Below are 115,343 nucleotides of genomic sequence, written 5' to 3' on the forward strand. Positions count from 1 at the left end.
GATGTAGATTTCACGCGCTCCCTCCGGGGAATCGGGATTGTAGCGTGTGTAGGAGGGTCTTCCCGTGGCTTCGTCCAACTTGACGTACGAGGAGAACAACTCACCATCCTTGCGCTCCATCCCCTCCACGAAGATGGCCTTGCCCGCATTGAGGTCTTCAATCTGCTGCTTGGTAAGTTCCACTCCGCCCAGCGACTGTCGGTTGAAGAGTTTGTCGTTCTCGAAGATGTATTCGATGCCCCTGCGTTCGGCGTTGACCTGGATGTGGGCGTCGAACTCCTTGCCGTTATTGGAAATCATGCCCTCGATGAACACTTTCTTGCCTTCCAGCAGGTCGTTGATTTCCTGGTCGGTCAGTTTCACACCTTTGATTTCTTGCGGGATGTAGGCGTTTTCCGCGCGCATGGCGACCACCTCGTTGGTGAGCTTGTCGATGCTTATGAAAGAAGGGATGTATTCGCCGTTGCGCCCTTTCAGTTCCACGACACGTCCCATGTTGCCTGTCTCCAACAGGTTCTTCTTGTCCTCTTCGGAGAAGATGTGACCGAAGTACGGGCGTTCGAGTTCGGGTTTCTGGCGGATGCCGTGGATACCTAATACGATAGGGCCTCCCACGGACTGCTGGAATGACAGTCGTGCATCGGTACGTAATACGGCGGAGCCGAAATTCATGCTGATGGGCACGACCTGGTTGGTCTTGTAGCCTTTCAGCATCTGGTCAAGTAGTCCGCGCTCCATGAGGTACTCGCGGGAAAGTCCGAAATTCTTCAGTTCCTCCCAGTTGATCATGGACTCGTTGTAGCGGTACTTGGGCTGCTGCGTGCCGTCACCCTGTGCGGCCTGCTGCTGTGTCTCATTTTTCTTTGCCATTTCTTCTTGATTTTGATTGTTGATACTTTGGTTTTCCTTGTCGCGTGGAACGATTTCGTATTTTTTGAGGAAGTCTTCCACGGCTTTTGTCTGCTTTCCGGCGGCGAGGTCTTCGATGGCCTGCTTTACTTCCGGGCTGTCCAGCGTGTCCGCCTTGACGGAGAGGATACCGAAACGGGTCGGGTCTTTGAGCTGGCTCCAGAAATTCTTGATGAAGTTCTCGAACATGTTGGCGTACCGGTCGATTTTCAGGAAGGAGTTGCTGTGTTCCTTGTCCGCCGGAACGGTGCTGTATTTCCCGTCCTTCCCGATTTTTGACACCGCCTGTAAAATCAGTTCCATCTTGTCGAGGATGAACACGATGTCACTCATCTGTTCGTTCTCGGTCACTTGCGGCTTCAGGGGTTCGTCCCTAACATTTTTCTTTGCCATAACTTTGAGTTTTTAGAGTTGATAACTACTATTGTCACCGCAAATATATATAGCAAAATTTGATAAATAATTGATTTATAATTAGTTGAACTACACATTACATCACTTGTCATCACGTTTCACCGCAGGGTGACAGCACGAAAACGAAAAAGGGAAAAAACAGAGGGAAAAGGGCGGGCCACAAGGTACGGGAAGGCAGAGAGAAACCGAAGCAGGGAAAGGGACGAAGAGGGAAAAAGAAAACCTGTATTATGCAGAGTTGAGAGCGAGCTGCTTTTGTCCCTACTTCCTTGTATTTCTCATAAGACAGGCGGCCGAAAGGAAAAGGATTTATGATAGGATAGATGTCCCAATTGGGACGGTCTGAATTTTATAAAGTACTCCCGTCAGGTTTTGTCTTGACCTTGTTCTATGCGTCGTAGGTCGCTTCGCTTGCTAAGTCCCGACCTTTTTACCCAACTCGGACGGCGATACCGGAACGTTTTTTCGAAGAAAAATTACCGTAGGGAATTTTTTGCACGAAAACCGGAGGCCTGAACGTGAAAGGTATCGTCCTCCGAGTTATCTTCTCAAAGGGACTTAGGGAGTGAAGCGTGACTTAGGATGGTTATTTATAGAAGAATATGGAAACAAGCTCTTGCATGATATGGAAAAGTGTAACGGGTGCATATAAATAGTCAGAAAATCATTACTTTCGCATAATCATTGCATGGAAGCGGTACTTTTCATATTCATTTTTATGGTATTGTTCATTTTTAATGAACATGGCTTAGAAATGAACATCCAAAATTTAAGTCTTATTTTTACGGATTATCCGCAAAAATCGGATAAAAAAGTTGTCTGTAAGAAATTAAAACGCTATTTTTGCAGAAAAGTAGCAGAATTATGATATTAAACTTAGAATTTAAGAATTATCGTTCGTTCAAGGGCACATGCTCGTTTACAACCGAACCGACCTCTTCAAAAGCAAAGGTCGAAAATCTGTGTGAGGTTGAAACTAAAGCAGAGGGTAACAAAAAGGCATTGAAAATTTCCTTGATTTTTGGTGCCAACGCTTCAGGAAAGACCAACATTATAAAATTCCTGTACGGTTTCAGGCGTTGGGTATTGAATCTGGATAACCGTGTCGGTGAAGATATCGCTTTGTACCAGCCTTTCAAATTCGACAGTGCAACGGCAGACGCACCGATAGAATTTTCTATGGAGTTTATTGCACAAAGAGTAAGGTATAAGTATGCAGTCTGTTTTTCCAGACTGCAAATCGAATCTGAGTCATTGATATCCTATCCTAACGGCAAGCAGACGTTACTTTATGAACGCACATTGCGTCCGAAGGATAAGGAATCGGACACCATCAAGTTCGGTTCAAGTCTTTCCACGTCCAAACCGTTCAACGTATTCAAGAACCAGCTGTTGATTTCAAAGTTCTTGAAGGATACGCCCTGCGAGCCTATAACCAATGCCGCAAAGTATTTGGCGGATATGGTTATTTCCAACGGTTTCCATGAAGATACCGTACTTGGGGAAGACAAGGAAATACTCAGGTGGCTCTATTCCCGTCCTGACAACAAGAAGATGCTTGCTGAATTTCTGGCTTTCGCGGATACCGGACTGGCAGATTTTCAATTGGAAAAGCGAAGCGGCGATGTGGAAGTAACAAGCCAGCATGGGTTATACAAGGATGGCGAAAACATCGGAAAGACTGATTTGCCATTGAAGGAGGAATCCTTTGGAACAAGGGCGTTGTTCATCATCGGTTGCCATATATTGCAGGCGTTGCAGAGTGGCAGTCCGTTCTTTGTGGACGAGATGGACTCCGGTCTTCACTCTTACATTACACAGTTGATTGTTGATATATTCAGGAATGGACGGATAAACAAGAAGGATGCGCAGTTGGTTTTCACTACGCATGATGTAAACCTTCTTGACCAAAATACCATCCGTAAGGACCAGGTCTGGTTTACGGAGAAAGACAAGTTCGGCGTATCGGAAATGTTCACACTTTCGGACTTTGATGATGTGAGGGAAGATACCCTGTTTGCCAAATGGTATTTGAACAACAAATTTGGAGGAGTGCCTTCATTGCAATCATTGGAAAAACTCTTTGTGGAGGATGGCAAGAAATAACGAAAATACACGTCACAGCAACTATGTAATCAGGATAGTGTGCGAAGGGGACAAGACCGAGCCGCTATTCTTTACGAGCCTGTGCGACCTGTATTGTAAAGACAATGACGGCATGGATGTCCGCACCATTCCACAGCCTCACATTCCACAGGATGAAGAAACGGATAATTCCCCCAGAGGCAGTTACAAAGGGAAAAAGCGCAAAATCAAGACAGAAGGGAAAGACGCCGCTGAAGATGTGGTAATAACCGGAGCCCCACCGTTAAAGTGGGTCTTGTACGCACGGCAAATCTTGTCGGAAGGGGTTGACGAATCTTGGGCTGTCTATGACAAAGACAAGCATCCGAAGCATGAAGAAGCCTTGGCTGAAGCCGATAAGGTAATTGACGGGAAGAAAGTCAATATCGCATTTTCCAGCCGCAGCTTTGAATATTATCTGCTTCTCCATTTTGAGTACATTTACTATTGTTTCAATGAGACGGAATGCGGGGAAAAGATCCGGGGCAAGAAACACATATTTGAATGCGGCACTGGAAAAGAGCCCGAAAAAGACTGTGGCGGCAAGAACTGCATAAACGGTTACGCAAGAAAACAAGGATATTGGCAGGAAACCAAATCTTCAGAATCAACATTCCCTCTTGTCAAGGATAATCTGTTGAAAGGGATGGTCAATGCTTGCAGGTTAAGGGCTGAAAGTGACGCGAACACGGAAGAACCTGTTTACAACAGAAATCCATATACAAATGTGGATATCCTTATCGGCAGGCTGATTGGCAAGGAAACCGTCAGTTATGACAGCACATTTGAATATAAAGAACATGGCTGTGACTGGTCTGTCAGGTTCGGCAAAGATGGTTTGATTGTGACAAACAGCAAAGACGGGGTTGAACTTTTTAGAAAGGGAATGTTCGTCATATATGATTGGGAAGAAAAACTTGGACGTGAATTAAATGACAATGCGCTTTTGATTCAATCTGGTGAAATGAAACTGCTACCTTGCCAACTGGAACCTACCCAAGTCATTTCCATCAAAGTCACACCCGAGAAAGAGATATTGCTGTTACCTAAATTTGCCATATAGGAATTTAATAGTTGAATTTTGTGGTTTTTCTGCAAAAATTTAATTTTAATTTCGTTAATAAGAATTTTTGGTTTTCTGATTTTTGAAATCATGAAACAGCCATTAAAAATAAAGCGAGTCAAAAAAGTGCAGAGGTAATCATAAACTGATTACCTCTGCACTTTTTTGACTCAATACTGTGTATGGTACTATACAATTTAGGTGTGTATGCTCCACCCGTGAAACGGTCCTCCAATCATTACGGCAAAGGATCGGTCCGGCTTGCCATGATAGAGCAGCCCTCCGACAACACCTTTTGTCCCATCTTTCGCCACTTCCGCGAAACCGAATGAATATGGCGAGGAATCATAGTACAATTCTATTTCGCACCTGCCATTGGAATTGGCTTCCCATTGCTTGAGCCGCTCGATACATTTATTCAGCGTTTCGTCACCGATGCTCTCAGCATACTTGACGGTCTTTTCATAATGTCCCTGACATTCGATTCTCATATCCGATGTTTTTAAGTTGTTAGTAACAGTTCTTCGTATATCCCGAAACCAATGCATCCGGCTATGATGAAATCCTCTTTGCCCTTGTCCGCCAGTGATTTCAAATCTTCCAAGCTGTCGCAGTAGAAGAATATCTCATCGTCCTTTTCGTTGTCGGAATCCATAGCCAGCGCAATCCTCACTTCTTCCGTTTCCAGCGTGTCGCACCACCGGATAGTGCAGTCCGCATAATGAGGTTCACGTCCCTGCTCACAGTAGAATTTCAGGAAATGACTACCTATTTCCTTCTTGACTTCATCCGCCTTTTTCCAGGCACTATCATCCACGATTTCAAATCCGAGTCCTTCCACCAGCAGGCATGTTCCCTTGTCATATACCATCATGGTGCGCTTTCCCATGTGTTTTTCGCGTATTTCCGCCCAATTCGGCAAGTCCCAACGCTCCACGGTCCAGATCCCTCGGTAATCCTTCGGGATGGAATTGTATTCGCTTAATGTTAGCTTTCTCATAGCAGGTAGTTTTAGTTTGTTACAAAAGTCACCTTGTAAGTCTTGCACGATTTCCCGAATGCCGGACGTGGGTTGAACTCCGTGCATGATTCCCAATCCACACTCATCGTATAGCCGTTCGGGAAATTCTCGCCGATGAACCGGCTTATCATCTCCAAATCCTCATTCGGCAGAAACAATTCTTCCTCGATGCCGTACTCCAATGCGAAAATCGCCCATTCGGGAATGTTGTCCCAAACGAGCGTCTGTCTGTTTTCCTTGTTCATAATGTCGATGTTTATTGCTGTGATACCATAAGGTTGTTGATGATGCCTTCCAGTTCCGTTTCCCATTTGTCCGTACCGTCCATGACTGACGGGTATGTCAATTGCTGCCACTGTCTGTAATCAAACAATTTCATTCTCAGCGGATAGTAGTCGAACAGTTTCCGGTTGCCAAAGAATACTCTCAGGTGGTTGGTTCCCACTTCCATCAGTTTCAGGCCGTAATTGTCAAGAATCTCATGGAATCTTTTCATCGGTGTGAAGTTGCTCCTCTTTTTCATGTCCTTTAATTTTTTATTGTTTGAATTTCATTTTGTTTCAACAGCACATTTTGTACAGGTCATCATCGGTCAGTGTGCATAGTTCCTCATCCGTGCAATATCCGTCAATCTCCTCATTCGCTTCCATCGCCTCATAAATGCCGTTACGCATATCGTTCACCAACTCATCGTACAGGCTTTTTACTGACACCCTGAAAATGTCATTGCCGACCTGAATTTCCCTGATTGGATAAGCTACCCCTTTCCAATAGGTCTTGTCAATGGTGATTGCTTCTGTATTTCTTTCCATGCGATCCAGATATTCCTTGCGGATATTGACTACTCTTGTATTGCTCATAACTTGTTTTTTAGTTAAACAATTCCGACCGGCGAGCCGGTATTTTATTTCTTGCCTGCCTTACCGTTCCGTGCCGGATTGTGCAAGGCTTTTCGGGAAAATACCGCAAGCGGAGCGCGGAAGATTTTCCCGAAAACCCGTAGGGCTCGACCTTGCTCAATCCAAAAGGCACGGGACGACCTTTGCAGGCTAAAATAAAAAAGCGGCCTTTCAATGGCTATTCATTATCCTTGTCATTTTCTTCCTGTGGTATCAGGTGTTTCAAATCAGGGTCGTTCTTTATACGGGTTATCTCATCCTCGATTATCCGCACCACGTCCGCTTTTATCTGGGAATAGTTTCGGTCTATCTGCTGTTGCATGATATCGTTGCCATCCGCATCCTTGAACTCGTTGATGACGGGAATTTTCTTGTAGGCTTTGGTCTCAGCCGCCACCTTTTCGTTATCGACAATAATGCGGGCATGGAAAATCTTTTGGTCAATCTCTTCCCCGAAGTTGTCTGCCACGCTACCCACGAACGTGCCCTGTGAGAGGTTGGCGATTTTCGATGCCGGAATGAGGGAATCCATCTGCGTGTTTATGGATGTGGAGGTGTCCTGACGGTTGATGGAGATGGACTGTCGCTGCTGGAGTATCTTGCCGAAGCGTTCTGAAAGGTTCTTGGCCGTTTCTCCCACAACCTGCCCGCTGAAGATGTTACCTACCGTATTTTGGATCACCTTCGCCTCTTTTTCACCGTAGTCACGTGTCAGCTGAGAGAAGTCCTGGAATCCGAGACAGACCGCCACCTTGTTGCTTCGTGCGGTGGCAATGAGATTGTCGATACCGCGAAAGTAAATCGTGGGCAGCTCGTCTATGATGATGGAAGACTTCAGTTGTCCCTTCTTGTTCACTAATTTCACGATACGGCTGTTATACAATCCGAGGGCTGCGGAATAGATGTTCTGCCTGTCGGGATTGTTGCCGACACACAGGATTTTAGGGTGTTCGGGATTGTTCAAGTCGAGTGTGAAATCATCGCCGGTCATCACCCAGTAAAGCTGTGGGGAAATCATCCTTGAAAGCGGGATTTTCGCACTTGCTATCTGGCCTTGCAACTGGTCTTGTGCGCCCCCTTGCCAGGCGTCCATGAACGGGGAAAGGTAGTTTTCCAAAGACGGATACGAGGTAAGAATGGTAAAAATATCGGCATACGGCTTGTTCAGAAATTCTATCGCGTGAGGGAACGTGCAGTATTTTCCGTCCTGGTAGATGCGCAAATACCATATAATAGCCGCCAAAAGAATAATCGGGGATTCCACGAAGAAATCACCCTGTTTCTGTATCCATGTCTTGTTCAAATTTAAGAGTATCGTGTATGCCGATTCGTAGGCATCGCTGATATCCACCATGAATTTCGGGTTGATTGGGTTACAACGATGGCTACGCCTCGGGTCATCGAAATTTATCACATAGAACTCCGGCTTTACCTTGTATTTATCCAGGTTCTTCAGCAACTCGTTATAGGCTATGACGGAGAGGTCATCGAATTTATAATCATATAGATAAAGTGCGAAACCTTTGGAAATCTGCTGTTTGATATAATTATTCACCACGGCATAACTCTTTCCCGATCCGGGCGTTCCCAACACAATGGAAGCACGAAACGGATTGATTATATTGATCCAACCGTCCCATTCCCGACCTTGATAGACAAACTTTGTCGGCAGATTCACGGAATACTCGTTCTCCATGAGCCGTGTCTCCTGCATGAAACTCTCGTTGACGGTGTTAAACACGTCCTCCATGAGGTTGTGTTTCAGCATCCGGCTTATCCACACGCCCGACATCAGCAGCAGGATATACCCGGCAGTAAGCGTTGCCGTGTACAAGGCGGCATTGACCATCGGACTGAACGGCAGGTCGAGCATCCACCAGTTCATGAAAAACAGTACCAGTCCGGCAAGGAAAGAGGCATATATTTTCTGCCATGTCATCTTTTGATTCTTTACGCCTTTTGTTCCCAAACACGATAGGGCAAGGAATATGACGGCAAATACTTTTGTAATGAGCAGGTTGCTGAAAAGCCCCGCTGTCCTCTGGAAATTCAGGAGTATCCTGTCGACTACACCGATATTGATACCCATATCCACGAATGAACGGTAGCAGTACCAATAGACGTGGATGACAATAAATACGATGGATATGGCACGCATGAACTCCATGACCTTGGCCAGTCCCCTCAAATCATCTTCTTGTTGCATAATGATATAATTTTAATGGTTCGTTTATAAATTCTGTAATCAGGATATTCCGTGGGAGCGGCGTTTCTTTTTCTTCTTGCGTTGCAGCCTGCGGGCAAGAGCCTCTTCCTGCGGGTCGGGACCGTTGGCGTCAATGCCAAAGATTCCGAAAGCCTGTTCGATGGAGCTTTCCATTTCGGAGGAGAAAACGCCTTGCCGGTCAAGGTCAGGCATAGGCGCGTCCAAATCGGGAATATTGACCGGACTGTTGAACAGCCGCTCGAAGGCATTTGCCGAGAACTCCTTGCCGAGCCGGGAGCCGTTGTACACCTCCCGGTTCTTGTGGTCGATGAAAGTCGCTCCATAGATACGTCCCTCGTCATTTTCGCGGAATACCGCATCAATGCCTTTTCCAGCAAGCAGACGGACGAACTCGTCCCTGTCTCCACGGCATCCGTGCATGGCAAGTGCCACCTCGTTCCGTATCTTCGGTTGCCATTTCTTGTTCCGGTATTCACGGGCGTTGTACACGATACGCTTTTCCAATCCCTCGTAACCGTACCGTTTCCCAATAAGGGAAGATTTGACCGGCGTACATACCGGCTTGCCCATATCATCAGTCATGGTATAGACGATGCCGTTATAAGGCGTACCATCGAACTCACCCCTGACCTGTTTCGCCTCGATGTTGAAACAGGAGAGCAAGGCACTGTACTCGCCGAAAGACTGGAAACGATACGTGCCGAACACGCTCTTCACGATATTGGAAACCTGCCGTTTCACATCACCGCTTTGGTAGTCCGCCTTCTTCATGTACGGTTCCAGCAACTCCTTCCGCTTGTCCTCCACCTGCATCAACCCGAATTTCTTTTCCAGCTCCCGGCAGGCTTTCATCGAGCGGTTCCACTCGTAGGCGTCGTCTATCTTTTCCCCTTTCTCGTTCACGCAGGTGGAGACGATATGAATATGCCTCCGGTCTATATCCTCGTGTACATATACAATGTAGGGCTGGTCGCCGTACCCCATTTTCTGCATGTATTCCTTTGCCAGTTCCGCGAATTGAGCGTCCGAGAGGCGGTCATCCACAGAAGGGTTCAGGGAAATATGCAGGATGGGCTTTTCCGTGTTCTTGTTGGCGAGGAGGTAGTTCTCAAACGCCCAAAGGGTCTGCTGCATGACACGTTCCGGATTGCCTGCCACATCGGTAATCATACGGTTTCCCGCAATGATACGCGCGGTGGTGTCATTCACTTTCTGCTGGTTGTAGGTGATTGCTCCGTAGAGCGAGACACCTCTGTTGATTTTCGCCACCATGTCATTCCTCCTCCCTTTTCCTCTTTATCAGATAGGCATCCTCAAATTCACGGGTCAGTAGGATAATCCGCTTGCTCAGCAGCACCAGATCTATCGTCGCCTTTTCCAGATTGCGTAGCAGGGCGTAGGCACGTTTTTCCCCGAAGTTGTTCTTGACAGCCTTCACCGTCTGGTTGTAGTTGTTGCCGATGCTCTGGAACTGGTGATAGAAATTGGTCAGGCGCATGTAGTAGTCCATTGGCGCCTTGTCGATTTTTATCACCTTGATTTCTTTACCGAAAATTATTGTCTTGATAAACTTGGAGCGTTCCTTTAATCCTGATTTCTGGAATTGAATGTCAAAACGTCCGTTCTCTTCCGAGTTCAACCGCACTACATAACGATGCACGGCAGGGTCGGATTTTGGTTTTCTACCCACTCCTTTTTTTGATTTTTTCCTCTTGTTTTCTTCCATACGCATTGATATTTTCAGTTTCTAATCTTCTGTCCCGGATTCACGACTTTGGAGTGAATCCTTCCCGAGCCGCCAGGCGAGTGGCAAGTTGTTTTGAGTGCCCGAATTTATTTCGGGTGCCTCAAAACACAACTTGCTATGTTCGCTTGAACATGAATTTTCCTTCCGTCAAATTGTGTTTGACCCTCCGGCCTCATTCTTCGGCTTCGGGAAAGCCCCGCAGCGGTGTCCGTTCCGTTGTCGGTGCAAAGTTACGGCGGTATATACTGTTGTAAAATAGTGAGTTATATGCAACGTGATGACAAACGATGACACAGGTCGTCACCTCCCTTGAAACATAGTGCCGGTATGAAAAAATACCCTTTTATTTGCAGCGTGAACGACGGGATATGTGCAGTAAAGAGTGCCTGAACCACTTACTGACTGACTGTCTGAATGAGTGAATGGATGACTGGAATAATGCACGAATGGAGTACTGCACACAGGCAGTAAGGAATGTATGAGTGACAGACTTGTGACGTGCAGTAATGGCCGTCGGACTGAATGGAGTAAAGACCGTATTACGGCACATGTCCGGTCATTCATTCCTGACTGAAAGACTGAATCCAATTGATGTTTAATATAAAAAAGAAAAAGCAATGAAAAAAGACACAGTTTTAGTTGCCGTTTGCAACCAGAAAGGCGGAGTCGGCAAATCGACCATGACGATTATGCTCGCCGGGTATTATCATTACCTGAAAGGACTGAACGTGGCTGTCATCGACTGCGATTATCCGCAGTACAGCCTGGTACGTATGAAAGAAAGGGATATGCGCACCGTTGAGCATAGCGAGTATTTCAAGCAACTGATGGTTTCCCAATATGAGCGCATCAATAAGAAAGCCTACACGATTGTCGGCTCAAAAGCGGAGAACGCCCGTGATGCGGCTGAAAAACTGAAGAAAAATGGTGACTACGACTTGATTGTCGTGGATTTACCCGGAACCGTGAACTCTTCGGGCGTGATCAACACCATCGTGAATATGGACTATGTGATTACACCGATTATTCCCGACCGTATTGTAATGCAGAGCAGCCTCTCGTTCTCCACCACTGTTTGGGACTATGCCAAAGCGAATAAGGATACTCCATTGCAGAAATTCCTCTTTTTTTGGACCCGTAAGGATACCCGTGCTTCCACGGAGGTCTTTGATGCATACAATATCATCCTGCAAAAATTGGAGTTTACGGTATTAGATACCGTCATCCCGAAGACCAACCGCTACAACAAGGAACTGTCCTTGGCTACCCGGAACTATTTCCGTTGCACCCTGTTTCCGCCTCCCGCCAAACTGTTGAAGGGAAGCGGACTGGCAGAGCTGGCAGAAGAACTATTGACAAAATTAAAACTATAAATACCATGGCAAAGAAACAAGTAACCGTGAATGAAGAGATGATCAGAGGCATTATGGCCGGGGATATACCCAATTATGGGAAAGAAGACATATCCGTGGATGATGCAATGACCACTGATGAATCCGACAGGAATGAGTGCGGATCGGGAAATCCCGAACCTGTACCTGCCGAGAAAAGCACCGGCAGACAAAAGAGACGGAAAGACGGTACGGATTCGTACCGCAAGCAGTTCCTCATGGGAGGGAATGTTCTGCAAAGGCAGCAGGCTTATATAGGTATCAACAATTACCTGTTCATACAGAAGTTCCTGTCGGTTGTAGCCCCCAAGGTCAGTATGTCAAAATACATTGATGATGTACTTACCGCCCATATAGAACAATACCAGGAGGAAATAGACAGCCTCTATCACAATCAAATCAATAATGAACCTTTATACAAGAAATGATTATGGAACAGTCTTTTGACATTTTGACTACCGTTGTCAGCGGTACTGCGGTATTCCTTTTAGTAGTAACAGCCATTCATGCTTCTGCAAGGCTTTTACAAATGACTTTCGGCAAAAAATCCGGTTTGAACCGAAAGGATACAAAACCGGAAAATCATCCTGAAAAAAAGGAAGAGCCACCCGGCATTGATAAGCAGTGTGCCATTTACAAGGAAAAATACCTTACTTGTAAACCTTTGGCAAAGCGGGCACATGTCTGTATCGAGCAGGAGAATGTCAGCCTGATCAAGCAGTTGCTTCTGGTCATCGAACCCAAAGCGAGCATATCCGGCTATATCAATAATATAGTGAACGAGCATTTGGAAAAGTGCAAACCGGAGATTATAAAGTTGTACAAAGAAAAGAAAGCTGATTATGGAAACTAAAATTCATTTCACTGTCAAAGCCTTGTGCGCAGCCTTTATCTTTTACCAGTTGTGGATATTCATCTTCAGCCGGCAAATGTATGACGCATGGGAGAAGGTCTGCCGTATGATGCGTATAGCCCGTATCAAGTTATGGAAATGCCGTAAAGAGTATCGGATATACCGGGAAAAGAAGGCGGAAAAAGCCAGAAAAAAGGCAAGGCGTAAGAAAAAGGTGACGGAAACAAAAGTGGCGCAAGAGAGCCACGGAACAGTAGCGCGGTCATCTCCGGCGGACGATAACGATGTTATCGGCAAGACCAAGATTGTCTATTTGGAAGACCCGGAAGTGGCAAGAAAAACTCCTACACGTTCCGAACCATTGGTTAAGGAACCCATAGAGGAAGATGAAGAAATCAGACCGGAAGATGTGGCGCATGAGGACAGAGGGCTGGCCAAAGAGGAGATGGAAGCATTGATGGCTCCTGTTAATTCCGAACCTGACCCTGAATTCAATACGGCAATGACATTCGAGGAAATGAACAATGTAGTGGAAGTGCTGACTTCTGAAACCGGGGATGAACAGAAAGATTTCCGTGCGAGCATGACAATTTATCACAAGTTATCCGGTACGGAAATATTGAACCTTCTGGAAAATGAAATCGGCTGTCAGCAGAAAATAGAGTCTTTGCTCAACGAATATCTGGATGAAACGGGCAGACCGTTGGCAAAACGAAAGGCCGCATCCAAGAAGGTGGAGGCTTTCAACATAGATAAATTCGTTTAATTGTTTCTTTTTGCTGTCATAGTTTTTGAAGGCACGTCGATGTGATATCGGTGTGCCCTTTTTTAATATATGAAAATATCATCGGATAAAATTCAAATAGTCATATCATTATCATAATGGCAAGATTCGTACCTTTGCAAAAAAACGAATGATTATGGCAGTGACAAAAGCGATATTGGAGAAATGGATGGTGGCACAGAAACGCCACCGCCTTTCCGACAAGCAGGTGCAGATGGCCCGTGAGCTGGGATTGAACCCTGACAAGCTCGGAAAGATAGACAACCACAAGCAGGAACCGTGGAAAGCCCCGCTTCCGCAGTTTATAGAGCACATCTATTTCAAGCGGTTCAAGCGTGAGGAACCGGAAACGGTCAAGCCGCTGAAACAGATTCTGAAAGAAATGGAGACCAAGAAGAAACTGCAAAAAGAGAAAAAGGAGGAACGGAGGAAACAGCGTGCCCTCTCTTCCGATTCCGCAGCAGAGTAAACAGCGTTCACATGACATGAAGCGAAGTCTGAAAGCCGTCCGGTTTCCAGGCTTCGCTTTTTTTTGTGATTCGGACAAATTGTCGCTTTTTCATTCCTCATGAAGAGTGCCCGTTTTTTATCTTCTGTTTTTTTCCTTCCATCGCTACCCAAAATCCTCTTTTTCATCGTGTGGAAAATCCCTGCCGGTGTAACGTGACGACATACGATGACACGCATCGTAAGGTTTGTAAATCAATGAATTAAACACTATATATTCGCTGTCGAAATGATTTTTTGTCTCACCAATTAAAATTTTCGACACATGAAAAAAAGATTCTTTTCGGCAGCTTTCATGCTGCTTGCGACAGTCGGGGCTTTCGCCCAGGGTAACGGTATCGGCGGTATTACAGAAGCCACCAACATGGTCACCTCGTATTTTGACCCCGGCACCAAGTTGATTTACGCCATCGGAGCCGTCGTCGGTCTGATCGGGGGCGTGAAGGTCTATTCCAAGTTCTCGTCGGGCGACCCTGACACCTCGAAGACTGCCGCCAGCTGGTTCGGAGCATGTATCTTCCTTATCGTGGCTGCAACCATCTTACGCTCATTCTTCCTGTAACATGGCGAAGTATCCGGTCAACAAGGGGATAGGCCGCAGCCCGGAGTTCAAGGGGCTCAAGAGCCAGTACCTGTTCGTCTTCGCGGGCGGGCTGCTCGCCCTGTTCGTGGTGTTCGTCATCATGTACATGGCAGGTATCGACCAGTGGGTCTGCATCGGTTTCGGTGTCGTTTCCGCTTCGGTGCTTGTCTGGGCGACATTCCGAATGAACGCGAAGTACGGCGAATGGGGGCTTATGAAACTCCACGCGCTGCGTAGCCATCCCCGCTACATCATCAACCGGAGGAAGTTCCTTCGGTTGATTTCTCCAACCTCAAAAAAAGGAAAAGTATGAGAAACGTAATGAAAACAGCGACGCTGGAAAGCAAATTTCCGTTGCTCTCGGTAGAGCACGGGTGTATCGTCAGCAAGGATGCGGACATTACCGTGGCCTATAAGGTGGAACTGCCCGAACTTTTCACGCTCACAAAGGCGGAATACGAGTCTGTCCATTCGACATGGGCGAAAGCGGTCAAGGTGCTGCCGAACTACAGCATCGTGCACAAGCAGGACTTCTTCATCGAGGAAAGCTACCGTCCCGACATTTGCAAGGACAACCTGAGTTTTCTCAGCCGCAGCTTCGAGCGGCATTTCAACGAACGCCCGTATTTGCAACACACCTGCTACCTGTTCCTGACCAAGACGACCAAGGAGTGTAGTCGCACTACCAGCAGCTTCAACGCCCTCACACGGAATTTCATCATCCCGAAGGAAATGACGGACAGGGAGACCGTCACCCGTTTCATGGAGAGTTGTGAGCAGTTCGAGCGTATCGTCAACGACAGCGGCCTCCTCCGCATGACACGCCTGACGGATGAGGAAATCACGGGAACGGACACCTCTGCGGGAATCATCGAGAAATACTTCTCGCTCTCGCAGGAGGACACCGCCTGCTTGCAGGACCTGTCACTCGGTGCCGGGGAGATGAAGATAGGCGACAACTACCTCTGCCTGCACACCCTTTCCGACCCGGAGGACCTGCCCTCAAACGTGGCTACCGATTGCCGCTACGAACGGTTGTCCACCGACCGGAGCGACTGCCGCCTCTCCTTCGCTGCGCCGATAGGCATCCTGCTCACATGCAACCATGTCGTGAACCAGTACCTCTTCATCGACGATTCGGCGGAGAGCCTGCGCAAGTTCGAGCAGACCGCGAGGAACATGCACTCGCTTTCCCGTTACAGCCGTTCCAACCAGATCAACCGCGAATGGATTGAGGAATACCTGAACGAGGCGCACAGTAAGGGGCTGACTTCTATCCGGACACATTGTAATGTCATGGCATGGAGCGATGACCGGGAGAAACTCAAGCGCATCAAGAACGATGTCGGCAGCCAGCTGGCACTCATGGAGGCGAAGCCGCGCCACAACACGGTGGATGTGCCGACGCTGTTCTGGGCGGCGATACCCGGCAATGCCGGTGATTTCCCGTTCGAGGAGAGCTTCCACACCTTCATTGAGCAGGCGTTATGCCTGTTCATCGGGGAGACCTCCTACAAGGACTCGCTCTCGCCCTTCGGCATCCGCATGGTGGACCGGCTGACGGGAAAACCCGTCCATCTGGATATTTCCGACCTGCCGATGAAGAACGGCACGATTACCAACCGTAATAATACCCTATATTTTTACCATTTTTATATTGTTTGAGTTTGTATATAAATAACTGATATTTAGAGATTATTAGGAAAATGATTTGGCTTTTGATTTGCTGTTTTTTCCGATAATCTCTATTTTTGTATGCAAATCGTATGTACAAAATAGACGTATAACAATAAACAAGGCAGCCTATGTTCAAGTATTCAAAAGATGGAATATCCGTACTATCGGTACTGGATGCACGTAGGGCGAAGAAAAGCGGTCTGTTCCCTGTCAAGATACAAGTGATACACAACCGCAAGCAGAAATATTATTCCACCGGAAAGGAATTGTCCAAAGAGGACTGGGAAATCCTTGCCGAAAGCAAGAGCCGCAGACTGATTGAGATACGGGCAAGCGTGGAAAACAGTTTCTCCATCATAAAAAGCCAAGTGGAAGCCCTTGCGGAACGTGGGGACTTCTGTTTCGATGCGCTCAGCATGAGGTTGGGCAGGTGTACGGGTACAACCCTTAACACAGCCATACAGGGGAAAATAGACGCATTCAAACTCAACGGGCAGGTAAATTCCTATTATAACTACCGCAGCACGTTGAAAAGCATAGAACGGTTCGCAGGCGGCAGCGTGCCGTTCTCTGCGGTTTCTGCGGACTGGCTGTCACGCCTTGACAAGTTCCTGCGGAACGAGGGCAAGACCGTCACCACCATAAATTTCTATATGAAAGCCCTTAAATGCGTGGTGAATGACGCAAGACGCAACGGGATTTTAAAAGAAGCCCAATACCCGTTCGGCAGGGGGAAGTACGAGATTCCGAGCGGCAACAGCCGAAAGTTAGCCTTGACGATGGAACAGATAAAAAAAGTCGTGACATACAAGGGCAGCAAGACCGTTGAGAAGTACCGGGATTTTTGGTTTTTCTCCTACCTGTGCAACGGTATCAATTTCAGGGATATGCTTTTCTTGCGGTATGGGAACATCGTGGACGGTGAAATCTGCTTTGTACGCTCCAAGACATCGCACACGTCCAACCATATACGGGAAATAAGGGCGGTACTCACTCCCGAAATGCGGGATATTATAAAACGGTGGGGAAACCCTGACGATGGGAAACCCGATACTTTCCTGTTCAAGTACGCCAGAGAAACGGAGGACGAATTTGTCATTTCCAATATTGTCAGACGGGTAACGCACCGTTGCAACATCGCTTTGGCTAAAATAGCCCAAGCTGTCGGTGTCCCCCGTTTCACGACCTATTCCGCCCGGCATTCCTATGCGACTGTCTTAAAACGCAGCGGAACGAACATCGCTTACATATCCGAGAGTTTGGGGCATTCAAGCCTTGCCATCACGGAGAACTACCTCGCCAGTTTCGAGCAGGAGGAGCGGATAAGGAATGCGCAGTTATTAACCAAATTCGATTGAGCCATGCCGAACAAGAAAACCAAGACGGTGAAGATTAGACACCTTGAATGTTTCAGTGCCATTTACGAGGAACTGGCGCAGAATCCCGAATACGCAGGCTACGAAATAGAAGAAGCCGTACTGCAAGTGAAATCATATATTCCCCCTACTGTTAAAGACGTGGACAAGGCGATAGAGAAAATAAGGTTCAGCCATGCCACCCGTAAATACAAGTACCCCGTATTCGAGGGCAGGGAACTGATAGACCAAAAGACATTGGCGAAAATGGCGGGCGTGAGCAGGCAGACCGTAGCCCGGTGGGAGGAACTCGGTTTCATATCCCGTTCGGACATAGGGCTGTCGGGAAACAAATATTTCGTAATAAAAGAAGTCGTTTCCCAACTTGAAAGGTTAAAGGATGTGAAATAGCGGCATTCGCATAATCACTTAACATACATAGGACAAACGGTGTGTTGGAAGGACAAAATCACCAATACATCGTTTGTCCCTTTTTTTATCCCGCTCCAATCTTGCCGGATGTCCTGCATTGTCCCAAGTTGTCCGGTCTGTGTCAAGTGATTAGTAATTGAATAATCGGTTTCTTTTATTCTTCCTTTGCGGCATCAACCGGTTGCAACGGCTATGACGGTAGCCAAGTAATAACTAAAAAAGGAAGAAAATATGACGAACATTATTCTGACAACGCCCGAAGAACTCCGGGCTATCGTGAGCGAAACCGTTTCCCAGTCATTGGCAGGATTCACCCAGCCGAGGAACGAACCCGACAACCTCACGCCCGATGTGGCGGTAGAGGTGCTGGAACGACACGGTTTTCTGATTTCAAAGGCACGGCTCTACAAGCTGACCGCAAAAAAGGAAGTGCCGTTCCGCAAATACGGGAACAAATTGCTTTTCTCACGGAAAGAGCTTCTCACGTGGGCGGAAAACCTTACAAAAAGGGTGAACGACAAGGACGAGGCGGCACTCGCCATCGCCAAGAGCGCAAACCGGAAAATCCGTAACTATGGAAAATAAGAGGAAAGAAGAAGCCGGGCAGGGTGTTACCATGCAGAAAGAGGATTTCGCAGCCCTTTGGAAAACCATTCATTTAAAGGTGACGGACACTTACGAAGTGCCGCCCGAAATACTCTGGGTGAACGGCTCTACCATTGGCACGCTGGGTAATTTCAGCGCATCCACAGGCAAAGCCAAGAGCAAAAAGACATTCAATATTTCCGCCATTGTTGCGGCAGCGTTGAAGAATGACGAGGTACTGAAGTATTCGGCATACCTGCCACCGAACAAACGGAAAATCCTCTATGTAGATACCGAGCAGAGCAAATACCATTGCCATAAGGTCATGGAGCGTATTTTGCGACTTGCCGGACTGCCTACCGACAAGGACAGGGACGATTTTGTTTTCATCGTGCTAAGAGAGCAGACCCCCGACAAGCGGAAACAGATTATCGGCTATATGCTTGAAAATATGCCCGATGTGGGGTTGCTCATCATTGACGGAATCCGTGACTTGATGTACGACATCAACAGCCCCAGCGAATCAACCGACCTAATCAACCTTTTGATGCGCTGGTCAAGTGGGTATAACCTGCATATCCACACCGTGCTGCATTTGAACAAGGGGGATGACAACACAAGGGGGCATATCGGTACGGAACTGAACAACAAGGCTGAAACCGTCCTGCAAATCACGAAAAGCCAGCAGGACGGCAACATAAGCGAGGTAAAGGCGATGCACATACGTGACCGGGAATTTGACCCGTTCGCATTCCGTATCAATGACAACGCTTTACCCGAAATCGTGGATGATTATGTATTCCAACAACCTAAGCAGGACAGGAACTTTTCGCTTACGGAACTGACTGAACAGCAACACCGGGAAGCGTTGGAGAACGGTTTCGGCAAGCAGGTGGTACAAGGCTATTCCAATGTCATAGCGGCATTGAAACAGGGTTATGCGAGTATCGGTTACGAGCGTGGACGCAATGTTCTTGTGTCGCTTAACAAGTTTCTTGTGAACAAGCGCATGATTGTGAAAGAGGGCAAGGGCTACCGCTATAATCCCGATTTCCATTATTAAAAGTCAGTTTGGTTTAGTCCGGGTGTATATACAAGAGGAACGGACTTACTATTTCCCAGTATCGGAACAGGCAGGTTTAGTATGGTACGGGTGTATATATAACGGACTAAACAGGACTGGTGCACTTTTCAACTATTTTTTTATCCCCAAAAAGAAAATGTTATGAACATCGAAGATGTGAAACAAATACCCATCGCAGACTATCTGCACAGTTTAGGTTACTCTCCTGTCAAACAGCAGGGTAACGGTTTATGGTACAAATCACCGTTAAGGGAGGAACACGAACCGTCTTTCAAGGTGAACACTGACCGCAACCTTTGGTATGACTTTGGCGCAGGCAAGGGCGGCAACCTCATCGCACTGGCAAAGGAACTCTATTGTTCAGACAGCTTGCCATACCTTTTAAACCGGATAGCGGAACAGACACCGCACATCCGTCCGGTCAGTTTTTCTTTTCCCCAGCGTAGGAAAGAACCGAGTTTCCAGCATTTGGAAGTCCGTGACCTTACCCATCCGGCATTGCTCCGTTACTTGCAGGGACGGGGTATCAATATCGAACTGGCAAAAAGAGAATGTAAGGAACTCCATTTTACCAATAACGGCAGACCGTTCTTCGCTATCGGTTTCCCGAACATGACAGGAGGTTATGAGGTGCGCAACTCTTTTTTCAAAGGCTGCATCGCCCCGAAAGACATCACCCATATACGGCAGCAGGGAGAGCCGAGAGAGAAATGTCTGGTGTTCGAGGGTTTCATGGACTACCTCTCTTTCCTTACGCTCCGTATGAGGAACTGTCCGACCATGCCCGACCTTGACAGGCAGGATTATGTCATTCTTAACTCTACCGCCAATGTGTCGAAAGCCCTTGACGTGATGTCCCTGTATGAACGCATCCACTGTATGCTTGACAATGACAAGGCTGGATATGAAGCGACACGGGATATCGAGTTGGAATACTCCTACCGTGTACGTGACTTCTCACACAATTACAGGGGATATTCGGACTTGAACGATTACCTGTGCGGCAGGAAGCAGGAACAGAAAAACGAAGCCAGCCAAGTGCAGGAAACGAAGCAGGAAACCGGACAACGTGCCGCCCCAAGACAAAAGAGAGGCAGGGGCATTTAATCCGGCAGGACTATCAACGGCTGGCGGTTTATTTGGAGAGCAAGGTTATGTTTCGGTAAACCGAAACTACCTTGCTTTGCTCACCGCAAAGAAAATTTCTCCCGTTGGTCGCAATTTTTAAGACACCATTCAAACGTAAAAAACCATGACGAGTATAAAGGACAAGCCGGGGGGACGTCCGGCAAAGAAACGGATAGAGAAGCAGCAACGGGTTGTCAGTACGAAACTGACCGAGTTGCAGTATTACGCCATCAGGAAGCGAGCCGGGGAAGCCGGGTTGCGTGTCAGTGAGTATGTAAGGCAGGCGGTTGTTTCGGCAGAGGTCATACCCCGGCTGAACAGGCAGGATGCGGACACCATCCGCAAGCTGGCAGGGGAAGCCAACAACATCAACCAGTTGGCGCACCGGGCGAATGCCGGAGGTTTCGCACTGGTGGCGGTGGAACTGGTGAAGCTCAAAAACAGGATTATTGGAATCATAAACCATTTGTCGGATGATTGGAAAAATAAAAAAGGGAAGCGGTTTTAAGGGCTGTGTGAACTATGTGCTCGGCAAGGAGCAGGCGGTTTTGCTTCATGCGGACGGGGTTCTGACTGAAAGCCGGGGTGATATAATCCGCAGCTTCTGTATGCAGACCGAGATGAATCCCGATTTGAAGAAGCCTGTCGGACATATTGCGTTAAGTTATTCGACAGTGGATACGCCCAAATTGACAGACGGGAAGATGGTACAGCTTGCGCAGGAGTATATGCGTGAAATGAAAATCACCGATACGCAGTATATCATCGTGCGTCATCAAGACCGGGAACATCCGCACGTGCATATCGTGTTCAACCGCATAGACAATAACGGCAAGACCATTTCGGACAGGAACGATATGTACCGTAACGAACAGGTATGCAAGAAGCTGAAAGCCAAACACGGGCTTTATTTCGCTGGTGGAAAAGAACAGGTAAAGCAGCACCGACTGAAAGAGCCGGACAAGTCGAAATACGAGATTTACACGGCTGTGAAGAACGAAATCGGGAAGTCCAAGAACTGGCGGCAGTTACAGGAGCGGTTAGCGGAAAAGGGTATTACTGTCCGGTTCAAGTACAAGGGGCAGACAAGCGAGATACAAGGTGTTTCCTTTTCCAAAGGCGAATACACGTTCAAGGGTTCGGAGATAGACCGTAATTTCAGTTTCTCCAAACTGGATAAGTGTTTCGGGGATGCAGGACTGAATACAATCGGAAATCAGCGGCAGGCAGCTTTTACATCCGTTCGGGAGCCATTGCCAACGCAGGGAAAGGCTGACAGTCCGTTGATAACTGGTTCGCCCGGTCTATTTTCCGCTTCTTCTCCCCCAGTGGATGAAGAACCTAATTTTAATTTGAGAAAGAAGAAGAAAAAGAAAAAACAACTTAAATTGTAAATACATGGAGGAAAATTTGATTTTAGAGGGGCTTCTCTCAATGGTTACGGAATTGAAAGAGAAGCAGGAAGCACAGGTAACGCCAGCCAGTCGGGAAGAAACTATCGAAAGGCTGAACGCAATCGAACAGGCATTGTCGGAACTGCACAATAATCCGGCTGTTCCCGAAAAGGAATTGCAGGCTATCCAAAGCCAACTTGCCGACATAAAGAATACGGAACAGGAGCAGCAGCAATCCATAGGAGAAGTGAGAAAATTTGTAACGGCTACCTACCGTTGTCTGAAAGAAATGCTGGATGTGTTGGATTCTTACCATAAGGAACACACAACAGAAAAAGCGGAAACCGAACCTGCATCGTTGTCCCGGAGGATAAGCGGTTTGTTACGCCCGAAACTTTTTGTTTTTTTGGCAGGGCTGGTTGTCTGTTTCGTTTCCTTGTTCCTGAATGTCCGTTTGGCTGGACGAATGCAGCAGTTGCAGGACAACGATATGAAATACCGCTACATTCTGATGAAAGGGGAAGCGGACGGGGGCTGCCTTGATTTGCTGGAAACGAATTTCAGTAGGGAACGGGATAACGCTTTCATCCAAAACTTGACTGATTCGGTGACGGATTTTGAATACCGCAGCAGGAAGCAGGCGGAAGCGTTGGAACGTGCAAGGCTGCTCAATGAACAAGCCGAGCGGTTGAAAAAGGAAGCCAACCGACTGGGCAAGCCATAAATCGGGAAAACAAAGGATACAAACTGTAAATGTTAAAGCCCACCCAATATATGGAGAAAAGTGCAGTGCATCTTCGTGGTGTATTGCACTTTTTCTATATTTGCGGATAGTCTAATTTGAAAAGCCCAAAATCCCCAATCCGCTGAATTGTTTGGATGATGATTAGGCAATGATTTAATTGTGAATAGGAACTGCACCTACGGGGGCGTTTGCTGAAGTAAATATACTTGACTGAAGACATTAGCAACAATCAAATCATTATCGTTATTATGGACATTTAAAGTAAAAAAGATATTCCTATAATGATTAAAGCAATAGATGCAAATATGTATCTATATCTTTTTGTAGAAAACATTGCTCCTATACAGGAGATAGATACAGCAAATTGCATACATTTCAAACTTAACTCTGTAGTCTTAAATATACACATAGACAAAAAAGATAATGCCAAAACAAATATTATAGCATTCAATATATATTTCAGTTTCATATTACTTTGATTTACATTGACCTTATTATCAGTAGCATATAAATTGCTCATCCTATCCCAATAACCAATCCTATACAAGAGAACAAGGTGAATCTCTTTTCCTTGTATTTCAGCACATAGACCAGCCCGATAATAGCACATAAAGGAATATTAGATGAATCTGCATTTTCCCTTTGTTTACAAGGTATTTATATGTTCTTTCATCCTTTCTTTGCTCAATTTGCGAATCTCACGGTTCTCTTTGTTTTGTTGTAGCATACATTTATGCAACTTAATGTTCCTATGATTCAGTTTAATCTATTTTCTCTAATTCAATCGTAGCTACTTTCTCTTTATCTGGACTAATTTCATTCTGTATAATGGTTATATGTTTTTGGGTATAGCTTTTGATAATCCAAGGGGCTCCACCCAAATATAAAGCATTGCTATTAAATGTGATATATTTCCCTTCTATTGTATAAGTAATATCAATTTCATCGTAACCTTCCCAATTTACTTTCCCTTTCTGAGTATCTACAAATTGCATACCGACCCCCATATTTTGTACTGTCCAAGCCTCACAATGCCCTGTTCCACGCCATGAAGTCTGATAAAGTGCTTCGGGGGTTAATTCATTTGTCTGTTCATTATCATCATCGCAGTTTATAAAACAGAATGTACAGAGGAATAGCATAAGTATTCCAAGAATTTCTTTTGTTTTCATATTCTCTTTTTTATTTTTTGTTTAACTCATTCAATCTTTATTTTGTTTCTTCGTTGAACCAACCAAAGATAAGACAAAGATAAAAAGAAGAATCCTTTGGCAGATTAAGATACTCTTGGAATATTGTTATGAATGTAAATTTCTAAACCTATGTTTATTTTTTGTTGTCAAGACTTTGCTTGCGTCTGATTCGGCTCATGTGTACGGGTGTAATTTTAAGGTAGGATGCTATTTCTTTTAGTGATACCATTTGAAGGATTGCAGGGCATTTTTTTAAAAGTTGGAGGTAACGCTCTTCCGGTGTGAATCTGAATAAATCCAAATAACGTGAATATGATTGGAAAAACATCTGTTCGGCTGCGATACGGGCTATCCGTTGGCTTTCTTTGTTCTCCTCGAATTTTTGCTGTAAGAATGCAGAAGAACAGATGTAAATCTCGCACGGGATTATTGCCTGTATATTCAATTCTGATTTCATGCCATATAAGCAAGTGGGGTAATCGCCTATAAATTCATTTGGAAAGGAAAAACCGACATTATACGGCTTGTTTTCTGTCCGGTTGGTACAACTGTATTTGACTACACCTGACAAGATAAACCCGAAGAAAGAACATACATCATCTTCATGGAGAATAAACTCATTCTTTTTATAATGTCGTAACTCTCCATGTTTTAGACACAATTCTTTAAAAAAATCTATGTCTATATTGCTCATATATGAATTAAATTCAGTCATCATTTACTTGTCATTGGTGCAAATGTATAAAAAATGCCTGAAATATGCTTGATAGTACTTAACTACATTGTTTAAATATTCAAAAAAGTATGTAACATAACATGTTTGTTATATTTTTAAGTTCAAAGGTTTAGTACGTTTCTTTGTCTGTATATCCAAAACGAACTAAACTTATTTAGACAGCAAATTATATATGCTGGCGAAAAAAGAAAAACAGAGTTTCTTTCTCTTTTTGCCAGTATCATGTCTATTTTTCACTGAAAAACGAGAGAAAACAGATATAAAAACATCTCCTACCACATTTACCCCTTAACAACAAATATCCTTTTCTGTTTTCTTATAATCACTCTATTTGTATGCAAATTGTATGCTTTAAAAATATTAATATTGATGTGTTTTATACCATAATTAACTGATATTCAGTATTAAATAAATAAATGTTGGTACGGATTAATCACCACCAACCGTAACAAATTTATCCTCGGACCGTCCGGCTCGGGCAAGTCATTTTTCACCAACCACATGGTGCGCCAATATTATGAACAGGGAACCCATGTGCTGCTGGTGGATACCGGCAACTCCTATCAGGGATTGTGCAACCTTATCCATGCGCGGACACACGGTGAGGACGGCATCTACTTCACCTATAAGGAAGAAGACCCGATAGCCTTCAATCCTTTCTATGTGGAGGACGGTGTGTTCGACATCGAAAAGAAGGAATCCATCAAGACGCTCATTCTCACTTTGTGGAAACGTGAAGACGAACCGCCCACGAGGGCCGAAGAGGTGGCGCTTTCCAATGCCGTGAACCTCTTTTTAGAAAGTATCCGCAAGGACAGAAGCATCAAACCTTCCTTCAATACTTTTTACGAGTTCATCCGTGACGAGTACCAGGACATTCTGAAGGAGAAGCGCACCCGCGAGAAGGATTTCGATGTATTCAACTTCCTGAACGTGCTTGAGCCTTACTACCGAGGCGGCGAGTATGACTACCTGCTCAATTCCGACAAACAGCTTGATTTGCTTGGTAAACGCTTCATTGTCTTTGAGTTAGATAATATCAAAGACAACAAGGTCTTGTTTCCGATTGTGACCATCATCATCATGGAAACCTTCATCAACAAGATGAGGAAATTGAAAGGTATCCGCAAGATGATATTGTTGGAAGAAGCCTGGAAAGCCATCAGCAAGGAGGGCATGGCGGAATATCTGAAGTATCTCTTTAAGACCGTCAGAAAGTTCTTTGGCGAGGCCGTCGTTATCACGCAGGAGGTCGAGGATATCATTTCGTCTCCGATTGTCAAGAGTACCATCATCAACAACAGCGACTGCAAGATTCTCCTTGACCAACGCAAGTACATGAACAAGTTCGATGAGATACAGGCGTTGCTCGGTCTGACCGACAAGGAACGTGCGCAAATTCTTTCCATCAACATGGCGAACAATCCTTCCCGAAAGTACAAGGAGGTCTGGATTGGTCTGGGCGGTACACAGTCGGCGGTATATGCCACCGAGGTGTCGCTTGAGGAATATGTGTGCTACACCACCGAGGAGACCGAAAAACTTGAACTCATGCGGCTTACGGAAAAACTGGGTGGTAATATCGAACTTGCCATCAAGCAGTTGGCGGAAAGCAAACAGGAGAAGAATATTTTATAAATCATCTAAAAATCACAAGTATGTATAGCGATTTGAAATCAGATCAGAGGAAACGCGATGAGGTCATCTCGTCCCTTTATTGGTCATTGATGCAGAATTGGGACATTCCGAAATCCATTTGTAACCATTACGGATTTACAGAGGATTACCGGCTGTTCCATCAACTTGAAGAGTTGGAGCCTGCCGAATACAAGCGGAAAAGAGAAACCGGTGAAGTTCCTGATATTCTGGAAGTGGATGCAAGGCTGACCCGCACAGTCGAAAAGGTCTTTGAGAGTTTGTGCGGTAAACCTCCTGCACCGTATCTCGACAAGATGAACGAGGAACTGGAGAAGTTGGGACAGATTGCCGCCTTGCCGGATTCTGTCCATGACATCCTCCATATCACTCCTGCCTTTCTCGTCAAGTACGGCATAGACAAAAATGCCTCTGCCACGGAACGCTCCTGCCAGGCGGAGAAAGCATATCGGGAACTGGATGCCAGGTTTGTGAAGATGACAGGACGCAGACCGTATGCCGATGAGCTTTTCGCTTCCCTCAGACAAAGGAAGGAAAAGACGCCGGAGGCGAAACGTCCGAAGCAGGTACACAAGCCGATTCTCCGTAACCCACCGTCCAAAGGGCGAAAGATGGGACTTTGAATTTCAACAGAATTTTATTCACCAATTAAAACAGTTACATTATGAAAAAGAAAATCCTCATGCTGTGTATGGGCTGTTTCTTCATCAGCCTTACAGCGAAAGCGCAATGGGTCGTGAGCGACCCCGGCAATCTTGCCCAGGGTATCATCAATGCCGCCAAGAATATCGTTCACACATCTTCCACCGCGAGCAATATGCTCAACAATTTTCAGGAGACCGTGAAGATTTATAAACAGGGCAAGGAGTATTACGACGGGCTTCGCAAGATCAAGAACCTTGTCCGTGACGCACGTAAGGTGCAGCAGACCATCCTCATGGTCGGCGACATCACGGACATCTATGTGAACAGTTTCGAGCGTATGCTCAGCGACCCTTATTTCACGCCGGAAGAGCTGAGTGCCATCGCGATCGGTTACACGAAGCTGCTGGAAGAGAGTGCACACCTGCTGAACGACCTGAAAACGGTGGTCAACGAGAACGGACTTTCGATGAACGACAAGGAGCGGATGGATATCATCGACCGCTGCTACACCGATATGCTGCAATATCGCAGCCTGGTGCAATATTACACCAACAAGAACATCGGCGTTTCCTACCTGCGTGCCAAGAAACGGAACGACCTGGACCGTGTGATGGCCCTTTACGGCTCACCGAATGAACGTTACTGGTAATCCCTAATCCGATTCGCTTATGGTATTGTTGGCAATAAATTTCGACAACCTGCATCAGATCCTGCAAAACCTCTACACGGATATGATGCCGCTCTGCTCGCAGATGACGGGTGTGGCGAAAGGACTCGCGGGGCTTGGTGCCCTGTTCTATGTGGCCTACCGGGTATGGCAGTCTCTGGCAAGGGCGGAGCCCGTGGATGTCTTTCCCCTTCTCCGTCCGTTTGCGTTGGGGTTATGTATCATGTTTTTCCCGACCATCGTGCTGGGCACGCTGAACAGTGTCATGTCGCCTATCGTGAAAGGTACACATTCAATACTGGAGGCACAGACCTTCGACATGAACGAGTACCGGGCGCAGAAGGACAGGCTGGAGTTCGAGGCGATGAAGCGCAATCCCGAGACGGCCTATCTGGTCGACAAGGAGTCCTTCGACAACAAACTGGACGAACTGGGGGTGATGGACGCGATAGAGGCCTGCGGAATGTATGTGGACCGGGCAATGTACAACATGAAGAAGGCGGTTCAGAATTTCTTCCGCGAACTGCTGGAACTCATGTTCAACGCGGCCGCCCTTGTCATCGACACGCTGCGGACGTTCTTCCTGATCGTGCTTTCGATACTGGGACCGATTTCGTTCGCCCTGTCCTGCTGGGACGGTTTCCAGGCCTCGCTCAGCCAATGGTTCGTCCGTTATATCAGCATTTACCTGTGGCTCCCGGTGAGTGACCTCTTCAGCAGTGTGCTGGCACGGATACAGGTGTTGATGCTCCAGCAGGACATCGAACAGCTTTCCGACCCGAACTTCATCCCGGACGGCTCCAACGGGGTTTACATCACTTTCCTGATTATCGGCATCATCGGATATTTCACCATCCCGACGGTGGCCAACTGGATCATCCAGGCAGGAGGCGGTGCCGGCAATTATGGCAAGAACGTGACCCAGACGGCATCCAAGACCGGTTCCGTGGTGGCAGGAGCCGGCGGTGCGGCGGTAGGCAACATCGCAGGAAGGCTTATCAAATAGTAATAACCATCTTAAAACGACATTGGAATGGAATTCAAATCATTAAAAAACATCGAGACCAGTTTCAGGCATTTGCGCCTGTTCGGTATCGTCTATCTCTGCGCGTGTACCCTGCTTGTGGGATATTCGGTGTGGAAGGCATACGGCTTTGCCGAGGCGCAGAGGCAGAAAATCTATGTGCTGGACGAGGGGAAGTCGCTCATGCTCGCCCTCTCGCAGGACCTGGAGCAGAACCGTCCCGTGGAGGCAAGGGAGCATGTCAGACGCTTCCATGAACTCTTTTTCTCGCTGGCTCCTGACAAGAGTGCGATTGAGGGCAACATCCAGCGTGCCATGTTCCTGAGCGACCGCTCCGCCTATGCCCATTACCGGGATCTGGCGGAACAGGGCTACTACAACCGGGTCATCTCCGGCAACATGAGTCAGCGCATCGGGATTGACAGCGTGAAATGCGACTTCAACAGCTACCCGTATGAGGTGGTGACGTATGCCCGCCTTTCCATCATCCGGGAGAAGAGCGTGACGGAGCGCAGCCTCGTCACGCGGGGCAGGCTGCTCAATTCCACCCGCAGCGACAACAATCCGCACGGCTTCATCCTCGAAGCCTTCCGTGTGGTGGAAAACAGGGACATCAGAGTATATGACCGTTAAATTTTGAATGTATGAAAAAGATGCTTGTAAAAATCAGGGACTTGGCCGAAGAAAAACTGCGCGGTGTCTGCGCCGGGTTGAGTCCAGAAAAGAGAGTGATAACCATCGTCGTGCTGACCGTCCTGTTCGCGCTTGGGAATTTCTACATGATTTTCCGCGCCATATACGACATTGGACGGGAGGATGCCAAACGTGAGGTCATCGAGATAACCCCGCTGGATATCCCGGACTTTATTCAGGCGGACACCCTTACGGACAGTAAAATCCGCGAGATGGAAGAGTTTTTTAACCAGTTCAACAAAGAAGACAATGAGTAACGATGCAAACAAATTGAGACAGAGGCAGGAAATCAGGAAATACCTGGTCTTTGCCGGAATGTTCCTCCTGTTTGTCGGCTGCATGTGGCTGATTTTCGCGCCGTCCAAGGAGGAACGGCAGAGGGAGGAAAGGAATGCTGGTTTCAATTCCGAACTTCCCGACCCGAGAGGGGCAGGTATCGAGGCGGACAAGATTGCCGCCTACGAGCAGGCGGACATGAAACGCAGGCAGGAAGAGAAGATGCGCACGCTGGAGGATTTCTCCGCGCTTGCCGATGAAAACAGGCAGAATGAAACAAGCAGTCCTGTCGTGGAAATACCGCAGGAGCGGGAATCCGAAAGTGCATCATCCTATCGTGGCAGTGGAAACCGCAGGAATGGGGCCATATCTTCGTCCACATCCGCCTATAACGATATCAACGCCACGCTCGGCAGTTTCTATGAGGCACCGAGAGAAGACCCAGAAAAGGAGGCATTGAAAGCCGAGGTGGAGCAGTTGAAGCAGGCTGCCGCGGTACAGCAACCCGCACAGATGACCTACGAGGAGCAGGTAGCATTGCTGGAAAAATCTTACGAACTGGCCGCCAAATATACGCCGGGCAAGGATGGCGCAGATACGGAAAAACGGGAAGAAACCGAACCTGCCGCCAACGGCAGGAAGGCAAGAGCCGTTCCCGTGGGACAGGTCTCCACACCGGTGGTGTCATCGCTTCCGCAACCCGTCAGTGATTCTGTACTGTTGGCACGGATGGCACAGACCGGACATGCTGGATTCCATACCGCCGTGGGAAAGACGGCTGACGGGCATACGAGGAATACCATCCGTGCCTGCGTGCATGGTGACCAGACCATAAGAAGCGGGCAGAGCGTTAGGTTAAGGCTTTTGGAACCGATGCGTGTCGGCAGGTATGTCCTTCCACGCAACTCCCTTGTCACGGGCGAGGGGCGCATACAAGGCGAAAGGCTCGGCATTGGAATCATACAGGTGGAGCACGACGGCATCATCATTCCCGTGGAGCTTGCCGTGTATGACAATGACGGACAGGAGGGCATCTTCATTCCCGGCTCGATGGAAGCGAATGCCGCCAAGGAGGTCGCGGCCAACTTGGGACAAAACCTCGGCACGAGCATATCCATCACCAACCAGTCAGCCGGAGACCAGCTGCTCTCCGAACTCGGCAGGGGTGCCATACAGGGAGTGTCGCAATACATATCCCGGAAGATGCGGGAGGAAAAAGTACACCTCAAATCCGGTTATACCCTGATGCTTTACCAGAACGATAATCAATAACCCATTAAAATTCACAAAGTATGAAAAAGATTTTTGTAATGTTTGCCCTCATGACGGGCGCAGTGAGTGCTTTTGCACAGAATGCAGCCGATTCTATATCGGCAGAAACAGGCAGAGTCACAATGACCAGGGAACTCTATCCCGGGCAGGAGGATGGCGACCTCTACCACGGTCTGACCCGGAAGCTCACCTTTGACAGGATGGTTCCCCCGTATGGGCTGGAAGTGACCTACGACAAGACCACGCACATCATCTTCCCCTCCGCTGTCCGCTATGTGGACCTCGGTTCCCCGAATCTTGTGGCGGGAAAGGCCGACGGTGCGGAGAATGTTATCCGCGTAAAGGCGGTGGTCAAGAATTTCCGTGACGAGACGAACATGTCGGTCATCACCGAAAGCGGCAGTTTCTACACGTTCAATGTCAAGTATGCGGACGAGCCGTTGTTGCTGAACATCGAGATGAAGGACTTCATCCATGACGGCAGCAAGGTGAACCGTCCGAACAACGCGCTTGACATATATCTAAAGGAACTGGGCAGTGAATCCCCAAAACTCGTGCAACTGATCAACAAGAGTATCCACAAAGAGAACAAACGCCATGTCAAGCACATCGGTAGCAAGGCTTTCGGCATCCAGTACCTCCTGCGCGGTATTTATACCCATAACGGGCTGCTCTATTTCCACACGCAGGTACGCAACCAGTCGAATGTGCCTTTCGAGGTGGATTTCGTGACGTTCAAGATTGTGGATAAGAAGGTGATGAAGCGTACAGCCATCCAGGAGCAGATTGTTTTCCCTCTCAGAGCTTACAACTATGCCACTCTGGTAGCTGGAAATAAGGACGAGCGTACCGTGTTCACCTTTGACAAGTTCACCATTCCTGCCGACAAGGTATTGGTCGTGGAACTGAACGAGAAAAGCGGCGGGCGTCACCAGTCGTTCACCGTGGAGAGCGAGGACATTGTAAGGGCGAAGGTCATCAACGAACTTAAAGTGAAGTAGCCATGCGTAAAGTCATCTGTATGTTAATAGCGGTCGTATCGCTTGCCCTGTTTTCAGGGCAGGCATACGCCCAACGCTGTCTCCCCGGCATGAAAGGCGTGGAGCTGCGGGGAGGGTTTGCGGAAGGTTCGAAATCTCCCTTGAACCATTATGCTGGATTCGCGGTATCGGGATATACCAAAAAAGCCAACCGCTGGGTTGTCGGTGCGGAATACCTGCTGAAGAATTACGAGTATCGGAACGTTTCCGTTCCGCGAGCACAGTTCACTGCCGAGGGCGGTTACTACCTGAAATTCCTGTCTGACCCTTCCAAGACACTGTTCCTTTCCATCGGCGGATCGGCTCTGGCCGGTTACGAAACCGTGAATTGGGGGAATAAGATATTGTATGATGGCTCGAAGTTGCTCGCCAAGGATGCCTTTATCTATGGCGGGGCGATAACACTGGAGCTTGAAACCTATGTCACGGACCGTATCGTGCTGCTTGCCAGCGTCCGGGAACGTGCCCTGTGGGGTGGTTCGCTGTCCGTGTACACCACACAATTCGGGCTGGGCGTGAAATTCATCATCAATTAAAACATCACGGCTTATGAACATAGAGGAAATAAGAATGATTCCCATCACGGAATTTCTGGCACGGATGGGACATGAACCGACAGCCCGGAAAGGGAACGAATGGTGGTATTCCGCCCCTTACCGGGAAGAACGGACACCGTCGTTCAGGGTGAATATCCTGAAAAATGTGTGGCAGGACTTCGGCATCGGGCGTGGCGGGGATATATTCTCCCTTGCAGGAGAATTTACAGGCAGCGGTGATTTCAAGGCACAGGCCGGATTCATTTCGGATGTGTTTGGCGGTATTACGCCCGAGACCGTTTTTCGTCCGAAGGAGGAGCGTACAGAATCCGCACCCGACGAGGGAAACTGTTTCGTGAAAGTGCGCTTCGGTCCGTTGTACAACAAAGTCTTGCTCAATTATCTGAAAGAGCGTGGCATTTGCAGCGATGTGGCATTGCCGAACTGTGAGGAAGTCAGATATACCTTGCATGGCAAGCGGTACTTCTCCATCGGATTCAGGAACATCAGCGGCGGGTATGAGTTGCGCAGCCGCCTGTTCAAGGGCTGCATGTCACCGAAGGACATATCGCTCATCGACAACGGTTCGGACACCTGTAACCTTTTTGAGGGGTTCATCGACTATCTCTCATGGATGGTGCTCGGCTTGGGATGCGGCGATGACTACCTCGTGCTGAACTCTGTGGCGTTGTTGGAACGCTCGTATGGTTTCCTTGACAAGTACGACCGGGTCAATTGTTACCTGGACCGTGACGAGGCGGGGCGAAGGACACTGGAAGCCCTCCGCAAACGCTACGGCAACAAGATAGAGGACTGTTCCTCCCTGTACAAGGGATTCAAGGATTTGAACGAATACCTGCAACATTGGGAAGGAATTATTGAACAATAGAAGCAACAACCATTAAAATGACAATGAACATGAAAAAAAGAAATAAACAAAACGCGTTTGCCACTATTTTTTCGGCAATGCTTGCGACTGTAGTGGCAATAGCCCTGGTATCCTGTGACAATGAGCTGGATGTGCAGCAGGGATATCCCTTCACGGTGGAAACAATGCCCGTACCCAAACGTATCGTGAAAGGCGAGACCGTGGAAATACGGTGCGAACTCAAACGTGAAGGCCGGTTCTCCGATGCACGGTACACCGTCCGCTATTTCCAGCCTGACGGCAAAGGCTCGCTCCGCATGGACGACGGGATGGTGTTGCTGCCCAACGACCGTTATCCGCTTGACAGGGAGGTGTTCCGGCTGTACTACACTTCCGAGTGCGAGGACCAGCAGAGTATTGACATATATTTCGAGGACAACAGTGCCCCTGCACAATTATTCCTGCTTAGTTTTGATTTCAACAACGAGAAAAAGGATGACGCGGAAAATGATACGGGAGGAACCGGCAGAATTCCCCGAACCGGTGGGGAACTTGTGAAAAATCCTTTGGTGAACATTGAAACGGTTACGGTATGCGAGTGATTATAGCGGCTATATGCCTGATTTTGACATGCAACAACTTGGTGGCTCATCCACGTGAAGGTGACGGTTCGCCTCCCACTGTCACCCAAATTCCGGATTCGCTTTTTGAACAGGCGGTAGCCTGCATCAAGCGGTTCGAGGGGTGGCACGGAAACCATCTGCCCTATGTAGGTTGGGGTCACAAACTTTTGCCGGGAGAAAAGTTCAGACCGGATATGAGCAAGGCACAGGCGGATTCATTGCTCAGAGCGGATTTGAGGAAACTGTGCAGGATGTGCAGCCGTTTTGGAAAGGATGCCCTTTTAGTCGCCACCTTATCTTATAATGTAGGGTATTACCGTCTGGTCGGCTATGGCAAGATACCCAAGAGCAGGCTTATTCAAAAGCTGGAAACCGGAGACAGGGACATTTACAATGAGTATGTCTCATTCCGGTGCTACAAGGGGAAAGTGATTCCGAGCATCGAACGTAGAAGAAAAGTGGAATACAAATTGCTATACATACCTTGATTACAAAAGCCCTTTCTTGTATGAATCAAGAAAGGGCTTTTGTAATCATATACTTTTTTACTTCTTTAAAATGAGAATCATACAATACTAACATTTTTCAAATCCAAAATATCCGCCGTCGTGGTATTATCATAAAATAACACAATATTTTTCTTACCCGTAAGTGAACTTTTATATATGATTCCGTCAATATGTTTGCTATTCATGAATCTAATATATTCTGTGAATATCTGTGTCGGAACATATTCTATTCCTGGATTCTTTGTAATGGGTTTAGTTATTTCAGAATGGAATTTCTTAAGAAATTTATATTCTCTGAAATATTGAGGCATCCAAAAAGATAATTCTTTAGGTATTTTGAACAAATCAACAACTACAAGTTCTTTTTTCAGAACGAATTCGCCTAAATCTATGACTGCACCCGAATCATAGTTTCTTATTTCTGCAACTGGTGTAGCCGAATCTAATGCACCATAGAACATAGAAATGCCTGTTGCACTCATTCTATTTTCTTTGGCGAACTCTGTCGGTGGCGCGGTCAAATCCTTGAACGATGTCCTTGGCTTTTTAGGGTTATCGTTAGGGCGTCCCCTAAAAATAGTAGTTCCTGAAGGAAGTATAATTGTTAAAATATTACCACAAAGCTGGTTTATTTCTGTCAGAATATCATCTTTCCATTCTTCCTGACGTATAAAATAAGGATCTTGGAAAAATGTATACCGTTTTTTATATTTCACCATTTTAACAAAATTATCCCATGCAAAGGACAGTTCTTCATCCAGATCCTCTTCAAAAACATCATTTTTTGTCAATTCATCGTAATTGAAACAGGAAGCAATATCTTCATTTAAGCTATCATCTGAAGTATAAAGATTATATTCATACATAAGATCCTGTACGCTTTCATATCTTTCTGCACTATTGGGTATAATATAGCATCCTGCGCGACTGAATCCCAGAATTTCCTCGTCCTCATCATCATAATATGAACTTGCCAAAGGCAAATTGGCTTCATCCAAAGGACATAGCCTTTGCGCAAGTTTACTTTTAACAAAATCCATAAAAACTTTCATTGAAAGCACTTTTTTATGGGTTTTCCCACAATAAGAACATTCTCCAGAATGTCCGCTGCTATTAATATAAGTTTGCAGATACGAATCCTTAAAATGGTTTGCGCAGACATTTTTATCCTCTTCAAATGAATGCATTAAACCATCTTCCTGCTCCATCATCATTGCTTTAACTCTTCCCATATCAGATTTGTTCAAATAATAATTGTTTCATCCAATTTGTAATTTGTCTATCATGAACAAATTGAATATCATTTATTTATAATGCAAATATAATAGATCATGTTGGATTAAGGTCTTTCTTTATCATCAAAAATGCAATTAATATGAATTATCGTATTGTTTTTCCGCATAGCCTTCTACCTCAGAATGGATTTCATGCTCCAATGCCGTGTATTTTTCCTTTTTCATCCGTAATTTTTACGGAACCGTACCAGCTGTTCATCTGTATTTTCATTAAAGAACAAGTTGTTTGTACGCTGGTATTGGATATAAAAGAAGAGGGAGAATCTTTCGGCACCGGACCGTCAGGTTCTCCCTTTTTTGTGGGTTCAATGGTATCCATCCGTTCAGCCTACCGGTATGGCTTCCACGATTTCCGCCTCTTCGGACAGGTGCGACAGTAATAGTTCCGCCATTGCACCATTCTGCGGAATCAGAGCCGGAAAGTCAGTCTTCCCGGGCTTGTATATCTCCGTGGCGATATTGTAGAGGTCCCAGGCAGTAATCTACCCCTTCGTCATGGCCAGTTTCAGCACCTCTTCCGTGAATACCGATATCTGCCCTTGGTTCAGGGGATAGGTCTCCACGGAGGATGACAGATTCTTGTCCGAACTGTCATGGGAAACACGCAGTGCCGTCAGCAGTCCTATGTACATATAGACCTCTTCCAAAGAGATGATTCTGCGTTTCAACCGCTGTATTCTCCCGATGTCCTCGTTCATGTTCACCTCGAAATTCGCCATCCAGCCGTCCACGGTGTCGAACAACTCTTCGGTAGTCACCTTCTTCTTCCCGTAATTGCACACGCTCCTTTCCGGAGAAAGGATGCACTGGTTATGGCAGATTTTCACACAAGGGCCTATGGCCGCCTGAACCCCGTCTTGATGATAAGCCACGACAAGCGTGGTCGTCAGCTCGTCGGTTTCCCAGTCCTTGATGCGGATGGTGGTGAAGATACGGCGGAGTATATGCGCTTCCACCGCCTTTTCCCCGTGGATTTGTTCCACTTGCGGGAGTATGCTCACGCCGGGTTGTGTCTTGTTCCGGTTCTGGGCGGCGAAGATTTCTTCCACCTCGTAGTCAAGGTTGTGCTTCTCGCAGATATCCATCATGCGTTGGATGACCTGGTAATGGTAGATGCCCTGTACCGGGTTGTTGTAGATGTCATTCTCCTTGTAGGTACGCTGTAATGTATCGAAGTCCATCACTTCGATTCCGTTCTGCTGGAAATCAAACTGCTGTTGTCTTTCCAATACTGCCAAATTTGCCATAATCTTGAAGTTTATGAAGTTAATACTATGTTGATATTGTCCCACTCAGGTATGTATCTGCCATCCGTGGAACGGTTCCAGTGTGACGGCAAAAGACCTGTCCGGTATTCCGTGATAAAGCAGGCCTCCCACGATGCCGATTCTTCCGTTGGGATAGCGTTGCGTGAAGCCGAACGAATACGGGGCATGGTCGTAGTAGAGCGATATTTCATTGGGATGGTCGGGATTCTTCTCCCAGCTTTCCAGCCTGTCCAGGCACTTCTGGAACGAGGTGTCGCCGATGGACTCGGCATAGCGCTTTACATTCTCGAAATGTTCTTCATTCAGGATTTTCATGACTTTTGCATTTTATCTGTTAAACACGTCCGGCTCCGGGAGCCGGTATTTTTATTTCTCGCCTGCCTGACTGTCCCGTGTCCGCATCCGGCAAGGTTTGGCGAAAGAAAATACCGCAGCAGCGGCGAGGATGATTTTCTTTCAGCCAACCCCGAAGGGACCTGACCTTGCAGGATACACAGGACACGGGGCTACCTTTGCAGGGTGGGAAATAAAATAATAGCCCCGTTGTTGCCTGTTTTGTCAGATACGATTCAATTTTTGCATGGATTCCATCTCAGAACGGATTTCATGTTCCAATGCCGTGTATTTTTCCTTTTTCATACGCAGTTTTTCACGGAACCCTACCAGCTGTTCATCTGTATTTTCATCAAAGAACAGGTTGTTTGTACGCTGGTATTGGATATACTCACGTTCTTTACGCTCCGCGATGGAGATTTGGGCTTTGGCTGCTGACAGTCTTGACAGTGAGGAGTTGAAATTGGTACGCAGTCCGGTACGTCTGTCATAATAACTATAATAGGTGTTGATTTGCCTTTTGGGGTATAGGCATTGCAACCGGGCTTCACGCCAGCGGACTACCCAACGGTAACGCTCGTGCAGTTCCCTCGGGAGGTCATAAGAATGAAGCCGGACAGGGTTGCCGGCATCATCCTTGCATTCGATGGAAATGAATACCCAGCGTTCAACCCGCAGTTCACGCTCGGCACGTGCCAGTTCCCTGGCATATTCCATCCAGTCGTCCATTCGTTCCTGTGCCATATCGAGAAAGGTCAGCTTTCGGTAACTGTTTCCAGAAATGTCAGGTAAGCGGCAATAGCCTTGTGGCAGCCGGAAAAATCTGGCGTGCGACAACCGCGCTTCTTGTAGAAACGAATGCTCCCGGACTTATTCAACCCGCATACATGACGGTTCAATGTCCCTTTGGTCCGTATATGGATTTCAAAGCCGTCTCGTTTGGTTATTTCAAGGAACATATTTGCCGGGATATATTCCCCGTTCAGAAATTTCAGTTTCTCCCCGTCCAGTTCCTGTTGCCACTTCACTTCCTCCTGTCTGCGCTTCTCTTCTTCCTGTTCTTTTTGCTCCAACCGTCTTTGTTCCTGCTTCTTTTGGTACGCTTCACGGGCTTGCAGCAAACGAGCTGTATCAAGTCCGAGCTCTTTAAAAACACGGATAGACAATAGGGTGACATGGTTCCCGTTTTCCGCATCCTGAAGTGTGTTCGCGATCCAGTTTTTGCAATACCCGACAAGTCTTTCTTTTTGTTCCTCCCTGCCAAGCGTTTCCCGGGAATACTGTCCGCAAGAGAAATAGACGTTCTCGACTTTGCAGACCACATGGAAATAATCATAGTTTTCATTCCCGTATTCATTCTTGTCCGATAACGAGAGATAGACGTTTTCCGCAAACGCTTCCAGCTCCATATAAGGAGCCACGACGGTATTCCCGTCAAACTTGTATTTCAATACTTTTGCTTTCATGACTCATTCTTTTTTTTGACTATTCGTATATACAATCGGTAGTGTTTCAATTGGTTTGTATTTGCTTTGCCTGCCATGCCTGATGCGCGATAACGACCTCTTTCCGTTCCTGTTCCAGCAAAGCCTCCGTCTCCGGGGTATATCCGAGGAATTGGATGTATCCGCCATTATACCCCGTGAGTCTGCACCGCATTCCGGCCTGTTCTAATTTGTCAATCCGCTTTTGCGCGGTTTTGGCACTTGAATACTCTTTCGGCCAGAAATAATGCTCGCCTTGTGAGCCGTAATGGTCTTCCCCGAGTATCATCTCGCCGATATGCCTCCTGTGTTCGATGAAACCGAACCGTGCCGTACCCAATGCCTGCCGCAGGGCCTTGTGCGCCGTGCCTTCGGGGTGCTTGAACACTTCCTGCTTCTCCTTTCCCTTGCAGGCGAGTTTCGGCAATTCCACCTTGTAAGGCTTCCGGTAACTGCCGATACCCAGTGTCAGGTAGAAATTGGTATGGAAATAGTCCGTCATGGCATCGCTGTCATCGAAGTTGTACGACATGACAAAGTCGCAGACATTCATCATCACCTCCTTCGCACGGTCTGTAAGGTCGGGATTCCGTTCTATGTTATAGTGGTTGATGGTGTCCTGCACCTTGCCGGATTCTTTGGTGAACGCCTCGAAATCCGCGCTCATCAGTTTGATATAAATGGAATGGTAGTTTTCCCTTCGGACTGAAAATTTGTATCTCGGATAGGTTTCCTTGAGCCATGTGCGTACCAGTTCCACAATCTCGGGAGCGTGTTGCCCTTTGTAATTACGACCTTTCCAACGGTATTCGTTATACACGTATTCGGTGTATTCCTTTGCAGAGGCCCCGGAATAGTCGTATTCGTAGCCGGTGGAGTTGGCGGACACAACCGTGGCATCCTTCCACACATCGAAGAGTTTTTCAAACTCAATGTTTACCTGTTGCATGACGGCTGTGTCACCACCCTTGTCCGGGTGGTGCTGCAATGCCAGACGGCGGTACTCTTTCTTCAAGTCCGCCAGACCATGTATGTTCTGAAAATAAGCCATAAATGTGAGTTTTTATGCCCCTGCGAGGCGGTTGATAAAATATTCCTGATAGTCGAGGTCGAGACCGAGATTGCTGCAAGCGAGTTCAATGTCGCCTTCCCTCAAATCATCCACATCCTGTAATTCGTGCAGGTATTGAAGTTCGGAATCCAGATACTCCTGCGCTTCTGTCTTGTCGCAACTGCATGAGTTGCAGATTAAGTCAATGATATTTTCTCCCATATTATTCATTGTTAGAGGTATGTTTGTTATAGACATTTCGCTTTCCGTCGTAATCCAGATTATACCACCATTTATCGGTAGCACCGGCAAATGTCTGTGAACTATTGTTGGAAAGATAATCCGTTTCTTTCAGTCCTGTAATGCCTTCCAAAGTCCTGATGTCATTGCCGGTCCACCAACTTTGCATTATCTGCTTGAATTCTTCCAACGAACAGAAGTCAACATTCTCCTCACATTCTTCACACCATTTGCCATCACAATCATGTGCCGTATCGCAGATATACATTTCTGTATTCGCATCTATCCAGGCCTGTGTCTCCACTTGCTTTGAACCGCATTCAGCACATACCCAAATTTTAGAATCATCCGGTTCTTTCCTGAAAGCCTTGCCGTCATAGAGCGATACGGCACGTTCCGCTAACAGTTTTTGGTTATTCTCTGACAATTCGGAATAAAATCGTTCCGCCGCACCATAGATGGACTTTTCGGCCTGTGCGTTCCATTTCTCCCAGAAATGCTTGTACATTCCACCGAACACGACCTTACATTCCTCTTTGCTCCAAGCGTTCCACATATAGTAGAAGAAGCTGGAGACAGCATTTTCAGCATGGTATTTCATGATTTTTTAGTTTCAGGTTCAACATTTTCTTTGCCTTCCAATTGCCTCCATACGGTATCATACATTTCGTGGAGCCAGTCGATGTTCCTTGCGCCGAGTTCAAACGGGCTGTGACATTCCACTTCATAACCGCCTTCCTTCTCTTCGGCAATAACCGTCAGACTGCTGTCTGTCACATGAAGCCCTGTCACTCGACACTCGTATGGATCACCGTTTTTGTCGAACCATATCACCCAAACCGGATCGCTCTCCTCTTTTGGAAACCGTATCTCGTCCATGCAGTGGGAATGGAGCAGCTGCCGTATCTCGTTTATTATGTCCTCTCGCAGTTCCTCGATCCTCCCGCTAAAATAAATGGATGCCGAAGACTCGTTTCCGTTTCTCTGAGTCACGGAAAGCAACTGCATGTCAGGATGAACCCCGAAATTCCAGTCCACATCTTCATCATCGAGGATCGTGTGGATATTACCGCCCAGAACCAGCCCGCACTCCTCAGACACCATTTGTATTGCTTCCTCTTGGTCTTCAGCCACGACCGTGTAAGTGCCCTCGAAGGCATACCTTACTCTTACATCATACTTTGCCATAATTTTCGTTATTTGATTGTTTATAACTGATTTACCATTAAGAGACTATGCTGACAGCATTGTTGAAAAATGAATCGTCCACGCCATACACATACTGTATGGAATAGTCGTACTTGGATCGTTCATCGTCCAGACGGAAACGGAAGCCGTTACAGCCTTTGACTTCCAGCTTGAGCTTCACATCCTGTTTCAGTTCCATTTCAAGCAGGCTTCCGCCGCCATACGTGGAACTGAACAGCCCGCAACAGTTCCCTTTGGGGATAATGACCTCTTTCAGCGAGAAGTCTGCATCATACAACTCTTTCAGACTTACCTTTCCGATATAGGTCAGCAGGTTCGCACCGCAACAGGAATTGATAAGTTCCTCGTAGAATTGCTCGTATGAGACCTGTTCTTTCCCGTTCCTGCTTTTCCGGTTCGGGAAACGCCCGTAAACTTTGTAGCCGTGGCTCGTCAGCAGTTTCTTTACTTGCGCCGGATTGAGGTTCAGGCTGTCTACCATATCCCCGAAGTAGGATGCCTCGTAGCTGTAACCGCCCTGCGATTCAAACCAGTTGGAGTTGATGCAGTCGTAGTCGGAAAGCATCTCCACCCGGATGGGAATGTCATCCGTGTACCTTATCAGGTCTTTCACTACGTCCGAATCGTTCCTGCTGTAAATCTCGTCCCGGATTGCATCCTCATGTTCATCGAAAAAGGCATCGACCTCGTGTTCGTCAAAGTCGTTGAATACAAAGCATTCTTCTTTCAGCTTTTCCATAATCCCATGAACTGCTTCATATTCCGCATCGCCATACCATTCGCCCGCCTTTTCCCACAGGCAATCGCAATTCCGCCTGTCCAGACATTTCCGGATGATGTCCAGGTGGTTGTCAAGGTTGTCGTTATAATCCGTCCATACCAGCGTGTAGGATGGTTCCATGAGGGATTTCACGAAATCCAACGTAAGCGTTCTCTGTTCTTCCATTTTTCTTTACCTGTGTACGGCAGGATTCTGTTTCCCGTACATACCGTTATAAATGACAGAAGCGACCTTGCGGCCGCCTCCGTATTACTATTACCCATACAGTTCTTTCACTATCTCGTCATACCTTTCCTTTACCATCTCCGTCTTACGGTTGAAGTGAAAATATGCGGTGTACCTGTAACCGGTACTTGGCTCTCCGCCGCATTGTCGTATTGCCGTGTCAATATCCCAGTCAATATCACCAATGCCGAGTGATATGCTTGTGCCTTGCAACAGACAACGGGCAAGCCGGAGCGCGGAATCCTTCTTGTTTTCCTCGCGAAGCCTGTCGAAAGCCATCATTGCAATTTGCCGGTTTGAAACCTTCAACTCTTCCATATATTCATCTGTTTGGGTCAGACAATCCCGGCCAGTTGTTTGAACCGCGCTACGATCTCACTGCACTTGCTTTCGGCAAGCCCTTCATGTTTTCGGCAAATGGCACAATATTCCTTCCAGGGCCTGCCTTCAAGCTCGTGTTCGTATGATGACATGACCAGTTCCGGATATTCCTCAAAAAGGATATTGAACGCTTTTCTCCATTTGCGAACCTGCCACGAACCGCTTGCTACCAATTTTATGAATTCAAACATCTGTTTGTCCGTTTTTACATCCAAGTCATAAAAACGGTCTGTTTTCGGCCATACGTTGTTGGAATGCTGCCAGGTCTCAATCTGCTTGTTTTTGGCATTGTATGCCATTTTTGTGATTATCTGGTAACTCATGTTGATATATATGTTTTCAGTTCATTATCATATTGTCCCTTTTCCTGTCGCGGCTTGCCAGCATACCGAAATGGATGCTGAATATGCGCTGTCCGAAACAGACGGGCGAATTGTATTCCATACGCTGCCACAGCGTGAAATGATCGTTTGCATAAGACCAGCGGAAATGTCCCGACAAAGAGCCGAAGGTGGGATTGACGTTCCTTCCGATAAGCATCCTGTTCACATCCATGATATTGTTCGAGGTTAGAATGATGTTCAGGATTTCCACGAAAGCCATCTGCGTGAAACTGTCTGTCGGGAAGACCGGTCCGAGAAAATTGATGTTCATAAGCGTTTGTCTTTTAATCGTAATTGTCATCGAATACTTCAAAACGAGGGAAACAGTTATCGAAATAGTTGCCTGATATGCCCGGATAATACAACAGGCTGTCATCCCCGCTGTCCGGGCAGGAGTCATCGTCGATATAGGTCACGTTCCCGAACAGTTCCAGGTAATGCGCTACCAGCAGGTGCGGGTCTTCCATACTGATGTCGTGTCCGTAACGGTCGCACCAGTCGAAGAAAAAATCCTTGTCGGGTTCCTCCAGCTGCTCCATTGCCTCCCTTATATCGAAGAAGTTGGGACAAAGCCATTCCCTGTTGATAAGCGGGTCCGGGATTTCCTCCCATTTCGTATACCTGTACTCCGGTGTTTCCTCTTCGGGAAACAATTCGGAGCAGGTGCATAGGAATTCTCCCATGTCGCCGAAATCGGACATACGCAGCAGGCTGTCCCTTTCCTGCCGGATGTCGATGAGATGCTGCGTGGTCACTGCCACTTCTGCCTGATTCAAGTCCATAATCTTTTTCATTACAGTTATTGATGCGGAACCGGGGATTTTATTCCACAGGCTCCAAAAGGTCCGTGCCCCGGCTGTGCAGGGTTTTTCGGGGAAATACCGGAGCCTCCGGCGAGGATGATTTTCCCGAAAACCGCTTGCGGCGTGACCTTGCCCAGCCGGTAAAGGTGCGGAGTTACCTTTGCCTGTGGAATGGAATCTGCGGTTATTCATGTTTTTTCATTTTTAGCCGGTTATGCGCTGGCTTCCCCAGCTGATATGTATCTTGCCCTCCCTGTCACGTTCCCTGACCAGCAGGCTCTCGATGACGGACATAGTGACGTCAAACTCCTCGAAGATGTCTGACTGTTCTTTCACCTCACCACTTTTGATGAACTCGTTCAGCCGCTCCTTGGTAAGTACCAGTGCCATCAGGTTCTGCTCCACGGAATCCTTGTAGGTGACATAATGTACGTCCTTCAGTTCTTTGGAATCAAGACGTATGAAGCGGAAGTAGAACTGCTCCATCTTCGGGATATTCCATTGGAGCGATTCCAGAATCACATCGTTACAGGTCGGGATGTTCACCGAACTGCTCAGACTCTGCTGTGTGCAGACCAGTATGCCGTTGACGGTGGAATCGAACTCAGTCACGATGCTCTGCCGTTTCTTGAAGGCCACGTCGCCTTTGACCACAAACACCGGACGGTCCGGAAAGCATTCGCGGAGATGATTCTCGTAAAGGTCGAACGCCGCTATGGAGGTACAGCCGACAGCCACCTTGCCGGGAATCTTCCGTATCAGTTTCTTGATATATCTTGTCTTGTTCGGAATCCCGTCGCCGAAATAGCCATCTATCAGGTGCGGGACGGAGCACGCCTTGATGAGCAGCTTGATCTGTCGCATGAGCCTAAGCCCGGCATCCTTCTTCGCGTCTCCCGTACTATTGTAATACAGCTCGCAAATGCGGCAAAATTCCTCGATAATGACGCGGTAAACCTCGTGCTCGCCTTCAGCCGGGCTGACCGTATGGGTACGTATCTTGTACTTCTCGCCTGCGAAGTCCCTGAACTTGCGGGTGATGATGGTCTTTCCGATAAGCTCCGCCAGTTCATCCTTGTTATACACGTCCTGGTTCTGCTTCTCTATGCCGAATACGGTGGATTTTCCGGGGCAATGACAGGAACGGAAAAGCACATGGCCTCTGAAAGCCGGGAACGGCTCTCCGTAATGCCGGTTGCTTTCTTCCTCTATCTCCTTGTCTCTGTTCTCGTGGTATATCCGGTCGCACCAGCAGACCATGTTGACGGAATTGTTGTACAGCAGTTCAAATTGGCTGTATAGTTCCGCGATGTTGTTCCGCGTGGTGGTTCCCGTGTCGAGTATCTTGTATTTGAGACGGCGGAAAATACTCAAGACAAGCCTTGTCCGTTGTGAAGACGGGTTGGTTATCTCATCGGATTCATCGAAAACCAGACAGAGTTTCCCGGATGTGCGTCTGACAAATCTCGACAGCCCACGTTTCAGTTTGGAGAGCATGGAAGTGGAAAGAATAAGGAACACACCTTCCGGTACTGTTTCAAGGTCGGTATTGTTTCGTACCACACGAAATCTCTCTCGGTTCATGGTCAGGAAGGGTATCCATGTCATGTTGGTGGCGATGGCCGGAGCAAGAATGACGGCATTGCGTACCTTATGGAATTTGAGAAGGTACTTGGCACGGTGGTAGACTGCCGCCGTCTTGCCGGAACCTTGCTGCCAGTTCAGCAGCGCATAGCGTTTCTGCAAGACAAGGTTCAGGTCGTGTTTCTGGAGCCGGGTGAACTCGCAAGTGTCACCGTCCTTGTTGATGAAGGTCATACGGTCGAGGTATTCTTGCAGAAATGGGACTGGTTGCATATCTGCAAACTGCCGGTTCTGGTTTTCGTATTGCCTGCGTTTCTTGCGTATCAGTTTTTCCGCTGCACGTATCTGGCGCATGTTCTTTTCAGTCGGCAGTTCCGGTACGGGAAGTTCGCTCCGTCCCAGCACAAGGTCATTGATACTTGCCGCCTTGTGTGAAACCTTATCCAGCAGGCGGGGTGCATACTGTTTCAGCTTGAATCCGTAGGAGGTCTTCACCAGGGCCACTTCCTTGCGTGGAACGATATTCTGCGAGGTGATATACCTGCGGATGATACCGAGGACTTTGGTCGTGGTCAACTTGTTCTTCTCCCATTGGTTTACCTGTTCCCGGGTGGCATTTCCCGGTGGTTTCTGGTTACGGAATTTCGTGACCAGTGCCTCTGCCTTGTCGATATGCCTGTTCAGCTTGGTGTGGGCTTTCAACTCGTACATGTACTTGGCGAGTTTGTACTCGAATACCTCCAGTTCCTCCTTGTCAATCCGGTTGGTCTCGCGCATCAGGTCGAAGCGTATTTTGTGTTTCATCAGCCTTGCCTCGCGGATGCGCTCTTTCAACTCGGCCATGGAGATGAACTCTTCCGCATTGTAGGGCTGCATCTCGATATACAGCGATTTGCGCAGGAATACCATAATCTTCGTATGGAAGTTATGTACCCCGACAGAGGAGAAGGTTGCGGGATTCAGTCTTGTTTGGCCGACGAAAGAAAATCCGTCATTGACATTCGCGACACGGGTCTTCTCCCAAAACTCGCTCTGCATGAACGAGCCGGGAACGATGACCATCAGGATACCGGCAGGCTTAAGCACATCGTAGGCTTTATCAAGATAGAACTCCTGCGATAATTTGCAGTCGAACTTCAGGTTGAATGGCGGATTGCCGATGATAATGTCGAAGCGTTGCTCCGGGTAGTATTGCCGGATGTCGCATTTCTCGATATGGGTATCCGGGTAGAGATACCTGGCAACGGCCACCGCCTTACTGTCTATGTCGAATCCGTAGGTATTATGATGGTTCGGCAGGTGGTTGAAGAAATTGCCCATACCGCAGCACATATCAAGAATCATTTCTGACGAAAGCGGGTCCAGTATATCCACCATGTCCCGGCATACCTCATGCGGGGTGAAAAACTGTCCCATCTCAAACTCCTTTTTCGCTTCCGCATACTCATTGTAGTTGGCAAAGTCGGACTGCTTCAGATTGTGTAGCCCGCCAATGCCTGTATAGCAGTTGTAAATGCTTTCCGCCGGAATCAGGTCCTTGCCGGAGTCTATGGAGAACAGAATCTTTTCGTTGACCTCGGCCCGCATGTCCTGCGGAATCTGTTGGGGGATGATGGCATACATATCTTTAATCGTTTATGGTTGAATATGAAAACACCCCGCAAGGGTTGACTTACGGGGTGCAGTGGATTTTGTCTCATGGTCAGTTCTCCGGTAATGTGATTTCATCAAGCCGGAGACGTTTGAAGCAACTTTCGGCCGTCGCGCTGTCCTTGAACTTGACATCGATACGTCCGTTCTTGTAGAATCGGATTTGCTCGGCGTTGGTGGTCGTGAGGTCGTACCAGTCACTGACGGATACATCGTTGCGGTCGAAACGGATAATCATGTCTGAGCTGCCGCACAGTACGTCATCCGCACCGTAGGCAATACCTGCGCATAGGGTTTCCAGTTCTCCACCATAGTTGTAACTGATCTGACACTTGTTGTATTGCAGGTAGAAATCATCGAAGCGGATAATTTCAGGAAATACAATCTTGTCCTTTTTCAGCTCCGTCTTGACCTTGCTCCAGCAGGAAGGCTTGACTACTTTGGCTACTCTTGCAAGCAGTTCTTCCACCGCCGTTTCCCGGAAGCTCTTGCCGCCCAAATGCTCAATGACCGCATCCATGTATGTACCATAGACCGGACGGAAACCCATGCGGAGCGTCTTTTCGTCTATCCTTTGTTCTGGCACCGATACGTTGTATGTCCTGTTGAAATAGGCGATGATACGGTTGGCGAAGTTCGAGTTGGCGTTGCGGTTCTTGTCAACCAAATCATTAAGGATATCGAACGGCTTGAACTCGTTGTGCGAATAATCGTCCTTCCCGTTTCTGAGCGAGTAGAGGTCACGCATGGATATTTTCCCGTTGTCGTCGTATGAAAAGTCCCGTTCTGTTCGGTATTGTTCCGCCTCTTCCTTGAAGATGGCATACCAGCGGTCTATCCGGTCAAGCGTCTTGTAGAGCATGTCCTGCTGGTTCTGGCAAAACAGGCGGTCTTGCTCGGTAATCTTGTCCTCGTTTCTTACTTGTACGCTCAATATGCCTGAAAGCAGGTCAGGAGCATTGCCGGGTTTGAATGATGTTGTCGTTTGCATATCTGTTTGATTTTAAGTGTTAGAAATCCTGTGATTGGATACGGTAAAAATAGGTGATGTGCTTCTCCATGTCCTTGACAATCTTCACTTGCTCGGGATGGAAATTGAGTCTTCGCTCCACCGCCGGGGCATCAATCTTTTCCCATTCCGACAGTGGCAGGAAGACATATTCCCTGCGGAAGCACCATACCACGATTTGGTCTTTCCAGTTTCCTTTGAATACCGTTCCTTCGTAGTCTTGCAGGAATTGCTGGAACTTGACTTCATCACGGAAAGCAATCCCGTCGCCATGATAACGGTAGCCTTCTTCCGGCTCATTCCTTTTGTTCAGGTAAAATTTCCGGTAGGTTTCGGTCGTGAAGTTTCCGTACTTGGGATTGGGTTCGGCATAGAACCACAACGGCACTCTTGCCATAAATGCCACCGACCCGTTGGCGCACGCCCCGCAATGTCCCCAGTCCTTGAAGGCTCCTTCCGTCCATTTCATGAATTTCAGTTCCTTCGGATTTACAGAGTGAAATGATCCTCCGCTGACACTCAGACGGATGTTTCCGTTTTCTTCCCAAACGAAGGGTACATACGGCTGTTCGCATACGGAAAGATATCCTTCCTTCACATACTTGTCATCAATAAGGGCGTTTCCGTAATAATCCCCGTGTTCGGTTACATACACCAGCCTGTCACCAATTTGTGGTATGATTTCCGAACGTGTCCGCTCGATGAGTTCCACATAACTGTTGACCATATCCACATCTTCCTGTGTCAGCGAATGCTGATGGTCGTATGAAACGTTCAGTCTTTTGAGCGTTTCGATACCGTACTTGTTCTTTGTTGCCTGTAACATGACATTGTTTTTTTGTTAGTCCGGCTTTTCGGGGGCCGGAGTTCCCGTAACTACAGGCTTTAAAAGGTCGTGTTCCGTACATGCAAGGTTGGCGGGAAAAATACCGAAGCCCTCCGGGGCGAGGATGATTTTTCCACGCCACCCGGAGGGCCTGACCTTGCTTGTACGAAAGAACACGAGTTACCTTTGCCTGTGAGTTACGTGAACTCGGCTACGGTACAGATGTCATTCTTGATTTGGATTATTTTTGAAATCACCGTGAAGATTATACCCGGAAAATTCCGGTATTCAGAGGAAAAACACTATCTTTGCAGAAAGATAAAGAGTTATTTGAAAGCATGAGGAATATGGTGATTCTAAACAGTTTGCATTTTTCTTATCCGTTGCCCATTCTCATGCGGGTTTCATATAATACATTGATAGTCAAATAAAATACTCCTGACTATTACAAATATACTAAAAAGAAACGAATCTAGCTTATCAATAAAAGAAAATCATCTATTCATAATCTTCCAGTTTCCATTCATCCCGCCACTCTATCATCGGTACGCCATCCTTCACAATGACCGGCAAAAACACATAGGTGGCCTTATATACATCTTGATTCGGATTAACAAGTGTATAAAATCTGTCAGCCACTTTGGGAGTTACAAAATCCTTAGGATAAGGACGGTGATCCTTGTACCGGGTCAAGAAAGACTGCCAGTCTTTCTTGGGTATATCCGTTTTATTAGTATGCGGCAGCCAACGATCGGCCATAGCCACATAAAGATCCTTTCCCGGAATTTTTATCACACTTGTAATCTGCGAGCAAAAAGAATGTGCATACTCATCACCTATATGTGGATTCCCTAACACCGTATATTCACCATGATAATCATCGAATACCGCCACTTCCGAGGGGTTGGGAGTATAACTGGTTGTCCCCGATGTATAAATATAATGTTTACCATCCATTACAAAATGTGCCGCCGCCTCACGTGTAAACGGTGGAACCTTTCCAACAAAATGTTCCGAATACCGGCCATTTACATTGGTATAATCATCAGACAGTTCAGCACATATCTGCTCCCAATGAGGACGCTCAAACCAAACATAACCTTTTCCTGTATCGGGATCAGCATACATGTCAAAATCCCCCACAGCAAAACCGTCAGGTTTCAGATTGCGGACAAAATGATAGGGCCCCATAAAATGTTCAGCTTCTAGAATAACAAAATGCCCATCATTACTTTGTGATTTCAGCCAACATACATACCTGCCTGTTTTGGCACAATAAAGAATATGAGGGCGTTCCAATTTCTGACAATGATGCAAAGGTGAATGTGGATCAGTAGCAGGTTCAATTATCCTTCCCTCATCTTTCCAATTGTAAAAATCGGTAGATGAGTAACAACGTACTCCGCCAAACATCCGATTGGTACCAAACAGAGTATAAGTTTTATCCTCACCATACCAATAATATTTGCCTTCACGAAAAGTCACTTGAAACCCATGGGCCTGAATAGGCTTTCCTTCCGTATCAAGCCACACTTCACCAGGACGAATGGACTGATAATTTACTGGAGCAAGAGGATATGTCTGCACATTTAAATAGCGACATTCCCCTCCTGTTTTTTCTATCCTCACCGGACTGCCTGTAGTTACATTGCTGAACCCAAAGAAAGAGGCGTAGTCACAATTATCAATACGCATTACTGTATCACAACTCTCTATCCTTACATCCTTCATTGAAAATTTTGTGGCATCGCATATTTTACCAATCCGATCACAATGTGCTTTGACATTGCCGAAAAAAAAGTTCTTCACCGGTTTCTCCGGTAATGCAGCCACATCCACCAATGTGCTACATCCGGTAATCTCCACATCGTGAATGGAAATATTAGCAAACCACGGCGTAAGCGGAGTTATCTCACGGGCCGGATAACGCTGTGCCAACTCACCTACCCAGCGGGCAGAACCAAGCATATCGCAATACAAAGCCTGTCTTTTCACATTCGCCCGCACCCGTTCCACATATATATTCTCCACAAAACCTCCTCGTGGACGACGGGTCTTAAAACGAAAAGCCTGGTCTGTTCCCTCAAAAACACAATCGTGCATATATACATTTCTCACTCCACCGGCAATCTCAGTACCACATACAATACCGCCTGCTCCCCTCAGTGCTATACTTTTACGTATAACGACATTACTAGTGGGACGATTCACTTTCAATCCGTCCTCACCCCGCCCGGACTTCATGGTATAGCAATCGTCCTGGCAATCGAGCGAACAGTATTCTATCAGTACATCATTACTTGAATCAATATCAATACCATCCGTACGTCCATGCCCGAAACTGTTCACTGTAATCCCCCGGATCACAATGTGTTCACAATATTGTGGTACAATATTCCAATACAGTCCCCGTTCAAATGTAACACCTTCTACAAAGACATTCTTACAATTAATAGGGGCAAATGTCTTAGGTAAAAAAACTCCTTCACCATTCTTTCCATCATAAATACGGTCGGCAAGCGGTTTCCTTATCCCCTTGTCACTAGACATACTCTCATTACGTTTATATATCTCGCAACTGGTAGGCGGTCCAACCACTTTTCCCTTTCCGGTCAATGCAATATTCTCCTGCCCATCAGCATACAGACAAGCTCCAAGAGAGTAAAGCTCTACCCCCTCATCCCGTGTAAAAACAGCCGGAAGATAATCTATTATATTACCACTGAAATGTAATTCCGCTCCTTCCGAAAGATGCAGATTTACATGACTCTTCAAGATAAGACGTCCTGTCCGCCATACACCGGGAGGAACTACCACCGTTCCACCCCCCCGGCAACTCATACTATCAATAGCTTCCTGAATCGGTTTAGTGGACATACCTTCCTGTTCCATTCTTACCAATATGGTAGATTCGGGAAAAACAGGCCGTTCGAACAAAGGCATAACAAACTGTGATTCAACAGGTTCTATGGTATCGGGCATATTCTGAGGCCCAACTTCACCTATGGTCAGCAACGCTATGCCACAAATAATATTTGTTAATGACATAAACTTAATTATTTAATTAATACATTGTAAAAAGCGACGTACCAACCACACTTCACCTGTAATTCCGGAAGGGACCAATCCGTCTGTCGATTTGGCTATTTCGGGATAGGCATAAGTCAGTCGTTTGGATTCAGGCAACGAAGCGTCACCAATCATTCTGTTCATCAACGAGTTTACGACTTCTATTTCCAACTTATTCTCGCCATTTTTCACGAAAGGAGTCAGATTTGCCTCCCACGGAGTACACCAAACAGTTGAAACCTCTTGTCCATTCAACCAAACCCGTCCTATAGAATTCAAGCTGTCAAAACGAAGAATTATTTCTTCATTTGCCGCAGCCTTTCCTAAATTAATTTTTTTACGATAAACGGCTGTACCCGAATAATAGCGAATACCTGAATCGGCATGTTTCGTCCAATCCGTCAACACCGGGAAGACCACTTCTCCAGGTCCTCCCCATCGAGGATCAAAATAAACCTGCCAATCTCCCTTTATAGCTTCCAACCGCTCTTTCTCACGGGTTGGTTTCAACATTAGTTCTTCTTGACTGTCATCAGAAACCACAATGAAACCCGATTCACCGGGAAGCAATGTAATGTTAACATGTAATCCTTCCGCTACCAAACGAGCCGGCAACCCATATCGTTTACCAGTTACAGGATCCCAATAAGAAGCATTCGATAAAGAGGTACGCAGAACCACCTCGTCTTTAAATGGTCGCGGACTATGATTATTAATAAAATAAACATCAGCATCCGCCAAGCGCCTATGAGCAAAATAGACCTTATCTGTCGGAGTATTCCCGCTTACAATACCCATATCCGGACGAATACCTGCTTGATGCAAAGCCTCCGCCAATGGCATCCCCCAATACAACGTTCCTTTTCCTACAGACCGTTTACCCGAAACAACGTCTTCCTTCCCCCACAATTGATCCACAATCTTTTTATACTCAACAGCATCCACCTTGTCTTTAAGAGAAGCAGAGCTATCGGGACGGGGAGCATAAACCACTCCTCCTTGTTCAATCAACTGAGCAATATGACGCAACACGTGTAAAGGCATATCATTATTACGCTGCACAACCAACATTTTATAACACATGCCATCAGGTAATGCTATCTCGCTTCCATGAGCAGACATACGAGTTGTCAAAGCTTCTGATGTGCACACATCCCAATCATAACCTTCCGGTATTTCGGGAAGACGATAAGTCAGCAGTTTCACCGGTGGATTTTGTCCTACATAAATACAAAGATCCACCACAGACATTCCTTTCCGCATCAATCCGGCACAACGCGCCTGATAATCCCAAAAGGGACGGCTATATTCCCAATAAGTATTATTCCGATTCAGACAATAGTGGCGGCCACCTCCTGTACTGCCGGGATATTTATCCAACCAAGGCTGGTAAGCAGAAGCACACACAACAAATTCATTAACCTGAGCCGCATAAGCAAAATCAGCAAGATTCTTTAATTCTGCCAAAGAATGACTGAACTTAGCATCCGTATATGCCTCAGCCGAAGCAATACGTTTTCCGTAAATATGCGCTGCCGAAGAAGCTTCCTTTATATCATAACTGCCATGTATATGCTTTGCCCAAAATTCTCCTTGCGGTTTCTGAACACGTCCTTTCGCTTGCAGGTTATCAGCCACAAGACTTAGCCCGTTACCGGTTGCCTGTGCTGTAAAATCCACACCAGCCTTATTACATAAGGTCTGGAGAGTTCCAAAATAATTATCAGAAATAACATCAGCAACAGTACGACGCAAGTCATAAAGGAAAGCATCAGTCTCAGTAACCGAGCCCACAATATATCCCATCATGGCAGGTAGATATGAAAAAAGATCATACCCCTTACGACGCAGGAATTCTTGTTCAAATCCCGGAGTCCAATTCTGAGCCCCCGCTTCATGACTATCCATAATTACTCCATCAGGCTTCAAATTGATAGCGGAAAGCGTATCAATCATCCTCGCAGCATAATTATTCCATTGTGTAGTCACTGCTTCTACAGACATCTTATCACACTCCAAGCCTTTCAAGTTCGCACGACCATGCTTAGACGGTCCTCCTGTTGACTCATGCGCAAAGCGCATAATCACCCAATCACCTTCAGGCACATCCCATTCCAGTCTTCCATCCGTTCCCATCTTTGAAGTTAAGTCAACAATCGTTTTCGGATCAATAATCTCCTCATCCGTATAAGCCGGAGTCAGGTTTTTCAAAATATATTCGGAATAAAAGCCCGCACGCTCTTCCCACTGGTCTATACGGGCACGAGACGATAATGCGACATTGCCCAAAGCCATTTCAGGACGTTGATCTCCGGCAAGACACCAATCATGTAAATTCAAACGAAAGTATCGTCCGGTCACTGCCGGAAAAGAAGCTGTTTTCTGATCCCATCGAGAAGCAGCAGCTTGATAAATGGGTTTTAAATCGCACACCTTACTATAATTTATGCCGTCATCCGAAACCTCCAACTGCCCCAAAGGTGGCTGTTTTACATAACTCGATCCATAAAATTCATCAGCAGGAGCTCCCGGAACATTCATGGCACCGGTAGATGCCTTACTCCGCTTACTTACCCGATAAGTAATAGAACGAGCTGTGAAAGAAGTTTCAAAATCCAGATTTATATAAACAGACTTGCCAGGCTGCTGGGGAGGTATAGTCGTCAATCTGCTTTTTTTACAAAAGAAATCTTCAGCGGAAACTCCCGGCAAATTACATGTTACCTTTGGACGCTGACTATTATTTGTCATCCATTGATTTTGAGGAACAGGAAACGCCAATACTGCAATATCCCAAAACTCATCATCACCCGGTGCTGGTAATACCGCTGCAAACTGTTGTTTTCCTCTAATAATAGTATCACTCGCTGTCAGACGTTGCATACTTAAAGCTTTTGTAATCCAAGGTCCTCCCGCCACATATCCATTCGAAAGGTTTATTTCAAAAGAAAGTCCGACACGCTTTGCCTCAGATGCTGCAAACTTCAACATTTCCCACCATTCAGCAGAAAAAGCGGGTAATGCATGCTCTCCTTTTCCATGCACCTGATCGTAATAAACCACTCCTCCTACACCGGCACGCTTGTAAGCTTCCAAATCAGCAGTAATTCCTTCACGAGTCGTTTCCGTCTCACCATGAAACCACCAAACCTTAGTACGTGCAGAATCTGCCGGATTGGAAAACTCATCCCACGCTTCTTTGATAGTTGCCGAGTCTGCTACATCCGGATGAGATGGAGAACCTGTACAACCGACCACGATATAAATCAAAGCCAATACTTCTATAAATCGTTTATTCATCATTCTATTAATTTTTATATAAAACATTATTATCATTTACTCTAACAGCCACATCGAGAACGGCAACTGTTTCTGCGACTCACTGTCTTTTTACTTTTATTCAATCTCACAATACCCACATAAAGATCGTTCTTTGAGATAATTGAAATATAATCTCTTAGCCACATAACTAAACATAAATATTATGTAAAAATTACGACTTCAACAAGCGATATCACATAATACAATCAAAAAAATTATTTTTGTATATTTATAGCCCTAACAATTTGAGATGCAACAATTTGTTGCCCAGCATTATCCATATGTACTCCATCTGTTGCATACACATCTAAGATTTTCTGTAATGGATTATAAATGTCAACAAAAACAATTTCTTTTTTTTGAGCTATGGCTTCAAATTCCGGAATCAGTTCAGACAATCTTTGATTTCCACCTTTATATTTTTCTTTAATATTCATTACTCTTAAAGGAGGAGGAGTGACATAAATAATCTTTGGGACAGAATTACCATCCCATTTATAACCTTTAATTTTGGACAATAATAATTCAAAATTAGAAACTATTTCTGTTTGGCGCCCTGAATAGATATGTTTAACATCATTCGTCCCCAAACAAACAATAATATAATCATATTTTTTATTACCAATGAGTTGTTTTGCCTTATCTAAATACGATTCAATATGAGACAACGCATTGAGTTCTGATTTTCCATTATTATCAAAACCAATACACCTGCCAGATTGTGAAAGATTTATAATACAAGATTTTGGCAATAATCCCTTTAACTGATCTGGCCATCCCCCCTCATTTGCCCCATTAGAATCTCCAATTGTTAATATATTATAGCGCAATGAATGAGTTTCTTTATAAGGAATCAAGCTTAAAGCTTGCGGAAGTTGCTCATGCCTACCTTCAAATATCGTCAATTGAATATTTTCATATTTACGAAACAAATATATCGCTCTTCCAAATAATGTCTGATTTTTATCAGCTTTAGGGTTAATACGTTTAGTTACTAAATCCACTATTTCTTTTGCTGAGACTAAATCCGAATCAAAGGCTGCCTTAAACATGATTGTATCCATGTTAGAGGTTCCATACTTCAATTCTCCAACTAATCTATTATACATATTAATGGAATGAGTTATAGGTACAGAACCACTATATCCATCATGTACACCTTCGTAAATGCATAATTGTGCATCTTTTCTTTTAAGAATCGGATAAGTCTGTTTCAGCGGGGAACGGCTAACAGCTTCATCGCTGTTAAGAACTCCATTTACAGATATTGCATTGATAATATCTTTGGCATATTTCTGCTGCCGTCCTACAGATTCCCAATACCAAGCCTCAATATCCGAAATTGGCGCCCAAGCAGAAAAAGACTTAACAGGATAATCAATGTTCATATATGCAGCCAATGTAGCAAAACCTCCTCCTGACACACCAATAATGTGTACATTATCAGGATCTGCATGAGTATTTTTCAATGCAAACCTAATTGCGTCTTCAATATCTGATAAAACAAACTGACTTCCCATAGAATCAAAAGTTCGATTGGGGCCTCTAAAATCCGGATGAATATAATTCCAATCTCTTGCCACTATTTCATCAACAAGAGGATCTCTTTGAGTATAATCACCGCTCCATGTATGAAGACTGACAATAAGAGGCTGAGATACACTTTTTTGACTTCTGTAAATAAAAGCCTTTTGTAAACTTCCGTCCTTACTAGAAGGAATATTTACTTCTTCAAATTTAGAGTTCCAACTATTAGAGGACGTGTCATCCCACATTACATTATTTTGTGCAGAAGCTGTCATGGACAAAATAAAAAACGTGAGTAATACCAACATGTATCTTTTCATATTCAATAATTATTTTATTTATATTATTTTATTCAAACTGCACCAACTATACAGAAACAAATCTGCTATTACTGGACGAAAATGACGAACATACAAAAGATCCTACTATTAGGATACCGCCAATAAAAGGAAATCCAATATTTTACAAATTATTTCTTATTCATTTGAGTTCATATAAAACGAGGATAATACCATTGATTATCAATTACTTAAATTTTAATTCAACATCTTGTCTATTATTTCTATTTTATTATTCATTTTCACGATGAAATTCACAACAATCCTCCAAAGAACCATTAAAAATAGAAAAATACTCAATATAATTTTTCATATATATGAACTTTCTTCAATCAGCATAAAAAACTAATAGGAAAACTCACTTATCAGATGGTATAACCTCCTGCATGTAAATAGCATCTAAACTCCAAAGAGAAACATCATTTGTGCTAAGCCCATCCGATTCATCTAATGGAGCAGGAACTACAGGAGGAAGTAACGTCTTTACCTTTAAAGAACATTTAGATCCTCCTACTCTAGCAAATAGATCATTCCATAATTTCTTTTTCATTACAGCATCATGAGTCTGAAATGCAGCATAGGCTTTCAAACGAGTTCGATAACGATCATCCTTTACCATCTGTGCATATTCCAACCAAGCATTATTCCATTGAGGAAAATCAACCATATCCATTATTTCATTCATTATTTCAAAGCCACCCATTATAGTCATTAAATGATTAGTATTCAACAAATTTTGATCACATTCACTGGTAATTACACCTGTTACCGGATCATACCCTAAAGCAGCAGGTCCTGTACTAATCCGATTAGGAAGAAGCAAAATACTTTTCATTCCTGCCAAAATCTTGTCACGATATTTAAGATTGCCTGTACGTTCCCACTCCGTCATCCAGTTACCTGCATAAGCCAACCAATCTGGTCCTATTCGAATACGAGCTGGAGCGGTACAAGGATATTTACTACGAGGCTGTGCCAAACGCATAGGATCTAATGTATATAACTTCTGATCAGCATCTCTTACTTCAGTCATCAAGTCTCCACACCGTTCGTCAGTAGTCAAATAATAAAAAAAACGATTCCAAGCTGCCTGACTAATACGAGCCTCTTTAGCACCACATCCCCAATGACTCACATTATGCCTGCTTCCTAATCCGGCATTAGGGCCAATATGATAAACATCCACCTCTGAAGTATGCCTAGTCATTGCTTCTGCCATACGCCATATATCAGCACGCCCCGTACGTAAAAAATTGTACCATAGCCACATATTCGAAGCTAACTCCGTATTATCCCAAGCAAAACCTCCTACATCATATCTCCAAGTATGACGATTGTAATCATAAGAATGCATAACATCACCATAATTCCAAAAACCATACCACTTATTTTGCTCAATGGCCTTTTTATAAAAATCAATATATGCATCCAAATATTCCTCTACACAAGTTCGAAACGCAGTACTACGATCAGGAAGGCTCCATATTCCAAAAGCTTTCTGTTTATGCAAATATTCAGGAGTCGGTAACAAAACTCCCATCCCGGTAAGCTCCTTTGTGCAATTGGCAAAATTTTTTCTCCCGGAATATCCTGTTTGAGGAATAAAAGTAAGGGTAGAGGTACGAGATATACCATAAGGAGTACTCATTCCTTCTTGAACATCCTCATAGCTAGCACTCAATGTATGAGACACATTATCGTAATGTCTCAAATCCATCGGTTCCGTCTCAGGACTCCACAACCAAGCAGTAAGAACAGCTGTTTCACTTTTTGTATCTGATATCTCAATAGTCGATGGATATGATTGCCAAAAATCATGTAAACAAATCCCTAAGCCACCTGTTATATCACCAACAAAAGCATATCCCTCACTACGTGATCCCGAAAAAGTTCCGATCCAAGGATTATCATCATTAGCACGTTTACGAATAGAAAAAGCATCAGGCGTAAGCTGAGATAAACGGTAACTATTCCACGAAGCCCAATGATCCAACAATATACGACTTCTTTCATCACACTGTTGAGAGTCAGGAATACGTTTGCCCTCCAACTGTTGAATTTGTAATGACGGATTATTATTAAGTACACGATGATCTGCCAAAGGTTGCACCGCTTCGCTCCATACCCCTCCATCAGCACAAGAAAAAGCTACATGTCGATTATAAAGAGCCTCACGCATAGGAACACTCCAACGAATACCCAATGCAGATATAAAATCTCGACCTTGATCACCATCATAAATAAAGCTGTGCACCATTTTCACCTGTTCACTACCAGCATAAAAATAAAGTCGAACAACAAATGGCAGCCATTCCCTACCAGTTTTACCCTTGTGCACCCCCTCCAGTTTTATCAAAGTACGCACATTACCCACACGTTCCACTTCTGCAGATTTTAGTTCCCCCTGATAATCTACAAAAGAAATTGACGACATATTTTCAAGTTTAGGACAGCTTTGAGTAGTACATATCAAACGTAATTTTTCTCCAACTTTCACATTCTTATACAGCAAACTATCTATTAAGTACTTTCCTTTACGTGAAATATAAACGGAAATAAGCCCCGTCTCAATCCGTATGTTTTCAGTTGTTTCTTGCACTGTAACAAATGCCATGTCCGGTTTCTCTTCAGAGCCCAATTTATCTTCTTTCCTTATTTTTTCAACAACCATATTTTTCATTCCGGCAGGAATTACACCAGCTATACCACTCCATTTTATAGAACCATCAGGCCAGTATGCTAAAGGCCATGTATCAATCGGAATTTTTTCATTATCAGTAGAGGTCAACTGTAAAATGTCTTCCGAATACACTTCTCCTTTCCCGAAAGGGACACCAAAACTCACCGGTCTACTCATTTGAGGTGTATCTCCGATCCAATGTAACGGAACAGTCATTCCTTCATCATTATGAATGCCACTATCTATATTCTGTTCTCTTCTTGCTTCTTTCAACCAACCATCCAATACTACTTCACCTGACGCTTCAACAGTTGTAAAAACAAGGAACAACAAATAAATATAAAAATCACATTTTCTCATATTCCTTCCTTTGCTTATTAACTTGTTATTTTTCAGTAAAAATACAAACAAACACAGACATCCCCTATAATCAATACCAAATATCAAAACAAGACTCATTATTTATATAAAGAACATCCACAACAAAAACTTTAACCATTATAGTTCGCCACAACAATATTACTCTTTAAAAAGATAACGACTATCTATCACAGACAATCGTTATCGCATATATTGCTCACCTTAGTCTAACTTAATACCTTAAAAATTTATTTAAGCGGATATCTTGGATCCGATATGTTATCCGGATTTTGCTCTAATGCAGGATTAGAGTCCAAAGACGTTTGAGGAATCTTCCATAAAAATGTTTTTTGGGGCACAAACTGTAATTTTTGGCAATTAAAATACCCATTCTCATACATATAGGTTTTATATTCATAAACGTTTTTCCCCAAACGATCTGTGCGTAATTCGTCAAAATATAAATAACCTTCACCAACCAATTCCCATGTACGTTCCTGATAGATTGCATCATCAAACTCCTCTTTTGAGAGTCCCGGTGTTACAGGAACAGACAAGGAACGCTGATGTACTTTATTTAACTTCTCATACGCATCGGATGTAGGACCATTCAGATAATTTTCCACTTCAGCATAATTCAATAATACATCAGAATAACGGATCGCAATTAAATTCGCTTTCGAACCTCCTGTTTCATAGCAAGACTTAGTCCGATCATAAAATTTCATATTTCCTGGAGCAGATGACGGCCATTTACCTTCGCCTTTACCTGAAAAACCTTTATATTCAGGTTCAAAATAACGACGGGTATCTGTACCAGTTATGGTATATTCTGTTAGAAAACATTGCTTACGCACGTCATCGTCTTGATAAGAAAGATAGTCCTTATGTGAAATTGCCGAACGATGATACATTTTACCTCCTAAACTTTCATCTGTAACGTTTATCCCAAAATTACAATGTAACGCACTCACTTGAGTAGGACCAAATTGAACTTCCAACAAAGATTCTTTTGTATTTTTGGAAGCCTCCTCTACAAACCAATACCACAAAGATTTATAATCAGACAAAAGTTCATATTCACCGGAATTGATTACATCGCTTAATTGTTTCTTGGCTTCTTGGAAATAAGTCGTATTGTAATTATCCATACAACCTCTAGTCAAATACACATCGCCCAGCAACGCTTGAGCAGCTCCTTTACTTGCTTTATAATAAGAGCTACTTCCCCACTGTGAGCGCGTCGGTAAATTCGCAATACAATATTCCAAATCTTGAATAATATAATCATACGTATCATCTACTGTCTTGCGAGGAATTTCAAGGCCATTCAGTCCTGAAGTATAAGATTCCGGAATAGCAAGTCCCCCATAAAGACGAAGCAGAACAAACATGGTATATGCACGGAAGAAACGAGCCTGTCCGTAAACCTGGTTTCTTTTTTCATCGGACATATTCACTCCATCACCACGTCCAAGCACCACATTACATCGGTTAATCATCTCATATCCGCTATCCCATATCTGAATGTTATAGGTAGTAGCTTGATTCACTCCTTGCCAACAATTGAATGATATAACCCCATCCTTAGAAGCATGGGCCGGCATAGCATGTTCTGTCACAAGTTCCAAGATCATCAGAGTCTTATAATTACTGGCAAATTTACGAAAATCGGCATAAACTGAATTCAAAGCACTTTCCAGTTCTTCTTCCGATTTATAATAATTACCCGGATCAACAAAAGTATAAGGTGATTCAGTCAACCCCGTACAACCGGAAAACAGAGTAACAATCACAAACAGAGCAGCAATAACAGACCACCTACCCACAAGCAACGTTTTTTTACGTAAATATATTGATTTCATATTCATTTATTATTATTGATTAAAACTTCGCATTAACTCCAATATTCACAATCTTCACCCATGGATATTTAATATCACCATTTTCCGGATTATAGCCACGCTGGTTAGAAAAAGTGATGAAGTTCTGAAAATTCACTGTCGCACTCAAACTTTTGATACCTTTAATTCCTTTGATAGGATTCTTTCCAAAATCATAACTTAAGGCTATACTTTTTACTACGAAATAGTTCCATCCAGAATTTATACGATCGCTTTCATGAATATTAGAAGCTCCCGGTGCAGGATAGGTTCCTGATGGGTTGGATTCACTCCACATTCGCTCATAAGCATACAACGAAGGCATACAAATCACACTAGAATTTATCTGATTCTCTGCTATTTGTAAATAAGAAGTGCCACCAACAAAATCATGAGCACCATTTCCTAATATATTCAAACTGAACTTTTTGTATTGTACATTCAAACCTACACCATAAATAAGTTTAGGATCTGTAGTACCTATATTTACCTGATCTTTTGCCGTTATCTGATTATCACCATCCAAATCCTTATACATTTCATCCCCTAATTTGGCCGTACCTTCAATTTTCCGATATTCGTTCAACTGTTCTTCTGTACGAATAATACCATCAGAAAGAAGAGCATAACGGGAATTAAGAGATTCTCCGACTTTTAAATAACGGCTAAGACCTAATCCGGAACTAAGTGTTATAGATTCCACATCATTATAAAGTTCCTTCACTTTATTAATATTACGACTGAGATTAACAGTAGCATCTATCTTTAAATCATTTGTATTAATAATATTTCCTGTGATTGAAAATTCATATCCCTTATTCAATACAGAACCGACATTACTCAGCATAGAAGAAAATCCGGAAGTGGAAGGAATGGGAACTTGATAAAGCAAATCGGAAGTTTTACGGTAGTAATAATCCGCAGTAATGTGCAAACAATTCCATAAGGATAAATCAACACCAATATCAAACTGATTGGCACGTTCCCACTTCAAGTCCGGGTTACCTATACTTTCATAATATCCTTGAAGTTCTCCATTATTATAAATATAATTATCCGCATTCAATTGTGCCAATGATTTATAATTTCCTATCTCCTGATTACCTGTTACACCGAAACTGGTACGTATTTTCAAGTTAGTAATATATTTATTATCAACCAAAAAATTTTCCTGACTCGCACGCCAAGCCAAACCGACTGACGGAAAAAATCCCCATTTGTTATTTGCCCCAAAGCGCGAAGATCCATCGTATCTAGCAGTTGCCGTCAAAAGATATCTGTCATTATAAGCATAAGATACACGGCCAGTCCATGAAACCAATGAATTTTGGTATTTGTCACTGCCATAATCTACCGTTTCTCTATTCGCCTGAGAGATATCCCATGCCCCGGTTTCATCATTAGCAAATCCTTTTCCATCAATAGAAAGATTTTCATAAATATAATTTTGCCATGAATAAACCCCTGTCGCTGTAAGACGATGTTTTCCCCAGGTATTGGTATAAGTAAGAATATTTTCAGTTATCCGGCTTATCTTCTTAGAATACCCATTTCCACCTTCTCCAGTTCCTGTAGATAAAGTATAATCCGAAGTTATATAATTATAATCTCTAGTATTAGCTATATCAAGCCCAAAATTTGTTTTGAAAGTCAATCCTTTAGCCAACTGAAATTCAGCATAAACATCACCAAACAAACGACTTACACTAGATTCCTTTTTCACTTCATTGTAATAATTAACCGCATTCCATTTAATACCACTATCAAAATAACTGGATATGGCTGGATTATCATTAGGTATTGCATAGCTTCCATCCTCCCGATAAACCGGTAATGTAGGCCAACCATAACGCCATAACTCCGTCAATGCCCCCTCATAATTAGTAGTTGTCGCAAGCCCTCCCTCTGAATAAGTATACTGCAAATGTGTTCCCAATTTTATGAAATTATTAAACTTATGCTGCAAATTAGTACGAAAAGTGTACTTATTATAATCATAGTTAGACAACAAACCATCTTGAAGATAAACTCCACCGGACATCATATACTGTGTATCACCCGAAGTACCATTCAAAGAAATACTATAGTCTTGCACAGGACTACTACTCTTAATGGTTTCCCTCTGCCAATCTGTATGTATATTAGGAGCAGGATTTTCATCATTATATATCGTAATCCCTTTAGAATTCATGTAAGCGGAATTAATAAAGTCCACAAACTGTTCATGATTCATTGTTTCCACCAATCTACCCGGCATCTGAAAACCATAATTAGCATTAAACGTAAGTGACTTAGAGTCTTTAGCACCTGTTTTGGTAGTAATCATAATAACACCATTTGAACCACGGGAACCATAAATAGCTGTAGCAGAAGCATCTTTCAGGACCTCCATTGAAGCAATATCATTCGCATTAATTTCATTCAATGAACCATTCATCAAAGGAAAACCGTCAACTACATACAAGGGATCATTTCCTGCACTGATAGAACCATTACCACGAATCCGCAAGGTAGGTGACTTGCCGGGACGACTATCCGTCACAACCGAAACACCTGTCACCCTTCCCTGTAAGGCTTGAACAGGATTATTCGCCGTTACAGAAGTAATATCCTCCGATTTCACTGACATGACAGAACCTGTTAAATCAGTTTTTTTCTGTGTACCATAACCCACCACAACAACTTCATCCAATGTTTCAGTATCTTCAACCATAGTTACTTTGAGTGTCACCTTTCCTGCAATCGGAAGATTCTGCTCTTTATATCCTATATAGGTAATAGTAATAATCCCTTTTTCAGGAACATTGGATAGAGTAAATTTCCCATCAAAATCAGTAATAGTACCATTCGAAGTTCCTTTAACCAATACACTGGCACCAATTACAGCCTCACCTGCCTTATCCACTACAATACCCGATATCGTCTTGTTCTGTGCAAATCCGGTAACGGTAGTCATTAAAAAAAAGACTAATAAAAATACCATTCTAAAAGACACTTCATCATAAGCGCCTCTTTGTTTCCTGTTGTTTTTCATTATTAACAAATTAAAGTTTTGTAATCTATATCATTTAGCATGCTTTTATTTAACCGGCTTCAGATATCTTTGCCATGTACAAAAGTATAAAGCCACTCCCTTCCCTACAATGCTGAATTTACCTATATACAGAGACAATTTATGGACTTTTTGCTTCATTCATGGAAAATCTTCCACCCATCCAAAAAATAATCTAGCGAACTGCCTTCAACATAATACTGAACTCGCCAACAAACGGCTTTCCTGTATCCGTACGAAGTTGGGGAACCGATTCTTCAGCACGGCGTCCTTTCTCCGGACGACCGAACACTCCTGATAAAATATAAGTTCTTTCCGGGCACATTGCGTCATTCTCCATATAACCGGAGTTTGAAACATGTATGGTTCCTTCAGCTCCGGCACGTTCCATCCAACGCATCGCTTTTATTCCCGTCACATCCGGACTTCCCGCTGTTCCTCCCCATACGCCCAATATGGGAGCAGTTTGCTTATTAGGATAAGCATCATACGGGCCCAATCCCAGCCAATGTACCTGATCAAGTCCGGATACAGACTGCATGGACATACCAACAATAGGCAACCAAGGTACAGCCACTTTAGTAAGAATCTGATAATAAACGTTCAAGCGTCCATCCACTCCTATTGAATAACGATAAGTCACTGTAAAATGATTCTCCTGATCCACCCTATAATCCACAGTAGTACGGATAACCGCATTGGTCGGTGTCTTCTCCACCTTCCATGCTGTTACAGATGACGTATAATGAGTAAGATCGACAGCCTTACGAAGATTTTCCTTACCAAATCCGGAAGTCTCACCTTGATTTAATTTACGCCAGATAGCCGGATACAAGTCTTTTATCAACTGCTTTCCCTTTAGCTCCGCAGACACCAATTGTCCATTCTTCGGACTAAACACATAGCGGATATCACCAGCATCAATGGTAACCTTGTCCGTTTCAGTAACCAAAAGTTCACGACAAACAGGAACAGACACCGGTTGTTCTGTCTGAGGACAAAGTTCAACAGCCCTACGAGTAATCTCTGTTCCTTTTTCATCTGTAAATACAAACCACACATAATACGTTTTTCCCGGACGAACAGTCACTAGTTTTTCTACCGGCAATTTAAAGTCCGACACTGTATGGGGATAGCCATACATGGAATCAGTGCCCGAATATAATACATTCTCATCTTCCCGTACAGACCAAGCCATTTTTACAGAACTAAGATTCGTAAAATCAAAATCATTCTGGATAGGAATACGTACCGAATCCTGACCGGGCACAAATGAAATTTTGTCCACAACAGGGTAAACCGGAGCATAGACGGCCTTCGTCTCCCAATAGTCACGAGTGAAATTACGATAAGAATCCACAATACCATCCCAACCGGCTGTATTAATTCTTAAGTATTCATCTTCACTCAAATCTTTCTCTTTCTTTCGGACAGGAGTCTTAACCCCTTGATCCGCCCACATCCATACAGCTGCCCCGGCTCCGGCAGGATGTTTTGTCAATGCCTTCCAACGTGCTTCCAACCCTCCAAACGCATCATTGCCATAAGCATGTGTGTATTCAGTCGAAATAACAGGACGTCCGGAATGTCCGGCAAGCCGGTCATATTCCTGCGGATTCCAGTAATGAGGAGCAAGAATATCCACTTCTTTAGGGAGCCATTCTTCAGGACGCCAAGGCAACAGTACCGGACGAGTGGGATCAAGTGCCTTGACCAATTTTACAGAAACCATGTGCAGAGAGGTCAAAGGATCTTCGTTACCTATTGACCAATAAATAATAGACGGTTTGTTTATATCCCGGACAATCGTTTCATACGAACGTTGCAGAACCGCCCCTGAGAATGAAGGATCATACATCAAGTTTCCGGCTCCTCCTAGCGTCACTTCATTGCCCACGTACATTCCCATTGAATCACATAGTTCAATAAACCCTTCGGCAGGTGTGTAATGCGAGAGACGAAGATAATTGATATTGGCAGCCTTCATCAGCGTAAGATCCTCCAACCACTGCTTACGGGTAGTGGCACGACCTACATCCGGATGTTCATCATGCCTGTTCACCCCACGAAGTTTAACTGCCTGTCCGTTAATTCTGAAAACTCCTCCATCAGTGGAGATCTGACGGAAGCCGACACGTTCCATACGTGTATGTGTTACTGCCTCTTTTTCTAAAAGTTCCACTTTCAGACTATACAAATAAGGAGTTTCGGCAGTCCACTGGTGCGGAGCCTCAACCGGCAGGCTCAGACAAATCTCCCGATCCGTCGAAACGTGGGCAGGTACAGTCATTTGTCTTTGCGCCACCTCTTTGCCTTCTTTGTCGGTAAGTGTGAAACATAGCTTATAAGGCTCGCCGGGGCTAGGATAGTTTCCGGGCAATGTATTCTTATGCTTATCACTGATCATCACCCGTATGTCCAGATTCGCATCTTGAAACAAATGGTCAAAAGTTGTCTGCACCACCACATCATCAATCCATCGTTTAGCCGGCATAGCCTCCAAAGTTACATCTCTGTAAATACCTCCCCAAGTCCAGTCATCACAAACATCAAACTTATACTCACGGGTGATCTGCCTTACCCTGACAGCCAGTTTGTTAGGTTCATCCACTTTCAGTTTATTCGTCACATCAAAAGCAAAAGAAGTATATCCGCAATCATGACGCCCCAGTTCGTTCCCGTTGAGCCAAACTTCGGCCGATGACCATACCCCACCGAAATGTAACAAGATACGTTTGTCTTTCCAATCCTGAGGAATTGTAAACTCCCGCACATAAAATCCCTCACCGGCTTGATTATCCTTGAATCCTCGATAAACCGGTTCTTCATATCCCAACAAGGCCCAATTGGATGGAACAGGAGTTGACTTAAATTTGCTTTTAGCAAAATCAGGCGTATAAAACCTTTCCAAACGGTCCGCCTCCTTTTGATTGGCGGCAAATGCGAACTGCCATGTACCGCTTAAATTAATCTGTTCCTGAGCCAGCACCCCCAAGCTGCCCAATGACAGAAACGATGAAATAAAAATAGTACGTAAATTCATAAAGTATAATATTTTAGTGTTTTGTTTATGATCTGCCAATTAAAGTTCCGCAATTTATTCCATGCAAAAGTAGAGGGGGATTCCATATTACACAATAGCTATTCTATTGACATACAAACATAAAGCATGGAGATTTTTCCTTTAATATGGAAAAATCTCCATGCTCTTTAAAATCAGGCAAACCAGCCAATGAAAAGTAAGCTATCTTCATAGGCCAAGTAAGTTAAGTTACTTCGGCATTTAAGTTGACTTACTTGGGCTAGTTAGTTAAGTTACTTTTCTTTTCATAGACACCTACCCTTTTCTCAAAGCCTTATCCGCCCCTACATCGACACCTTTCCATGCCTTCAGGTTAGTCCATTCACTATAAGGCTCAGTCCAGAAAGGATGATTCGCCGGAAGTCCCAATGGCAAAAAGGCCGCTGTACACAAATACAGACTCCCTGTATTTATATAAGGTTCGGACATATTTATCTGGCTTCCTGCAAAGCCAATTTTCAGCCACCCGTTTTCATCAAAAGTACCGGGCATGGATATCTGCCTCTGCATAACAGCTGTCAGGGCAGAACGGATCTGTCCCTTGGAAAGAGGCTGAGGAAGCTTGTCCAACAAAGCAATATGAGAAAGCGCATGAAAAGCGCCAAAACGATACACAATAGAACGGCCCACTACAGGATAAGTGGCTTCCGGAGAGATCATCCGTTCAAGCTGGGCAGCCATTCGTTGTTGACGAACCAATTGGCGTTCCAAGAACTCGGCACGTTCCAATCCATGCTTTTTCATGACAGACAATACATCCGTCAACATCGGATGGATGACCAGACTGTTATAGTAATCCAGATGCAATTCTGCCCCGTCTCCATACCAGGCATCTCCTTTATACCACTCATCAATGAAACGGTTTACACCATAATATAATCTCTGAGTATCATATTCCCCCGTAAATTCCAACAAGGCCGCTTCTACCATCGAAGCGAAAAGCAACCAATTACTCTCATTAGGCTTTATGCCACGCGTCCTTTTCAACTCATACACCAGTTTTTTTTGAGTATCCGCATCCAGATTTCCCCAAAGTTGTCCGGGAGCCCTCAACAAACCTTGTACAAGAAAAGCCGCATCTACCAAAGGCTGGGAATGACGGTTATCGAACATCAAATAATCAGCTGATTGCGGATCGACGGCCTGTTTCAGTCCTTTAACCACCAGTTGAATATACCTTTCTCTTAACTTTCCTTCCTGAGTGTCATCCGGTCCCAGTTCCAACCAAGGAGCAATACCGCAAACGGTTCTTCCTACCGCTTCCAGATAGGAAACACTTCTACGTAAAGGTTCATCGGACAGTGACTCAAATGGCATATTCTTTTTCAATGTGCCCTGACTGAGATTGACCAACACAGGATCAGCGATTTTTGTTAAAGTCTGCACCCAGTACATACGGTCCTCGCTACCTGTAGGCTGGGCATATAGTTTTCCACACAGGATCATAAAACAAAAAGCGATTAACAAACAATTCCTAGTTCTCATTCTGTAGTTTTTTTAAACGTAACAAAGCCTCGACATAATAATAATCTGCATAAGACAGGGGAACATCTACTTCCGAATTCTTATTATAATTTCCCACACTATGCTTCAAGATAAAACCTCCGTTAGTCCCCGGCTTGGCAAGGTACTCCGGAGAGGACAAAGAACGAATCTGCATTTCTGCCAGTTCCAGCCAATCCGCTCCTTCCTTACTTTTATCCAGCTGGCTCAGTTCAATAAGCCCCGATGCCATAACAGCAGCTGCAGATGCATCCCGGGGAGCGGCAGGAATATCCGGTGCATCAAAATCCCAATAAGGTATTTTATCGTCCGGCAAATGGGGATGATTCTTTATATAAGAAGCTACCTTCCGAGCTTGTTCCAAATATTCGGCCTTTCCGGTCTCCCTGTACATCATGGTATAGCCATACAGTGCCCATGCCTGTCCTCTTGCCCATGCCGAACGGTCGGCATAGCCCTGATGAGTACCTTTAAAATGCGGTTGCCCGGAGAGCGTATCGTATGAAACTACATGATAACAACTATAATCATCTCTGAAATGATGTCGAAGAGTGGTCTGTGCATGACTGTCAGCCATATTCATCAAACGTTTTTCCCCCGTTGTCTTAGCAAGATAAGACAAAAATTCCAGATTCATCATATTGTCAATAATGACGGGAAATTGCCATTTCTCACTTGAATTCCACGATTTGATAGCTTTTACCCGCTCATCATAACGAGTTGCCAAAGATTCTGCTCCCATAGTCATCACCTCTAAATAATAAGGATTCTTTGTCAACCGATATCCGTTTCCGAAGCTACAGTATAACATAAACCCTAAATCATGGGTGGTGGTCATATCCTTGGCAGGCTCCACCCGTTCTGTATATAGTTCCGCATATCTTTTCAGTTCATCCGTAGGCGTATTCTCATACAAATACCATAACACTCCCGGGAAAAAGCCGGAAATCCATGCCCGGTAATCGGATGTTTTCAGTTCACCACCCTCATAAGTCCGTGGAAGCCTTCCTTCCTGATTTTCCACTTCCTTCGCTAAAAAGACAGCTTGCCGTTTGGAAACCTCCAGCCCTCTTTCTATTACTTCAGCCATAGGCTCCCTTGTTTCACATGAAACGAGAAAAAGCCCCCAAACAGCTATCAACCCTATGAATATGTTTTTCATAAAAAGATATTTTATAATTGATGTAAATATAGACGTATTTCCTTAATTTCTGAAATTATTGATTCAAAGTTTCTAAAAATTCCACCTCAACTATCCGAAGTTCATTGTTTACCTTCTTGCCCCCCTCAGCTTTGAAAAGATCAAGCTCTCCGGCCTTGGGTTCCACGACTTCTATGATTTGGCCGAATGCATCGGAATCCTGAGTAGCCCCTTTCAAACGGATGGTTATCTCATCAGAACGTACCGGACGGTCAATTATCAAATGAACATACCCCAGACTTTTCTCCGTGTTCCCACTCCAGATCAAGTGTTCTCCGGCATATACTTCAAGCGGATAAGAACGCTGCCTCCATCCGGTCAGTTTGATACAGATATCATCTATTTCCGCACGCCTTTCCAATTTATATGTAATCCAGGCGGTGTTCAACCTGCCATCATTTTTCCACTCGCTCAATTCGTTGTCATCAAAACTTTTCCCTGCATCCCCTTGATTGGTTCCGGCTGTAACGTCAGTCACTCTGACATCGACTTTGGTCACTTTATAAGAGGGCGAGGCCGGCGTTTCACCACGGTCAAAACGGCTAGGCAACCCAATGGCGGGGAAAAAAGTGCTTAAGCCATTTTTAACTTCTACCGGCTGCGTACTGAAAGCTATTTCTTCTGAAGCCAACCCCTCTGCAGCCACCTTCAGCACCACATTTCCCGGTTGCGTTGTCGAGCGGATCATCACTCGTGTTATACCACATTCCACAGGAAGTTCTTTTGCCAACACATAATTATCTGCCGCCTGTGCTATTCCTCCTCTCCATTCAGCCGGGCCTTGCAAATCAAATTTTATCTTATGATTGGCTAACGGACATCGTTCTCCATTGCCATCCACCACTTCCACCTGCACCATCGCTATATCAGCGCCGTCGGCAAAGACGCCTTGCGGACCATGCATCAAGGTCAGTTTTAACCGTTCAGGCTCTCCAACGGTTTGAAGAGAATGACGGCTCAACTCTTTATGCTGTTCATCGTAAGATATGGCTTCAATCATCCCTTTCTCCCATTGCACAGAATCAAAAGTAAACAAGAACCGATAATCCTGTCTGCCGAAACCTTTGGATTTCCCGTTTACAAATAGTTCCACTGCCTCTCCCGATGAAACCACATAAACAGGTTTTCTCACCTCCGGAGTATAATTCCAATGACCAATAATATGAGTATGACAGTTTTCCACATCCACCCATCCGTCCCACATTACCTTGTGTGCAAAGAAGCCATCCTTAGGGATTCTCAACGGATCCACCACACCGCTCCGGCGATAATTCTCGGCACCACGTCCATAAGTCTGCGTATCGGAAAACACAATCTTCGCACCTCCTGAATTGACACGCCGACCTGTTCCGGGACGCTCACGCCACAAATCATACCAACGTCGGACAAACTCCACAGTCAGCCTGTCCTGATTCTGATTATATGCTCCGGCATCCTGTCCTTTATGCAAAGGGCCATCTCCCTGTTTATGAAACGGATAACTGTATTCATCCCAATATTTACGCAGCCCCTCATCACGACAATATTCAGTCTGAATCATAGGATGATGTTCACTTTTATTCACATAAAGCATTTCACCACCATATTCAGCCTCACGAATATCCAACATCTCCCGGGAACCTATCGCCCTTCCTCCATGCGGATCGTACTGGTCCCGTATGGCAATCATCTCAATCATGTGCTCACGGCTGATTGATTCATTTCCCGATTCATAAAATAAAATACTTGGATTATTGCGCATATAAATAATGACATCCCTCATCAGTTCTTTCCGTTGTTCCCAACGTCTGCCGGTCGCATCTCTTTCCGCATCTCCTGCAGGCAACATCTGTATCACCCCCACACGGTCACAAGATTCCACATCCTGTTTCCAAGGAGTAACATGCATCCACCGAAAAAGATTGGCATTATGCTCAATCATCAATCCGTTAGAGTAGTCACTCATCCAAGGCGGTACAGACATTCCTACTCCCGGCCATTCATTACTGGACCGTTGCGCGTATCCCTTCAACTGCAACACGCGGTCATTGAGCCACACCTTTCCTTCTCCGAAGCGAGTCTTGCGGAAACCCGTTCTGGTAACAACTTCATCCACCGGACGACCATTTACCAACAAGGTGGTCTTCACATCATATAAATAACCGTACCCCCAACTCCAAAAATGAAGATCTTTTAACGGTGCAGAAGCTTTCAATACAACCGTTTCTCCAGACTGCACTGTCGTCGGTTGTCCCCGAAATGTACTGACCCTTTTTCCATCATAATCATAAATGCTCACCTCATAATCCACATGAACGGACTTGCCATACTCATTCCGCACCTGTGACTCCGCATGGACAACCGCCTCACGGGCCTTTACCTTTATATCGGATGCATAGATGTAAGTCCCTGTAGTCTGTAAATTACTGTATAAAGGCAAGGTCTGATATAATTTATCAGTAATGTGCAACCATACATTTTTAGGTACTCCCCCATAATTGGCATTGAAATTTCTGTCATTCCACTGAAACAAACTTCCAGTCGAACGCTCCTTATATCTCCAGTCATTGTCTGTTCGGAGAGCAATCACATTCTCTCCACCAAAATTCAGAAACGGAGTCAGATCAAAGCCTACCGCCATCACCCCATTTTCATGCAATCCTATATGCTTGCCGTTCAAATAGAAATCCGCCGCCTGCCGTACTCCCTCAAACTCAATAAAGACCTTCTTTCCTTTTGCCGTCTTAGGAAGCCTGAAATGTTTTCTATACCAGGCTATAGTATCCGTCATTCCCCATATATGTACTTTAAAAGCCTCATCTTCATTAAAAGCCCGGGGCAAAGTAATTTTTTTCCAGTTTTCATCGGAGAAATCCGCTCTTTCCGCCTCCGGCGTATCTCCGATATAGAGCAACCACCCGGGGTTAAAATTATATTTCTCACGGTTATTGCTCTGTCCGGATACGGGAAAAAGCAAAAGCATACATAATAAAATAAGTAAATTCTGTCTGTTCATGGTATTATTCATTTGATTTATCAACAGCAAATGTAGAAAATCCACCTTGATACAAACCGCTTCCACGTTTCAAGATGTGAAACAAATGTTGCAAGATACGATGACAGAGCCTCTTACAAGCTTATTTATATTGTGTAGGCAACACCCCAAACAGCTTCTTGAATGATTTTGTGAAATAACTAGGTGTATTAAAACCAACCTTATCAGCTATCTCAGCAATGGTAAGCCCTCCCTCTTTCAATAATTCGGCAGCTTTACGAAGACGTACATTCTTCACAAAATCAGAAGGCGAGCTTCCGGTGATAGATGTAATCTTACGGTAAAGAGTAGCACGGCTCATGCACATATCCCTACTTAAATCTTCTATGGAATATTCAGGATTACTAAGGTTCTTCTCAACCATATCCAATGCCTTCTTTATTAATTGCTCATCAGATGCTGAAATAGAATTCGCTTCTACTTTTCCTTCTTCCGGCAATGGATCTATCTCATGCCTTTGCTCCGGATTTTGTTCCAGTGGCAGAACAGTCTGTGCAACAATGGGCTTCCGTAATTTCATATACATCCGGCCCAATCCCCAAACAACCGATAAAACAACAAGTATATAAAACAAATACGCCCAACCTGTTTCATACCAAGCAGGCAGACACTGGATCATAACCGTCAATGTACTCTTACTCCACAGCCCGTTTTCATCTGTAGCACGGACTTCCAGTTCAAATTCCCCCTTTGACAAATCAGACAAGCCGATACTATTTTTCCCTGCCGGCAAGGCCACCCAATTATCGTTTCTTTGTTTATAACGATAAGCATATCTTACCTTATTCGTATTCAAATAATCAAAAGTAGAAAAAAACAATTCCACATTTCTTTCATGAGGAGACAGACTTATTTTCTTTTGATTATCCACCCCGATTTCAGAAGTGTTATTCATTTCGACGGATGTCAAACGCACCATTGGCTCACGTATCCTCCTCTTTTTTTCATTATAGTGAGGAAAAGTCACAATACCACCTCGTCCACCCACACTCATTTCTCCCCGAGGACCTTTATACAATGACTGGAAATCTTCCAGATTTATCCAAGAATCAGCACAAGACATCATAGTAAAGATATGTGTTCCGGGATGATAGACCATCACCCGCTGTGATGTAAGAATCCAAAGATTCCCATCATCATCCGACTTTATATCCAAAACAGCATCCCCTGTCAATCCACAATCTTTTGTCCGGGAAATAAAATCATTCGTATCCGGAGAATAACCATACACATTACCCTGTTTAGTACCCACCCAAAGATTGTTGTCCGAAGCGACAGTCAATACTGAATAATTTTCTCCTGTATCCTTTATTTGTAACCGGCTTTCTCCGGAAATTCTCCACAACCCTCTACTTTCAGTTGCAAAATAAACAACTCCTTCATTAGACGAAACGATAGCATTTATAAAACTAACATCATCACAAACTGTAGTTAATCGGCCATCCTCCAAGCTATACCGGAATAAATGGTAAGTAGTCCCTATCCAAAGATTCCCACGACGGTCATCATGCAAAGCACGGATACGCTCACCTTGCTTGATCGGTATGATACATACGATGGATTCAAAAAGCCGGTCCTCCTTATACCGAATTAAAATCACCGAATGATCCCTTACCATATAGAGTCCCTCTCTATCCGATGGTCTCTCAAAGAAAAAAGAAAGCTCCCTGTCATTCTCAACAACAGATATACGCTCTCTCTGGGGATCATAAGCATACAGTCCCAATTTCTTTTGCCTGATCCAATAATAATTTTTCTCTTGAGAAAACTGCATAGGAGACGCGATTACCCCCAGATTTTGCTTTACCCCTTCCATAGACAAAGGAAGCACTTCATTGGGTAGAAAAGAAATAATGAAAGAAGAAGGATAATAACCTGTCACCCATAAATTTCCGGATTGATCGGAAAGAATCTTTGTGAGGATTTTCCTGTCAGCTGATAATAAACGGGAGAGATCTACCTTATCCAAGGATGCATCGGCCGTTATTTTATAGGCATATAAGTTATCGGCGGCAGTCACCCACAAATATCCCTTAACAGAATCTTGTATGATATGATGAAGCTTTCGGGTACCGGAGTCAGAAGACGCATTATCCACTGTTTGCAATCTAAACATTTTGTCCACGCCCTGTGCCTTGGGGTCAAAACGTACCATACCTTTTCCCCAAGTAGTAACCCAATAATACGGGGTGTTATGATCTTCCGTCATGCTTGTGGGATACTCATCATAAGGCCAAGGATATGAAATAAAAGAGTCCTTTACCTTATCATAGCAAAAAAGCCCACCTTTTGCTTGAGTTACCCAAACTTTCTTTTTCTTATCCTCATAAATAGAATTGACGGTATTCTCCTGTCCTTTCCATTTAAGAATGTATTTTCCAGTTCTTTTCCCTAACGCATTGTATCGAAACAGGTGTCTGTTAGTCGAAATCCAGATCGTACCATCAGACGTCGCTGTCATTGTAGTTATAGTCCAACCCTTTATCGTTTCATCAGCAAGCGCTCTTATCTCATAATCTGTTTTTGACAAAATATAGACGCCACGCTTCGTTCCAAACCATATTTTCCCTTCACCGTCTTCAGTAATACACGTCACACTGTTGTTTTCCAAGACTCCCGGGTTCTTGAAATCAGAACGGAATACTTTCACCGTATATCCATCATCACGGCACAAGCCTCCCCCTTCAGTGCCATACCACATATATCCTTCCGAATCCTGGAAGATACAAAGCAATTCTTTGGTCGGCAACTGTTCCGAATTAGGAAGGTTTCTTACTATCATATCAAATGCTTTGACCGGAACGGCATTTATCCGCACAGTCAATAACAAAATAATGATTGGTAATACGATCCTTCCTATGTTTTTCATATCCTTCACGCAAGTACTCCTGTTAAAAAACAAACGAATACAAAGCTAGGAAGAAATTCAAGAACTTGCAACTTGTCGGTTTAATTAAGTATATTAAGAATGACTTAAAAAAGAAGAATATTAAAATCCAATTATTTTGATACTACTTTAATCCCATCCGGAGCTTTAACTGTAGAAACAACATTTCCACCATCCTTTTTCACATGTTTGACATATATCACCCCTAAGGGAGTAGGATAAGTACCTTCCGCCCATTCCAAATCACCTAAATGAGGATTAACACGGATCATTTTGCAACCGGCATCCAGCACCTCGATTCCCAAAACATGCCGTGTCATCCAAGGAGTAGGTCCCGAAGCCCATCCATGACAGAAACTATGTCTGAATCCCGGATAACAATAGTCTCCGAAATCACCATGAATATCATCCTTCCCCTCAGGTACAAAATCATCCAGCCGTGCGGCATTACGACTCCAATCCAAATTAAAATCCTCCCAGAAAGTAGTGGCGCCCAAGTCAAGCATCCCTCCCCAATACTGACGGATGATATCCAGCGCCTGTTGATATTCGCCGGCCTTTGCCAATGCCTGCAACATATAATAGCCATAAAAAGTGGAGAAATCCTTTGCCCCTCCGACCGAAATTATTTCATCACATGCCCTCTCCGGCTCCATCAGCCCGGCAACAGCCATTAAAGCAGCCGCCTGTTTCAAACGGTTGGGCTGCTTAATCTGTTTTTTAAGCCGTCCGGCAATCGCATTGCATTTTGCCGCATGTCCTTTTTCGCCAAGCAAGTCACACAATTTCGCACCGTCATCCAGCGCCCAACAAAGCAAGGCGCGATATCCAGCTTCCACTCCTGCTTCATTGGGTGTAGACGGCCAGTCCAAAAAACGTGATTTAGCCAGACTTTCATTCCCTTCCTCATCCACACAGCTATCTATACAGTCTATCAGTCCGGTAATATAATCACGATGTTTCCGCAGGTAATCCAAATTCCCATTATGCATATACCATTCATATTGAATAATCAGATACCACATGGAATATGCACTCATCCCGTTCAGCCATTGCGGTAGCGGAAACTGCTCACACGCCAGATCGATGCTTTTATCCACCACCTCATTATACCCGAATACAGCCATGATGGTAGACACCTCAGGATGCATGTCACCTAACCAGACCACACGGTCCCGCTTGATGCCATCCCACAGATATTCCTGCATATTCAGATGAACCGTATATGCTCCCGTCATCCAGATATCATTCAGCCGCGGATCACTGCAACGGAAAGAACCCAAATAAGGAATATTCCGGTAACGCATGACGGCAGGAGCCTCCTTCAGGCGAATCACCGCATCCGAACCCAGCAAATCAATACGGACAAAACGAAATCCGGTATTGCCTATTTCTATCTGCCCGTCACTGGGAACCTTCATCGTGATATCACGCATTGCATGGTCATTGGTGGAATATCCTTTTCTACGTCTGCCGCCATCGTGCTCGCTGCAAGCTTCACTGACCGACTCACCGAAACGGACACGGACCAATTGGGTTCCCCAAGGCCTGGCCGCCCCCAGCACCAATTTCAGCCCTCCATGCAGTTCACGCCCGTAGTCCAGCAGAATGGAGGCTGTATCCCGCCCACAAGTGTACATGGAACACATATTCCTTTTCCCCAGTTCCGGCTGTCCATTACCAGAGAGCAACAACACCTCCTTGTTCTGAACCAAAGAATCATGACTCACCCACATTATCCTCTTGGGAGGAATATAAAGGCGTGAGAGTTCATCCGGACGGGTATCAAGACTATCCTTCCCAAAAACGGGAGGGATATAAATTTGGGCGCTGACAGTTCCAACAAGCAACGCCCCCAACAGCGCCAGCACCATTTTTATTTTTATCATATACATTCCTTATTTCTTCATTTCTTTCAATGTAAAACAATCAACATCCGGTGCCCAGCCAAAACGATTCCCCATACGGATATTATTATATCCGGAATTAAGAACAATCGTACAACTAGCCTCCCGTAGCTCATCCTCACCTCCGGAATTCAGTCCCTCCATTTCATATTCCATACCGTTCACCCATATCTCCAACTTACGGTTTACAGGAGAACAATAACGGACAGTCATCTCATACTCTCCTCCTTTCCCACTATAAACTTCTCTCCATTCGGCATAGTTCTCCCTGCTGCCTCCCAGATGGTGTACTTTCATACCTCCTGAACATTCCGGTGAAGCGGCATACAATATTTGTTTAGGATTTTTGCCCAAATCATCAAAACAAGGAAGATAGGCCCATTCCGCCTCATACCGGTCAGGTTCCAGACGCTCTTCCGCCTCCATCCTGCAAATCAGCACACCATGGGGCTGCACCGTATAACGGCATTCGCCCTCCACACTTTCCATATCCTCGCATCTTACCAAATCCCGTACCTTTGTCATCCCTCCCAGTTCCAGCACACGCAACGGAGTACGAAACTCATAAGCACTGTCCGAGGCGTTATAAAAAGCCACGGCACGGACTTTGCCCCGTTTCCGTTCGATATCTTTCACCAAAACATAACCATCCTTTTCACGTTGTACCACATAAGCCTGAAGTCCCAAGGGGTCCTGGTTCAATGCGATCAGTTCCTTATTTTTCAACAAAGCCAGAGAGCTTTCGGGGATTGTCGTCATGTCACATCCGACAAGGAGAGGGGAACTCATCATACACCACATTCCAAAATGCACCTCTTCCTCCGCCTGTGTCAACCCTCTGCCCACTTCCAGCATATCCATGTCATTATAATGTCCCTCACCGGCATAAGCGGAAAGATAAAGATTCTTCTCTATGATATGTTTTACCGAACTCCAACGAGGACGGATATCCGAACTGATACGCCAGGAACGTGCCATATCCTTCGCCCAAGTACCGGGGAAAGCCCAACGACAGATATTAATGGAAACATCCGTACGTCCTGTATTCCTGATAGCCTCGCAAATAGTGGCATAACGTTTCTCTTCTTCAAGTCCCAACTCCTTGGCACCACAATAATCTATCTTGATGAAATCATAATTCCACTCTTTCAGATAAAGATCCATGTCCTGTTGCTCATGTCCATAAAGGCCGGAACCTACTCCGTTAGCGTCATCATCATAGATGGAGCCGCAAGTGTTATCCCCCGCGTCTGAATAAATACCTGCTTTCAATCCCAATGAATGGATATAATCCGATACAGGCTTCATCCCGTTGGGGAAACGCTCGGAATGTGCATGCATTTTTCCGGTTTCATCCCTGTATCCGAAAAAGCCGTCATCCACATTAATATATAGGTAACCCACATCTTTCAATCCAGTGGTTACCAAAGCATCCGCCTGCTTCTTTATCAGGTCTTCGTTGATATTTACATGATAGGTATTCCAAGAACTCCATCCCATGAGGGGAGGCAGAAAGGCTCCGGTTGCTACTGTATCTTCGTCGTGAGCTATTGTGCAGGCACTGGCTGCAAAGAGAAGGGCCAAAAGCCCTCCGACTACAAAATATTTCTTCATAAGAATCTTTTTATTCGATGATTAATCTGCCAATTTGAATGTATATTCTCCCGCTTTCTTCAGCACCAATGGTTTGCGACAGCTCTTTTTTATAATGCTAACCGTACATCCTTCCGGAATATCAATGATACTTTCTCCTTCAGCATTAAGTTTCATCGTGATGTATCCTTCTTTGACGGGAATTCTGGAGTGAATCCATTTAAGATGGAGCAATTCGGGACGGATCGTATATTCATTCGTCTTCATCGAAGACTGGCTGAAACCGATAAGACCGTTCAATGCGCCTACCACTACCGGGATTCCATTCGCCCCATGACAAAGACTCAGGCCGTACGGACGGGTATAGAACACCAACTGCCGGGCCCTGGAGGCATTCAACATAAAATTCTCAGGGAAACGAGTATGTCCCTGATCCATCCAGTCGCCGAACACACCATAGATATGATCCCATAACTCTTTTATCCGCCCGGCTTTAGCATAAGCCAGAAACTCATAACCCTTCTCATAACTGACCACTTCATAATAGTTCGGCAAATTCGGCAGAACATTTTCAAACAGGTTGTCATAATGTTCTTTGGGAAAAATATCGGCCAGTATTCCCCAATATTGGGCATGATGCGAAATACGCTTGTCCACAGTCACATTGTCATTCATTGTACCGTTGATGAAGACTTTCCGGTCATCATCCCAAAAATGTTCAAAAATCTTCTTTTTCAGATTCCGAGCCAACTTGCGGTATCTGTCCGCCAATGCACTCTCCTTCCACAGATCCGCGAAATAAGCTCCGGTCACATAATTATAATAGAGCATGATCTGGGCATAGGCCGCCACCCCTTTCCGGGCAGGACCGTTATAAGTGGACCATCCGGGGGTATAACCGAACTGCCTGTCTCCATAATTGCCGTGTACAAAACCATTTTCATCCACGATGGAGGCATAAAAATCAAGCAACTGAATGATGCGGTCCTTGTATTGAAGGGAAGTAGTCAAGTCACCGAAACGCAGATAGTTCTGTTTCAGGCCGAACAGGGCATGCAATGGATAATCAGGAATCCCTATATCCGATTTCTGCGGATCAAGCGGCATCAGTGCTATGGAAATTCCGTTTTTTGACACCTGCTGGTCACCGAAAAGATAATCCCCCGCCAGGGTGCTGACCAGCGCATCCATGGACCAGGGAAGAAAATCACGCTTCACCCCGTCCAGATAAAAGCGGTGCATACTGGTATGCAATGTCGCACTGCTCATTTTGAACAGGTTGTTCACATAATCATCATCCGTTTCAAACTGCATCTGGTGCTCTACCGGCCACAATGACGCATCAAAGCGAAGGGAGGTAATCTCAGCCCCCTTGTCGCATTCCAGTGAAACATATCGGAGAGCGCGTTCCGGCAAAGTGATGGTGCCGCCTTCTTCTGACAAGGTAATAGGAGCCAATGGATATTGTTCCAGTTTCTTATCATCCCGTTCCAGCGCTTCTTCGGGAGTCTCGCCGACACGCACGGTTATAGTCCCTTTTCCTTTCGCTTGAAAAGTTAGTGCCCCCATCTCAAGATGGAAAAAGTCGACGAGGACATAACCATTCTTTCCAATACTGACTCCGTCTTTACCTTGCATCTCAGCATTGCGCATGGGGAGTATTTGTAAAGGTTTAATCCGAGCTGTCATATCTTGCGGAGCATCCGGCAGCACGCCCGGTTTATTATACATGACGGCACTCTCGGGTATTGTCCAATGCTCTTTATCCATGCTGACCTGCCATTCATCCGGATTTTCCAGTCCCGCCCCTTTCAGAATGATACAAGGTAACGAGTCATCCGTTGTCACCTCAAACAATAAAGAGGATCTGCCCGCGGGCAAAATGGCCTGTTTACCGGAAACAGACTGTTTCACACCATTTATATAAAGAACAATATCCGACGGCCCCTCCCAGCAGAGGCTACTTTCCTTTTTCAATCTTACCTCTTTTCTGAACCAGGCATGATTGTTCTTTGCAAAAAATTTACCCGGATATCCTACATTGACGCAACGCTCTTTCGAGATACGGGCACATTGTTGCTGGTAGAAAGCAGCCAGTTGTCCCGGATACCACATATAGCGACTGTTCCATTCCTCCTGAGGCTGCCGGCTCACGATGGTTACATTAGGATCCAGAGAAGGATCGAACTCTTTTGTCTGGGCATAACAACATAAAGATGCTGTTATAAAGATGCTTAGTAATTTTAATCTTTTATTCATGTTTTTCCAATGATATCCGATTGTTATTTTTATGAATTCCGAATAGACTATAAATACTTTCTTACATTACAAAACGTATTGATAATCATATCTTCTTAAAGTTCAGTCACCAGCAGGCTTTTCCAACTTATTTATTGGTGTCATAGGCCAATAAAATTTTTGCCAATCATCATAATTATAATAGTGAAAATCCCGCCAATTTGAACGAAGGTATTTCACAAGTTCAACATTGTTAGATTTTAACCCCATAACGACCAGTTTACATATTTCATACGCTCCAAAAGCATTGCTGTGTGTATCATCCTTAAGTTCTTTGTCTTGTCCTGAATAAGAATTGGCCGGGAAATGCACGAAAAGTCTTTTACTAAGTGAATCTCCCATCGCATTATATAGTTCAGTAGTAGATTTTGTAAGATCTATAAGTGGCAAACATTCACGCTCTGCAAGTGTACGGATAGCCACCGGATATTCACCATGAGTGCCACAAATTTTTCCATTTATAAAATTACGACGTTCTGTAGGAGTAGCCAATATAATATGTGCACCTTTAGGTCGCAGATAATCTATAAACTTCTTTAGATTATATGTAAAATTATACCATGCTCCACTACCCGGGATATCGTCCTTTTCATCATTGTGCCCGAACTCTATCAGAACATAATCACCACATTTCACTTCTTGTACAATTTTTGCCAATCTGTTTTGTTCGATAAACGAGGTGGTACGCAAACCACTCATTGCCATATTCTCAACAGCAACATTTTCATCGAACCAATAGGGAAGTATTTGTCCCCAACTGGTATAAGGCTCATTATCCTGATCAGTTACGGTGGAATTGCCACAAAGCCAAATTTTCATTTTAGGATGATTGGATTCTATTCGGATATGACTCACAGCAGGAGAATTTCCATTGAATTCCAACGTTAAACGATTGTCCCAACCCCAATCTTTTCTTTCCCGCATTTGTAATCCTACTGTATTTTTTCCATCAATGTATGGAGTCCGTACATTAACATTGAATGTCACATCACGAAGCTCACCTTTCTTTGTTATCATACGTTCCACCACCAAACGTCGGGTTTCAGCCCTTAAAACTGTTACACCTGCATATTGCTTGTTTCCTATTGTCACTGTTACTTTATAGTCCCCTTCGGGTACTTTTACAGAAAAAAACATAGGATGTTTCTGTTTTTCAGATACAGCAGAAGTATTCCGATCATAACCATACCCCACTTCATCATTATATTTAGGTTGCGGTTTAGTCATATCAAAATTCCAGACCTGCCCGTATGTAACGAAGGAAGACTTGATTGACAGTATAAGTATTAATAAAATAAGTATTTTTTTCATATATCCTTTCATTCGTTTATCGTTTTCAACCGAAGTGTGCCTTTCAATCCAGCTGAAGATACTTTGACCGTAACATTCCCAGCCTTCTGATCACTTCGGAGAATGATCTGCATCCTTCCCTGATACATTCGTTTGGAAGTTATGCCATGAAAGAGCTCGTCCGTATAATGATCCCCGTTATCCAATGCCACCAACCGTGCCGCACCTTCCATTTGTAAAGCAAGCGGCTCGTTGTAGTCCCATACCGGACGACCTTTTTTGTCTATAGCCGTCACGTTTATATATTGCAAGTCCATACCGTCCGCCTTCCAGTCCGCCGGCGTTTCCGCCTCAATCCGGAGTGCCACGGCTTTTCCGGCAGTTTCGATACGATGACGAGCCACTTCTTTGCCCGACTTATCACGGGCTATTGCCACCACAGATCCACCGTTGCCATAAGGAACATCCTTCCAATAAATCATATTACGCCGGTTTGCCTGTGTCGTATCGTTTTCTTGGACTCCCATGCTCTGACCGTTTACCAACAACTCTACAGAATGTGCATTGGTATAGGTGAAGAGTGACTGTCTGCTGCCCGGGGTATGGTTCCAGCACTCGTTCAGCGCCATGCGTCCCACTATGACATCATTCCAGCTGACGCTTTCCGCCCCCGCCGCATCGACCACGCCGATATGTACTTCGGGAATCTCCGGCATGAAAGCCGATTTGATAAGGTAGGCTTGGGGATAAGGGCGCATGGTATGGTCAAAGAAGGAGTAGTTCCAGCCTTTCTTGGGCCACTTGTTGGATTCTCCCCAATACTCGGCGGATCCCCAATAGGCCATGCCCACCGTCCGTTTTCTGTCCATATTATAATAAGGCTGTAACAGATTGCTGGTTTCAGCCTCACTCTGGAACAGGATAAGGTCCGGCCGGTATTTCAAATAAGCGTCATATTTGTCCGACTGGTAATTAAACGATGCCACTTCTGTGGCACAAGCCAGTTCAGGGGGCACTAAATAGTCGTTGAACTCCTTGTCGTGCCGGGTTATAGCTCCCGCACGGGCGGGGAACATGGCTACAGTGGTGAGACGTGTATGATCCCATCTCTTTACCAGCTGGTTGAATATGTTATAGGTAGTGATTCCCCAGTCGTTGGCCCCTTCGAAACCTGCCCATCCTTCACGAATCTGAAGCTCGTTTCCCAGGCTCCACAAAATGATGGACGGACGGTTACGGTCGCGTTTGATCCATTCTGTAATCAGTTTGTGCCAGATATGGGTGAACGGCTGGCGGCCGCCCCAATAGTCATTGTCACTCCATTTGTCCGTCAGTTCATCCACCACCAGCATCCCCACACGGTCTGCAATGCGGGCAAAACTGTCACTGTACGGATTATGTGAGCAGCGGATGCAGTTATAACCGAAAGATTTGAGTTGCAGCATCATGCGTTCGATGGCCCTGTCGTAACTGGCGGCTCCCAGTGCGCCCAGATCATGATGGTTGGCATTGCCCTGCAGGAATATCTTTTTCCCGTTAAGCTTGAAACCGAACTCCGGTGAGAATTCCAGACTGCGGATACCGAACTGTTCGGTCAGGCTGTCCACCACCATACCGTCTGCCGTCACCACCACTTCAGCATTGTAGAGTTGTGGGAACTCACATGACCAAAGTTGCGGATTCTCCAGAGTAAGCGCCGGTAATTTCACTTCCGTGCAGGTCTGGTGCGTATGTTCGGGCATACCGGATTGCACGGAGCCCACTATGACACCTTCCGGATTGCGGAGGGTGGTCCGTACCCGTACATCATGCTTCTGCCAGCCGTCCACCTCAACCTGTACGGCTACCGTTGCCCGGGAGGAGGAAACTTCGGGAGTGGTGATATACACCCCGTGGCGGGCGATGTGTGTGGGATTCTGCACCTGCAGATACACATCACGGAACAGACCGCCTCCCGTGTACCAGCGTGAGCCTTTCTTGGGACCGGTGGAGGCATAGACGGCTACCACGTTTTCTCCGTCGTGACGCAGAAAAGGGGTAAGGTCCGCTTCAAGTCCCACGTATCCATAATCTGTCGAGGCTATTTTGGTACCGTTCAGATAGACATCGCCCAGATAAATGATACCTCCGAAATCCAGGACCACCCGTTTCCCTTTCCACGACGGATCGGTAGGGAAAGACTTGCGGTACCATCCTTCGCACATGGGTTTGAATCCGCGTGCACCTCCACCATTTTCAGTCCAGGGTTGTTCGAACTGGAAATCATGAGGAAGGTCCAGTGTACGCCAGGAAGAGTCATCCAAGGCAGGAGAGGCGAAATCGGTATTTTTATTCTCGTTTGTAACCAACTGGAATTTCCAGCCAAAGTTAAAAAGGACTTTCTGCTGTGATGCAAAATTTTCCAAAGGTACATTGACCAGAGGAGCTTTTTCCTGTGCTTTCTGATATTGGGCTGTTACTCCGACAGGAGCAAGCATCAAGAAGAAAGCGATAATGATGTTTTTCATTTGATACATTATTATAAAGAATGAACACCGATTTGTGTCGGCTCGTTTATTACGCAAATATCGGAATTATAAAGAGTTGCAGACATGGAATTTAGTTGCAATACCTGTATTATCGTACAAAAAGTACATACAATGGCTACTCTTTTCTTATCAGTCGTATGATATCAAGTTATTAGGGCATTCCAAGATTTTATGATTGGAATGCCCTGAAACTTATTTTTCAGCAGGCATATCCGGTACTATGGGCCAATATGGATTTTGATAGATAGGAGAATTTTCTACTGTTTTGTTATCGGGAGCGGTGATCAAAAACTGCTTGACCATAATGGGGTGCAGATAATGAGCCATACGCCAAGTAAAACCATTATAACAGGTCTGTTTAGAATTCTTCTGGTAAGGGCGCAAGTATTCGCTGACATTAGGTGAAGAAACATTGGACGCGTCTGATCCATCATACAGCAAATCTGTATACCAAGCCTGCATGGGAGTGTTCCATAAATGGAAACCTTCCGGTATATAAGGATGTTCAATCAACTGGTCCATAGCACGCCAACGGCATAAGTCCATATAACGAAGCCCATCCGCCATAAATTCGCATCGGCGCTCACGACGTATGTTATAGAGAGTTGCGTCTATTAACTTACCACCGGAATACGCTCCCCAATCATTTTCTGCTTCTTTACTCATATCCGTTAAAGCAATGGTTTTTTGAAAATCCTCATCTACATGAGAACGACGGCGAATAATTTTCCAATATTCGGTCGCTGTTCCGTCCAAAGTACCCTTCTTTTCATAACTGGCTTCCATGTAATTCAACAAGGCTTCTGTCGCACGATAAGCAATAGAGGCTGTATATCCTTTTGAGTTTGAATAATATTTCTGGTGAAAAGGACCTCCTTTACGTATAGCATATCCTGTCACATAACGGCGGGCACCATCTGTAATTGTAATCAACGGATACGTTTCTTCAATATTAGCTGTTTCACCAATCACATCTTTAATCAATATATTATGCTGTCCGGGTTCTTTCAAGAAAATCACCAATCGGCTGTCTCTGTTCTGACGAACGTCGTGTATAGTTTTATCCCCCATATAATATCCGTCTCCATCTGTATAATTACCGTGCGTATAGACCGGTGTGCCATCAGCCATCAAAAAGTTATTCACAAAGCTCCGAGTGACCCCCACTCCATTGTTTCCCCAACTAGCACAAACATTCACATTATGTTGCACCAGATTATAGGCATATTTACGCCATAATAGCACCTCATCTACAGAAGACAGATCTTCCTGGGCAAACATGTCAAAATATGGATTAGCCGATTCATCGGTTGACTGTTGCAGGACACCCGTATTTTCCGTTAGCTTGTTTTTAAACCGTTCTGCAATATCTTTAGATGTATCCATGGCGATTTCTAGAAAATAATCTATCTCGTTGTCAATGTTTCCACTCGGATACTGATAAACGGAATTATAATCTTTAGATTTACCTGGCCAGCCGTCACCATTAGGCACAAAAGCCGTATTTTTGAAATATTTCAACCAAGTACCTTCAAACAAAGCTACGCGTGATTTTAATAATATGGCAGCGTCTGTGTTAATTCTGGTTGTCGGCATACTTTTGGCATTTAATAAAGTAATAGCTTTATCCAAATCACTCAGAATAAAGCGAGCCACTTCATTGCGTGGAAACCGTTTACTGGCCTCACTCAATGCTTCTTTGTCATCCGGCAATGGGTGGGTAATTATGGGAAAATCTCCAAACAGCTGATAACGTTTAAAGTATTCACAAGCACGTAGGAAAAATAATTCACCGATATAGTGTTTTATGCTGTTAAGATCACCATTGATGGTATTGGCATTGCCGCTCAAGTCGTTTCCATCAGCATTATTATCCCCAAATTTAGGCAACACATTCGATAATACAAAATTGATCTTGTATATTTTATCGAAGTTCCAATTACTGGTTTCCGCATTGTCCACTTTCCACAAAGTGGAAGTAAAACGATTGGGAGCTGTAACCTCTATTTGATTGTCCGTTGTTGCATCATCTTTGTAGATGCCGTATGTATTTCCAGTTCCGTGAGAGGGAAGAATATCAGCGTACAAATTATCTGCAGAGGCTTGAATGTGGGTTGCCTCTGTAAAATATACTTCCGGGGAAATAGATGCCTCAGGTACTTCATCCAAATAGCCATCGCAAGCTGTAAATGCAAATCCTGATGAAGCGATTAGTACAGATAAGAATATATGTTTTGTTTTCATTGTATACGTATTATTAAAGTGTTAAACTTAAGCCAAAAGACCAGGTGCTTGATAACGGATAAGCATTACCACCATTACCGCCACTAATTGTTTCCGGATCAAACAAAGAAGACAACGATGTTCCAGTCCAAAGATTTTCTCCGGAAACAAACACACGGCATCTGGTCAACCCCATACTTTTCATCCATTTTGCCGGGAAAGTATAACCTAACTGGAAATTTTTTAAACGGATATAGGATGCATCTTGCAAATAACGTGTCTGAATTTCTTGGTTCTTACCTCCTTCGGAGAAAATAGGACGAGGATAATAAGCGTCAAGATTTGCAGGAATGGTATGACCTGACAATCCTATATCCTCCGCACGAAAATAATCCTCATGTTCCTTAAGTCCACGAGCCCCCCACATACTTTGAGTTCCATAAGCACCAAACAAATAACCACAGAAATTTTTTGTACCCCAAAAATCACGCTTCATTACACCTTGAAAGAATAAACGTATGTCGAATCCTTTCCAATCAGCATTCAAGTCAATACCAAAGAAATATCTAGGAGTACTATTGCCTATTACTTTCAAATCTCCATGATCATCTAATGTACCCGCACTTTTAGATATTTTTCCATCTCCATTCAAATCACGATACATAATATCACCAGCAGACCATTTGGAACCAATCGCATCCTGTCCTCCATTAGGAAGGGAAAGGAGATGAGCCTGCATTTCATTTTCAGATTTTGCTATTCCTATTGTTTCCAATCCCCAAATCTCGCCCACTTCGCGTCCTTCAACGTATTTGTTCAAACCGATCGTATTTGTTGCGTTGCTCGGATAGCTGGTAACAATTGTTTTAGCATCGGAAAGAGTTAAATTAGCACTATATCCAAACCCGTTTTTCAAACGGTCTCTCCATCCAATAGATAGTTCCCATCCATTCGTTCTTAAATTACAATTGTTGGTTTTAGGAGCAGCTGTACCCAAAGTAGATGGGAGTTCAGGTGCAGGCCCTACCATACCATCCGTATAACGAATATAGTAATCAAAACTACCTGTCAAACGATTACTGAGAAAGCCATAATCAAAACCGATATCCCAAGTACGAACCTTTTCCCAAGTCAAAGAATTGCTGACCAAATTTCCCGGCTCTGCTGTATTAGGTTTCACTCCATCTTGCAACCATGTTCCATTAGAAGACTTTAGTATCATATCACGATAGGTGGGGTACCATACTGTTGTGTTCTGATTACCCAACTCGCCATAAGAAACACGCAATTTCAATGTATTGGCTACATCAGTCAGAGACTCCCAAAATTTTTCTTGAGCGATGTTCCAACCTAAAGAGAATGAAGGCGACCATTGCCAGCGGCTTCCCCGACGGAAACGGGAGGAACCGTCATATCGCATATTGATTTCCGCCAAATAACGTCCCAGATAATCGTAATTCAAGCGACCGAAGAAACCTGCCGTTTTCCATCTTTTCCCATTTCCACCCGCTTCTGTCGCTTTGGGGTTACCTTGTCCGTCCAATCCGGTTGTGACATCAAAATAAGGCATCCCCCCCATCATTACACCATACTTTTTTGTAGAAGAAAATTCCTGTTTCATATCTTCTGTCTGGAAGCCAAGCATAACTTTTGCATTATGGGCATTATTAAAAGATTGGGAATACTCACTATAAATATTTAGGTTCAGATAGTTCTCTTTAGTCTGATCTTGATAAAGATAAGACGTACCATGAGTATCTATTAAATTGCCTTCCACATCATGATTATAAGTAGGAATTGAAGTTTCTTTTACCGATGAGTTCATTATACTGTAATTAAACTCCACATGTGTAATCCAGTTTTTGATCGGTTCAATTACTAAAGACGCTTGTTGATAAAGACGGTCTGTTTGTGCATTACGTTTTCCACCTTCAACAAGGTTTTGGACTGGATTAGTCCAACCATTATTGGTATAATAGCCATTGGGATCTTTTACAGGCATATTAGGCCAAGTAGCTCTTCCTAACTGGTCATAAAAAGAACTGTTGAAACTGGTAGGACGCCATACATCATTACGAGTAAAACGGGTACTGTAATTGAATTTTAACCATTGAGTCAAATCAGCATTGATTTTAGCTGTTACATTGTAACGATGAAGTCCATCGTCACCAGCTTTCAAAAGTCCTCCTTGACCCAAATAATTGAAAGAAGCATAATAAGCTACAATATCACTTCCTCCATTTAGACTAACGTTATGTTCTTGAGAAAAACTTGAAGATTTGTAAACTTCATCATACCAATTTGTATTAGCCCAAGCTGTTGTAAATGGATCATAGTCTGGTTTACCCCATTGACCGTTGGATGAAGCTTTTACTCCCCCCGTACTTCCACCTCCGGCAGCTTGCCAATCCAGCATATCCTGCATCAGGTCTTCTGTAAAGATAAGCCCACCACCCTGATTAAGCGAACCGGCGTTCATAAAGTTTGCAAAAGTGTAGGAATCCATCATCTTCGGCATATTTACAGGAGTAGATATACGGAAGCTATTGTTATAATTTACAGAAGTCTTTCCTTTTTTGCCCGATTTGGTAGTCACCAGAATTACGCCGAAGGGTGCCCGGGAACCATAGATGGATGATGCCGCAGCATCTTTCAATACAGAAATATTTTCTATATCTTGAGGATTGACTGTATTCAAATCTCCTTCCATTCCGTCAATTAGAATAAGAGGTGCACCGCTGGAACCCTCACCAATAGTTCCTGTACCACGGATACTGATATCTGCGGTCTTGTCCAGTTCACCCGAACTCGTTGATATCTGCAAACCGGGTACCAATCCTTGCAGGGCTTGTGTAGCAGAGGTTACAGGACGAGATTCTAATTCCTTAGCTGTAGCAAGCCCTACAGCTCCTGTCAGATTCACCTTCTTTTGCGTACCAAATCCAACCACCACCACTTCGTCCAAGGTCCTGGTATCTTCCTTCAATACAATAGTAAGTTCTTTCTTTCCAGAAACTTTCACTTCTTGAGAAACATACCCGATATACGTAATCTGTAAAACGGCATCTTTCGGGGCATCCAACACAAACCGCCCATCTATATCTGTTATCGTACCTATTGACTGACCTTTCACCGTTACATTGGCACCGATTACCGGCTCACCATTCGCATCTTTCACAATACCTGTCACTTTATTTGCCTGTTGGGCAGCTTCCCCATCTTTCGCCTTGCTCATCAGCATGATATTCTTGCCCTCCATGGCATAATAAATATCAGTACCTTCAAAAATCTTATTCAGCACTTCGGCTACAGATTTGTTCTGCGCATTCACCTTCACATTGCGCTTCAGATTCACCTCGTTCACATTATACACAAACAGATAATCTGTCTGTTTTTCTATTTCACTGATTACCTTGCCTGTTGACACGTTATCCGCCACAACAGTCACCTTCATTGTCTGAGAATAAGACTCAGTGGCAAAAGCTGTTCCGGCAAAGACAAACAGGGCTAAGAGTGTGTTTCTCATCATACGGAATAAATGTTTAATTTCTACAATAGATTCCTGATACAAAATATTTTTCATATATTTGCATTACTAATTTTAGGTTCAACTTAAGATTATTTGAGAAAAAATTGTCAATGCGTAATTGACTTTTCCATGGGATGGTGTTGCAGCACTATCCCATTTCTTTTTTAGACCAGGTGTGTTATTTCATAGGCATATTCTTTTTTAAGGGTTAATTAATTGTTATCACATTTGTCTCATCGTCCTTTGTATAAGTAAACTTATTATTGAGTTTCAATACTTTCAGTACATGTTCCACCCCATCTTTCGTGCGGAATTTACCTGTATAACGGTTCTTTAAAATCCGGGTATTGTTGACCACAATATCCACCCCATAATACAGTTTCAGTTTCTCTATCATATCACGTACGGATATATCATTAAAACAAAGCAAGCCCTCACGCCACAAAAAATAATCGGCCTCCTTGATGCGTCCTTTCACCAACCTGTTGCCTCTCAAACTGGCCATTGTGTTCGGTTCCAACCTCATTCCACTGTTATTCGAACCAGGCACTAAAATCTCGACAGCACCTTCCAACAAAGAAGTTTCCCATACACTATCCGCTGCATAAGCCATTACATTGAACTCTGTACCCAGCACCTTTACATTACACCTGTTCGTCTCTACAATAAAAGGCTGTTCCACATTCTTTGTCACCGCAAAATATCCTTCACCATCCAGTCTCACCTGACGGGTATCACCTTTAAAATCACCCGGGAAGGTCAAGGTACTGCGTGAGTTTAACCAGACTTTCGTACCATCCGCCAACCTCAATTCCGCCCGTTGGCCCGCCGGCACATGAATGGACTGCCATGTTTCGTCTTCCGGTACCTGATGTTTTCCTGTCCAATAATGTGTACCCAACAAGACGATCGCAAACACCGCTGCTATCTTGGCAGCTTCCATACATACTCCGCGTAATGAGAAATGTTTCCTTTCCCGGCTATTCTCCTCCGCCACAGGTTCCGTACGCCACAATGCCATGTCATGCAACTTCCGTTGTGCCATATATTCACGCATGTTCTCAGGATTTTCCTGTATCCATTCGGTCACACGCTGCTTTTCGGCTTCAGTAGCATTTCCGGCTATATATTTTTGCAATAATTCAGGATTCATATTCTATGCTGTTTTATTAGAAACGACTCAAGAAGGAACTACCCTAAAAGAAAATGAAGAAAAATATAAAAAAATCATTCTTGCCCTTAAAGACATCCGTCCCCCCATCCGGTCGGACTTAATAATAAAAGAAGAAATAAAATAAAGGAAGATAATCTTTTAAAGTCACCCGCAGTACTTTCAATGCTTTTGATATATGATATTCCACCCCCTTTACAGAGATTCCCATCTCTTCGGCAATCTCTTTATTGGATTTATTTTCAAAACGGCTCAAGATAAACGCCTGTCGCGTCTGTTCCGACAAAGTGCTTAAAGTAGTGCTGATGATTTTTTCCACTTCATCCGAAAAGATCTCGTCAGGATTGCACGCTTCCAAGGCAGACATACGGATAGACAATTCCTGCCGCTGCCAGTCTACCATCACCTCAAAGGCACTGCGTTTTACCTCCTCGTGCTTTAGATAGTCCAAAGCCTTGTTCTTCAAAATTGTCAGTAATAACGGTAAGATATATTTCTCTTCAACAGGCTCGGTCTTCAACTTTTCCCACAACTTTATTAATGCCTCGGAGGCAATATCTTCTGCTGCCAAATCATTATGAACGTATGATTTGGCAAAGAAAAAAGACTTCTTATAATAAGATGTATAGATGTCATTAAAAGAATTTCCAGACATTTTGCTCATTTGTATATCGGTTGTGCTTTTCATCCATATTACGATGGTAGAGCAAAGTTAGCAATAAACCTTTGATAAAAACAAAATTATCCTGTTAATTCTTTCTCTTATATGCTATGAGCTTGCCTTATATGCAATCGCCCTCCACCGTCAGACCAAGTGACAAAAAGAGAAAGTTGCCATAGATATGAAATTCACGGCCCCCTATACTGTCCGACTGGAAGGCAATCTTCAACTGCAAAGTATCTCCCGGAGCAACATGAAACTTGGAGCATCTCGTTTCCGGACAATCCCAAGAAGAAACAATGTAATAAATATGTAAACTGTCACTTCCCATGTTTTTATAGATAAAAACGCCACCACCAAAAAAGTCGTATAAACAAATCGCTAAGCAATCTTTTTCATTTATTTCTCCTTATACGATTCCCCCTGAAAAATCCTTCAAAAGCTTCAGTCCTCCCGCAAACCCTTTGCAGGAGGACGTTCCGGCTGAAGGATCACACCGGGAAAAAGTTTCAGGCCGCGGAAGAATCCTTCAGCTTCACCAGCCGGTACACATTGCCATACTCGGTATGAACACGCTGTATCCCTAATGCAACCATCATCCTGCCCAACCGGTTCGGAGTCACCCCGCGCATGGCAGCCGGATAATGTTTCTGCAAATAATTGAACAAATCCGTCGTGGTATAGGGCTTGGACAACTCCCCTTCCTGTGGTACCCGGAAACAACGCAAAAACAGTTCCTGCTCGGCAGGCATTTTATAAAAATTCCGATTGCTATGCTGTATCTCCTTCTCTTCCTCTTCCGAGAACCAGTAACGCTCTCCCCCGACCAACTCCGCTTTCAACTGGGCGAACAACTGCGCATGATCGGGCGGTGTACAATCAATCTTATCATCCACTTCCGCACAGAGAAAACGGCGGCTTCCTGTGGGATCAGTCAGCAGATCCGTCATATTGGAGGTACCGATGAAAGAGGCAATACGAGGCAGATGACTGAATGCCGGACGATGTGCCCTGCGGAAAGTCAGCGTGGTCATCTGCATCAGATTCTTCAAAACGGGCATCTGTCCGGCACGGTACTTGTCGAACTCATCCATGTTGATCAGCCCGAAAAGCGAAAGTTTCTGTTCACATCCACTCTCACTCGTCAGGTCGAACTTGTCTATATAATAAGGTGTAAGTTCCTTAGGCATCAAAATCTTGCAAAAAGAAGACTTGCGCTTCCCCTGCTCACGGCTCACCAACATAGGCGCCACCGCATTGGCGCAATCCTGCGCCTGCCCCAGCCATTGGGCGGCAACCCCCAGCATCCAACGATGGAAACCTTTTGTCCACAATGGTTTACGCGATATACGCACGGCCAGCGGAGTTACACGATCCACTCCGTCCCACTGAGGTAAGTGGTTCATATAATGCAGAAAAGGATGATAATTTTCCACCTTTCGGGAATGGAGCAGACGACTCACATCCTTATCCCAGCAGTTGATGCCGCCGGTACGCGCCTCCAGGCAGAATGTATTCAAATCACGTTGAGCCACTATACCATACTCTTCATCCGGCATCTCTTTTCCACGATACTCCGTCTGTTCGGTGAGAAGGTTATAACGGAAATCATACCGTGCGGTCAAAAAGCGCTGCAAAGCCTCCAGCATATTCTCCGGTTTCTTGCGCCCCGATTTGCCAGAAACCGCCTTTTCATCGATAGTTTCTGCCACGCCAGCTGTTTCGACAGCCGCTGGGAGAACAATTTCATCCACCGTTTCCGTAGCCGTTGAAGGCAACACCCCTTCCGCATTTCCGGTTTGCCCCACCGACTGCCCAGTAACCGGAGCCGTGCTTCTTCTCACGCTTTTACTCATTTTCATACTTTTTTTGCACCAGCTCAGTAATTTTTCCACTAATTTTTTCATCCTTTTTTATTCTTTAGGGTTGTGTAATACCACAAAGATAATATCCAAAACACCCGTTTGCAAGCATTTGCCGCGCATCACGGCCAAAAAGTGATTAAGTGAAAATAACCGGGAAATTATTCGTTTTTATCAGGACTATTTCATACTTTTGCACCGTCAAGCTGATCGTTTCACTAGAATGATGAAGTTTTATCACCCAAGTGATCCAATTTCATCACTCGAGTGATCTAGTTTCATCACCCAAGTGAAACAATCAACTTGAAAGGAAGCTGCAACAAACTCTTCCGTACAAGAAAGCATAAACAACCGGATAAAAACAAATAAGCGAATGGCTATCAAATTTGAATTTTATGAATCACCCAATACGATAGGTACGCGCAAGAAGCGCTATCATGCCCGTGTAGTAAACTGGCAGCGCATCAACACCGACTACCTGGCTCGGGAAATTCAATACGGATCCTCACTCACCGTGGCGGACATCAAGGCAACCATCATCTCGCTCAGCGAGAAACTGGCCTACTACTTGAAGGACGGCGCCCGGGTGCATATCGAAGGAATAGGATATTTCCACATCTCATTGACCTGCCCCGAGACACGGACGCCAAGCTCCACGCGTGCCAACAAGGTGAAATTCAAATCGGTGACATTCCGTGCGGACAAATACCTGAAGCATCAGTTGAGCGGCGTCAAGACCGAGCGTTCGAAATACAAACCGCACTCCATGCCGACAACCAAAGAAAGCATAGACGAGGCACTGACGGAATACTTCCAGACAAACAGCGTGCTGACACGCCGTAAGTTTGAATCGTTATGCGGACTGACACGCGCCACCGCAGGACGTTATATCGCCCAACTGGCGAAGGATAAAAAACTGCGCAATATCTCCATTCCACGTAACCCCATCTATGAACCGATGCCGGGCTTCTACGGAAAAGAGAAACTGCCCGAGCCAGTGAACGAAGCGGAAAACGTACCGGCAACAAACGGCACGGACCTGACAACGGAGTAATTATACAACGAAACAATTATAATAGAAAACTTCTACAAACGAAGCTCAAACCATAAAGAGCTGAAACTTCTACACTAGGCTGAAGGAATTCCGGGAGGAAATCCTTCAGCCGCTTTTCTTTATTGGCGGGCGTTTGCGAAGGGGCTGAAGGATTTGAAGGAAAAAACAGGGGAAACTCCAGGGGAGGTACTTTTCAGCCCACCAGCCACACCAGCATGGGCAAGTAATCCTTTAAGGAAACACGAAGCAGCTTCAATGCCTGTTGGATGCGGTAAGCCACAGTCTGTGGCGACACATCCAGCACCTCGGCAATTTCTTTATAACTCAGTTCCTTAAAGCGATGCATCACGAAGGCCTCCCGATAACTGTCGGGCAGAGCAGCCATCGCCTCCTTTATTTTCCGGTCCAATTCCTCAAAACGACCATAATCCACTCCACACAATGCCGCCTGTGTCCGCTCATAGAAGGCAGCTTCAGCCTTGGTTTTCACCTGCTCCCGCGTCAAGTGGTTCAAGACTCTCCGATAAGTCATTTTGAACAAATATTGATTCAATGAAGACTCGATTATCAAATCTCCACGATTCTCCCATAGCCATAACATCACCTCCTGAACAATCTCTTCGGCATCTTCCAGCGACACCAACCGGTGAGCATAAGCACACAGCATAGGATAGTACCTTCTGAATAAATGGTCAAAAGCATTACCATCCCCCTGTCGGAGAGCATTAAGCAAAGACAAGTCTTCGACGGTATGATTCATAGTATAATAACTGTTTTCCTTGCGCACAAAGATAATTGTTTTTATCGGAAAAAACTTTTTTTTGAAAAAAAAGCATTTTTCGTTTAGATACCTTTCATTCTCGCTTGTCTTAATAATATAAAGGAAAAAATTAAAGCATAATTTATGGAAAACCATACCGATATAGAAACTTTGTTAACTAAATATTTCGAAGGAAACACCACTCCGCCGGAAAACGAACAGATAGAAGCCTGGCTGAATGCCGATGAGGAGCACTTGCGTATAGCCAAGCAGCTGAATACGCTCTATCTGGCGGTGGACACACAGCATATCACCAAGAAAATAGATACGGAAAAGGCGTTAGATAAGGTAAAAAGCAAAACAAAAGTTAGAAACCTGTCCTGGTGGGGATGGACACAACGCATTGCGGCCATCTTGTCCGTTCCCCTCCTGATAGGTGTATTGGCCCTGTATCCGGGCAGACAGCAGCCGGTAGTCACCGCTCAGATGGTGGAAATAAAAACCAATGCAGGCATGACTACCTCGGTCCTGTTACCGGACAGCACGGTAGTTCACCTCAATTCGGAATCCTCCCTCCGCTATCCCACCTTTTTCGCCGGCGATGTACGCCAAGTGGAATTACACGGTGAAGCTTATTTCGATGTAACCCATCATCCCCGGAAACGATTCATCGTCTCCACCCCTCATCACTCGCAGGTGGAGGTGTACGGAACAAGTTTCAATGTGGAAGCATACGGTAATGAAACTCCCATTTCCACCACGCTTATCAAAGGTAGCGTAGGGTTTATTTATAAGAATAACAAAGGAAAATTTCAAAAGAGTATGCTCTCCCCCAGACAGAAGCTGGTTTATTCCCCGCAAACCGGGGATATCAAGTGCTACGCCACTTCGGGCGAATCGGAGATTTCATGGAAAGACGGCAAGCTTATCTTTAATGACACTCCGCTGGATGAAGTGCTGCACATGCTTGGGAAGCGGTTCAATGTGGAATTCGTATTATCCAACAAGGGGCTGAAAGACTGTTCGTTCACAGGAACATTCACCCATCAGCGTCTGGAGCGTATTATGGAATATTTCCGGATTTCCTCCCGCATACGCTGGCGGTACATCGACAGTGCAGATATAAAGACGGAAAAGTTGAAAATAGAAGTGTACTAATATACGTTTAACCCTTAATTTAAATACTGGAAAGATGAACAGACAACAGGCTCCCTGAACAAAAAAACATACGGGAGGATATTGGCGTATCACCCCGTATGAAAAAATCATTTTTCAATGCTTGTTTGGCGACAAGCAAAGACAACATTTTATTCACTTTATTTCAATTACAAAATTATGAAAAATTATTTTAGCGTCCAATTATTTTGGATGATAAAGTCGTGTAGGTTAATCTTAAATAAAGCTCCATTACCTATGAAACTAAGTGTACTCTTTTTAATCTGTTCGCTAAGTATGACTTATGCGGCAGAGTCGTATGCGCAAAAGACCATGATCAGTCTTGAAGTGCGCAATGAAACAGTTGGCACTGTGTTGGAAAAGCTGAAAAAAGAATCGGGGTTTGATTTCTTCTTCAACAATAAACACGTAGATTTGAAACGTATTGTATCAGTTTCGGCAAACAACAATAATATATTCAAGATACTAGACCAGATTTTCGCAGGGACAAATGTAAAGTATTCGGTGCTTGAAAAGAAAATTATTCTTTCTACTGAGATTGTGCAAGGAATACAGCAAGGACAAAATAAGGTGACAGGTATTGTAAAAGATGCGAATGGAGAGCCGGTAATCGGTGCCAATGTCATCGTAAAAGGCCAGTCAACAGGTACAATCACAGATATAGACGGGCGGTTTGTATTGGATGCCCCGAAAGATGCCGTTTTACAGATTACGTATATCGGGTATGTTTCTCAAGAAGTGAAAGTTTCTGGAAAGAAAGAACTTACCATCGTATTGAAAGAAGACACCAAGACCTTGGATGAAGTAGTGGTAGTAGGCTATGGGACACAAAAGAAAGCTAATTTGACAGGTGCTGTTACCTCCATTAAAATGGATGATGTTTTGAATGAGCGTCCGATTACTGATGTACAGACAGCATTGCAAGGAGCCATTCCAGGGCTAATGATAACAGGTGGTTCTACTCCTGGTGTGTCCAAATCGTTTAATATTCGAGGAATTACGTCTATCAATGGTGGAGAACCTCTGATTTTAGTGGATAATGTGCCTGCACAAATTGATATGATAAATCCTGAAGATATAGAAAATGTTACTGTTTTAAAAGATGCTTCATCTTCTGCCATATATGGGGCTAGAGCAGCTTTCGGAGTCATCTTGATAACAACGAAAAAAGGAAGTAAAAACAGTAAGTTTCAATTAAATTATAGCAATAATTTTGGATTTCAGAATAGCGTTAATTTGCCTCATCAGGCAGACGCAATAGATATAATGAAAGCTTACTTGGATGCAGGATTCACAGGAGGGACTTGGTTCGCCCAAGGGCAGGATTTGGAGCGTTGGATAGAATATGTCAAAGCATACCGCCAAGACCCATCTCAATTTGATGTAACAAAAAACGGAATTTATATTCCTACAGAAGATAATCCGACTGGCATTCGTTACTATTTACATCCAAACAACTTGTATAAAAATATGATGTCTAATTATGGCTTTCAACAGACCCATAATGTTTCAGTTAAAGGAGGAGGTGAAAAGATAAACTATCGCATGTCCTTAGGATATAATGACAATGACGGAATTTTGGAAGGAAACAAAGATACATATAATCGTATAACTGTTTCTTCTTATATATCTGCTGATATAACCAAATGGCTTAAGCAATCACTTGACATAAGATATGCTAAAAGTCATTTGTCTATGCCTAATGCATCTGGCGTATGGGGTACAATGCCTGATTTAAATCCCGAAGGAGAGATGGAAAGTGCCAATGGAAATATGTTACCTATAAATACTCCATTGAATTTATTGAAGTATTCTTCCACTACTAATACAGTGAATGAAAATCCTCGCATTTTCTCACAGACTACAGTGACTCCGTTTAAAAGATTCGAAGCAATTTTTGAGTATACTTTTGATCAAAAGAATTACGATCAAAAAAAATATGACAAACCTATCAAAACAACTTCCGTTCAATTAGAAGAAAAGATAAATCCTACTACAGCATTGTATACCAATACCAAACAGACAACTTCATATAATGCTTTGAATTTATATGGTTCTTATTATTGGGACATAAATAAAGAACATAATTTTAAAGTAATGGCAGGATATAGCCAAGAATGGCGTAATCATGAACAATTAGTTGTAGATAAAAAGGAAATGATTAATGAAGATATGCCTTCATTTTCGGGAGGATACGGAGAAACAACAGCAAAAGACTCCTTTTCTGAATCTGCAATACGAAGCGCTTTTTTTCGTCTGAACTATAATTATCTTAATAGGTATTTGATAGAGGTTAATGGACGTTATGACGGCTCTTCCAAATTCCCGAAAGAAACTCGCTATGGTTTTTTCCCTTCATGTTCCTTAGGTTGGCAAATTGCAGAAGAAAAGTTCATGAATTGGTCTCGTGGGTATTTAGACGCATTAAAGTTAAGGGGATCATGGGGAGAGATTGGCAACCAGTCAATTACAGAATATGGCTTTGTACCTTCCATGAGTTCGTCTTTGGCAGATTGGATTGACCCTGAAACATCTTTGCGTCCCACAACTCTTAATACTCCAGCTTTAGTGCGTGAGAATTATACATGGGAAACAGTTCGTACTTTAGACATCGGTGTAGACATGGCATTTTTTAACAATAGATTTACCGCTAACTTTGATTGGTATATACGTGATACCCAAGGAATGTTGGCACCAGGAATGGAATTGCCTGCAGTAGTTGGTTCCAGTGCTCCCAAGCAAAATACAGCAGACTTACGTACGAAAGGATGGGAACTGTCAATGAACTGGCGAGATCGCATAGGGGATTGGAGTTATGGAATCGGGTTCAATTTATATGATTCCTGGACACGTATTACAAAATTTGATACAAATGAGGCGAAGGTTTTGGGAAGTCAGAAAAATGATGGCACAATGCCCAACCAATATGTTGGCAAAGAAATAGGTGAAATATGGGGATATGTTTCAGATGGTTATTATTCAGTGAATGATTTTGAGAATATACAAACTTGGATTTTAAAAGAGGGAGTGACTTCAATAAAAGGAATCACTGTAAAACCTGGTGACGTGAAGTTTAAGAATCTAATGGATGAGAAAGGCGGTGTTTTCAATCAGATTGATGCCGGAAATGGTACTACAACCAACCCTGGTGATATGCGTATCATAGGCAACAATACACCCCGATATCAATATGGAATAACAGGTAATCTTGGTTGGAAAGGATTTGCTTTTTCTTTCTTATTACAAGGAACGGGAAAACGAGACGTTTGGATTGATGATGCTTTACGCTGGCCTTTTAATGGAGGACGTTATGGAACTATTTTCGAAAACCAGCTTGATTATTGGAAACCCGTAGATACAGAAAACGGAAATTGGGAGGCTGTGAATCCCAATCCAGAATGGTATCGCATCTATAATGAAATGGAAAATTCCAATTCAAACAAACGTGTTCAAACAAAGTATTTATTGAATGGTGCTTATTTACGTGTAAAAAATGTCACCTTAAGTTATGATTTTCCAGAAGAATGGATTTCTAAAATCTCATTGTCCAGATTAAAGATGTTTGTTAGTTGTGAAAATCTTCATACATTCCATTCATTACCTAATGGGTATGACCCTGAAAGATTAAGTTGGAATTATCCTTTCTATAGAACTATTTCATTTGGATTAAATGTTACACTTTAAAAATACGGGAATATGAAGAAAATATTATATTTATTGATAGTTGTCAATCTATTTATAGGTTGTAATGATAATTTTTTAGAGAAATATCCTAAGGAAGTTCAAACAGAGGTTACCGCATTTAAGACGTATGCAAATTTCAAAACCTATGCATGGGGGCTATATGGCGGGCTAAACAATCCAAACATTTTAAGAAAGCCAGGAACACAAACAGACGATAGCTTTTATTGGGGAGACGTTTTAGCCGGTTATTTAAGTAAAAAGAAATCAGGATATCAGAATATGTACTCGTTCCAATTAGCTACAGTCCCAGCTTCAGGAGGAGGATTTGATTTTGCTTATGTAAGGAGAGTCAATCTGATGCTGGATAATATAGATGGATCAATAATGAGTCAAGAGGAAAAGGATCATTGGCGGTCTGTAGGATATTTTTTTAGGGCTTATTATTATTATGAATTAGTAGCCCGCTTTGGAAATGTTCCATGGATAGAGCATGTTGTAAAAGAAACAGATGATGATATAATTTATGCAGAACAAACACCACGTACTATAGTGGTACAGAAGATGCTGGAAAATCTACAGTTTGCGGAACAACATATAAAACCCAACGGGGATGGAATAAATACAATAAATATACACACCGTTCGTGCTTTAATTTCACGTTTATGTTTGTTTGAAGGAACATGGCGTAAATATCACAATATAGAAGATGCGGAAAAGTATTTGAAGTGTTGTGCTGAAATTTCCGAGAAACTAATGAGTAGTTTTCCGAAATTGCATCCTTATTACGATGAAATGTTTACCAGTGAAGACTTAAGTACTGTTGATGGGGTGATCTTATATAAAGAATATAAAGCGGATGTATTAACCAATAATATCGGATATTATGAACGGTGTGGAACAAATGGAAATCAAATGAATAAATATACGGTAAGTTTATTCTTGTGTATGGATGGAAAGCCAATCTCTGCAAGTCCTCTATATGCGGGAGATAAAACTATGTATGATGAAATGCGTAATCGAGACCCTCGGCTGTTATTGAATGTAACTCCACCTTATAGAGTGAATACGGATGGTACTCCTACCGGAAATCCAAAAGATGCCGAATACATTGAAAAGATGAAAGTCTTATCTAGAGAAGGTCATAAAAGACTTCCTCTTTATAATTGGAGTGGTTCTATATTAGAAATGTCTCCTAATATGGAACCCAAATCAGTCAGAGCATATATGGTATCTCGTTCTGGTTATTACATGTATAAGAATTATAATACATGGGATCAGAACAGCAATGCACAAGCTTTAAATACAGCAGATAAACCTTTATTCAAAATAGAAGAAATTCTATTGAATTATGCTGAGGCTAAATATGAACTGGGGGAATTTGATCAATCTGTAGCCGATATGACAATAAATAAATTACGTAGCCGACAAAATGTACAAGTAGGCAAAATGATTGTCAGTGAAATAAACGACAATTTTGATGTAGCACGAGATCCTCTCGTTCCAGCAGTATTATGGGAAATTAGACGTGAACGTATTGTTGAATTGATGGGGGAAGGTTTCGGCTTTTATGATATCCGCCGCTGGAAACGTGCGGAATGGTTTTTGAATAGAGAAAGTAAAGGAATATATATCCGTAAGAGCGATTTCAACATGGCTAACAAAGAAATCATGGATCCAATTACAGGATTGCCAAATAAGGAATTAACAGAGGGCTATATCTACTTGGCCCCTAATCCTGTAGATTTAGGAAAAGGATGGTTAGAAAAATACTATTTGTACCCGATTCCTGCTAATCAACTTTTGTTGAATCCTAATTTAGAGCAATCTTCAGGATGGGAAAGGTTCTAAAAAAACAATTTTGGTTTTGTACTAAATAAACAAATACATATCATGAAGACTATTGATAAATACATATTACTGACTATGTCATTAGGAGTTGTTCCTAATATAATTTCAGCACAAGGAGAAAAAGAAAACAGTTTGCCTAATGTTATTTATATAATGGCAGATGATTTGGGTATCGGTGATTTAGGTTGCTACGGACAGCGTATTATTCAAACACCGGGAATAGATAATTTAGCCGCAACCGGCATGAGATTTGCTCAACATTATACAGGATGTACTGTAAGTGCTCCGTCTCGCTGTTGCCTGATGACAGGTAAACATACTGGTCATTCTTTCATTAGAGGAAATAAGGGTGTTAAAGCGTCCGACGGATATAGTTATGACTATCCTTTGGCTGATGACGAAATAACAGTTGCAGAAATTTTAAAAAAGCGAAATTATGCAACAGCTTGTATTGGCAAATGGGGATTAGGAGGCCCTAAATCAGAAGGATATCCGACCAAACAAGGATTTGATTATTTTTTCGGTTATTTGGGACAAGGAAACGCCCATCGTTATTATCCAGCCTTTTTATTTGAAAATGAAAAGAAAATTATGCTAAATGGTGAAAAATATTCTCATGATTTGATCATAGAGAAAGCCTTGTCATTCATAGAAAAAAAATCCGACAAACCATTTTTTCTTTATTTAGCACCAACATTACCTCATCCAGATCTAGTAGTTCCATCTGGGGAATTGGGTGAATATGATGGAATGTTTGACGAGAAGCCATATTTAGGAAAAGATTATACTCCTCAATCTAAACCACGTGCCACCTATGCCGCCATGGTAAGTCGATTGGATAGAGATGTTCAACGTGTTGTGGATTTAGTAGAAAAAAAAGGCTTATCCAATAATACTATTATTATTTTTACTTCTGATAATGGCGTTCATAAAGAAGGCGGGCATGATCCGGAGGTCTTTGACAGTAATAGTGCATTTAGAGGATATAAACGAGATTTATATGAAGGAGGAATTCGGACACCGTTTATTATCCGATGGCCAGCGAAAGTAAAAAAAGGCAGTGTCAGTTATCATATTTCTGCATTTTGGGATTTTTTGCCTACAATGTGTGACTTGATAGGAGAACAGGTTCCTGTAACGGTAGATGGAATTTCATTTCTTCCTGAATTAACAGGGCAAGGAGAATTATTGAAACATGATTATTTATATTGGGAATTTCATGAGCAAGGAGGTAAACAAGCCATCTTGTTAAATGACAATTGGAAATTGATAAAACTGCAAGTGAATAATCCTCAAAAGACAAAATTGGAATTGTATAATTTAAATTCTGATCCTTCTGAACAAATGAATGTATCAAAGCAATATCCGGAAAAAGTACGAATATTAAATGATCTATTGCAAAAGGCTCACAAAACAAGTGTGATATTTCCTTTTGCACATGAAAAAAAAGAGTAGGAATCCATACAGGAAATATTGGGAATGGCAAAAAACAGGTGCCCTTTTCAGACACCCGCTTACTTTTTATTTTTGAAGAATAGTTGCAAACTTTCTCCCTTTCTTCCCATAGTCCCCCATTTATTTCCAGATTCAATTTAGTTCTTGGCACCGGAACAAAAGAATTATATTCCTTTTAGCCTGTTTAAATCGTCATTCTAGAATGACGATTTAAACAGGCTAAAAAACAACAATGTCATTTTCCATGCGCAGCCATATACGCCTTCACCTGCTCACTAATCTGCTTCATCCCTTTCACCGAAGGATGGCCGCTCATCTTATCAAGCCCTTTCAGTTCGATGCAATCTATCTGATAATGTTTGCAAATCGTTCTGACCGATTCACTGATTTCCTCTCCTAATCCATTATTCAACAGAAAATAAATCTCCACATTAGGATAATAATCAATCATTGTATCCAGCATATAAGCCATGGCAGGGCGGAAAGAATACAAATCTTTTTTAGACCAATCCGCATACTGATACTCTCCTAAAGGTGATTTGGCCCAATAATCATTAGTCGCGCCAAAAATAAAAATAATATCAGGACAACCCAACGACTTCATCCGGGTGATGAAAGAACGGTCGCTATAATCCTCCGAACGGTAACCGGTATGGCAAATAGTAGCGCCGGAGAACGAATTATTCACACAAAGACGGTAGTTGTTCTCCTTAATAAACTGATGCCACCAAGTATTACGTACAGAAACCATATCCGTCTTCCGTCCTTCAGGAGGCGTCTTCAGATACCATACAAAATTAGTATCGGGCTGAACATAGCCTTCGAACGTGGAATAAGAATCCCCCAAGATAGAAACGGATTTCAAACTTTGGGCAATGCCCGGATGACAGAACAACGTACAAAACAGCAGAGTTAAAATATACTTTTTCATAGGTATTTGATTATTTCGCCTTCAAATATACATCATATTTTGATTTAGCACCTATAGAAACAACCTTTTTCTTCCATTTACAGACAAAAAAGAGACATGGAGCGGCTTCATAAAAATAAGAACAAATCCGATGGTTACAAATTCTATCTACAAACGTCATTACCTATAAGCCAAATAGAGGCCGTTTAACTTTTAAAAGACTAAGTATGACAAGAAACGCTTTTTGGGGACTGTGCATCGGGTTATGTATGGCAGGTACACAAGCCGTTGCTCAAAAGATAGAAAGTACGAGTATCAAAACTGATAACAAGAGAGACTGTACTTCATTCCATATCGACGGAATCACCGACGGAGAGTCCTTATTTACCGCTATCGGAGGACCTGACGCACCTGTGGTTAATGCAGGAATGCCAGGTACGGAAGGGATTCAAGGAGGATTTGAAGGAGGCTCTATCGTAAAAATAAAAGGTACTTATCACATGTTCCCTACCGAACGTGCCGGTGTGAAAGGGATGCCTGCCTACCACGACAGAGTAAAGACACGGATAGGACACTGGACCAGCACCGATGCTGTTCACTGGACACGCCAATCCACTATATTGGAATCAAGCGGTGTCTATGCATTGGTACATGAAGACAATCCCATGAATGACCGCCGTTCCGCCATCTGGTCTTATATGCCTGTATTCAGCGAGGAAAACAACCGATGGTACGGATTCTATCTGGCTTACACCACAGATAAAGAAATTGCACCCAATCATTCTTTCGGCCGCATCTGGAGATGTGAATCCGAAAAAGAAGGTATAGAAGGAATAGGTGGTCCTTACCGGGACATGGGAATCGTGATAGAACCGGGACTGGACTCCCAACTTTGGGAAGGACGGCAAGGAGTCGCTTCTTTCTTCCCATATAAAGTGGATAAAGGCTGGAATGCGTTTATCAGTGGAGCTTATCCTTACGAAACCCGTGCAGATTATCCCTTGAAAGGAGGGGAAAAGCGCAAGGTATGGGCTGTGGGACTGGCCGAATCAGAAACCTTGGAAGGACCATGGAAACGTATGGGTGAGGAAATCAATCCGATAACTTCCATTCACCCGCAGTTTGTAGAGAATCCTATCGTATCCCGATTACCCAACGGAATCTATATAGCGATGTTTGACGGAGGACCGGACTATTTAAACTTGCCCAACAGAATGGGATACACTTTATCCATAGACGGAAAAAACTGGAGCAAAGCACGTTATATCGCCATAGATACCAAAGTAAAAAAATGGTGGACTGTTATGAGGACTCCGCTTTGCCTGATACCCGAAGGAGACAATGTATATACCATTGTTTATACAGCTTGGGATGATACGCGCTTCCACCCCATCGGGATGGTAAAAGTAAAATTAAATCCGGAAGTATTGGATAAACTGACAGCAGAACTGAAACCGGCTATCCCCTATTTAAATGAAGTCGGTGCACAAGCCATGCCCCGGAATATCGTTCCGATCAAGAATGCATATTTCAATATGCCTCAACCGAAGCGTCCCGTTTTTCCCGATTTCATCGTCAATATGAAAGACAAAGGAATGACAGAAGATGCCCCTATTACAGATTTAGTGAACCGGACGATTGCCGAAGTCAGCAACCAAGGAGGAGGAACAGTCGTCATTCCTGAGGGGAAATGGAAATCGGCCCGTATCGTTCTGAAAAGTAATGTCAACCTGCATTTAGCCAAAGGAGCCGAAATAGAGTTTGCCGGTCGTGCGGAAGATTATCTGCCGGCGGTTTTCACACGCCATGAAGGGGTGGAAATAATGGGGCCGGCCGCCTTTATTTACGCCAATGGGGAAAACAACATCGCCATTACAGGAGAAGGAACCATTTACGGACCACCTATGGATGCTGAAATCAGAAAACGTCCTAACGGTGCTTCAGTGGTAGAAAAAGATGTCCCGTGGGACATGCCTATAGAACAACGCATCTATGACGGTATGGAAGGCAGGACTTTCTATCGTCCTAAAACCATCTCTCCTATCAACTGTACCAATGTATTAATAGAAGGGATCACGATGGAACGAAGCACCTTATGGAATGTGGTACCCATTTATTGCGAGAATGTAATTATAAGAGGCATTACCGTCAACTCCACCAAGGTGCCCAGCGGAGACGGCATTGATATAGAATCTTGTAAAAATGTATTAATTGAATACTGCACGCTGAACTGCGGTGATGATTGTTTTACCCTGAAAGCCGGTAGAGCAGAAGACGGATTACGTGTAGGCAAGCCTACAGAAAATGTAGTGATCCGCTACTCGCTGGCCCAGCATGGACATGGCGGGATAACTTGTGGTAGTGAAACAGCCGGAGTGATCAAGAATCTGTATGTACACGATTGTGTATTCGACGGCACCCGTACCGGCATCCGTTTCAAAACGCGACGCAACCGTGGAGGAGGCAGTGACAACACGTACTATGAGAGACTGCGCATGATCAATGTAGGAAAAGCCTTTACCTGGGATTTGTTGGGCAGTGCTTATTATATGGGCGAACTGGCCGCACGCTATCCGGCAAGAAAAGTAAACCGGCTGACGCCTGATGTAAAGAATATCCTGATCAAAGATTTCATTGTAGAATCAGCCGACCAGTTCTTTACCGCCAATGGTATTCCCGAAATACCTTTCAACCAGGTAGTGGTGGAAAATGGAGAGATCAAATGCAAGAAATTAATCGGCGCCCTGAATGATGCCGCCGGATTTACGATGCGGAAGCTGACGATAGAATCGCAGCATAATGACATTCACATATTGGATGGAAAAGACATCCTGTTCGAGGATATACATTTCAAACTCCCTGGCGAAGAAATCAGGGTGAATGTAGAAGGCAAGAGATCCAAAAACATTATTTTCAAGAACATCAATGCCAATCAGAAACAGGTTGAATATAAAAAGGAATCTCCCATGAGGATAGAAATAAAATAATTCTATCGGCCTATTCATTCCCTATAATTGTATCATTTTTCATCATAATGTATGATTTTCCATTGTAAGGCGGGCTATCCCGCCTTATTTTTGTATCATGAAAACAGTATTCAATGGTATTATGAAAAACAAATGGACCAAACTGGCGGCTTTAGTAATAGCTGCCCTGTGGAGTGGACCCACTGTGCAGGCACAAGCTCCGCACCCCGAACGTATCTATTTATCGGGAACCGGTATTGACAACACCAAGACTTGGGAGTTCTTTTGTTCGGGAGGACAAAACAGTGGAAAATGGAAAAAGATCGAAGTACCCTGCAACTGGGAACTGCAAGGATTCGGAGCATATACTTACGGTCGTTGGTACACTATAAAAGGTGAAAGGCCAAGCGACGAAACGGGCATTTACCGATATAAATTCGAATCCCCGGCAACAACTTCCGGTGAGCGGATAAAAATATTCTTTGACGGAGTGATGACCGACACGGAAGTTTTCATCAATGGAAAACCCGCAGGCGAGATGCATCAGGGAGGATTCTACCGCTTCAGTTATGATATCACCGATTTATTGAAACCCGGCAAAAAGAACCTGCTTGAAGTAAAGATAGCTAAAGAATCAGCCAACAAATCCATCAATGCAGCCGAACGTAAAGCCGACTGGTGGCTGTATGGTGGTATTTACAGACCTGTATGGCTGGAAGTTGTTCCGGCAGTCCACATGCGACATTTTGTTCTGAACGCCGATCAGCATGGAAAATTGCAAGCGGCAATAGAATTGGAGGGAGATGCCAAAGGATATGAATTGTCTGTTTCCGTCCGTTCATTAAAGGATGGAAAAGACATGTACACTCAAGCAAACAAACCTACCCTTTCTCATCAGATTAAGGATTCGAACAAGGAACAGTTGGTGGAAGGAAACTGGATGAACATCCAACCCTGGTCTACAGAGGACCCCAATCTGTACGTAGCTAGACTGGAACTGAAAAACCCCGAAGGGAAAACGGTGCAAAGCCGTGAAACGCGGATAGGTTTCCGCACCATTGAATTCTTTCCACAAGACGGAGTTTATCTGAATGGAACCAAACTAGTGGTGAAAGGTGTCAACCGCCATTCTTTTTCCGTAGATGGAGGTCGTGCTACCAGTGCGGCTATGAGCCGTCAGGATGCCTTGCTGGTAAAAGAGATGAATATGAATGCCGTCCGTTCACATTATCCGCCTGATGAACATTTCCTGGATATGTGTGATTCATTAGGAATTGTCTACATGGACGAACTGGCAGGATGGCAAAACGGATACGATTCAAAAGTAGGTCCTAAATTAGTCAAAGAAATGATAGAACGCGATGTGAATCATCCTTCCATCATTATTTGGAGTAATGGCAACGAAGGAGGATGGAATTATAATCTGGATCCTTTATTCGCCCAATACGATAAATTACAGAAACGCCACATGGTACACCCTTGGGCCGATTTCAATGATCTGGACACCCACCATTATCCCACTTATCTGACTGGAGTGGCACGTTTTACCAACGGCTATAAAGTATTTATGCCTACCGAATTCATGCATGCCATGTACGATCAGGGAGGTGGTGCCGGACTGCGTGACTTTTGGGATCGTTGGTGCACGAACCCTCTGTTTGCCGGAGGCTTTATCTGGGTATTCTGTGACGAAGCTCCCAAACGTTCTGATAAAGGAGGCATATTGGATTCTGATAAATCCAATGCTCCTGACGGGGTAGTTGGTCCACGTAGAGAAAAAGAAGGAAGTTACTATGCTATCCGCGCACAATGGTCGCCCATCCAGTTAAAACCCCTGCTGATTACTGATCACTTTGACGGCAGCTTCCTGGTTACTAATGAATATACGTATACCAACCTGGACAAATGTCGCATGACTTACAAAATACGTACTTGCGAAACACCTTTGAAAAATGTCCTGGAAAGCGGTAAAGTTATCGCAGAAGGCCATGTACAACTGCCTGCCATCGCACCGGGTGAAACTGGAAAAGCCCGCTTCACTCTTCCTGCTTCTTTCCGGGAAGGTGATGTACTGGAGTTAGAGGCATTTGACAAAGAGGGGAAAAGTATCTGTAACTGGACCTATCCTATCCGGCTGGCCAAACAATACTTTGATCATAAAATGGCGCAGACTCCGATGACCCTGGAAGCGGTACAACCGGCCACCGCCACTCAAACCGCTACCTCCATCGAACTGAAAAGCGACCGTGTAACCGTCACTTTTGATCCGGCTACCGGCATGATCAGCCGTATCACATCAGGAGGAACAGAAGTTCCATTCAAAGACGGCCCTGTGGCAGTGGGCATGAAAATGCGCTACGAACCAACATTGAGCTATGTCCGCAACAGCAACGAGGGGGCTGTTTACTGTGCCAAATACAAAGGTGCCGCCGACTCCATCGTATGGCGTCTTACGGACAAAGGATTACTCTATATGGATGCCATTCTGCTGAACCGGGCTTCCGGCGGAGGTGGATTTGATGACGCTTTCATGGACTCCAAAGTATTCAATCTCGGTCTGACTTTCTCTTATCCTGAAAAGAATTGCTCCGGCATGAAATGGATGGGGCGCGGCCCGTACCGTGTCTGGAAAAACCGGATTCCGGGAACGAATTATGGAGTATGGCACAAAGAGTACAACAATACCATCACCGGAGAAAGCTTTGAAAATCTGATTTATCCGGAATTTAAAGGATATCATGCCAATATGTATTGGGCCACATTGGAAAGTGACACGACACCGTTCACCGTTTATTCCCGGAATGACGGGATCTTCTTCCATGTGTTCACTCCCGAAGAACCGAAAGGACGCGTAAAAGACACCATGCCCAAATTCCCCGAAGGGGATATATCCTTCCTGCTGGACATCCCGGCTATTTGCTCCTTTAAACCCATCGAGCAACAAGGGCCGAACAGCCAGCCGGGTAATATCCGTATCAAATCGGGAGATGAAGGGTTACATCTGAATTTGATGTTTGATTTCCGACAATAAACAAGTGAATCGTAGTTAGTGATTAATTTAATAGCAGAATCATGAAATTAATAACTTTTGTATGTGCCGCCTTTCTATGCCTTCCGTCTTTGGCACAAGAAAAATTTCCGGACGGCACACCTGTATCCGATTGGTTTAAGGACAGTAAGATAGTAGATATAAACACATTAGGCAAGAAATACATTCTGACAGATTACGGCGTCATCAATGACAGTACCCTGTTACAAACAGAGAAAATCCAATCTGCCATTGATGCTGCCGCACAAAACGGCGGGGGAGTTATCGTCATTCCCAAAGGAACCTATTTAAGTGGAGCGCTGTTCTTCAAACCCAAAACACACCTGCATCTGGAAGAAGGAGCAGTGTTGAAGGGAAGTGATGATATCAGCAACTTCCCCATCATAGATACCCGCATGGAAGGGCAAAGCTTGAAATATTTTGCGGCGTTGGTCAATGCCGACAGGGTGGACGGCTTTACATTATCCGGAAAAGGTACGATTGACGGCAATGGATTAAGATACTGGAAATCATTCTGGCTTCGTCGAAAAGTCAATCCCCAATGCACCAATATGGATGAATTACGTCCCCGGCTGGTACATATCTCCCATAGCAATGACGTCCAACTCTCAGGAGTACGCCTCATCAACTCTCCTTTTTGGACTACCCACCTTTACAAATGTAATCACATAAAATTACTGAACCTCTATATCTTCTCCCCGGAGGAACCGGTAAAGGCTCCAAGTACGGATGCCATTGATATAGATGTATGCAGCAATGTACTGGTGAAGAACTGCTATATGTCTGTCAATGATGACGCCATAGCTTTAAAAGGTGGAAAAGGACCTTGGGCAGACCAAGACCCGAATAATGGAAGAAATTCCAACATCATCATAGAAGATTGTACCTACGGCTTCTGCCACGGCGCCCTCACTTGTGGAAGCGAATCCATCCACAATCGCAATATTATCTTGCGACGCATTCACATCACCAATGCCAATCGTTTGTTATGGTTAAAGATGCGACCGGACACCCCCCAACAATATGAATATATTCTGGTAGAAGATATCACCGGAGACGCAAACCATTTTCTGTATATCAAGCCTTGGACGCAATTCTTCGACCTGAAAGATAGAAAAGACATTCCTCTTTCTTATTCAGATCATGTAACCATGAGAAACATTGATTTTAAATGCGACAATTTTTTCAGCGTGGAAAAGTCCGATCAATATCAACTCACGAACTTTACATTCGAAAACCTGAACATTAAAGCTAAAAACGAGAAATGCGACAAAGAAATGATTGACAACTTTAGTTGGAAGAAAGTCCGTATAGACAAGATAAAATAAGATCAAAAAGTAAGATAAGTAACTTGGCCGGGTTAAACGTCTTACTTGGCCAAGTTACTTATCTTACTTGCTCAAGTTACTTATGTTACTTTAAAAGGAAATACTTTTTCCGCTAATCCTGGTAATAAACCCGTTTGACCCTATTAGACACACTGGTCAAAATCTCGTATGGAATCGTTTCCAGAATCTCCGACAGGACGGTAACCGGCAAATCATCTCCGAAAATGACAGCCTTATCCCCCTCCTTACAATCAATATCCGTCACATCAATCATACATACATCCATGCAGATATTACCCACGTATGGCGCTTTCTGTCCATTCACCAGACAGTAAGCACGTCCGTTTCCCAAATGCCGGTTCAACCCGTCGGCATAGCCGATAGGAATAGCGGCAATACGGGAATCCCTCTCCAAACGTCCTTTACGGCTATATCCTACCGTTTCCTCCTTCGGAACCTCATGAATCTGAAGAATGGTAGTTTTCAATGTGCTTACATTATGGATGATCCGGTTAGTAAACGGATCTATTCCATAAAGGCCGATTCCCAGACGCACCATATCAAACTGGGCACCCGGATAGCGTTCTATCCCGGCTGTATTACAGATATGACGCAATATCTTATGCTGAAAAGCCTCCTGCAAGCACCCGGAGGCAGCTTCAAACATTTCTATCTGCCTGCGCGTAAACGAATCGAACTGAGCCCCGTCACTGCCTACCAGATGAGAGAATACGGAACGTGGAATTACAGCAGTCTGTTTCTTCAGACGGTCTATCAGTTCCGGAATCTCTTCGGGTGCAAACCCCAGCCGGTGCATCCCCGTATCCAGTTTGATATGAATGGGGAAGTTCGTCACCCCTTCCTTCTCAGCGGCCTTAATCAGCTCGTTCAATAAATGGAAACTATAAACCTCGGGTTCCAGTTTATAATCA

The 115,343-nt window shown here is 44.2% G+C and carries 89 protein-coding genes and 3 pseudogenes (2 of these 92 only partly in view); 39 read left to right on the plus strand and 53 right to left on the minus strand.

Going from position 1 to position 115,343, the window contains the following annotated elements:
* A protein-coding gene (locus ACYQ0C_RS17740) for a DUF3945 domain-containing protein (RefSeq protein ID WP_055299992.1) crosses the window boundary here: on the minus strand, positions 1-1,302 show its 5' portion. It extends 468 nt beyond the left edge of the window; the window shows 1,302 of its 1,770 coding nt (coding positions 1-1,302); it begins with the start codon at positions 1,300-1,302; its stop codon lies off the left edge, out of view.
* Positions 1,303-2,187: 885 nt separating this feature from the next.
* Here ACYQ0C_RS17740 and ACYQ0C_RS17745 point away from each other — a divergent pair.
* Positions 2,188-3,429, plus strand: a complete 1,242-nt coding sequence (locus ACYQ0C_RS17745) for an AAA family ATPase (protein WP_055299994.1) — start codon at positions 2,188-2,190, stop codon at positions 3,427-3,429.
* Positions 3,416-4,510 (plus strand): RloB family protein, encoded by a 1,095-nt coding sequence (locus ACYQ0C_RS17750; protein ID WP_025076693.1) that lies wholly within the window; start codon positions 3,416-3,418, stop codon positions 4,508-4,510. The genes ACYQ0C_RS17745 and ACYQ0C_RS17750 overlap by 14 nt, the downstream gene beginning before the upstream one ends.
* Before the next feature lie 197 nt (positions 4,511-4,707).
* Here ACYQ0C_RS17750 and ACYQ0C_RS17755 read toward each other — a convergent pair whose 3' ends face one another.
* The 8 genes from ACYQ0C_RS17755 to mobA form a co-directional block, all read right to left on the minus strand.
* Positions 4,708-5,001, minus strand: a complete 294-nt coding sequence (locus ACYQ0C_RS17755) for a DUF4120 family protein (protein ID WP_025076694.1) — start codon at positions 4,999-5,001, stop codon at positions 4,708-4,710.
* Between the two features lie 11 nt (positions 5,002-5,012).
* On the minus strand, positions 5,013-5,510 hold the full coding sequence (locus ACYQ0C_RS17760) for a hypothetical protein (protein ID WP_055299996.1): 498 nt from the start codon (positions 5,508-5,510) through the stop codon (positions 5,013-5,015).
* An 11-nt stretch (positions 5,511-5,521) separates the two neighbouring features.
* Positions 5,522-5,776: a DUF6926 domain-containing protein gene (locus ACYQ0C_RS17765; protein ID WP_025076695.1), complete on the minus strand. Its 255-nt coding sequence runs from the start codon at positions 5,774-5,776 to the stop codon at positions 5,522-5,524.
* Positions 5,777-5,787: 11 nt separating this feature from the next.
* Positions 5,788-6,054 carry a hypothetical protein gene (locus ACYQ0C_RS17770; RefSeq protein ID WP_025076696.1) on the minus strand — a complete coding sequence of 89 codons (267 nt, stop codon included), beginning with the start codon at positions 6,052-6,054 and terminating at the stop codon, positions 5,788-5,790.
* A gap of 37 nt (positions 6,055-6,091) precedes the next feature.
* A complete protein-coding gene (locus ACYQ0C_RS17775; RefSeq protein ID WP_025076697.1) occupies positions 6,092-6,391 on the minus strand; it encodes a hypothetical protein in 300 nt (99 codons plus the stop codon).
* 217 nt (positions 6,392-6,608) lie between these two features.
* Positions 6,609-8,636 carry a conjugal transfer protein MobC gene (gene mobC / locus ACYQ0C_RS17780; RefSeq protein ID WP_025076699.1) on the minus strand — a complete coding sequence of 676 codons (2,028 nt, stop codon included), beginning with the start codon at positions 8,634-8,636 and terminating at the stop codon, positions 6,609-6,611.
* Positions 8,637-8,675: 39 nt separating this feature from the next.
* Positions 8,676-9,929 (minus strand): conjugal transfer protein MobB, encoded by a 1,254-nt coding sequence (gene mobB / locus ACYQ0C_RS17785; protein ID WP_055299998.1) that lies wholly within the window; start codon positions 9,927-9,929, stop codon positions 8,676-8,678.
* 1 nt (position 9,930) lies between these two features.
* Positions 9,931-10,389, minus strand: coding sequence for a conjugal transfer protein MobA (mobA, locus tag ACYQ0C_RS17790; protein WP_055300000.1), 459 nt, complete (start codon positions 10,387-10,389; stop codon positions 9,931-9,933).
* 632 nt (positions 10,390-11,021) lie between these two features.
* On the opposite strand from mobA, the gene ACYQ0C_RS17795 reads away from it, so the two are divergent.
* The 16 genes and pseudogenes from ACYQ0C_RS17795 to ACYQ0C_RS17870 all read left to right on the plus strand — a co-directional run bounded on the left by ACYQ0C_RS17795 (position 11,022) and on the right by ACYQ0C_RS17870 (position 22,901).
* Positions 11,022-11,777: a ParA family protein gene (locus ACYQ0C_RS17795; RefSeq protein WP_025076701.1), complete on the plus strand. Its 756-nt coding sequence runs from the start codon at positions 11,022-11,024 to the stop codon at positions 11,775-11,777.
* A gap of 5 nt (positions 11,778-11,782) precedes the next feature.
* Positions 11,783-12,223 carry a DUF3408 domain-containing protein gene (locus ACYQ0C_RS17800; protein WP_025076702.1) on the plus strand — a complete coding sequence of 147 codons (441 nt, stop codon included), beginning with the start codon at positions 11,783-11,785 and terminating at the stop codon, positions 12,221-12,223.
* Positions 12,224-12,225: 2 nt separating this feature from the next.
* Positions 12,226-12,648, plus strand: a complete 423-nt coding sequence (locus tag ACYQ0C_RS17805; protein ID WP_025076703.1) for a DUF3408 domain-containing protein — start codon at positions 12,226-12,228, stop codon at positions 12,646-12,648.
* Positions 12,638-13,414 carry a DUF4122 family protein gene (locus tag ACYQ0C_RS17810; protein WP_025076704.1) on the plus strand — a complete coding sequence of 259 codons (777 nt, stop codon included), beginning with the start codon at positions 12,638-12,640 and terminating at the stop codon, positions 13,412-13,414. Before ACYQ0C_RS17805 ends, ACYQ0C_RS17810 begins: the two co-directional genes overlap by 11 nt.
* 154 nt (positions 13,415-13,568) lie before the next feature.
* A complete protein-coding gene (locus ACYQ0C_RS17815; RefSeq protein WP_025076705.1) occupies positions 13,569-13,901 on the plus strand; it encodes a hypothetical protein in 333 nt (110 codons plus the stop codon).
* A gap of 303 nt (positions 13,902-14,204) precedes the next feature.
* Entirely contained in the window at positions 14,205-14,501 is a 297-nt protein-coding gene (locus ACYQ0C_RS17820; protein ID WP_008766654.1) for a DUF4134 domain-containing protein, read from the plus strand.
* Between the two features lies 1 nt (position 14,502).
* A complete protein-coding gene (locus ACYQ0C_RS17825; protein ID WP_025076706.1) occupies positions 14,503-14,835 on the plus strand; it encodes a DUF4133 domain-containing protein in 333 nt (110 codons plus the stop codon).
* Positions 14,832-16,151 (plus strand): annotated as a pseudogene (locus ACYQ0C_RS17830) (TraG family conjugative transposon ATPase); the annotation flags it as partial. The gene ACYQ0C_RS17825 and the pseudogene ACYQ0C_RS17830, both read left to right, overlap by 4 nt.
* A 176-nt stretch (positions 16,152-16,327) precedes the next feature.
* Entirely contained in the window at positions 16,328-17,557 is a 1,230-nt protein-coding gene (locus tag ACYQ0C_RS17835; RefSeq protein WP_007656426.1) for a site-specific integrase, read from the plus strand.
* Positions 17,558-17,560: 3 nt separating this feature from the next.
* Positions 17,561-17,965, plus strand: coding sequence for a MerR family transcriptional regulator (locus ACYQ0C_RS17840; protein ID WP_007656427.1), 405 nt, complete (start codon positions 17,561-17,563; stop codon positions 17,963-17,965).
* 252 nt (positions 17,966-18,217) lie between these two features.
* Positions 18,218-18,571 (plus strand): helix-turn-helix domain-containing protein, encoded by a 354-nt coding sequence (locus ACYQ0C_RS17845; RefSeq protein WP_025077263.1) that lies wholly within the window; start codon positions 18,218-18,220, stop codon positions 18,569-18,571.
* Positions 18,561-19,634, plus strand: a complete 1,074-nt coding sequence (locus ACYQ0C_RS17850; RefSeq protein ID WP_007656440.1) for an AAA family ATPase — start codon at positions 18,561-18,563, stop codon at positions 19,632-19,634. Before ACYQ0C_RS17845 ends, ACYQ0C_RS17850 begins: the two co-directional genes overlap by 11 nt.
* A 162-nt stretch (positions 19,635-19,796) precedes the next feature.
* The gene (locus ACYQ0C_RS17855) at positions 19,797-20,762 is read left to right on the plus strand and encodes a toprim domain-containing protein (protein ID WP_007656447.1); all 966 of its coding nucleotides are present in this window, start codon (positions 19,797-19,799) and stop codon (positions 20,760-20,762) included.
* A gap of 145 nt (positions 20,763-20,907) precedes the next feature.
* A complete protein-coding gene (locus ACYQ0C_RS17860) occupies positions 20,908-21,291 on the plus strand; it encodes a MobC family plasmid mobilization relaxosome protein (RefSeq protein WP_004315361.1) in 384 nt (127 codons plus the stop codon).
* On the plus strand, positions 21,257-22,177 hold the full coding sequence (locus tag ACYQ0C_RS17865) for a relaxase/mobilization nuclease domain-containing protein (protein WP_025077264.1): 921 nt from the start codon (positions 21,257-21,259) through the stop codon (positions 22,175-22,177). The genes ACYQ0C_RS17860 and ACYQ0C_RS17865 overlap by 35 nt, the downstream gene beginning before the upstream one ends.
* 4 nt (positions 22,178-22,181) lie before the next feature.
* The gene (locus ACYQ0C_RS17870) at positions 22,182-22,901 is read left to right on the plus strand and encodes a hypothetical protein (protein ID WP_025077265.1); all 720 of its coding nucleotides are present in this window, start codon (positions 22,182-22,184) and stop codon (positions 22,899-22,901) included.
* A 782-nt stretch (positions 22,902-23,683) separates the two neighbouring features.
* Here ACYQ0C_RS17870 and ACYQ0C_RS17875 read toward each other — a convergent pair.
* Together ACYQ0C_RS17875 and ACYQ0C_RS17880 are read right to left on the minus strand one after the other, a co-directional pair.
* On the minus strand, positions 23,684-24,094 hold the full coding sequence (locus ACYQ0C_RS17875) for a hypothetical protein (protein ID WP_007656455.1): 411 nt from the start codon (positions 24,092-24,094) through the stop codon (positions 23,684-23,686).
* Between the two features lie 154 nt (positions 24,095-24,248).
* Positions 24,249-24,830, minus strand: coding sequence for a Crp/Fnr family transcriptional regulator (locus tag ACYQ0C_RS17880; RefSeq protein WP_008645841.1), 582 nt, complete (start codon positions 24,828-24,830; stop codon positions 24,249-24,251).
* Between the two features lie 459 nt (positions 24,831-25,289).
* Here ACYQ0C_RS17880 and ACYQ0C_RS17885 point away from each other — a divergent pair.
* From ACYQ0C_RS17885 to ACYQ0C_RS17940, 12 genes and pseudogenes are all read left to right on the plus strand, one after another.
* A pseudogene (locus ACYQ0C_RS17885) lies at positions 25,290-26,489 on the plus strand (TraG family conjugative transposon ATPase); the annotation flags it as partial.
* A 20-nt stretch (positions 26,490-26,509) separates the two neighbouring features.
* Positions 26,510-27,130: a hypothetical protein gene (locus ACYQ0C_RS17890; protein WP_025076910.1), complete on the plus strand. Its 621-nt coding sequence runs from the start codon at positions 26,510-26,512 to the stop codon at positions 27,128-27,130.
* A 41-nt stretch (positions 27,131-27,171) separates the two neighbouring features.
* Complete coding sequence (locus ACYQ0C_RS17895) at positions 27,172-27,801, plus strand: DUF4141 domain-containing protein (RefSeq protein WP_008766651.1); 630 nt, start codon at positions 27,172-27,174, stop codon at positions 27,799-27,801.
* A gap of 19 nt (positions 27,802-27,820) precedes the next feature.
* On the plus strand, positions 27,821-28,825 hold the full coding sequence (traJ, locus tag ACYQ0C_RS17900; RefSeq protein WP_025076909.1) for a conjugative transposon protein TraJ: 1,005 nt from the start codon (positions 27,821-27,823) through the stop codon (positions 28,823-28,825).
* Positions 28,826-28,852: 27 nt separating this feature from the next.
* A complete protein-coding gene (gene traK / locus ACYQ0C_RS17905; RefSeq protein WP_025076908.1) occupies positions 28,853-29,476 on the plus strand; it encodes a conjugative transposon protein TraK in 624 nt (207 codons plus the stop codon).
* A gap of 11 nt (positions 29,477-29,487) precedes the next feature.
* On the plus strand, positions 29,488-29,793 hold the full coding sequence (locus tag ACYQ0C_RS17910) for a TraL conjugative transposon family protein (protein WP_022140287.1): 306 nt from the start codon (positions 29,488-29,490) through the stop codon (positions 29,791-29,793).
* On the plus strand, positions 29,786-31,084 hold the full coding sequence (traM, locus tag ACYQ0C_RS17915) for a conjugative transposon protein TraM (protein WP_257464010.1): 1,299 nt from the start codon (positions 29,786-29,788) through the stop codon (positions 31,082-31,084). The genes ACYQ0C_RS17910 and traM overlap by 8 nt, the downstream gene beginning before the upstream one ends.
* A gap of 20 nt (positions 31,085-31,104) precedes the next feature.
* The gene (traN, locus tag ACYQ0C_RS17920; RefSeq protein WP_025076907.1) at positions 31,105-32,085 is read left to right on the plus strand and encodes a conjugative transposon protein TraN; all 981 of its coding nucleotides are present in this window, start codon (positions 31,105-31,107) and stop codon (positions 32,083-32,085) included.
* A 2-nt stretch (positions 32,086-32,087) separates the two neighbouring features.
* On the plus strand, positions 32,088-32,660 hold the full coding sequence (locus ACYQ0C_RS17925; protein WP_025076906.1) for a conjugal transfer protein TraO: 573 nt from the start codon (positions 32,088-32,090) through the stop codon (positions 32,658-32,660).
* 13 nt (positions 32,661-32,673) lie between these two features.
* Entirely contained in the window at positions 32,674-33,549 is an 876-nt protein-coding gene (locus tag ACYQ0C_RS17930; protein WP_025076905.1) for a toprim domain-containing protein, read from the plus strand.
* Between the two features lie 29 nt (positions 33,550-33,578).
* Entirely contained in the window at positions 33,579-34,130 is a 552-nt protein-coding gene (locus ACYQ0C_RS17935) for a DUF3872 domain-containing protein (RefSeq protein WP_257464013.1), read from the plus strand.
* On the plus strand, positions 34,121-34,639 hold the full coding sequence (locus ACYQ0C_RS17940) for a glycoside hydrolase family protein (protein ID WP_257464014.1): 519 nt from the start codon (positions 34,121-34,123) through the stop codon (positions 34,637-34,639). Before ACYQ0C_RS17935 ends, ACYQ0C_RS17940 begins: the two co-directional genes overlap by 10 nt.
* 77 nt (positions 34,640-34,716) lie before the next feature.
* Here ACYQ0C_RS17940 and ACYQ0C_RS17945 read toward each other — a convergent pair whose 3' ends face one another.
* Entirely contained in the window at positions 34,717-35,892 is a 1,176-nt protein-coding gene (locus tag ACYQ0C_RS17945; RefSeq protein ID WP_055300038.1) for a HEPN-associated N-terminal domain-containing protein, read from the minus strand.
* Between the two features lie 143 nt (positions 35,893-36,035).
* On the opposite strand from ACYQ0C_RS17945, the gene ACYQ0C_RS17950 reads away from it, so the two are divergent.
* Complete coding sequence (locus tag ACYQ0C_RS17950; RefSeq protein WP_185097793.1) at positions 36,036-36,335, plus strand: hypothetical protein; 300 nt, start codon at positions 36,036-36,038, stop codon at positions 36,333-36,335.
* Here the strand turns inward: ACYQ0C_RS17950 and ACYQ0C_RS17955 are convergent.
* From ACYQ0C_RS17955 to ACYQ0C_RS18140, 38 genes and pseudogenes are all read right to left on the minus strand, one after another.
* A pseudogene (locus tag ACYQ0C_RS17955) lies at positions 36,279-37,202 on the minus strand (DUF932 domain-containing protein). The gene ACYQ0C_RS17950 and the pseudogene ACYQ0C_RS17955 overlap by 57 nt on opposite strands.
* 45 nt (positions 37,203-37,247) lie before the next feature.
* Entirely contained in the window at positions 37,248-37,538 is a 291-nt protein-coding gene (locus tag ACYQ0C_RS17960) for a DUF4120 family protein (protein ID WP_025076902.1), read from the minus strand.
* A 243-nt stretch (positions 37,539-37,781) separates the two neighbouring features.
* A complete protein-coding gene (locus ACYQ0C_RS17965) occupies positions 37,782-38,300 on the minus strand; it encodes a hypothetical protein (protein WP_025076901.1) in 519 nt (172 codons plus the stop codon).
* A gap of 11 nt (positions 38,301-38,311) precedes the next feature.
* Positions 38,312-39,022 carry a hypothetical protein gene (locus ACYQ0C_RS17970; protein ID WP_025076900.1) on the minus strand — a complete coding sequence of 237 codons (711 nt, stop codon included), beginning with the start codon at positions 39,020-39,022 and terminating at the stop codon, positions 38,312-38,314.
* Between the two features lie 46 nt (positions 39,023-39,068).
* The gene (locus tag ACYQ0C_RS17975; RefSeq protein WP_025076899.1) at positions 39,069-40,091 is read right to left on the minus strand and encodes an LPD29 domain-containing protein; all 1,023 of its coding nucleotides are present in this window, start codon (positions 40,089-40,091) and stop codon (positions 39,069-39,071) included.
* 12 nt (positions 40,092-40,103) lie between these two features.
* Positions 40,104-40,313, minus strand: coding sequence for a hypothetical protein (locus ACYQ0C_RS17980; RefSeq protein ID WP_008766252.1), 210 nt, complete (start codon positions 40,311-40,313; stop codon positions 40,104-40,106).
* A gap of 1 nt (position 40,314) precedes the next feature.
* On the minus strand, positions 40,315-40,932 hold the full coding sequence (locus tag ACYQ0C_RS17985; RefSeq protein ID WP_025076898.1) for a hypothetical protein: 618 nt from the start codon (positions 40,930-40,932) through the stop codon (positions 40,315-40,317).
* Positions 40,929-41,519, minus strand: a complete 591-nt coding sequence (locus ACYQ0C_RS17990) for a hypothetical protein (RefSeq protein ID WP_242357872.1) — start codon at positions 41,517-41,519, stop codon at positions 40,929-40,931. Before ACYQ0C_RS17990 ends, ACYQ0C_RS17985 begins: the two co-directional genes overlap by 4 nt.
* Positions 41,520-41,556: 37 nt before the next feature.
* Positions 41,557-42,486 carry a hypothetical protein gene (locus ACYQ0C_RS17995; protein ID WP_242357873.1) on the minus strand — a complete coding sequence of 310 codons (930 nt, stop codon included), beginning with the start codon at positions 42,484-42,486 and terminating at the stop codon, positions 41,557-41,559.
* Positions 42,487-42,576: 90 nt separating this feature from the next.
* Positions 42,577-42,864, minus strand: a complete 288-nt coding sequence (locus ACYQ0C_RS18000; RefSeq protein ID WP_025076896.1) for a hypothetical protein — start codon at positions 42,862-42,864, stop codon at positions 42,577-42,579.
* Between the two features lie 17 nt (positions 42,865-42,881).
* The gene (locus ACYQ0C_RS18005; RefSeq protein ID WP_025076895.1) at positions 42,882-43,250 is read right to left on the minus strand and encodes a hypothetical protein; all 369 of its coding nucleotides are present in this window, start codon (positions 43,248-43,250) and stop codon (positions 42,882-42,884) included.
* Between the two features lie 16 nt (positions 43,251-43,266).
* A complete protein-coding gene (locus ACYQ0C_RS18010; protein ID WP_025076894.1) occupies positions 43,267-43,581 on the minus strand; it encodes a hypothetical protein in 315 nt (104 codons plus the stop codon).
* A gap of 13 nt (positions 43,582-43,594) precedes the next feature.
* The gene (locus ACYQ0C_RS18015) at positions 43,595-44,092 is read right to left on the minus strand and encodes a hypothetical protein (protein ID WP_025076893.1); all 498 of its coding nucleotides are present in this window, start codon (positions 44,090-44,092) and stop codon (positions 43,595-43,597) included.
* 225 nt (positions 44,093-44,317) lie between these two features.
* The gene (locus ACYQ0C_RS18020) at positions 44,318-47,320 is read right to left on the minus strand and encodes an N-6 DNA methylase (RefSeq protein ID WP_242357874.1); all 3,003 of its coding nucleotides are present in this window, start codon (positions 47,318-47,320) and stop codon (positions 44,318-44,320) included.
* Between the two features lie 79 nt (positions 47,321-47,399).
* Complete coding sequence (locus tag ACYQ0C_RS18025; RefSeq protein ID WP_025076892.1) at positions 47,400-48,338, minus strand: hypothetical protein; 939 nt, start codon at positions 48,336-48,338, stop codon at positions 47,400-47,402.
* Between the two features lie 19 nt (positions 48,339-48,357).
* Entirely contained in the window at positions 48,358-49,182 is an 825-nt protein-coding gene (locus tag ACYQ0C_RS18030; protein WP_025076891.1) for a DUF4121 family protein, read from the minus strand.
* A 498-nt stretch (positions 49,183-49,680) separates the two neighbouring features.
* A complete protein-coding gene (locus ACYQ0C_RS18035) occupies positions 49,681-52,230 on the minus strand; it encodes a glycosyl hydrolase family 28 protein (protein WP_016277748.1) in 2,550 nt (849 codons plus the stop codon).
* A gap of 12 nt (positions 52,231-52,242) precedes the next feature.
* On the minus strand, positions 52,243-55,554 hold the full coding sequence (locus ACYQ0C_RS18040) for a glycosyl hydrolase (RefSeq protein ID WP_016277749.1): 3,312 nt from the start codon (positions 55,552-55,554) through the stop codon (positions 52,243-52,245).
* A gap of 233 nt (positions 55,555-55,787) precedes the next feature.
* A complete protein-coding gene (locus tag ACYQ0C_RS18045; RefSeq protein ID WP_016277750.1) occupies positions 55,788-57,419 on the minus strand; it encodes an SGNH/GDSL hydrolase family protein in 1,632 nt (543 codons plus the stop codon).
* 376 nt (positions 57,420-57,795) lie between these two features.
* Complete coding sequence (locus ACYQ0C_RS18050; RefSeq protein ID WP_025076890.1) at positions 57,796-60,477, minus strand: exo-rhamnogalacturonan lyase family protein; 2,682 nt, start codon at positions 60,475-60,477, stop codon at positions 57,796-57,798.
* A 248-nt stretch (positions 60,478-60,725) separates the two neighbouring features.
* Entirely contained in the window at positions 60,726-62,342 is a 1,617-nt protein-coding gene (locus ACYQ0C_RS18055) for a RagB/SusD family nutrient uptake outer membrane protein (RefSeq protein WP_016277752.1), read from the minus strand.
* A 19-nt stretch (positions 62,343-62,361) separates the two neighbouring features.
* On the minus strand, positions 62,362-65,394 hold the full coding sequence (locus ACYQ0C_RS18060) for a SusC/RagA family TonB-linked outer membrane protein (protein WP_016277753.1): 3,033 nt from the start codon (positions 65,392-65,394) through the stop codon (positions 62,362-62,364).
* Positions 65,395-65,587: 193 nt separating this feature from the next.
* The gene (locus ACYQ0C_RS18065) at positions 65,588-68,455 is read right to left on the minus strand and encodes a glycoside hydrolase family 2 (protein WP_016277754.1); all 2,868 of its coding nucleotides are present in this window, start codon (positions 68,453-68,455) and stop codon (positions 65,588-65,590) included.
* A gap of 294 nt (positions 68,456-68,749) precedes the next feature.
* Entirely contained in the window at positions 68,750-69,979 is a 1,230-nt protein-coding gene (locus ACYQ0C_RS18070) for a DUF2264 domain-containing protein (protein ID WP_016277756.1), read from the minus strand.
* A complete protein-coding gene (locus ACYQ0C_RS18075) occupies positions 69,969-71,159 on the minus strand; it encodes a glycoside hydrolase family 88 protein (protein ID WP_016277757.1) in 1,191 nt (396 codons plus the stop codon). The genes ACYQ0C_RS18070 and ACYQ0C_RS18075 overlap by 11 nt, the downstream gene beginning before the upstream one ends.
* Positions 71,160-71,214: 55 nt before the next feature.
* Positions 71,215-74,193 (minus strand): glycoside hydrolase family 2 protein, encoded by a 2,979-nt coding sequence (locus ACYQ0C_RS18080; RefSeq protein ID WP_016277758.1) that lies wholly within the window; start codon positions 74,191-74,193, stop codon positions 71,215-71,217.
* A gap of 121 nt (positions 74,194-74,314) precedes the next feature.
* Positions 74,315-77,101 (minus strand): two-component regulator propeller domain-containing protein, encoded by a 2,787-nt coding sequence (locus ACYQ0C_RS18085; protein WP_175271096.1) that lies wholly within the window; start codon positions 77,099-77,101, stop codon positions 74,315-74,317.
* A gap of 131 nt (positions 77,102-77,232) precedes the next feature.
* The gene (locus ACYQ0C_RS18090; protein ID WP_016277760.1) at positions 77,233-78,993 is read right to left on the minus strand and encodes an alpha-L-rhamnosidase-related protein; all 1,761 of its coding nucleotides are present in this window, start codon (positions 78,991-78,993) and stop codon (positions 77,233-77,235) included.
* Positions 78,994-79,017: 24 nt separating this feature from the next.
* Positions 79,018-80,640: an alpha-galactosidase gene (locus ACYQ0C_RS18095; protein WP_016277761.1), complete on the minus strand. Its 1,623-nt coding sequence runs from the start codon at positions 80,638-80,640 to the stop codon at positions 79,018-79,020.
* A 21-nt stretch (positions 80,641-80,661) separates the two neighbouring features.
* Positions 80,662-82,878, minus strand: coding sequence for an alpha-L-rhamnosidase-related protein (locus ACYQ0C_RS18100; RefSeq protein WP_016277762.1), 2,217 nt, complete (start codon positions 82,876-82,878; stop codon positions 80,662-80,664).
* A gap of 102 nt (positions 82,879-82,980) precedes the next feature.
* Complete coding sequence (locus ACYQ0C_RS18105; protein ID WP_244964566.1) at positions 82,981-84,240, minus strand: rhamnogalacturonan acetylesterase; 1,260 nt, start codon at positions 84,238-84,240, stop codon at positions 82,981-82,983.
* A complete protein-coding gene (locus tag ACYQ0C_RS18110; protein ID WP_016277764.1) occupies positions 84,237-86,714 on the minus strand; it encodes a glycoside hydrolase family 2 TIM barrel-domain containing protein in 2,478 nt (825 codons plus the stop codon). The genes ACYQ0C_RS18105 and ACYQ0C_RS18110 overlap by 4 nt, the downstream gene beginning before the upstream one ends.
* Before the next feature lie 213 nt (positions 86,715-86,927).
* Entirely contained in the window at positions 86,928-88,979 is a 2,052-nt protein-coding gene (locus tag ACYQ0C_RS18115) for a RagB/SusD family nutrient uptake outer membrane protein (RefSeq protein WP_016277765.1), read from the minus strand.
* Between the two features lie 13 nt (positions 88,980-88,992).
* On the minus strand, positions 88,993-92,541 hold the full coding sequence (locus tag ACYQ0C_RS18120; protein ID WP_016277766.1) for a TonB-dependent receptor: 3,549 nt from the start codon (positions 92,539-92,541) through the stop codon (positions 88,993-88,995).
* Between the two features lie 154 nt (positions 92,542-92,695).
* A complete protein-coding gene (locus ACYQ0C_RS18125) occupies positions 92,696-93,640 on the minus strand; it encodes a FecR family protein (protein WP_016277767.1) in 945 nt (314 codons plus the stop codon).
* A gap of 118 nt (positions 93,641-93,758) precedes the next feature.
* Positions 93,759-94,346: an RNA polymerase sigma-70 factor gene (locus tag ACYQ0C_RS18130; protein WP_016277768.1), complete on the minus strand. Its 588-nt coding sequence runs from the start codon at positions 94,344-94,346 to the stop codon at positions 93,759-93,761.
* A gap of 94 nt (positions 94,347-94,440) precedes the next feature.
* Positions 94,441-94,650 (minus strand): hypothetical protein, encoded by a 210-nt coding sequence (locus ACYQ0C_RS18135; protein ID WP_016277769.1) that lies wholly within the window; start codon positions 94,648-94,650, stop codon positions 94,441-94,443.
* Between the two features lie 178 nt (positions 94,651-94,828).
* Entirely contained in the window at positions 94,829-96,226 is a 1,398-nt protein-coding gene (locus tag ACYQ0C_RS18140) for a VapE domain-containing protein (protein ID WP_016277770.1), read from the minus strand.
* A 328-nt stretch (positions 96,227-96,554) separates the two neighbouring features.
* On the opposite strand from ACYQ0C_RS18140, the gene ACYQ0C_RS18145 reads away from it, so the two are divergent.
* The gene (locus tag ACYQ0C_RS18145; RefSeq protein ID WP_016277771.1) at positions 96,555-97,235 is read left to right on the plus strand and encodes an HU family DNA-binding protein; all 681 of its coding nucleotides are present in this window, start codon (positions 96,555-96,557) and stop codon (positions 97,233-97,235) included.
* Between the two features lie 193 nt (positions 97,236-97,428).
* Here the strand turns inward: ACYQ0C_RS18145 and ACYQ0C_RS18150 are convergent, their stop codons facing one another.
* Positions 97,429-97,995 carry an RNA polymerase sigma-70 factor gene (locus ACYQ0C_RS18150; RefSeq protein WP_025076888.1) on the minus strand — a complete coding sequence of 189 codons (567 nt, stop codon included), beginning with the start codon at positions 97,993-97,995 and terminating at the stop codon, positions 97,429-97,431.
* A 144-nt stretch (positions 97,996-98,139) separates the two neighbouring features.
* Here ACYQ0C_RS18150 and ACYQ0C_RS18155 point away from each other — a divergent pair, with 144 nt between their 5' ends.
* The 4 genes from ACYQ0C_RS18155 (at position 98,140) to ACYQ0C_RS18170 (ending at position 106,158) form a co-directional block, all read left to right on the plus strand.
* The gene (locus ACYQ0C_RS18155; RefSeq protein ID WP_016277773.1) at positions 98,140-99,153 is read left to right on the plus strand and encodes a FecR family protein; all 1,014 of its coding nucleotides are present in this window, start codon (positions 98,140-98,142) and stop codon (positions 99,151-99,153) included.
* A 255-nt stretch (positions 99,154-99,408) separates the two neighbouring features.
* On the plus strand, positions 99,409-102,855 hold the full coding sequence (locus ACYQ0C_RS18160) for a TonB-dependent receptor (RefSeq protein ID WP_016277774.1): 3,447 nt from the start codon (positions 99,409-99,411) through the stop codon (positions 102,853-102,855).
* Between the two features lie 12 nt (positions 102,856-102,867).
* On the plus strand, positions 102,868-104,703 hold the full coding sequence (locus tag ACYQ0C_RS18165) for a RagB/SusD family nutrient uptake outer membrane protein (RefSeq protein ID WP_016277775.1): 1,836 nt from the start codon (positions 102,868-102,870) through the stop codon (positions 104,701-104,703).
* Positions 104,704-104,745: 42 nt separating this feature from the next.
* Positions 104,746-106,158, plus strand: coding sequence for an arylsulfatase (locus tag ACYQ0C_RS18170; protein ID WP_016277776.1), 1,413 nt, complete (start codon positions 104,746-104,748; stop codon positions 106,156-106,158).
* Positions 106,159-106,393: 235 nt separating this feature from the next.
* Here ACYQ0C_RS18170 and ACYQ0C_RS18175 read toward each other — a convergent pair whose 3' ends face one another.
* Positions 106,394-107,089 carry an SGNH/GDSL hydrolase family protein gene (locus ACYQ0C_RS18175; protein ID WP_016277777.1) on the minus strand — a complete coding sequence of 232 codons (696 nt, stop codon included), beginning with the start codon at positions 107,087-107,089 and terminating at the stop codon, positions 106,394-106,396.
* Positions 107,090-107,295: 206 nt separating this feature from the next.
* On the opposite strand from ACYQ0C_RS18175, the gene ACYQ0C_RS18180 reads away from it, so the two are divergent.
* The 3 genes from ACYQ0C_RS18180 to ACYQ0C_RS18190 all read left to right on the plus strand — a co-directional run bounded on the left by ACYQ0C_RS18180 (position 107,296) and on the right by ACYQ0C_RS18190 (position 114,411).
* Positions 107,296-110,055: a glycosyl hydrolase family 28 protein gene (locus tag ACYQ0C_RS18180; RefSeq protein ID WP_016277778.1), complete on the plus strand. Its 2,760-nt coding sequence runs from the start codon at positions 107,296-107,298 to the stop codon at positions 110,053-110,055.
* A gap of 121 nt (positions 110,056-110,176) precedes the next feature.
* Positions 110,177-113,065: an exo-beta-1,4-galactosidase gene (locus ACYQ0C_RS18185; RefSeq protein ID WP_016277779.1), complete on the plus strand. Its 2,889-nt coding sequence runs from the start codon at positions 110,177-110,179 to the stop codon at positions 113,063-113,065.
* 41 nt (positions 113,066-113,106) lie between these two features.
* The gene (locus tag ACYQ0C_RS18190; protein ID WP_016277780.1) at positions 113,107-114,411 is read left to right on the plus strand and encodes a rhamnogalacturonidase; all 1,305 of its coding nucleotides are present in this window, start codon (positions 113,107-113,109) and stop codon (positions 114,409-114,411) included.
* A gap of 112 nt (positions 114,412-114,523) precedes the next feature.
* On the opposite strand, the gene ACYQ0C_RS18195 is transcribed toward ACYQ0C_RS18190, so the two are convergent.
* A protein-coding gene (locus ACYQ0C_RS18195; protein WP_016277781.1) for a bifunctional UDP-N-acetylmuramoyl-tripeptide:D-alanyl-D-alanine ligase/alanine racemase crosses the window boundary here: on the minus strand, positions 114,524-115,343 show its 3' end. Its footprint extends 1,646 nt past the window's final position; only the last 820 of its 2,466 coding nucleotides appear in the window; its start codon lies off the right edge, out of view — the gene reads right to left on this strand; the stop codon is at positions 114,524-114,526.

The organism is Phocaeicola sartorii JCM 17136 = DSM 21941, from assembly GCF_054653615.1.

Coding starts and splice junctions, on each gene's coding strand:
- mobA (WP_055300000.1), bottom strand. CDS start 10,389: ATGCGTATGGAAGAAAACAAGAGGAAAAAATCAAAAAAAGGAGTGGGT.
- ACYQ0C_RS18185 (WP_016277779.1), top strand. CDS start 110,177: ATGAAAAACAAATGGACCAAACTGGCGGCTTTAGTAATAGCTGCCCTG.
- ACYQ0C_RS17760 (WP_055299996.1), bottom strand. CDS start 5,510: ATGAGAAAGCTAACATTAAGCGAATACAATTCCATCCCGAAGGATTAC.
- ACYQ0C_RS17835 (WP_007656426.1), top strand. CDS start 16,328: ATGTTCAAGTATTCAAAAGATGGAATATCCGTACTATCGGTACTGGAT.
- ACYQ0C_RS18070 (WP_016277756.1), bottom strand. CDS start 69,979: ATGAGAACTAGGAATTGTTTGTTAATCGCTTTTTGTTTTATGATCCTG.
- ACYQ0C_RS17965 (WP_025076901.1), bottom strand. CDS start 38,300: ATGGCACAGGAACGAATGGACGACTGGATGGAATATGCCAGGGAACTG.
- ACYQ0C_RS18125 (WP_016277767.1), bottom strand. CDS start 93,640: ATGAATCCTGAATTATTGCAAAAATATATAGCCGGAAATGCTACTGAA.
- ACYQ0C_RS17975 (WP_025076899.1), bottom strand. CDS start 40,091: ATGGCTTATTTTCAGAACATACATGGTCTGGCGGACTTGAAGAAAGAG.
- ACYQ0C_RS18110 (WP_016277764.1), bottom strand. CDS start 86,714: ATGAAAAACATCATTATCGCTTTCTTCTTGATGCTTGCTCCTGTCGGA.
- ACYQ0C_RS18130 (WP_016277768.1), bottom strand. CDS start 94,346: ATGAAAAGCACAACCGATATACAAATGAGCAAAATGTCTGGAAATTCT.
- ACYQ0C_RS18055 (WP_016277752.1), bottom strand. CDS start 62,342: ATGAAATCAATATATTTACGTAAAAAAACGTTGCTTGTGGGTAGGTGG.
- ACYQ0C_RS18175 (WP_016277777.1), bottom strand. CDS start 107,089: ATGAAAAAGTATATTTTAACTCTGCTGTTTTGTACGTTGTTCTGTCAT.
- ACYQ0C_RS17890 (WP_025076910.1), top strand. CDS start 26,510: ATGTATAGCGATTTGAAATCAGATCAGAGGAAACGCGATGAGGTCATC.
- traM (WP_257464010.1), top strand. CDS start 29,786: ATGAGTAACGATGCAAACAAATTGAGACAGAGGCAGGAAATCAGGAAA.
- ACYQ0C_RS18040 (WP_016277749.1), bottom strand. CDS start 55,554: ATGATGAATAAACGATTTATAGAAGTATTGGCTTTGATTTATATCGTG.
- ACYQ0C_RS18020 (WP_242357874.1), bottom strand. CDS start 47,320: ATGTATGCCATCATCCCCCAACAGATTCCGCAGGACATGCGGGCCGAG.
- ACYQ0C_RS18160 (WP_016277774.1), top strand. CDS start 99,409: ATGAAACTAAGTGTACTCTTTTTAATCTGTTCGCTAAGTATGACTTAT.
- ACYQ0C_RS17910 (WP_022140287.1), top strand. CDS start 29,488: ATGAAAAAGATGCTTGTAAAAATCAGGGACTTGGCCGAAGAAAAACTG.
- ACYQ0C_RS18150 (WP_025076888.1), bottom strand. CDS start 97,995: ATGAATCATACCGTCGAAGACTTGTCTTTGCTTAATGCTCTCCGACAG.
- ACYQ0C_RS18035 (WP_016277748.1), bottom strand. CDS start 52,230: ATGTCATTAACAAATATTATTTGTGGCATAGCGTTGCTGACCATAGGT.
- ACYQ0C_RS17875 (WP_007656455.1), bottom strand. CDS start 24,094: ATGAAAACAAAAGAAATTCTTGGAATACTTATGCTATTCCTCTGTACA.
- ACYQ0C_RS17800 (WP_025076702.1), top strand. CDS start 11,783: ATGGCAAAGAAACAAGTAACCGTGAATGAAGAGATGATCAGAGGCATT.
- ACYQ0C_RS17995 (WP_242357873.1), bottom strand. CDS start 42,486: ATGGAAGAACAGAGAACGCTTACGTTGGATTTCGTGAAATCCCTCATG.
- ACYQ0C_RS17815 (WP_025076705.1), top strand. CDS start 13,569: ATGGCAGTGACAAAAGCGATATTGGAGAAATGGATGGTGGCACAGAAA.
- ACYQ0C_RS17880 (WP_008645841.1), bottom strand. CDS start 24,830: ATGACTGAATTTAATTCATATATGAGCAATATAGACATAGATTTTTTT.
- ACYQ0C_RS17795 (WP_025076701.1), top strand. CDS start 11,022: ATGAAAAAAGACACAGTTTTAGTTGCCGTTTGCAACCAGAAAGGCGGA.
- ACYQ0C_RS18010 (WP_025076894.1), bottom strand. CDS start 43,581: ATGAACATCAATTTTCTCGGACCGGTCTTCCCGACAGACAGTTTCACG.
- ACYQ0C_RS17930 (WP_025076905.1), top strand. CDS start 32,674: ATGAACATAGAGGAAATAAGAATGATTCCCATCACGGAATTTCTGGCA.
- traK (WP_025076908.1), top strand. CDS start 28,853: ATGGAATTCAAATCATTAAAAAACATCGAGACCAGTTTCAGGCATTTG.
- ACYQ0C_RS17825 (WP_025076706.1), top strand. CDS start 14,503: ATGGCGAAGTATCCGGTCAACAAGGGGATAGGCCGCAGCCCGGAGTTC.
- ACYQ0C_RS17770 (WP_025076696.1), bottom strand. CDS start 6,054: ATGAAAAAGAGGAGCAACTTCACACCGATGAAAAGATTCCATGAGATT.
- ACYQ0C_RS17765 (WP_025076695.1), bottom strand. CDS start 5,776: ATGAACAAGGAAAACAGACAGACGCTCGTTTGGGACAACATTCCCGAA.
- ACYQ0C_RS18190 (WP_016277780.1), top strand. CDS start 113,107: ATGAAATTAATAACTTTTGTATGTGCCGCCTTTCTATGCCTTCCGTCT.
- ACYQ0C_RS18165 (WP_016277775.1), top strand. CDS start 102,868: ATGAAGAAAATATTATATTTATTGATAGTTGTCAATCTATTTATAGGT.
- ACYQ0C_RS17855 (WP_007656447.1), top strand. CDS start 19,797: ATGAACATCGAAGATGTGAAACAAATACCCATCGCAGACTATCTGCAC.
- ACYQ0C_RS17895 (WP_008766651.1), top strand. CDS start 27,172: ATGAAAAAGAAAATCCTCATGCTGTGTATGGGCTGTTTCTTCATCAGC.
- ACYQ0C_RS18085 (WP_175271096.1), bottom strand. CDS start 77,101: ATGAAAAACATAGGAAGGATCGTATTACCAATCATTATTTTGTTATTG.
- ACYQ0C_RS17935 (WP_257464013.1), top strand. CDS start 33,579: ATGAAAAAAAGAAATAAACAAAACGCGTTTGCCACTATTTTTTCGGCA.
- ACYQ0C_RS17775 (WP_025076697.1), bottom strand. CDS start 6,391: ATGAGCAATACAAGAGTAGTCAATATCCGCAAGGAATATCTGGATCGC.
- ACYQ0C_RS18015 (WP_025076893.1), bottom strand. CDS start 44,092: ATGGACTTGAATCAGGCAGAAGTGGCAGTGACCACGCAGCATCTCATC.
- ACYQ0C_RS17940 (WP_257464014.1), top strand. CDS start 34,121: ATGCGAGTGATTATAGCGGCTATATGCCTGATTTTGACATGCAACAAC.
- ACYQ0C_RS18000 (WP_025076896.1), bottom strand. CDS start 42,864: ATGGAAGAGTTGAAGGTTTCAAACCGGCAAATTGCAATGATGGCTTTC.
- ACYQ0C_RS17985 (WP_025076898.1), bottom strand. CDS start 40,932: ATGAAATACCATGCTGAAAATGCTGTCTCCAGCTTCTTCTACTATATG.
- traN (WP_025076907.1), top strand. CDS start 31,105: ATGAAAAAGATTTTTGTAATGTTTGCCCTCATGACGGGCGCAGTGAGT.
- ACYQ0C_RS18095 (WP_016277761.1), bottom strand. CDS start 80,640: ATGAAGAAATATTTTGTAGTCGGAGGGCTTTTGGCCCTTCTCTTTGCA.
- ACYQ0C_RS18065 (WP_016277754.1), bottom strand. CDS start 68,455: ATGAATTTACGTACTATTTTTATTTCATCGTTTCTGTCATTGGGCAGC.
- mobC (WP_025076699.1), bottom strand. CDS start 8,636: ATGCAACAAGAAGATGATTTGAGGGGACTGGCCAAGGTCATGGAGTTC.
- ACYQ0C_RS17745 (WP_055299994.1), top strand. CDS start 2,188: ATGATATTAAACTTAGAATTTAAGAATTATCGTTCGTTCAAGGGCACA.
- ACYQ0C_RS18155 (WP_016277773.1), top strand. CDS start 98,140: ATGGAAAACCATACCGATATAGAAACTTTGTTAACTAAATATTTCGAA.
- ACYQ0C_RS18080 (WP_016277758.1), bottom strand. CDS start 74,193: ATGAACAGACAGAATTTACTTATTTTATTATGTATGCTTTTGCTTTTT.
- ACYQ0C_RS18120 (WP_016277766.1), bottom strand. CDS start 92,541: ATGAAAAATATTTTGTATCAGGAATCTATTGTAGAAATTAAACATTTA.
- traJ (WP_025076909.1), top strand. CDS start 27,821: ATGGTATTGTTGGCAATAAATTTCGACAACCTGCATCAGATCCTGCAA.
- ACYQ0C_RS18050 (WP_025076890.1), bottom strand. CDS start 60,477: ATGAGAAAATGTGATTTTTATATTTATTTGTTGTTCCTTGTTTTTACA.
- ACYQ0C_RS17750 (WP_025076693.1), top strand. CDS start 3,416: ATGGCAAGAAATAACGAAAATACACGTCACAGCAACTATGTAATCAGG.
- ACYQ0C_RS17845 (WP_025077263.1), top strand. CDS start 18,218: ATGACGAACATTATTCTGACAACGCCCGAAGAACTCCGGGCTATCGTG.
- ACYQ0C_RS17945 (WP_055300038.1), bottom strand. CDS start 35,892: ATGGGAAGAGTTAAAGCAATGATGATGGAGCAGGAAGATGGTTTAATG.
- ACYQ0C_RS17810 (WP_025076704.1), top strand. CDS start 12,638: ATGGAAACTAAAATTCATTTCACTGTCAAAGCCTTGTGCGCAGCCTTT.
- ACYQ0C_RS18105 (WP_244964566.1), bottom strand. CDS start 84,240: ATGAAAGGATATATGAAAAAAATACTTATTTTATTAATACTTATACTG.
- ACYQ0C_RS17950 (WP_185097793.1), top strand. CDS start 36,036: ATGAATTATCGTATTGTTTTTCCGCATAGCCTTCTACCTCAGAATGGA.
- ACYQ0C_RS18140 (WP_016277770.1), bottom strand. CDS start 96,226: ATGAAAAAATTAGTGGAAAAATTACTGAGCTGGTGCAAAAAAAGTATG.
- ACYQ0C_RS18045 (WP_016277750.1), bottom strand. CDS start 57,419: ATGAAAAGATACATGTTGGTATTACTCACGTTTTTTATTTTGTCCATG.
- ACYQ0C_RS17925 (WP_025076906.1), top strand. CDS start 32,088: ATGCGTAAAGTCATCTGTATGTTAATAGCGGTCGTATCGCTTGCCCTG.
- ACYQ0C_RS17850 (WP_007656440.1), top strand. CDS start 18,561: ATGGAAAATAAGAGGAAAGAAGAAGCCGGGCAGGGTGTTACCATGCAG.
- ACYQ0C_RS17755 (WP_025076694.1), bottom strand. CDS start 5,001: ATGAGAATCGAATGTCAGGGACATTATGAAAAGACCGTCAAGTATGCT.
- ACYQ0C_RS18060 (WP_016277753.1), bottom strand. CDS start 65,394: ATGAAAAACAACAGGAAACAAAGAGGCGCTTATGATGAAGTGTCTTTT.
- ACYQ0C_RS17960 (WP_025076902.1), bottom strand. CDS start 37,538: ATGAAAATCCTGAATGAAGAACATTTCGAGAATGTAAAGCGCTATGCC.
- ACYQ0C_RS18025 (WP_025076892.1), bottom strand. CDS start 48,338: ATGCAAACGACAACATCATTCAAACCCGGCAATGCTCCTGACCTGCTT.
- ACYQ0C_RS18075 (WP_016277757.1), bottom strand. CDS start 71,159: ATGAAAAACATATTCATAGGGTTGATAGCTGTTTGGGGGCTTTTTCTC.
- ACYQ0C_RS18135 (WP_016277769.1), bottom strand. CDS start 94,650: ATGGGAAGTGACAGTTTACATATTTATTACATTGTTTCTTCTTGGGAT.
- ACYQ0C_RS18180 (WP_016277778.1), top strand. CDS start 107,296: ATGACAAGAAACGCTTTTTGGGGACTGTGCATCGGGTTATGTATGGCA.
- ACYQ0C_RS17840 (WP_007656427.1), top strand. CDS start 17,561: ATGCCGAACAAGAAAACCAAGACGGTGAAGATTAGACACCTTGAATGT.
- ACYQ0C_RS17980 (WP_008766252.1), bottom strand. CDS start 40,313: ATGGGAGAAAATATCATTGACTTAATCTGCAACTCATGCAGTTGCGAC.
- ACYQ0C_RS18005 (WP_025076895.1), bottom strand. CDS start 43,250: ATGAGTTACCAGATAATCACAAAAATGGCATACAATGCCAAAAACAAG.
- ACYQ0C_RS18115 (WP_016277765.1), bottom strand. CDS start 88,979: ATGAAAACAAAACATATATTCTTATCTGTACTAATCGCTTCATCAGGA.
- ACYQ0C_RS18170 (WP_016277776.1), top strand. CDS start 104,746: ATGAAGACTATTGATAAATACATATTACTGACTATGTCATTAGGAGTT.
- mobB (WP_055299998.1), bottom strand. CDS start 9,929: ATGGTGGCGAAAATCAACAGAGGTGTCTCGCTCTACGGAGCAATCACC.
- ACYQ0C_RS18090 (WP_016277760.1), bottom strand. CDS start 78,993: ATGGTGCTGGCGCTGTTGGGGGCGTTGCTTGTTGGAACTGTCAGCGCC.
- ACYQ0C_RS17870 (WP_025077265.1), top strand. CDS start 22,182: ATGGAGGAAAATTTGATTTTAGAGGGGCTTCTCTCAATGGTTACGGAA.
- ACYQ0C_RS17990 (WP_242357872.1), bottom strand. CDS start 41,519: ATGGCAAAGTATGATGTAAGAGTAAGGTATGCCTTCGAGGGCACTTAC.
- ACYQ0C_RS17860 (WP_004315361.1), top strand. CDS start 20,908: ATGACGAGTATAAAGGACAAGCCGGGGGGACGTCCGGCAAAGAAACGG.
- ACYQ0C_RS17805 (WP_025076703.1), top strand. CDS start 12,226: ATGGAACAGTCTTTTGACATTTTGACTACCGTTGTCAGCGGTACTGCG.
- ACYQ0C_RS17820 (WP_008766654.1), top strand. CDS start 14,205: ATGAAAAAAAGATTCTTTTCGGCAGCTTTCATGCTGCTTGCGACAGTC.
- ACYQ0C_RS17970 (WP_025076900.1), bottom strand. CDS start 39,022: ATGAAAGCAAAAGTATTGAAATACAAGTTTGACGGGAATACCGTCGTG.
- ACYQ0C_RS18145 (WP_016277771.1), top strand. CDS start 96,555: ATGGCTATCAAATTTGAATTTTATGAATCACCCAATACGATAGGTACG.
- ACYQ0C_RS18100 (WP_016277762.1), bottom strand. CDS start 82,878: ATGAATAAAAGATTAAAATTACTAAGCATCTTTATAACAGCATCTTTA.
- ACYQ0C_RS18030 (WP_025076891.1), bottom strand. CDS start 49,182: ATGTTACAGGCAACAAAGAACAAGTACGGTATCGAAACGCTCAAAAGA.
- ACYQ0C_RS17865 (WP_025077264.1), top strand. CDS start 21,257: ATGATTGGAAAAATAAAAAAGGGAAGCGGTTTTAAGGGCTGTGTGAAC.